Origin of the sequence: Paractinoplanes pyxinae (assembly GCF_026626335.1) — a bacterium.
Classification (GTDB): domain Bacteria; phylum Actinomycetota; class Actinomycetes; order Mycobacteriales; family Micromonosporaceae; genus Actinoplanes; species Actinoplanes pyxinae.
On the sequence record NZ_JAPNTZ010000020.1, the window covers coordinates 1 to 113766 of the forward strand.

A 113766-nucleotide genomic window follows, 5' to 3' on the forward strand; every position below is an offset into this window, starting at 1 on the left:
ACTTTGGAAAAGCGTCCCGGCAGTCAAATCAACTGCCAAAGGAATCTCCCACCGAACTACTCGTTCCGAAGAACGAGCAAGCCGGCCGGGGTATTACTTAATTGGCACTGGCTTATCAAGCACCCTGTTGAGTTCTCAAAGAACAACCACACCCGGCTGACCGCTCCGGGGCACTTCAACTACTTTACCCGGCGCTTTCCGTTCCGCCAAATCCGGGTTGCGACCCGCATTTCGCCGAAACCGAAAGGCTTGGGCACCACGAATTCCGCAGGAAGAATAGCTGGCCGCTGACGGCGCAGTGCTTCACCCTGTTGGATCTTCGTGGGTTCCGTCAGGACGGCCGCGCCCGGACCTCCGAAGAGTCCCGCTCGCTCGCCCGTCTCCCTGGCGGCTCGGAAAACATTACCCCTTGTTCGCGCGACCGCCAAATCGGGTCCCCATGGCGTGGCTCACCCTTCCGTGGCGGGGTGGGTGGGGGGTGAGCGCGGCTGACGTCGGCGCGGAGCGCATGAACTAACTCCGGCGCCGTGATGGGGCTGGTGCGGAGCGCGTGAACTAACTCCGGCGCCGTGATGGAGCCGGCGCGGAGCGCATGGACTAAGTCCGGCGCCGTTGGGAGACGCGTGGGGAGATTTGAAGGTCAACTGCGGGCTTGGCTGGCCTCCCCGGGGCGGCGGCCTGAGCGAATCGCAAGCTGCCGGGATCCGCAACCCAAACCCCAGGTTGCGGATCCCGGCAGCTCACGATGGGACTTGGCTGCCGCCCCGGGGAGACCAGCCAAGCCAAGGCATCACATTGAGGAGAAGGTAGGGCTGCGCCATTGAGCTGAAGCCCAAGGCTGAGAGCGAGGTACAGCTCCGCTACCTAGCTAAGGCCTGTCGTTAGGGCGAACCTAAGGCTGCGTCACCGGGCCTACGCCCGAGGGGAACGGGACTGCGCCGCCCGCCCAGCTCAAGCGTTCATGGATCGGTCTAGTTCGTTCCCGCCTGCCGCGTAAGCGGCACGGTGCGAACGCGCGCCCCACCACCCAGGTCCGCCCGGGTGACAAGACCTCAGTCCCTCGACCACAGCGCGGAAGCCAGACCCGGAAGCCGCACGGGTCTCCCCAGCTCAGCCATGCAACCAGAGAAGCACCGACCACGACGCTGCCAGAAGTTGAAACCATCCGAGGTCGGGGGCGAGGGTGAGCAAGCACGGACATGCGCTTTTCGGACGAGCTTGCTCACCCTCGCCCCCGACCGTCCACCGCAAGCAAGCCCAACTGATCATGGCGGGGCGGTTCGATGATGGGATGGCTGTGGGTGAGCAGGATCTGAGGAACGGAGAAGGCTGTGGCTGACGCAGATCTGGTGTTCGTCGGGGGGCATGTCTTCTCGTCTGACGAAGGAGGCCGGCCGGCTTCGGCGCTGGCGGCCTCGGGCGGGCGGATCGTCGCGGTCGGAGCCGACGACGAGGTGCGCGAACTGATCGGCGCCCGCACGGAAACCGTCGAGCTGAACGGCCGGCTCTTGCTGCCCGGGTTTCAGGACGCGCACATCCACGCCGTCATGGGTGGGGTGGAGATGGGGCAGTGCGACCTCACCGGGACCGTGGACCGGGACGAATATCTGCGGCGGATCAAGGTCTATGCCGAGCAGCACCCGGAGGCCGAGTGGATTGTCGGGGGCGGGTGGTCCATGGAGAGCTTCGAGAACGGGGTGCCGGATCGGCATCTGCTGGATCGGGTGGTTCCGGATCGGCCGGTTTATCTGCTCAACCGGGATCACCATGCGGCCTGGGTCAACACGAAAGCCCTTGAGGTTGCCGGCATTACGAGCGCCACCCCGGATCCGGCCAGTGGGCGGATCGATCGGGATGCGGACGGCAATCCGGTGGGCGCCTTGCAGGAGGGGGCGATGGATCTGGTCGCCGTGCCGGAGATGACTCAGGAAGTCATGTATGAGGGGTTGCTGCGGGCGCAGAAGCTCCTGCATGGTCTCGGCATCACTGCCTGGCAGGACGCCATGCTAGCCGCATCGAACGGATACGCGGACGTCTCTGATGCGTACGAGAAAGCGGCGCAAGCGGAAGCTCTCACCGCGACCGTCGTCGGGGCGCTCTGGTGGGATCGGGATCGGGGGCTCGAGCAGATCCCTGACATCCTGGCCAATCGGGAGCGGCTGACTGTGGGGCGGCTGCGCTCCGATTCCGTCAAGTTGATGCTGGACGGGATCGCCGAGAACTTCACGGCCTCTATGACCGAGCCCTACCGCGATTCGTGTGGGTGTTCCACGGCTAATCGGGGGCTTTCGTTCATTGATCCTGAGGCGTTGAAAGAGTACGTCGTCGAGCTCGACCGGCTCGGTTTGCAGACGCATTTCCACGCGTTGGGCGACCAAGCCGTACGCAATGCTTTGAATGCCATTGAGGCGGCGCGGGCCAAGAACGGCCCGAGCGACACCCGGCCGCATTTGGCGCACCTGCAGGTGGTGCACGCCGACGACGTGGCGAGGTTCGCCCGGCTCGGGGCCACCGCGAACATGCAGCCACTCTGGGCGGCGCACGAGCCGCAGATGGACGAGCTGACCATTCCGTTCCTCGACCCGAGCCTGGTAGCCCGGCAGTACCCGTTCGGTGACCTGTACCGCAGCGGGGCGTGGCTGGCCGGGGGCAGCGACTGGCCGGTCAGCTCGCCCGATCCACTGCAGGGCATCCACGTGGCGGTCAACCGGGTGCTGCACGGCGAGCAACGTGACCAGTTCCTGCCCGAGCAGGCGCTCGACCTGCGTACGGCGTTGACCGCCTACACGGCCGGGTCGGCGTACGTGAATCGGCTCGACGACACAGGACAGCTGCGTCCGGGGTTCCGGGCCGACCTGGTCGTGCTCGACCGGGACCTGTTCGCGGCGCCGGTCGAGGAGATCGGGGACGCGTCGGTGGCGCTCACTTACGTCGGTGGAGATCGGGTGTACGGGTGACCGAGGCCGGCGCCAGGCGCTGGGCGGGGATGAGGACGGCGCCCGGGCGGGGCACCAGCGCGCCCACGATGACGATCAGGCCCAGCACGGCGATGGCGTCGACCCAGTAGTGGTTGCCGGTCACCACCACGACGAGCAGCGTGAGCACGGGGTGGGCGATCCACAGCCAGCGTTTCCAGCCGGCGGTGGTGGCCATCAGCGCGAGCGCCACCACCACGGCCCAGCCGACGTGCAGGGACGGCATGGCCGCGTACTGGTTGCTCAGGGTGTCCGTGTCGGGCGAGCCGTAGACCGAGGGGCCGAGCAGCCGGCCCGAGTCGACGATCCCGGCCCAGGGCAGCATGCGCGGCGGGGCGAGCGGGAAGACGGCGTGGATGACCAGGGCGAACGCGGTCAGCGTGGCCAGGGTGCGGCGCATCCACAGGTACGTCTCCGGCTTGCGCACATACATCCAGATGAGCGCCAGCGCGGTCGCGGGGAAATGCACGTACGCGTAAAAGCAGTTGGCCGCCCGCATCCACCACTCGTGACCGAGCAGGCTGGTCTGCAGACCGGCCTCGCTGGGCAGGTGCAACAACCGCTCGAAGTGCCAGATTGCGCCGGCGTTGTTCATCGCCTCGGTGACGTGCCCGTCGACGAGCAGCCGCCCGGCCTTGTAGGCGAGGAACAGCACGGCCACCAGAGCGAACTCCCGCACCGCACGACGCACCGTTGTGCCGTTCATCTGCACCCCCAAGACGACCAAGGATCGTCCCGAAGTTGCAGTCCCGGCAATCTTTCACAGTGAGAAACTGATCACTGCCGGCCGATGACGTTCGGGCGACGCGTACGTGAAGATCAATCGAACGGCGAAGGTACCAGGGGGATGCCAACCCTGGTGATCAGCTCGTCGACCGTGATCCCGAACGTCTCGACGACCCGGACCCCGTCCGGTTCGACGGCGAACGTCGCCACATCGGTGTAAACCCTGCTCACACAGGCTCTTCCGGTCAGCGGATAGGTGCACTCGGGCACGAGTTTCGGCTTGCCGTCCTTGGCGAACAGGCTCATCATCACGAAGACCTGCTTGGCCCCGATGGCCAGGTCCATCGCTCCGCCGACGGCCGGGATGGCGTCGGGCGCGCCGGTCGACCAGTTGGCCAGGTCGCCGCGGGCCGACACCTGGAACGCGCCCATGATGCAGACGTCGAGGTGGCCGCCGCGCATCATCGCGAACGAGTCGGCGTGGTGGAAGTACGAGGCGCCGGGCAGCTCGGTGACCGGCTGCTTGCCCGCGTTGGTGAGGTCGGGGTCGATCTCGTCGCCGATGGCCGGACGACCCATGCCGAGCATGCCGTTCTCGGTGTGCAGGACGACGCCGCTGTCCGGGCGCAGGTAGTCGGCGACCATCGTGGGCTGGCCGATGCCGAGATTGACGTAGGCGCCGTCCGGGATGTCCCGGGCGACGATCTCGGCCATCTGCTCACGCGACAGGCTCATACCTGCACCAGCCGATTCACATAGATGGCGGGAGTCACGACCACTTCAGGGTCCAGTTCGCCGACCTCCACGATCCGCGACACCTGGGCGATGGTCACGGCGGCGGCGGTCGCCATCACCGGGCCGAAGTTGCGGGCCGTCTTGCGGTAGACCAGGTTGCCCATCTTGTCGGCGACGTGGGCCCGGATCAGGGCGACGTCGCCGCGGATCGGGTACTCCAGCAGGTACTCGCGGCCGTCGATGACCCGGGACTCCTTGCCCTCGGCCAGCGGCGTGCCCACCCCGGTCGGGCTGAAGAACGCGCCGATCCCGGCCCCGGCGGCGCGCAGGCGCTCGGCCAGGTTGCCCTGCGGCACGACTTCCAGCTCGATCTGGCCGGCGCGGTAGAGGCCGTCGAACACCCACGAGTCGGACTGCCGCGGAAAGCTGCACACGACCTTGCGTACGCGACCGGCCGCGAGCAATGCGGCCAAGCCGGTGTCGCCGTTGCCCGCGTTGTTGCTGACGATCGTCAGATCGCCCGCGCCGTGCTCGATCAGCGCGTCGATCAGCTCGACCGGCATCCCGGCCATGCCGAACCCGCCGACCAGCACGGTGTGGCCGTCCTCGACCGCACTGACGGCTTCCGGAGCGGAGACGATCATGAAGGCTCCGCCAGCACCTGCTGGGCGATGCGGAAGGCGGTGTTCGCGGCCGGCACGCCGCAATAGATGGCGCTCTGCAACAGCACTTCCTTGATCTCGTCGTCGGTCAGCCCGTTCCGGCGGGCGGCGCGCAGGTGCATCGCCAGCTCCTCCTGGTGGCCCAAAGCCACGAGCGCGGTCAGGGTGATCATCGAGCGGCTGCGGCGGTCCAGGCCCGGGCGGGTCCAGATCTCACCCCATGCGTACGCGGTGATGAGCTCCTGGAAATCGTGGGAGAACGGGGTCGTACCGGCCACGGCCCGGTCGACGTGCTCGTCGCCCAGCACCTGCCGCCGCACGGCCATCCCGGCCTCGCGCACCCGGTCGAGCGTGACCGGGCCGCCGAAGTGCTCGTCGAGCAGGGCCGCCACCTCGTCCGGTTTCTCGGCCGGAGCCAGGTGGGCGGTGTTCTCGAGCAGGGCGAAACGGCCGTTCCGTACGCCGGTCGCGATCCGGGCCAACCCGTCCGGCGGCGTCGGCTGGTCGTCGGAGCCGGCCACGGCGAGCACCGGCGCAACAATTTCACCCAGTCGATCCCGTACGTCGAAAGCGGCGAGAGCCTCACACACGAGCGCGTAGCTTTCCGGGTCGGCCGCCCGCAACGCGTCGAGCAATGCAGCCGCGACCGCGGGTGAACGCTGGGCGAACCCGGGCGCGAACCAGCGCTGCTGCGAGGCCCCGACCACGGCGTGCACACCGTCCGCGCGTACGGTCTCGGCCCGCTGCCGCCAGCCGGTGCTCTCGCCTATCTTGGCCCCGGTGCAGATCAGCGCGGCCGACTCCACCCGCTCGGGCGCGTCCAGCAGCAGCTGCAGGCCGACCGCCCCACCCACCGACACGCCCGCATAGCGGAACGACTCGCCCGGGCGCACCTGATCGGCCAGCGTCAGCACGCCCCGGGCCAGCCCGGCGACGCCGAACCCGCCATGCGCGGGAGCGCTGCCGCCGTGACCGGGCAGATCCCAGCCGACGACGTGGTGCTGGCCCTGCAGCCTCTCGGCGGTGCGCCGCCACAACGCGTCGACGGACGTGCCCAGCGACGGGCCGAGCAGCAGCAGCGGACGGCCGGGGGCGTCGACGATGGTGGTCGCGGTCAGCATCACTTCTCCCCTGCTCGGGCCAGGGCGGCGTCGATGATCTCGTCGGTGGCCCCGCGGTACGGCTCTTGTCGCGCGCTTCCGCCGGTCGGCGGCTCGTCATGATCTTGGTCGGCGAGGTGGTTGCCATCCCGAGCCCCCACCCTCCCTGGGGAAGAGGAAGGGGACTTTACGCTGCTGTCAAGCTCGGACGGCTCGGTTGTCCACAGGGCGGCCGCCGCGTCCGCGTACTTCCGTTGCTCGGCGTCGATTCCGGGGCGTGCAGCGGCCAGCGTGGCGGCCATCCGCTGCTCGTCCACGCGCAGGCCGGCGAGCATGTCGGCCGTCTGCGAGCCCGCGGCGACCGTGCGGCGGGCCAGCGTGCGCAGCGTCGCCCACTCGACGTGCCAGGCGCCGTCGGCCCGCTCGTCCACCATGGAAGCCGCCGCTGTGTGCAGGGTTGCGGCCAGCGGCGGGCCGGCCAAAGCAGCACGGCGAACAAGAACCGCCAGCGTCGGATTGCGCTTGTTGGGCATCGCCGACGATCCACCGACGGCAGCGAGCGAGAGCTCACCGATCTCGGGGCGGGTCAAGGTCAGCACGTCGTTGGCTATTCGGCCCCACGCGTCGGTACAGGTCACAAGCGCGTCGCCGAAGCGGGTGAAAGGCGCGCGGCCGGTGTGCCAGGGCTGGTGCAGCGGCAGTCCGAGCCGCGCGGCCGTGGAGGCGACCCGTGCGACTGCGAGATCGGGCGACCCCTCGATGGCGACCACAGCAGCCAGGCTCCCGGCCGCTCCCCCGATCTGGATGGGCAGGTCAACTGCGGCCAACAGGTCGCGGGCGTCGAGCACCCCTTGCAGCCAGCCGGCCACCTTGAGCCCGAACGTGATCGGGATGGCGTGCTGGGTCAGCGTGCGGCCGGCCATGTCGGTGTGCCGGTGCCGGTCGGCCAGCTCGGCCAGCGTGGCGATCTGCGCCGCCAGGTCGTCGCGGATCCGTTTGGCGGCCTCGCGCAGGCAGAGCACCAGGGCCGTGTCGAGCACGTCCTGGCTGGTCAGGCCGCGATGCAGTCCGTCGGGAGCGTTTCGTGAGCGCAGCAGGGCGAGCAGCGGGATGACCGGGTTGCCGCCCTCCTCAGCCCGGACGGCCAAGGCGGGCAGATCGTCCGGGCCGGCCAGCCCGGACAGGTCGGCGCCGAGCCAGGCGGATTCGACGCGCAGCAGGGCGGTCAGGACGGCGGCGTCGGTGCAGAGGTCGCCGCTGCGGGCGTCGCCGGGCCAGAGCAGGTCGCTCATCGGCGCCGGCTCATCGGGCCTGCCGGGGATAGCTCAGGAACACCGTCTCACCCTCGCCCTGCAGGTGGATGTCGAAGAGCAGCCCGCGCTCCTCGCGAGTGGTGATCAGCGTAGCGCGGCGCTCGCCGGAGAGCCCGTCGAGAAGCGCATCCGGTTCGTCGCCGGGCAGGTAGGCCCGGGTGAACAACCGGTCGGTGAGCCCGCGCGCGAACACGGTGACCGCGAAGAACGGCCGCCGCCCGGGCGTGGTCGCCCCCGGCACGAGCGTCGAGAACCAGTAGTGCCCGTCCCCGTCGGTCTGGGCGCGGCCCCAGCCGGTGAACGTGAAGCCGTCGCGGCGGATGGAGCCGGTCGCGCGGGGCACGGCGCCCGACGGGTCGGCCTGCCAGATCTCGATCAGGGCGTCCGGCACTGCTGCTCCCCGGCCGTCCAGGACGCGCCCGTGCAGGCGTACGGCGTCGGGGTGTCCCGCCGGCACCAGCAGGTTCCCGCCCTCGAAGGGCAGCCCCAGGTGGAAGAACGGCCCGACGGTCTGGCCCGGCGCGAAGCTCACGACTCCTCCAGGGGCGTGCGGTGGGTGCCGCTGAGCACGATGTCCCAGCGATAGCCGAGGGCCCGCTCGGGCGTGGTCACACTATGGTCGTACGCGGCAATTAGTAGTTCTCTGGCCTTCGGGTCGGTCACCGACTGGAAGATCGGGTCGAGGTCGAACAGCGGGTCGCCCGGGAAGTACATCTGCGTGACCAGGCGCTGCGTGAAGTCGGTGCCGAACAGCGAGAAGTGGATGTGCGCGGGCCGCCAGGCGTTGAGGTGGTTGCGCCAGGGGTACGCGCCGGGCTTGATCGTCTGGAACGTGTAGCCGCCGTCGTCGTCGGTGAGGCAGCGCCCGGCCCCGATGAAGTTCGGGTCGAGCGGCGCCGGGTGCTGGTCGCGCTGATGCCAGTAGCGGCCGGATGCGTTGGCCTGCCAGATCTCGACCAACTGATTCCGTACGGGTCTCCCGTCGCCGTCGATGACCCGGCCGGTCACCACGATCCGCTCCCCGAGCGGCTCCCCGGAGCGCTGGATCGTCAGGTCGGCCTCGGCGTCGTCGATGTCGGCCGCGCCGAAGCAGGGCGCCCACAACTCGACCCCCTCGGGATCGACCTGGTGCAGGTCACGCGTCGGATGCCGGAGCACGCTGCTGCGGTAGGGCGGGTAGTCCCGGCGTGGCTGCGGACCGCCGCTCCCCCGCAACGCCTCGATCTCGCGACTCATGTCGGCCTGGGTCTCCACGCTGGCGACGCTAGTGCAGCGCGGGAGGCGAGACGATACTTGGCTTCCGTTCAGTGGAAGGGGTGGCGATGGCGGCCAGCGTGACGTCGCGGGCGCTGGACGTCCTGGGCGCGTTCGACGCCGAGCATCGGAGCCTGACGTTGAGCGAGCTCGCCCGCCGGGCCGGTCTGCCCCTGGCCACCGCGCATCGGCTGATCGGCGAGCTGCGGGAGTGGGGCGCGCTGGCCCGGCTCGAGTCCGGCGAGTACGTGATCGGGCGGCGGCTGTGGGACCTCGGGCTGCTCGCGCCGGTGCAGTCGGGGCTGCGCCAGGCCGCTTCGCCCTTCCTGCACGACCTGTACGGGGCCACGCTGGCCACGGTGCACCTGGCCGTCCGGGACGGGTGCGAGGTGCTTTACGTCGACCGGCTGGCCGGGCACGTCTCGGTGCCGGTGGTCAGCGAGATCGGCTCGCGCCTGCCGCTGCACGCCACCGGGGTGGGCAAGGTCCTTTTGGCGTACGCGCCGGAGGACGTCCGTGCGGAGGTGTTCACCCGCCTGACCCGGATCACCCCGTACACCATCACCCAGCCGTCGCGTCTGGCCGAGCAACTTCGACGGGTCAGGACCGACGGGTACGCGACCACGGGCGAGGAGATGAGCCTGGGCGCATGCTCGGTGGCCGTGCCGGTCGGGGCCGACGGCGTGGTGGCCGCGCTGGGCATCGTCGTGCCGGATCTGCGCCGCGACAAGGCCCGCCTGGTGGCCGCTCTGCAGGTGGCGGCGCGGGGCATCGGTCGCACGCTGGCTTCCGCTGAATGAAAACCCGGCCTTGCCGCCGGGCCCGCGCTGCCGTTGGCTGAGCCCATGCGCACTCAGGTCGCCATCATCGGCGCCGGCCCGGCCGGACTTCTGCTCGCCCATCTGCTGCGCCGCGGCGGCGTCGACGCGGTGGTGCTCGAGACCCGCTCGCAGGAGTACGTGGCCGCGCGCATCCGGGCCGGCATCCTCGAGAGCTCCAGCGTCGAGCTGCTGGAGTCGGTCGGGCTGGGCGACCGGCTGCGGTCCGAGGGCCACGAGCACCGCGGCATCTATCTGCAGATGCCGGGCGAGCGGCACCACCTGGACTTCGTCGATCTGGCCGGCCGCAGCGTCTGGGTCTACGGCCAGACCGAGGTGCAGAAGGACCTGGTGGCGGCGGGTACGGCCGAGGTGCACTACGAGGTCACGGACGTTCAGCTGCATTCCGTCGAGTCGGACCCGTACGTGACATTCGTCGACGCTGCGGGCGCCGCGCAGCGCGTGGACGCGGAGGTCATCGCCGGGTGTGACGGGTCGTTCGGCCCGTCCCGGGCGGCGGCTGAGCCCCGGCAGGCCTTCGAGCGCGTGTATCCGTACTCGTGGCTGGGAATTCTGGCCGACGTCGCGCCCTCGACGGACGAGCTGATCTACGCCTGGCACCCGGACGGGTTCGCGCTGCACTCGATGCGCTCCGAGACCGTCAGCCGGCTGTACCTGCAGGTGCCGAACGGCACCGACCCGGCCGACTGGCCCGACGACCGCGTGTGGGCCGAGCTGGCGACCCGGCTCGGCGACGGCGAGAACGGCTGGAAGCTGACGCCCGGCCCGGTCACCGAGAAGAGCGTGCTGCCGATGCGCAGCTACGTGCAGACCCCGATGCGCCACGGCCGCCTGTTCCTGGCCGGCGACGCCGCCCACATCGTGCCGCCCACCGGCGCCAAGGGCCTCAACCTGGCCATCGCCGACGTGGCCCTGCTGAGCGCGGCGCTGGTCGCCCTCCTCCGCCAAGGCGATTCCCGCCTCGCCGACAGCTACTCCGACGACGCCTTGCGGCGGGTCTGGCGCTGCACCCACTTCTCGTGGTGGATGACGACGATGCTGCACGCCAGCGGCGACCCGTTCGACGCACAGCTCCAGCTCAGCCAGCTCAGGTGGGTGACCACCAGCACCGCCGGAGCGACCGGGCTGGCGGAGAATTACGCCGGCTTGCCGATCGGGTTCTGACTTTTTCCACGCGCGGTTCCGCCTTCGGGGAGGATTTCGACGCGGAACAACACTTGGCTGGATCTCGGGACCGCGAATGGCGATCGTGTAGTGGTCACGGATAGTCAAGGAGAAGAACCATGCGCAAGTGGTGGCCACTTGTCACGATCTGCCTGGGCACTTTCATGCTGCTCATCGACGTCACCATTGTGAATGTCGCTCTGCCGCCGATGGCGGTGGACTTGCACACCTCGTTCACGGCCCTGCAGTGGGTCGTCGACGGTTACGCGCTGTCGCTGGCCGTCCTGCTGCTCGGCGCGGGCGCGCTGGGTGACCTGTACGGGCATCGCCGCCTTTATGCGGGCGGGCTCATCGTGTTCGCGCTCGCCTCGCTGGCCTGCGGGCTGGCCACCGACGGCGGCACCCTGATCGCGGCCCGCGTCGTGCAGGGCGTCGGCGCCGCGGCCATGTTCACCACTACGTTCGCGCTGTTCAACAGCTCGTACCAGGGGCGGGAGCGGGGCATCGCGTACGGCGTGTGGGGTGGCGTCTCGGGCGCCGCGGCCGCCGTCGGGCCGGTGCTGGGCGGCGTGCTCACCGAGTGGATCGACTGGCGCTGGATCTTCTTCGTCAACCTGCCGATCAGTGTGGTCGCCGTCGTCGCCACCTTCGTCGTGCTGCGGGCCGACCCCGGTCACCGTCGCGGCAAGTTCGACCTGCCCGGCACGATCACCTTCACGGTCGCCGCCACCGCGCTGACCCTGGCCGTGATCCGGGCCAACACCGAGGGCTGGACGGCGTTCGCCACCTGGGGCCTGCTGCTGCTCAGCGTGGTCGGCCTCATCGCCTTCGCGCTGGTCGAGCGGCGCAGCGCCCACCCCATGCTCGACCTCAAGCTGCTGCGCAACCGCTCGTTCGGCGGCATCCTGATCGGCGCGCTGCTGGTCAACATGGCCGCGTTCGCCGCCTTCACCTACACCTCGATCTGGCTGCAGAGCCTGGAAGGGTTGTCGCCGCTGAAGGCCGGGCTGGTCGGCCTGCCCATGTCGATCGTGTCGGTCATCGTCTCCGGCATCGCGGGCGCCCGGCTCCACGGCCGCTCGCCGCGGCTCATCATCGGTCTCGGCCTGCTGCTGATCGGCGCCGGCTCGGCTCTCACGGTTCTGCTGCTCCAGCCGGGTTCGAGCTGGCCCGCGCTGATCGCCGGCTACGCGGTCATCGGCGCCGGCGTCGGCCTGGTCATGCCCACGCTGGCCGAGGCGGCCATGGCCGCGGTTCCGCGGGACCGCAGCGGCATGGCGGCCGGCGCGATCAACACGGCCCGGCAGCTGGGCTTCGCGATCGGCATCGCGTTGCTGGGCACCGCTTTCGCCGGTCGGGCTCGTGCGCACCTGACGGACGCGGGCGCCCCGAACGCCGCCGACACCGCGCACGGGCTCGCCGCCGGACAGGCCGGCCGCATTCTGGCGGCAGTTCCCGATTCCGTACGGGCCACAGTGGAGGCAGCACTGCGAGGCGCCGCCATCGCCGGTCTCGACGCGGCGTTCCTCGTCGCCGCCGCGGCCGGAGTGGTCGCGGGCATCGCCGTCCTGCTGCTGGTCCGCCCGGCCCGCCCGGCCGCGCCGTCAGACGACCGGCCCGCGCAGGACGCCGTTCTCCAGCAGTGACACGGCCAGCTTGACCCGGGTCACCAGCGGCACGGTCTCGCAGGTGCGCACCTCGCGGATCGCCGCCACGTCGGTGGTCAGGTAGCGGTAGAGGGCGGCCGCGTCCGGGCACAGCGCGATGGCGACCAGTGACGCGGCCCCCGTCACGGCCGAGGCCCAGGCCAGCTGGCGGTGATCGGCCAGCCGCGCTCCCACGGAGGCCAGGTCGGTCGGGGCGACCGTGAACCAGAGGTACGCCACCTCGCGGAAGCCCAGCGCGGTGCTGGCCGTGTCCAGGTCGTACCGGACGAGCCCGGCCGAGGCGAGAGTCTGCAGGCGCAGCCCGACCTTGCGCTGCGTCCAGCCCGTCGCCTCGGCCAGCGCGGCATAGCTGGCCCGGCCGTCGTGGGCCAGCGCCACCAGCAGTGGCCGGTCGTCCGGGGTCAGCTCGGCCGGGGCGGCGGGCTCGGCGACGGCCGGCCCGTCGGCCAGCAGCTCACGCCGCTGGTCGCTGCCGAGCTGGTCGGTGGCGGTGATCCAGTCCGCCTCGCCGCGCCCGATGAACCGGTGCAGCACCTGATGCGAGCTCAGCGAGAGCACGTTGGACGCGCGCGGCAGGTGGTGCAGCAGGCCTTCCCGGCTCTCGGGCGAGCCCTCGTCCACGGTGACCTGGCAGGTCAGCTCGGCGCCGCCGGCCCCGATCGAGACCCAGCTGGTGTCGGTACGCCGGGCCAGCGCGGCCGCCGTGGCGGCAGCAGTGCCGGGACGGCAGACGATCCGCAGAAGCCACGAGCTCGTCGTCGAGACGGGGTTGGCGATGCCGAACACCCGGATCAGGCCGTGCGTCCGCATGCGCTGGTACCGACGGGAGACGGTCTGCTCGGACACGTCGAGCACCGCGGCCAGGCGGGCGAACGGGACGCGCGGTGAGAGCTGCAGCCCGTGGATGATCTGCCGGTCCAGGCGGTCGATGCCGGCGGGCCCGGCCGGAGTCAGCGCCGGCACCGCCGGATCGTACCCCGAGGGGGTTCCAACGCATGCACAAGTGAACATATTCGCAGGTCAAAGCTTCAATGGAAACGCCCTCAGGGGGACTGGAACGGCGGCCCGAGCCCGCTATGGTGGGGCGCGGCCGACCGCATTGGAGTGACCCTTGCCCCCGCCCCAGCTCGACACCAGACCACCGGCGACGCGGACGGAGCGCCGCGTCGGCTCGCTGGAAATTCTCGCCGGGCTGCTCGTGTTGCTGGTCGTGTTTCGCGGGCCGCTGTCCGATCTGGTCTCCGGGCCGGCCCTGTCGACGTGGACCACGGTGTTCGTGTCGGTGCTCGTGCAGGCGGCGCCGTTCCTGGCCTTCGGGGTGGCGCTGTCGGCGGTGATCGCCGTGTTCGTGCCGCGCTCGTTCTGGGCCAGGGCTCTGCCCAGCCATCCGGCGCTGGCCGTGCCGACGGCCGGGCTGGCCGGTGTCGTGCTGCCCGGCTGCGAGTGCGGCAGCGTGCCGATCGCCGGATCGCTGATCCGGCGCGGCGTCACCCCGGCCGCGGCGCTGGCCTTCCTGCTGGCCGCGCCGGCCATCAACCCGATCGTGCTCACCGCCACCGTGGTCGCCTTCCCCGGCCGCCCCGAGATGGCCGTCGCGCGCGGCCTGGCCAGCCTGGTCGTGGCCGTGCTGATCGGCTGGCTGTGGCTGCGCCTGGGCAAGACCGAATGGATCAAACTGCCGCACCGGCCCGAACTCGACACCCTGCCCCAGTGGCAGGCGTTCTGGGCCGCCTGCCGCCACGACGTCCTGCACGCCGGCGGCTTCCTGGTCATCGGCGCGGCCGCCGCGGCCACGATCAACGTCGTCGTGCCCGAAGCCTGGCTGACCAGCCTGGCCGCCAACGCCGTGCTGTCGGTGCTGGCGCTGGCCGTCCTCGCCGTCCTGCTGTCCATCTGCAGCGAGGCCGACGCTTTCGTAGCCGCCTCGCTGAGCCAGTTCTCGCTCACCTCACGCCTGGTGTTCCTGGTCGTCGGGCCGATGGTCGACCTCAAGCTGATCAGCATGCAGACCGGCGTGTTCGGTTCGCGGTTCGCCTCCCGCTTCGCCCCGGCCACGTTCGTCATGGCCGTCGCGGTCGGCACGATCTTCGGAGTGGTCCTGCTGTGAACAAACTGACCCAGGGCGTGGTGCTGCTGCTGTTCGGCGGGGCGATCCTGCGGGCGTCGGTCACCGACCTGTACCTGCGCTACGTCAAGGAGGGACTGCGGCCGTTCCTCATCGCCACCGGCGTGCTGCTGGTGACGGCCGCGGTGATGACCATCTGGTACTCGTTCCGCGAGTCGGCCTCCTCGTCGCCCGACGATCATGGACACGAGCATCACGGGCCGGGCGTGGGGTGGCTGCTCATCCTGCCGGTGCTGGGGTTGCTGCTGGTCGCGCCGCCGGCTCTGGGTTCGTACGCGGCCAACCAGGCGGGCAGTGTGGTCGCGGAGCCGGTCGGCGGGTCGGACTATCCGCCGTTGCCCGCTGGGGATCCCGTTGAGCTCGGTCTGGTCGACTACGCGTCGCGGTCGCTGTTCGACGCGGGCCAGAGCCTGGCGGGGCGCGAATTGAGCCTCACCGGGTTCATCACCGTCGCGCCGGACGGGTCGCCGATGCTGGCCCGGATGGTGCTTTCGTGCTGCGCCGCCGACGGCCGTCCCATCAAGATCGGGCTGGACGGGCGGGCGCCGATCGACGTGCCCGCCGACACTTGGGTCCGGGTCACCGGCGTCCACACCGGCCGCACGAGCAAGGACCCGGTCAACAACGTCGATGTCGCCTACTTCGACGTCCGGACGTGGCAGGAAGTCGCTGAGCCGAAGCAGCCCTATGCATGACCTCGCCGCGTCATCCGAGTCACCGCCGATGACCACGCCGCCGCCCAGTTCTCCCGACCGGCTCCTGGCCCGCCGAAGGCATTGGCCAACGGTCGCTGCCCTGGTCGTCGCTCTCGGGGCCGGTTCCGTGCTGTTGTTCGGCGGCGCGAAGGACGATCCGGCGCCCGCACCGCCGACCCGCACCGACGCCAGGAGCGCCTGGCCCGGGGTTCCGCGCGCCGATCTGGCGGCCACCCTGCCGGACGGGCCGCTGTTCACGCCGGCGATCTTCCTCGACGCCACGACGGCCGTCGGCACGGCGCCCACGCCCAAGGGCGACGAGTCGCGGCTGCTGCTGCGCACCGGCCGCCAAGTGCGGGAGCTGCGACGCGTACCGCTGGACCGCAACCCGCAATTCGAGGCCTTCACCGCCGCCGGCAACCAGATCTTCTGGGCCGAGTCGACTGCCGACACACCCGCCGTACGGTTGTGGACCGCGAATCGCAGCGGCGGCGCGGCCCGGATGCTGACCGCCGACTCCGGGAACGCGGTCTTCTTCGGCAACCAGTACGACCTGGTGGTGGCCGACGGCAAGCTGCACTGGGCGGCCGCGCCGGGCGACGTCGCCAAGACCACCGAAATCCGGTCGGTGCCGGTCGGCGGCGGACCGGTCGCCGTACGCACCGAGCCCGGTCAATGGTCGTTGTCGGCGTGGCCGTGGCTGGTCGACGACGGCAGCACGTCGGGCGAGCCGCGGCTGCGCAATCTGGCCACGGCCCGGGACACGCCGATCGTGAGCAGCGGCCTCGACGTGCTCACCTGCGGTCCGGTGTGGTGCCGGGCCATGGTGATGGGCGAGGAGACGCTGACGCGCATCGACCTCGTACGCCCGAATGGTTCCGACCGCCGCAAGATCGCCGGAGGGGCGGCGCAGTCGGCGATCACCGACGTGGCCGTGCTCGACCGCTTCGAGATCCTGAGTGAGCCCGGCCCCGACACCGACCTCACCGGGGCGGCGGCGCTGGTCGTCTACGACATCAGCACCGGCCGTACGGTCGACGTCGCCCCGGACGCGGACGGCGCCTTCTCGCGCGGCGGCCTGCTCTGGTGGTCGACCGCCACTCAGGACGAAGAGATCACGTGGCACACCCTCGACCTGCGTGCAGTGCCTTGACCGATCATGACAAGTGCCACACTGAGCGACCAAACGCCCGCGCTCGTACGTCTGCATGAAGGACACTCACCTACCGTGAGGAAGTACGCATGCGGGTAAGGGCTCTGACGGCGGCCGTCCTGATGGCAGTTGTCGCAGGTTGCGGCGGCAGCAGCAAGCCGGTCGAACCGCCGCCGAGCGCGTCGGCTCCGGTCACACCCAGTGCACCGACGGTGACCGAAGCGAAGCCGCAGGCCCGGACGATCGCGTTGTCCCACCTGCCGGCAAACCTGCGCGGCCGGGTGCCTCAGTTCGCGCCGGCGCCCCCGGCCGCGACCAAGGTGAAGCTGCCCACCGACGGCACCGCCGGTTGGTACTCGCGCATCCCGACCGATCAGAAGGTCGCCTTCATCACGATCGACGACGGATGGGTCAAGCACCCGCTGGCCCTCAAGCTCATGCAGGCGGCCGACGTGCCGGTCACATTGTTCCTCGAGGTGGACGCCGTCAAGTCCGACCCGCAGTACTTCGCGAAGATGCAGGCGGCCGGGGCCACGATCGAGAACCACACGATCACCCACCCGAACCTCAAAGGCCGCTCGTACGAGTCACAGAAGCGGGAGATCTGCGGGGGTGCCGACCAGCTGGCCACCCTGTACGGGCGTCGGCCGGTGCTGTTCCGGCCGCCGTTCGGCAACCACGACCACAACACGTTGCGGGCGTCGCACGACTGCGGCATGAAGGCCGCGTTCTTCTGGAAAGAGACCACCAACAAGGGCAAGGTCCGCTTTCAGGAGGGGCCGGGTGTGAAGCCGGGCGACATCATCCTGATGCACTTCCGCGACCGCTTCCCCGACGACTTCCTGGCCGTCCTGCAGGCGATCCACAAGGCCGGCCTCACGCCGGCCAAGCTCGAGGACTACATCCCGTAAAGCTCTGGCGGGCACCGGTTTTTGGCGGGCGCCGCGGCAGGGGACGATCCTGTCGCGGCGCCCGGGCCTGAAGCGCGGCCGGCCCAGCCCGATGGCCGGCCGCGCGGCTCAGGCCGGAGAACAGGCCGCGCCGTTGAGCGTGAAGCCGCTCGGCGCCGAACTGTTCCCGGAGTGGTTGGCCTGGAAGCCGATCGAGACGCTGGAACCGGCGGCGATCGTGCCGTTGTAGCTCGCGTTGCGCGCGGTCACCTGCCCCGAGGTGGGCGAGTAGGTGGCGTTCCAGCCCGAGGTGATCGTCTGCCCGGCGGCCAGCGTGAAGCCGAGGCTCCAGCCGTTGACCGCCGCGCTGCCGGTGTTGGCGATCGTCACCTGCGCCGTCAGGCCGGTGTTCCACGAGTTGACCGTCGTCGTCGCCCGGCAGGCGCTCGGGTTGCCGGGCGGCGGCGTCGTGGGAGGCGGCGTGGTCGGCGGAGGCGTGGTCGGTGGCGGTGTCGTCGGAGGTGGCGTTGTCGGAGGTGGCGTCGTCGAGTCCAGGCCGAAGAACGCGATCGCCAGCCGGGCCATGCCGCTCAACGGCAGCGAGTGACCCACCCCGGCGACGCTGATGCCCTCGACCGGGGCCGTCACGGCCGCGGACCCATAACGCGTACGGGTCCAATTGGCCTGTGGCGAATCGGTGAGCACCGGCGTCTGGCTGACGCCCAGCACATTCGTCCACTGCTTGATCGACTCGCCGAAGTTCGGGTACTGCAGCGTGGTGTCGGTCGTGCCGTGGACGACCTGCATGCGCGGACGACGGCCGGTGTAACCCGGATAGGCCGCGCGCACCAGGTCACCCCAGGCCTGCGGGGTCTTGCTGACCTGGCCGTTGGCGCACGCGCTGTTCCACATCGAGCCGTCGGTGGTGGCGAAACAGCCGAACGGCACGCCCATGAACGCGGAACCGGCCGCGAACACGTCCGGATAGTCGCCGAGCAGGACGTTGGTCATCATCGCGCCCGAGGAGGCGCCGGTGACGAACGTGCGGTTCGGGTCGGTGCCGTAGCGCTGCTGCACGTACCGGACCATCGACACGATGCCGGCCGGGTCGCTGGTGCTGTCATGCCGCAACGCGCCCGGCGTGGACACGTCGAAACACTGACCCGACCGGGTAGCCGACGGGTAGACGACTATGAAGCCGTATTGGTCAGCCAGCGAAGCAAATTCCGTACCGGAAAAGAAGGCCGGACCCGTGCCGGTGCAGTAATGCACGGCCACCAGCAACGCCGGGTTGGCCGCCACGCGATCCGGCACGTAGAGGTGCATGCGCAGGTTGGTCGGATTGGCGCCGAAGCCGGTGACCTCTTGCAGGCTCGCGGCCGACGCCGGCGCGGCCGGGGCGACCAGGGCCAGGGCGAGCGCCGCCCCGACCGCGGCCAGGAACCTCCTCATCGCGACGTGCAGGTCGCGGTGGCGGGACCGGTGCCGGTGCCCTGGAAGCCGAACTCGGTGCTGCCGCCCGCGTTCACGCCGCCGTTGTAGGCGACGTTCGAGAAGCTGACCGCGCCGCTCGAGCCGCTGGCCGTGGCGTTCCACGAGTTCGTGACCGACGAGCCGGACGACAGGGTGAGGCCGGCGGTCCAGCCGTTGATGCGCGCCGAACCCGCGGTGACCTTCACGGTGGCGACGAAGCCGCCCGTCCACTGGTTGAGCGAAACCGTCGCGGTGCACCCGTCACCGGTGGGCGGCGGAGGGGTGGTCGTGGTCGGCGGGGGCGGCGAGGTCGTGGTCGGCGGTGGGGTGGTGGTCCCGCCGTTCAAAGCGTCCAGAGCGGCTGTGTACGCGGCCTTCTTGTTGCCGCTGCCGTCGAACAGCAGTGGGGTGCCGCTGGCCCGCCACGAGTCGGAGTCACGGATGCCCCAGACGGTGATGCCGTTGCAGCGGGTGACAGCCAGACAAGCACGGACGGCCGACGCGTACGAGTTGGCCTGGGCCGTGCCGGAACCTTCGATGTCCAGCTCGGTGATCTGCACGTCGACGCCCAGGTTGGCGAAACGCTGCAGGTTGGCCTGGTAGTCCGAAGGCAGCGGGGACTGCGAGTTGAAGTGCGACTGGAAGCCGACACAGTCGATCGGGACGCCGCGGGCCTTGAAGTCCTGCACCATGGCGAAGACGGCGTTGCTCTTCGCGTTCTGACCGTCGGTGTTGTAGTCGTTGTAACAGAGCTTGGCGGCGGGGTCGGCGGCGCGGGCGGCCCGGAAGGCGACCTCGATCCAGTCGTTGCCGGTGCGCTGCAGGTTCGAATCGCGGCGGGCGCCGGAACCGCCGTCGGCGAACGCCTCGTTGACGACGTCCCACGAGTCGATCTGGCCCTTGTAGTGGGTGGCGACCTGGGTGACGTGGTTGAGCATGGCGTTGCGCAGCGCGGTGCCGCTGAGGTTCTGGGCCCAGCCGGGCTGCTGCGAATGCCAGGCCAGGGCGTGGCCGCGGACCTTGGCGCCGATCGACTTGGCCCGGGCGACGATCTGGTCGGCGGAACCGTACGAGAAAGAGCCCTGGGTGGGCTCGGTGGCGTCCCACTTCATCTCGTTCTCGGGGGTGACCGAGTTGAACTCGCGGTTGAGGATGCCGGAGTACGTGGAGTCGGAAAGCTTGTAGGCGGCCACGGCGGTGCCGAAGTAGCGGCCCTTTTCGGCGGCGGAGGCGCCGAGGGTGGTGGCGGCCTCGGCCGTGGAAGCGACGGCTATGGCACCGGACGTGGTGGCTAGGAGGGCGGCCGTGGCCAGGAGGACGCGGCGGCGTTTGGGGTCCATGGTGGAGCCTTTCCGAGCTGTGGAGCGATCGGTGGGAGCGCTCCCGGGGATGCGACAGAAAGTGACCCGGATCGATCGAAACTTTAACGTCGGGTTCCGGTATCGGCAACGGGCAATGTTGTTTCCAGTAGCCCTTGACCTTCAGCCGTTGGGGGTTTGGGCTGGGTCTATGCCTTTTGCTAAGCGCCGGAAGTTTCGGGTTTTCCCCTGCGCGGGGGGCGTCGTTGTTCTGTTGCGCTGGGACGGCCGGGCCCGAGGGTGAGCACGCCAGGCTTACAACCGTCACCATGCCTTGCGTGCTCACCCTCGGGCCCGGCCTTGCATAGATTTACGTCGCTCTTGCGTTGTGGTTGGTGCTTCTCTGGGTGCATGGTTGGGCGGGGTAGACCCGTGCGGGTTGGGGGTCTGGCTGCCGCGCTGGGGACGAACCAGGACTTCTTCTTACTCGGGCGGGCCTTTGTGGTGGTTTCGCGTTCGCACCGTGCCGGTTGCGCTTGTGGGTGGTTGAAGGGCGTGGGGGGCCGGGGTGGGCGTCGTCCGGGAGAGAGAGGCTGAGCCTCGCGGGGTGGGCGCCACTTGAATGGCACCGCCGCGGCGGTGTCCGACGGTATCTGTGGGCAAACGGTGGTCGGCGGCACGTGGGGAGATGAACTTGAGCCTCGCGGGGTGGGCGCCTGCTGAACGGAGCGGCCGCGCTGGTTCAAGGCAATCGGCGCTGGGTGCAAGGTGGGTGGGCCTCGACCGCGAAGCCCCTCTGCCGGCGAAGCAGCCGAAGAAGGTGGCCCGCAACATGTCGGCCGCAGCCGCGATCCGCTCGATGATGGCGGCCTCGTAGCCCTGTTCCTCGAACAGGCGAAGGCGGCGGTGCGGATCGCCCGCCAGGCAGTCCAACGTCCGAAGGCGTCACGAGCAAGGTCTGGTTCCTCACCGGCACGTCCCACGGTTCCGGCCGCCAGTTCGCCGAGTCAGCGCTCGATCACGGCGACCAGGCCGCCCCCACGCCCCGCGACCTCAGCACTCTCGACGATCTGGCCGCCGAGTACGGCGATGCACTGCCGCCGTCGGCTCCCGACCGTCGCAAGGCTCAAGCTGATCCGCTTCGTGGCGACGCCCACCCACCTGTGCGCCCAGCGCTGTTTGCCTTGTACCAGCGTGGCGGCTCCGCTCAGCAGGCGCCCACAACGCCGGCTCAAGGCTTAGTCCCCAGTGCTCGGCCGGTCGACTCTGGCCTTTGGGGAGCAGTTCGGCACCGAGCTGCGTGAGTGGGTCGCGTTGCGCGGGGGCGACGGACTGAGTGGTGCCCTTCAGCTCGAGCTGGTTCGCGCGGCCGTCACCAGCGCCTACCGGAGCTGGTCGGCGGACGAGTCTTTGACGCCTGCCTCGACCAGGCGCGGCCACATCTGGCCGGAAGGGAGTTGGTGCGCGGCGTGAGAGCCAGGTCACATCCGGGTGGCGATGAGATGCGGGCGCCGGGGTGGTCTGAGGGGGTGTCACGTACCGAAGAAGCAGGGGAAGGCAGCGGCGATGAGCTTTCAGGCGTACCTCGACAATGTTGAAGGCAAGACGGGGCTTACGCCTCGGCAGTTCATGGCGCTGGCTCACGAGCGGGGGCTGGATGGGCCGTCGGTCAAGGCGGGGCAGATCGTGGAATGGCTCAAGGAGGACTACGGGCTGGGGCGGGGGCATGCCATGGCGCTGGTGCACGTGATCAAGAACGGGGCTCAGATCAGCGACAAGCACGTGGGGACGTCGGGTAGTCACCGCGACGAGTCGGACACGCTGTGGCTGGACGGGGTTGCGAATCGGCCTTAGCCGGGCCGGGCTAGTGTGCCGGCCATGGCCAGCTTCGCGATCGCCTCGATCGGCACGGTCCGCAACGAGCGTACGGACGTGCAGAACACCGACAACTGGGGTGCCGTCCGCAGCACGATCACCGTCGACGAGCGCTTCGGTGAGGCGAGCCTGCAAGGGCTGGACGGCTTCTCGCATGTGGAGGTTCTGTTCGTCTTCGACCAGTTCCCGGACGAGGGCGACTTCCGCGAACCGCTCCCCTACCGCGGGCGCGCCGACCTTCCGCCGATGGGTGTCTTCGCCGGCCGCGGTCCCCGGCGCCCGAACCGCATCGGGGTGACGTGCTGCGCGATTGTGTCCGTCCGGGGGCGCGAGTTGACGGTAACGGGCCTGGACGCGGTCACCGGCACTCCGGTCATCGACGTGAAGCCGGTGATCGCGGAGTTCGTCCCGTCCGGCGTGACGCAGCCGGGCTGGGTCAGCGGCATGATGGCCGACTACTTCGCCTGAAGGCCGGCGCGGTCCCTCGCCAACTTGATGAGGTCGTTCCGGTAGCCCTCGTGGGGGACATCCGGCGCCAGCTCGAGCAGGAGGTCGGAGTCGGCCGGTGAGCCTTCGGCCAGGAAGCGGTACGCCGCACCGGCCGCCCGAAGCGTGCTGTCCTCAGCTTTGTGGCTGAGGCCTTTCCGTACGAGGTCCGCCGCCGCGCGGAAGTCGTGATCCTGGGCGGCGAGGTCGGCCAGGTCCAGGTAAGGCGACCAGTTGGCCGGGTCGATGCGCAACGCCTGGCGCAGTGCCGTGGCCTGCTGGCGGCGGTCGCCGAGGTAACCCCACGTGCCGGCTCGGACGACCTGGGCGAGCATCGTCGGTCGGTCGGCCAGGCCGGTGGCCGTCACCGTGGTGAGGAAACGGTCGTCGCCGAACCACGGTGCGGCGGCCCAGGCCACGGTGGGCCGGTGGCCGATCACCGATCCCAGCCGACGCGCGGGCTGGTCCATGTCGGCCTCGGCGAAGCTGAGGTAGGCGCCGGCCACGAACTGCCAGTGGGCGCCGGGCTCGACACGTCGGGGCACGCTACACGAGCTCGGCCTTGGCGGGTGGGGCGGCGACGGTGGGCTGGCGGAACGTGGCGACGGGGATGTAGAGCAGGACCAGAACGCCGAGCAGAAGGAAGGCACCGGGCAGGGAGAGGGCGTCGGCCAGCAGCTGGGCTGTTGCGGTTCCGATCACTACGGCCAGCATGCAGGCGGGGAGCACCAGGCCGAAGGCTCGGCCCAGCACCTCGTCGTCCAGTTGGGTTTGCAGGGCGGAATCGCACTGGATCTCGGCCACCACGTTGGCTCCGCCCAGGACTGCGGCCAGGACGGCGGCCATGATGATCGGCAGTTGGTCGGTCCAGAAGCCGAGCAGCAGCAAGGGGACGGCGGTGGCCAGCAGGGCCGTACGCACGAGGGGCAGGGGGCGGAAGCGGCGCCCCAGCCAAGCCGTGCCGAAGGCCGCGGCGCCGCCGCCGATGCCGGTGGCCGCCATCAGCGTGCCGTAGGCGGCGTCGCCGCCGGTGAGGCGGTGGCTCAGCAGCAGGAGCAGCACGGTGAGGCTGCCGAAGATGGCGCTCTCGAGGATGTCGGCGCCGGCCAGCCGCCAGATAGCCGGGCGGCCCCGGATGGCCTGCCAGCCGACCACCACGTCCTGCAGCAAGGAAGACCGGGCCTCCGGCTCACGGTCGGCGGGCGGCGCGCCGATCCCCTTCAGCTGGACGAGGAACGCGGCCGAGACGAGGAAGCTCGCCGCGTTCACCAGGAAGGGCCCGGCGTCGGACAAGCGGCCGTAGCCGATAGCGAATACCAGCGGGCCCAGCACCGAACTGACCTCGGTGACCGCGGCGCGGGCCGAGTTGGCCGCGTTCAGCTGGTCCTTCTCGGCCAGCCGGGGCACGAGGGCGGCCAGGGCGGTGTCGAAGGGCGCGGACGCCGCGGTGGTCATCGCGGTGAGCACGAGAAGCACGGCGACGGGCAGTTCGGCCACGACGGCGTAGGCCGCGGCCGCCATGATGGCCGCCCGGTACAGGTCGGCCCCGATGAGCAGCCGGCGGCGGTCGAAGCGGTCGGCCAGCGAGCCGCCGATCGGGCCCAGCACGACCACCGGCCCGATCCGGGCGACCGCGGTCGCGGCGAGCCAGCCCGCGGAGTGGGTCCGCTCGTAGACGACGGCGATCAGGGCCGTGTTGAAGGCCCAGTCACCTATCCGGGAGGCGGCCAGAGCCGCCAGCAGCCGCAGAATGTTGGGACTGCGCAGCAGAGCGATGGTGCGGCCTTTCGGCATGGGTGCTCCGGTTCGGGAAAACGTCGGGGAGGAAGGCATAAAGAGGGCCGCCCGCGATCATTCGGGGGCGGCCGTCTCACTTTTGTAAATCAGGCACGACGTCGCACGATGGTCCCCTTACTTTTGCGCTTCATCCGGCCACCTTGGCGTAGTTGCAGCGTAGGGAAATGGCGGATAGGCACGCAATGGAAGTCACCTGGAAGGGGAATTCGAGCGCTATTAATGAGCGCCGCTTAACGAAAACCTGACCGACCGGCCAGGGTTCCCGCGGCCGACCGGCGGCGGGGTGAGCGCGGTTCGGCCGATCCCCACCTCCGCCGGCCGCCGGGGCGAGCACAATGGGTAGCAGTGGCGGTGGGACGGACAAGATTGTGCGGCGGCTCGGATTTACGCTGGGCCTGACAAGTGATGTCTTCATTCTCGGTGAAAAATGCCGAGGGAACCTATCGTGGTTACGCGGCTCTGTACGGACTGTTCGAAATCTATATCGTTCCCATTACCCTGGCCGCGGCATTTGTCTTGCGGGCAACACGCTTTCGTCCGATGACGTCGGCCTTGGTGATCGCCACCATCGCCGGGGCAATTATTGTTGCGGTCACCGCACTTGTCGTGGGCTACGGCAGCACCTGGGAATAGGTGCCATCAGGCCCGGGCGGCGTGGTGGGTGTTCAGGCGCAGGTCGGCGTCGATGGCGGCGGTGGCGGCCAGCAGCGGGGGCAGGAAGCGGCGGCGCATCGCCTCCACACTGGCCCGGGCCGCGTGCACCGAGATGTTGACGGCGCCGGCCACCGCGCCGGAACGGTCGTGGATCGGGGCGGCTATCGCTCGCAGGCCCTCTTCCAATTCCTGGTCGACTATGGCGTAGCCCTGCGCCGACACGCGGGCCAGCGCGCCTTCCAGTGCGGCGGGGGTGGTGAGCGTCTTGGCGGTCAGGCGGTCGAGCGAGGCGCGGGCCAGATAGGCGTCCAGGTCGGCCGGCGGGAGTGCGGCCAGCAGGACCCGGCCCATCGAGGTCGCGTACGCGGGAAATCGGGTGCCGAGGTTGATCGACACGGCCATGATCCGGCTGGTGGGTACGCGGGCCACGTACACGATGTCGTCGCCGTCCAGGATGGACAGCGAGGACGACTCGTGGACCTGCGCGACCAGGCGTTCCAGGTGGGGAGCGGCCAGCTCGGGCAGGGAGAGGCTGGAGAGGAAGGCGTAACCGAGCTCGAGGACCCGGGGGGTCAGGCTGAACAGGCGGCCGTCGGTGCGGACGTAACCCAGATCGGCCAGGGTCAGCAGGAAGCGGCGGGCGGCGGCCCGGGTCAGGTCGCAGATCTTGGCGACCTCGCTGAGCGTCAGTTCGGGGTGCTGGGCGTCGAAGGCGCGGATGACCGCGAGGCCGCGCTCCAGCGACTGAACGTGGTGCGGCTCTCTCATCTCGATCCAACATAGATCGACGAAGATCGTTGACGTGACACGGGCCACATCCTAGCGTTCACATCGAGAACTTTCGTTCGCAATGCGCACAGCTTACCGGAGGAAACGAATGCGACGGGTCTTCACGGGGATAGCGACAGGGGTAGCGCTGGCCGCGCTGATCGGCTCGGCCGCCGCCTGCGGTTCGTCCGGCGGATCGGGCGGCGACACCGACGCCGACGGCGTCGACCAGGTGAAGGTCGGGGTCATCCCGATCGTCGACGTGGCGCCGATCTACCTGGGACAGCAGAAGGGGTTCTTCAAGAACCGCAACATCGAGCTGACCATGGAGAGCGGACAGGGCGGCGCGGCTATCGTGCCCGGTGTCGTCAGCGGGCAGTTCCAGTTCGGGTTCAGCAACTTCACCTCGCTGCTGCTGGCGCAGACCAAGAACGTGCCGATCAAGACCGTCGCCAACGGCGTCGCGTCGACCGGTGAGCAGGGCAAGGACTTCGGCGCCGTCATGGTCAAGAAGGACAGCCCGATCAAGACCGCGGCCGACCTGGCCGGCAAGAAGGTCTCCGTGAACACCTTGAAGAACATCGGCGACACGACCGTACGGGAATCGGTGCGCAAAGCCGGCGGCGATCCGAAGAACATCAACTTCGTCGAGGTGCCGTTCGCGAACGCGCCGGCCGCCCTCGAGGAGGGTCAGGTCGACGCCGTGTGGGTGGTGGAGCCGTCGCTCACGCAGGTCAAGGCGGCCGGCGGGCGGATGGTGGCGTCCAACTACGTCGACGCGGCGCCCAACCTCAGCGTGGCCGCGTACTTCACCTCGGCCAAGCTGGCCGGCGAGGACGCCGACCTGGTCAACCGGTTCACCGAGGCGATCAACGAGTCGCTGACGTACGCGGACGGGCACCCGGACGAGGTGCGCGCGGTCCTCGGCAGCTACACGAAGATCGACGAGAAGACGCGGGCCGACCTGACGCTGCCCAAGTGGCCGGTCGAGATCAACAAGGAGTCGGTGGACACGCTGGCCAAGCTGGGCGCGCAGGACGGCATCTTCGACGGTGCCACCCCGGACGTGGCGAAGCTGCTGCCGTGAGAGGCCTGACCGGGCTGGCCGGTCTGCTCGTCCTGGTCGAGTTGCTGCCGCGGCTCGGCCTGGTGAACGACGCGTACCTGCCGCCCACCAGCCGGATCGCGGCCGCGCTGGGCGACGAGCTGGTGACCGCCGAGTTCTGGCAGGCGGTCGGCGACACGTTGATGGGATGGGCCATCGGGCTGGTGATCGCGGTGGCGGCCGGGGTCGTGGTGGGCATCGCGGTCGGCGCGGTGCCGGTGCTGCGGGCGGCCACCGCGTCCACGATCGAGTTCCTGCGGCCCATCCCGTCGGTCGCGCTGATCCCGCTGGCGGTGCTGCTCTACGGCACCGACCTCGGGTCGACGCTGCTGCTCGTGGTGTACGCGGCGTTCTGGCAGGTGCTGGTGCAGGTGCTGTACGGCGTGGCCGACGTCGACCCGATCGCCGACGAGACCGCGCGCAGCTTCCGGTTCGGGACGTGGGCTCGGGTGCGGCACGTCTTGTGGCCGACCGCGCTGCCGTACGTCTTCACCGGCGTACGGCTGGCCGCGTCCGTCGCCCTGGTCCTGGCCGTCACGGCGGAACTGGTCATCGGCGCGCCCGGTCTCGGCAAGTCGATCGCCGTGGCGCAGACGTCGGGGGCGGTTCCTTTGATGTACGCATTGATCGCGGTCACCGGCTTACTCGGTGTCGCCATCAATCTGGCCGCCCGAGCCTTTGAGCGCCGCACCCTCGCGTGGCATCAGTCCGTACGCGGGGAGGTGCCCGCATGAAACGGGTGGCGTACGTCCTCGGGCTGCCGGTCGTGTTGTTCGCGGCCTGGTATCTGCTCAGCGCCGGCAGCGAGAGCTTCTACGCTCCCCCGCTGTCCACCATCCTGGAGTCGTTCGGCAAGACGTGGACGCTCGACCGGCTCGGCACCGACGTGGTCCCGAGCCTGCTGCGGCTGGTCGCCGGCTACGCGCTGGCGGCGGTCATCGGCGTGGCCGTGGGCGTCACCATCGGGCTGAACCGGCGGGTGCGGGCCACGGTCGAACCCGTGCTCGAGTTCTTCCGCGCGATCCCGCCGCCCGTCCTGGTCCCGGTGATCATGCTGTTCGCGGGCATCGGGAACGGGATGAAGATCATCGTCATCGTGTTCGGCTGCGTGTGGCCGGTGCTGCTCAACACGGTGGAGGGTGTCCGGGCGGTTGACAGCGTTCAGATCGACACCGCCAAGGCGTACGGGATAAGCGGCCCGGCCCGCCTGGGGCGAGTAATTCTGCCCGCCGCGTCGCCGCAGATCGCCGCCGGTCTGCGGCAGGCCCTGTCGATCGCGATCATCCTCATGGTGATCAGCGAGATGTTCGCGGCCAGCAACGGGCTCGGCTTCACCATCGTCCAGTTCCAGCGCAGCTTCGCCATCCCCGAGATGTGGAGCGGGATCATCCTGCTCGGCCTGCTCGGATTCGGCCTGTCGCTGCTGTTCCGGCTCGCCGAGGGGCGGGCGCTCCGCTGGTACCACGGTCTGCGCGACGCGCAGCGCAGGTCATGAGAGGGCCGTCATGCTCGAGGTTTCTTCGCTGAAAAAGGTGTACCGCTCGGGGGCGCGGGAGGTCGAGGCGCTGCGCGACCTGACGTTCACCGTCGACAGCGGCGAGCTGGTCTGCCTGGTCGGGCCGTCCGGCTGCGGCAAGACCACGCTGCTGCGCTGCATCGCCGGCCTGCTCGAGCCGACCGGCGGGCAGGTCCGCCTGGACGGGCGCGAGGTCAGCGGTCCGCCGCCGGGTCTGGCGATGGTTTTCCAAGAGTACGGGCGGAGTTTGTTCCCGTGGATGTCGGTGCGCGACAACGTGGAGCTCCCGCTGAAACAGAAGAAGATCACTCGAGACAGGCGGAAAACCCTCGTCGAGCAGGCCCTGGACGCGGTCGGGCTCGCGGGCACCGAGTCGGCCTACCCGTGGCAGCTGTCCGGCGGCATGCAACAGCGCGTGGCGATCGCGCGCGCCGTCGCCTACGAGCCGTCGACGTTGCTGATGGACGAGCCGTTCGCGGCGGTCGACGCGCAGACCCGGGCCGACCTCGAGGATCTGGTGCGGGCGCTGTGGCAGCGGCTCGAGGTGACCGTCCTGTTCATCACGCACGACATCGACGAGGCGGTCTATCTGGGGCAACGCGTGGTGATGCTGTCGTCGTCACCGACCGTGGTGCAGGACGAGATCACCGTCGACCTGCCGTCCACCCGCGACCAGTTGCACACTCGTGCCGACCCGCGATTCACGGAATTGCGGACCCATGTGTACGAACAGATCCAGGCCGCCAAACGCGGGCTTCAACTGGGTGGCGCGGGCGCGTCATCCTGAAGGGGATCGCCTCGACACGGGAGCCGTCACATGGAGATTTCCGGTTTCTTCACCGCCATCATCATCGGACTCATCATCGGCGCGCTGGGCCGGCTGGTCCTGCCGGGCCGGCAGAAGATCTCGATCTGGCTGACGTTGCTGATCGGCATCGTGGCGGCCATCGTCGGCACGTTCCTGGCCGCGCTGCTCGGTGTGGACGACACCCGCGGCATCGACTGGATCGAACTGATCCTGCAGGTGGCGCTGGCGGCGGGCGGGGTGGCCCTGGCGACGGGCATGTGGCGGCGGCGATAACTGCGTCTTTGTTTCCGTTCCTTTGCGGAATGCCGCCGGGGTGACGGGTCGCTGACGTCCGGTGATTTTTCCGCCGCGCCGATACCACCCTGATGGTGAACACGCTGGGCGATGTGCGATGCTGCGCGCCACATACGCAGCTCTCATCGTTTCGGAGCCCTTCATATGGCATCGGTCCTCTTCCTTGTTGCCGGGGTCGTCGTCGGTTTCGCGGCCGGTTGGCTGCTGCGCGCGCAGCGGTCCCCCAAGCCGGCCGCCGACGTGACGCCCGCCCCTAGCGCCGCCCCCACCAGCGCGCCGGCGACGGCCGCCCAAGCCACCCCAGCCGAGGACGAGCCGAAGGCCATCGAAGCCGACACTCCCCTCCCCGAAACCGCGGACACCGGCGACACTAAGGCGCTCACCGCGGACGCCGAGCCGATCAAGGCGGCCGATCCCGCCGTCGACAGCAAGCCGCTCGCGGACGCTGACGCCGACAGCGAGCTGGTGGATGCGAATGCGGCCGCCGACAGCAAGCTCGCCGTCGACACCGAGCCGGTCGCCGCGACGCCCGAGCCGATCGCCGCGTCCGAGCCCGCCGACACGCCGGCCCCCGCCGCGAAGCCGGAGACGGTGGCAGCGAACGAGCCGATCCCAACGACCAAGACCGAGCCGGTGAGCGCGGCCGTCCCGGTCGCCGCGGTTGAGCCGGTCGCTGAGGCTGTGGACTCGGAGGCCGTGACCGAGCCCATCGTCCGGCAGCGTCCGGCCGCCAAGCGCCGGCCCGCCGCCAAGCCCGAGCCCACTGTGGAGCCCGAGCCGATCGCCGTCGCGAAGCCGGAGCCCGTCGCGGTGGCGGTCGCCGCCGAGCCGGTTGCCGTCGTCGAGCCGCCCGCCGTTCCGGAGCCCGCCGCCAAGCCGGCCCCGAAGCCGCGTGCGGCCCGGACCCGTACGCCGGCCAAGCCCAAGCCGATCGCCGAACCCGCCGCCGTCCCCGCGACGCCCGTCAGCGAGCCGGCATCGGCCGCGGCGCCCATCGCCGAGCCCGTCGCCGCGGCGCCGGTCGTGGCCGAGCCTGCTCCGGTCTTCGCCGAGCCCGTCGTCTCGGCAGCAGTCGTGGCCGAGCCCGCGCCGGTCTTCTCCGAAGCCGCGGCCGACACCGCAGCCGCCGTTCCCGGCATCGCGGAGGCCGACGAGGTCGCCGCCGTCCCCGCCCCGGTGGCGGTGGCCGCCGTGACCGAGCCCGACGACCTGACGAAGATCGCCGGCATCGGCCCCAAGATGGCGATGGCCCTGGCCGCCGGCGGCATCACCACGTTCCGTCAACTGGCCGAGACCGACGTCCCGACCCTGCGCACGGCGGTGACCTCGGCCGGCCTCCGCCTGGCCCCCACCCTGCCGACGTGGCCCGAGCGCGCCAAGCAGCTGGTCGACACCACCAGCTGAGCCCCTCTCACCCGATGCCCGGCGGACCCGCGTCCGCCGGGCATCGTCGTCTCACCTCTTCCAGGTCCCGGCGCCGGCCAGCTCGAGGAAGATGGCGACGTGAGCCGGCGGCAGCCCGTCGAGGGTGCCGCCGACGGGCGACGGACGCACGGCCTGGTCGATGAGTTCCTGCGCCCTTTCACGCGAGACGGGCTCGCCCACGTTCTGCAGGTAGAACTTCTTCGACTCGTCCTCGGTCAGCCCGTCCGGGATGGCCGGCGCGTAGGGCCAGAAGTAGATCGGCGTGTTCGGTTCGATCCGCCAGCTGCCGGCCAGCGACCCGGCGTCGACCACGTCGTAGCCGACCTCTTCCATGAACCGCGTGACGAGTTGCTTGGCGGCAGCGTCGTCACCGGCGATCGGCAGCGTCGTCCGGCCGGGGTCGCCCTTCGGCCGCGCGTCGAACGACAGGTGATGCCAGTCGAGGTTGTGGAACGCCTTGATGACGATCGAGTCCCGCAGGTGCCGCTGAACCAGCTCGCTCGAGGTGAGCTCGGCGTTGTCGAGGTCGGCCCGGCGGAAATCGTCGGCCGGGTAGTAGTTCGTCATGTCGATGACCACCTTTCCGGCGAGCTTGCCGGCCGGCAGGGCCTCGAACTTGGCCAGCGGGAGCGGGATCGCGACGAGATCACCGGCCGCGATCGCCTCGTCGACCGTTCCGGCCCGGGCGAGCGGGCCGAGTTCGGCGACCAGATCCGAGATCGTCTCGGGGCCGCGGGAGTTGCTGAGCACGACGTGATGGCCCGCCGCGACGGCCAGGCGGGCCAGCCCGCTGCCGGACAGACCAGAGCCGATGATGCCGATTGTCTGATTCATAGCTGTTTCTTCCCTTGCCGAAAAGCTGCGGTGGATCCGCTGGAGTCGATGCTTGGCCGGCCGGGAAACAGGTGCCAGGGGCCGCTCAGCCTATGAGTTGCGGTACCAGTCAGCCGCCTGCGCACCGGCGCATACTCGGATCATGAGCACCCGCACCGAACTGGGCAGCGCCCTCCGCGCGTGGCGTGAGCGCATCAGCCCGGCCGACGTCGGCCTGCCGCTCGGCACCACCCGCCGCCGCGTTCCCGGCCTGCGGCGCGAGGAGCTGGCGTTGATGGTCGGCATCTCGTTCGACTACCTGGTGCAGCTCGAGCAGGGCCGGGCCGCCAACCCCTCGGCGCAGGTGCTGGGCGCGCTGGCCCGGGTGCTGCGCCTCAACCCGGTCGACCGGGAGCTGCTGTTCCGCCTGGCCGGTTCGGTCGTCCCGCCGTCCGGCTCGGTGCCGCGCGAGGTGCCGCGGGGTGTGCAGCGCATGATCGACCGGATGAGCGACACCCCGCTGGCCGTCTTCACGGCGTCGTGGGACGCGGTGCAGTGGAACCCGCTGTGGGGCGAGTTGTTCGGCGACGCGGCCGCGGTCGACGCCCGCATGCACAACCTGATCTGGGGCCACTTCGCCGGAGCGGTCCCGGCCGGCGCCTCCCGGGTCGAACGGGACGCCGCGCACACCGACGCCTTCGAGCGCATGATGGTGTCCGACCTGCGGCGCGCGGCCGGCCGATACCCCGACGACCGCGCCGTCACCGAGCTGATCAGCGGTCTGCGCGAGGCCAACCCGCGCTTCGCCGAGCTGTGGACGCGTTACGAGACAGTGCCGCTCGGCCGTTCCCGCAAGACGGTCGTGCACGCGGAGGTCGGCCCGATCACGCTCGACTGCGACATCCTCGCCATCGAGCACGCCGACCTGCACATCGTCCTCAACTGGGCCGACCCCGGCACCCCGGACGCGGCCAAGCTCGACCAGCTGCGGGAAAGGGTCGCCGCAGGCACGAGCGACGCCGACCAGCTCGACGGGCTGCGGGTAAGCGTCGCCGCGGGTGGGTCAGAGGCCGGCGACCGACTGCTCGACCCGGGCGCGCAGCTCTTCCGGTAGCGCGGCGTAACCCGTGCGTGCGGCCGTGTCCTGGCCGAGACTGCTCGACGCGTACGCCAAAAAGCTCTTGGCCAGAGCGGAGGAACCCTGCCGGCAGGCGATCTCGTAGGTCACCAGCACCAGCGGGTAGGCCAGCGGATCGGCGATGCGGTAGTTGAGCTCCAGGCGCAGGTCGCCGTCCGTGCCCACGACCTTGGCCCCGGCGACGGTGCGGGCGGCGGCCGCGTCGCTCAGGGACACGAACTCGCCGCCCGCGTTGCCGATGCGGGCGGTCGGCAGGTTCGAGAAGCGGGCGTACGACGATTCGACGTAGCCGATGGCCCCGTCGGTGCGCTCGATCGCCGACACCAGCCGGTTGCTGCCGTCGGCGGGCACGCCGCCCGGGGCAGGCCAGGTCGAACTCGCCTTCAGGCCCCAGTCGGTGCCGGCCGTCGCGGCCAGGAACTTGGTGAAGTTGTCGGTCGTGCCCGAGCTGTCGGAGCGGTGCACCGGGCGGATCGGCGTGGACGGCAGCTCGACGCCGGGGTTGTCGGCCCTGATCCGCTGGTCGTTCCAACGGGTGATCTTGCCGGTGAAGATGCGGGCGATGGTGGCCGGCGCCAGCCGCAGGTCGTCGACGCCGGTCACCGTGTAGGCGAGCGCGATCGGGCCCACGACCATCGGCAGGTGCAACACCGGGCCCTTGCAGCGGGCCGTCGCCTTGGCCTGCTCGTCGGCCGCGACCGGCGAGTCGGAGCCCACGAAGTCGCCGGTGCCCGCGTAAAAGCTGCGCCGGCCCGCCCCGGAGCCCACACTGGCGTACTCGATGGTCGCCTCGGAACAGCTCACCTGGTAGTCCTTGATCCAGGCGCTCACGGCGTTGGCCTGGGCCGACGAGCCCTGGGCGGCGATCGAACCGCCGGCGCAGTCGATGTACGCGCGGGCCGGTGTGCTCGTCGAGTCGCACGCGGCGACCCCCAGCAGCAGGAGGGCCGCGGCGAACATGCGTTTTCTCATGGCAGCCTCCTCAGCGGAACTCGGCGAAACGCTTACGGACCGACAGCGGCACCAGCAGGATCACCAGGCCCAGCAGGACGGCCGGGACGAACGGCCAGCCGGTCAGCAGGATCTCGGCGTCGCGCAGGGCCCGGTCGAAGTCGTCCCGGCGGGACTCGGTGATCTCGGCGACCGCCGCGTCGTAGTACGAGAAGTCGAACTGGGCGTCGCCGCGCCTGATGCCGGTCAGCGCGGTGATCGCCTCGGCCTCCTGACCGGCGTCGGCCAGCTTGACGATGCGTTCGTGGCCGGTGCGGTACGCCTTCCAGCGTTCGACGACCTGGTCGGTGTAGTACGGGCCGATGTCCGGGCCGCCGGCCACGGCCGGCAGGCCGGTGTCGCCGTTCTCGAGCGAGTCGGCCTTGCGGTCGAAGTCCTGCCGGTAGAGGCCGAGGCGGTTGCTGATCAGGTAGCGCGACGTGTCGGCCGAGGCGTCGTAGCTGACCGCGCGGGCCCGGGTCAGGTCGAGGAACGGGATCAGGCTCTCGTCGCGGGCCTTGCTCAGCACCTGCCCCTGCAGCACGAGCACGGCCGCCATCGGGATCAGCAGCAGCGCGGTCAGCACGGTGGCGGTGATCAGGGCCGGGTTGAGCAGCCGGCGGAACCGCTTGGCCAGCCACACCTGCAGGCCGATCAGCAGCACGAGCAGAAGCCCGCCGAGCACCACGGCGACTGTCACCCCGGCGATCTCCGTAGCGCGTTTGGCCCCGTACGCGGAATCGAGTCTGTCTTCGCCGGCTTGGCGCAGCCTCGTCGCGGCGGGCAGCAGGTCGAGGTGGAGCACGTTCGTGGCCTGCGTGTAGTAGCCGGCGGCGCCCGGACCCGCGGTCAGCGCCTGCCAGACGCGTTCGCGGTAGGCGCCGAGGTCGTGCAGCAGGCCGAGCACGATCTCGCGTTCGTCGTCGCCGGCCGCCGTGGTCAGCGAGCGTTGCAGGCTCTCGTCGACCTGTCGCCCTCTTTCCCGGTACGTGCCGAGGGCGTCGATGTTGCTGCCGGCCAAATCGTCGCGCCCCGAGGTGAGCACGAGGCGCGCCACCTGGGCGTCCATGTCGCTGAGCGCGAAGTAGAGGTCGGCCGCGTTGGCCGCCTGTGGTGCGGCCTGGTCGCCGATGATGCGGGCCTGCTGCTGAACCCGGGCCATGATCAGGCAGGCCGAGACGAGGAGCACGGCGGCGGTCAGGACGGTGGCGCCGGCCCAGAGCCGCAGCCTGGCCGGGGTCTCGGGCCGGAGAGCCCTTTCTACGACGGGCACGGCCCCAAGGTAATGCACCTGCACCATTCTTAGATCAGCGGCATCGCGCTATTCCCGCCGTTAACCTGGCGGCCATCTGCCATTCTTCAGGCAGTTGCTCCGCGTAGCCGCTGACGAGGAACACCGGCCGCGGCGAGGCGGGTGGCCACGTCCCGGCGGGGGTTGTCGACGAAGACCGTGACGTGGTGGTCGTCGCCCAGCTCGCAGGCCGCGGCGACCGATCCGGCGTCCAGCGGGTCGATCTCGGGCACCTCGGCCAGGTCGACTATCAGGCGGAACGGGCGAACCCGGCGCACCGTGTGCACGAGGACGCGCCTCAGTTCGCCGCCGCGCTCGGAATCGGGAGCGCCGCGCGGGGTGATGACGACACTGCCGTCGGCGACCGTTCGCACGTCCACCACGATCTCACCCTCCGTTACCCTCCGTATAACTGCTCGACCACTTTACGACGCGAATGCATCCTGCGTCGACCACCTGAGCCGTTTGTGATCCCACACTCGAAAACCCTTGCTTAATGTCCCGGAAATAGGATTCGGCCGGACGGCCCGATCCGTCATTCGGGACAGGCCGGGCATCCCCGGCGCGGTGCGGCACAATTCACCGGTGCGAATCGGTCGGATCCTGGCGGCAACGGTCATGCTGCTCGCGGTGGTGGCGGGCTTCCTGACGTACGCGAGGGTGCAGTCGCAGCGGCCGGTGAGCATCGCCCCGGCCGGCCCATATCCGGTCGGCCGCATCACCGACCTGTGGGTCGACCGCTCCCGCACCGACCAGTTCGCGCCGATCGGCGGCACGCCCCGCATGCTGTCCACCTGGATCTGGTATCCAGCGGGCGGCCCCGGCCCCGAGTCGGCGTACGCACCCGGCGAGTGGTCAGCGATGCAGCGCTACGGCTGGGCGTCGACCAGCCTCGACCGCGTACGCACAGGCACGCGCGACGAGCCGTCATGGGCCAAAGGCCGCTTCCCCATCGTGGTGCTGCTGCCCGATCTGGGCCTGGCAGCTCCCCAGTACGCAGCGGTGGCATCAGGATTGGCCGCGCGCGGCAGCGTGGTGGTCGGCGTGACACCCACATACAGCTCACGCCTGAGCGTCATCGACGGCCACCGCGTGCCCGCCACCGCCGCCGGCTCCGCAACGGGCCGCGAGGACCAACTGGTCTCGGTCTGGGCAGCCGACGCGCGTTTCGCCGCAGCCCGAGCCACCCAACAGTTCGGCTCGAACGTCAACAGCGCCAAGCTCTCGTACGTGGGCCACGGCCTCGGCGGCACAGCAGCCATCGAGGCCTGCCACCTGGACGCTCGCTGCACCGCCGCCGCCTCACTCGACGGCACCCCCGCCGGCGCCGCCACCTCGCCGGACGACGCCCCCGTCAGCGCCGCCGCCTCGCCGGACAGCGCCCCCGTCAGCGCCGCCGCGTCGTCGGATAGCGCCCCGGCCGGCACCGCTGCCTCGCTGGACGGCGCCCCCGCCTCCGACGGCTTCAGCCGCCCACTGCTGCTACTCAACACCCCTGGCCCGGCCCCACTCGGGACCGGCCGCACCTTCACCCTGCGGGGCGCCGAGCGTTTGTCGTTCACCGACCTGGCCGCCTTCCACGTCTCCGCCCCCCTGCGCCGCGCCCTGCCCCTGGGCACGATCAACGGCCGCCACGCTCTGACCATCACCACAGAATTCGTGAGCTCTTTCCTGCAGTCAGCCACCCACGGCACCCCATGGACGCCACCCACCTACCCCGAGGTCCAGGAAGCCACCGTCCTCAGCCGCTGACCGACCTCCGGCGCCCGCGCGAGGACGCCCGCCAGCACCGGGCCGATTGCTGTGCTTCGCGTGAGGCGGGTTAAAGGCGGCCACAGCCGCCATCCCGCGGTCAGCCCACCCGCCGCCGGACCCTGCCCTGGGCGGGCGGAGCCAAACGGGGCAGCGCGAAGGCGGCCGCGGCCACCATCCGCGGACAGCCCACCCCACTGCCGGCCCCGGCCCGGCCGCTTGCGGAGCCGAACGGGCCAGCACGAAGACAGCCGCGACCACCATTCCGCATACAGCCCATCAAACTGCCGGCACCTACCCGGCGGCCTGTGGAGTCGAATGGGGCAGTGCGAAGACGGCCACGGCCGCCATCTCGCAGACAGCCCCACCCCACTGCCGGCTGCGGCCCGGCGGCCTGCGGTGTAGAACGGGCAGCGCGAACGCCCAACCCCTGCCGACACGTGTTCGGGGCCAGCGGAGTGGGAGGGGGCGTCGCTACGGTTTGGGGATGCGACGGGGCGAGGTGTGGGTGGCCGACGTGAACGGTTCGCAGCCGGTGGTGCTGCTCGGTGAGGCAGGCGTGGGCGGCGAGGTGCCTGCGATTCAGGTTGTCGAGCCGGCCACTGCTGAGCAGAAGCGCGGCTTCACCTTTCTGGATCCGGATTTCCTGCCGGACGAGGCGCCGGCCGGGGCGAGAGCCGGCATCACCGGGATCGAGGTGCCCGTCGGCCCCGACGAAGGACTTGACCCGCCCGGCGTTGTGCGCCTGGCCTTGCCACACGAGGGCCACATCTTCTGCACCTGGCGGACAGGGCTGACCGCCGACCACCTCATCGAACGGATCGGGTCTCTGTCACCTACGGCGATGCACCGGCTCGACCACGCCCTCTACCTCGCAGGCGAAGTGTGACCGGCGAGAAGCGAGGTCGTCCGGGCGCTGAAGTTCGGTAGGGTGCTTCTCGTGACTGCCGGGTCGGCCTTGGGCCATTACCGAGTGGGGCGCCCGGCTGAGGCGTGACCGGTCGGCGGGCTCGTGGCCCGCCGTTGCTTTCTGTACAGCCCGTTCCAACATTCCGGGACCTACAGAAAGCGGACCATGCCCAACCCGTTCAACCAGCAGATCATCGACGAGTTCCGCGCCAACAAGGGTCGCGTCGGCGGGCCCTTCGCCGGCAGCACCCTCATCCTTCTGACCACCCGCGGCGCCCGGTCCGGCCGGCCCCACACCACTCCCCTGGGCCCCCTGCCCGACGGCGACCGCCTCCTGGTGATCGCCTCCGCCGCCGGTGCCCCGCACCACCCCGACTGGTTCCACAACATCCGGACCAATCCACAAGTGACAGTCGAAACCGGCGCCGAAACCTACGAGGCAACAGCCATCCCCCTCACCGGTGAGGACCGCGACAAGGCCTTCGCCCGGGCCGCCGCCGACGACCCCGGCTGGTCCGACTACCAGTCCAAGACAACGAGGACGATCCCGGTCGTGGCCTTGGTCCGGGTCTCGGCCGACTGAACCCCGGACCGCCAGACGGCGGGTTTTGGTTCTGAGCGCAACCACTCACGCAGGTCGCCCGGGTGGGGTGAGCGTTCTGGACGCGCCAGCGGCCAGCTCACCCCACCCGGGCCCTCGGCGGGAGCGACGGTCTGTAACCCACCACCCCGCTACGACATCGGCATTTGACTCTTGCATTAAGCGCGAGAAATCACGCCACCTTGAGGAGATAGGCGTCCAGCGCGGCGTACGACTGTTCCGCTCCGGTTTCCATTCCGCTTTGGACCATGCCGTCGCGGTCTTCCTTGGAGTCGAACTGGGACGTCGACGTGACCGTTGTCCGGCCGTTTTCCTCGGTGAAGACGTATTGCTCGGTGAGGATGTGGCCGGCCATCGGTTCGTACTCGAACGTCCAGGTGAAGCTGTTGGGAGCGTCGATCTGCCTGATCTCGCCGCGGAAGGCGTGTTCGGTGCCGTCGGCGTGTTCGACGAAACGCCATTTGCCGCCGACGGTGAAGTCGATGTCGACGTCGAGCGGGTTGCCGCGGCCCCACCAGTGGCGAATGTGCTCCGGTTGGGTGTGGCAGGCGAAGACGAGGTCGCGGGGCGCGTCGAAGGTGCGGCTCATGACGAGTGTGGTGTCGGTGGGGGTCTGGACGGTGATGCTCACGATTCCTCCTCGTTGGCGATCCGGCCCAGGTATTTGTCGAGCGCGTCGTACCGTTCGGTCCACAGGCGTTCGTATTGCGACGCCCATTCGGCGACGCTTCGCACCTGCGCGGGGACGATGCTGCACCAGCGCCGCTGCGCCTCGCGGGTGCGGACGATCAGCCCGGCCGCCTCGAGCACGTTGAGGTGTTTCGAGACGGCCTGGGCGCTGATGGGAAAGTCCCCGGCGAGTTCGCCCGCGGTCGCGTCGCCCGTGGCGAGCCGGGCGAGGATCGCGCGGCGCGTGGGGTCGGCTAGCGCGGCGAAGACGCCGTCGATCGGATCCGGCATGACAACCACCTGGTTTATAAACTGGTAGGTTGAGAATACGCCGGACGCGCGTCTTGTCAAACCCCGGTCGGGTACGTTTCCAGTTCGTGCGTGTCCACGTGCAGCGGATGCAACGGGCGCAGCGCGCGCGTCTCGTCGAACCACAGGAAGGCGTCGTAGCGGTCGCCGATGACCGACGGCACATAGTTGCCGTACTGCTCATGCTCGGGGCGGTAGACGACGCCGATGGCGCGGTGCGGCAGGGCGTCGACGAGCAGGTCGGGCCGCTCCCCCAGCGGCGGGAAGACGAACAGCGCCCGCGGCGGCGCGGTGGCATGCAGGATGTCCTCGAGCGAGCCGGGGCGGCCGGGCGGCACGGCCAACTCGGTCATGGGCCCGCCCCACGTGCGGCCGGCGATCACCGAGCCGCGGTGGCCGCCCAGTCCGACCAGCACGACCTGGTCGGCGCCGAACCGTTCGCGGGCCAGCGAGCCGATGGTCACCTCGCCCTGCACGGCCTGGTCGGTGGCGTTGGCGTCGCCGACGTGCGTGTTGTGCGCCCAGACGACCGCACGGGAGCCGTCGCCGTAGTGGTCGAGCAACCGGGCCAGCGTGGCGTCCATGTGCCGGTCGCGCACGTTCCACGAGTCGGGGCCGCCGCGCACCATCGCCCGATAGTAGTGCTCGGCGCCGGCCACGACCTCGGCGTTCTGCCGCACGGCGAAGTCGTTCCACCGCGCGGCGAAGTCGTTCGGCCGCGTGGCGGAGCCGGTCGGCGCGGAGTCGTTCGGCGCGGAGTCGTTCGGCGCGGCGAGGTCGCGCCCGCGCAGGTCGATCAGCATCCGGACCACGTCGTCCTCGCAGCTCGCGCGCAGGAACTTCGTGGCCCACGCGTACGACTGGGGGTCTTCCGAATAAGCGGACAGGCAGTGGTACGCACTCAGGGCGGCGTCGACCCGCGACGGATCGTGCTCGCGCAGCCAGGTCAGGATCTCGCGCAGCGACTCCCACATCGAGTACACGTCGAGCCCGTGGAAGCCGATCTTGCGCTCCGATGACGCGTTGAACGACCGCAGCCAGTCGGCGAAGTCGACGACCTCCTCGTTGGCCCACATCCACGTCGGCCACCGTTCGTAGCCGAGCAGCGCCTCCAGCGGCGTCGCGTCGCCACCACGGACGGACGCGTCGACCCGCTGGCAGTCGGGCCAGTCGCCCTCGACGGCGACGAACGAGAAACCACGCTCCGCGATCAGCCGCCGGGTCAGCGCCGACCGCCATACGTAGTACTCGTGCGTCCCGTGGCTGGCCTCGCCGATCATCACGACCCGCGCGTCGCCCACCCGGTCGAGCAGAACGTCCAGGTCACCCTCGTCGACCAGGGGCCGGGCGATGGCGGCGACCTCATCACCGTACCGATGCATGGGGGTGACGTACCCCGACCGGTTTTTCCCATACGTCCGACATCTGGCACCCGTGCGTCAGGGCCGGAACAGTTCCAGCGTCGCCGGCAGCTGCGAGTGCAGCGGCGCAGGCAGGGCGTCGAGCGCGAACCAGCCCAGTTCGTCGAACTTGTGCGGCTCACCGATTCGGGCGGCGGCGGGGTCCAGGCGTACGGCGAAAACGACCGCCACCCAGTGGGAGCCCGGCCGCAGCACGTTGCGGACGCCGAGCAGGTCGATCGTCAGCGGCGCGGTGGCGTACTCCTCGGTGACCTCGCGCGTGACCGCCTGCTCGAACGTCTCGCCGAACTCGAGGGCGCCGGCCCCGCAGTCCCAGGCCCCGGGCTCGTCGCGGGCCCGGGCGGAACGACGGGCGAGCAGGATGCGCCCGTCGCCGTCGTGACAGACGAAAACACAGGAGACCTCGGGGCGATTCATGGAGATCATCATTCCGCATCGATCACCGCGCCAATACGTACGGTAATAGTCCGGTATCGGGTGATCGAAAGGGTCCGATATGGCGTATGTTCTGCTACCGGTCCACGGTGGACCGCGATCTTGCAGAGGAGAGCCATGCCGGACGACGGAAAGCGCGAGGATCCCGTGCTGGTGCGGCCGTACGTGAAGGCCGTGGCCGAGGCCGAACGGGCCCCCGACGAGGAGGCCGAGACCTGGCCCGCCACCGCCGAGGAACCGGTGGAGGCCGACACCCTCGTCCAGCCCGCCGTCGAGGACGAGCCGCCCGCCCCGGCCAAGCCCCGCCTGACCATGCACCCGCTGGCCCGCGCCGGGATCTTCGTGGGTGGTGTGGCGCTCGCGCTCGGCGTGGTCGGTTACCTGATCTTCGGCCCGGCCTCCGATCCCGCGCTGCCGCAGCCCGGCGTCGCCCTGCCCGCCGCCCCGGGCCAGGCCCCTCTCGACCAGGTCCGCAGCGTCGCGCCCTCGGCGGCGAGCCAGTCGCCCAGCGCGTCGGCGAGCGTGTCGGCCAGCGTGTCGCCCTCGGTCTCGGCCGACGCGTCCCTGCAGCCGCTGGTTCCGGTCGTGCCCAGTGGTTCCTCGGCGGCGCCGCCGCCCGCGACCAGTGCGGCGCCCCCGGCCACCGAGCCCACGCTGGCGCCGCCCGCCTCGGACCGCACCGGCAAGGTCACCGCGGCCAGCGGCCGCTGCCTGGCCCTGGGCAGCCTGTTCGGCTCCAACGGCAGCCCGGTGAACGTCGCCGGCTGCATGTCGGTCGCCTACCAGTCGTTCACCCTGGCCGCCGACGGCACGCTGCGGGTGAGCAACAAGTGCGCGCAGTCGACCGGCGACGGCACGGTCCGGGTCACCGACTGCGGCGACGGCGAGTCGTCCCAGTGGCGGGCCGGCGGCGACGGCACCCTGATCAACTCGGCCGGCGGCGGCTGCCTGACCGACCCCGGCCGGGCCGGCGCCACCACCACGGTCAGCGCGTGCTCGGGCGACTCGAGCCAGAGCTGGAGCCTGCCTTAGAGGCGAGCTTCGCGCGGTACATGGCGGCGTCGGCCTCGCGCAGCAGGCTGTCCGGGTCGCTGCCGTCGCGGCTCAGGGCCACGCCGATGCTGACGCCGACCGTGACCCGGCCCCCGTCGATGGCGTACGGCTCGGTCAGTCGGGTGGCAATGGTGTCGCGCACCAGCTCCTCGGCCCCGTCGGCGGGCAGACCGTCGAGCAGCACCACGAACTCGTCGCCGCCGAGGCGGGCCACCGTGTCCGACTCGCGCAGCAGGCCGGTCAGGCGGCCGGCCACCTCGATGAGCAGCACGTCGCCGGCCGCGTGGCCGAGCGAGTCGTTGACCGCCTTGAAGCCGTTGAGGTCGAGCAGCAGCACGGCGAAGCGGTGGCCGGCCCGCCGGGCGGCGCGCAGCCCGGCCTGGCGCATCCGGTCGGCCAGCAGCACCCGGTTGGGCAGGCCGGTCAGCGCGTCGTGCAGCGCGGCGTCGCGCAGCTGCTCCTCCTGCTCGCGCAGGGCGGCCACCATCGCGTTGCGGTCGAGCGCGGCGGCCAGCAGAGCCCCCGACTGGTTCATCATCTCGCTGCCGGGCGGGGTGGCCTCCTGGATGTGCCCGACCGCGGCCAGCAGCCCCCAGTCCCGGGTGGCGCTGCGGACGGGCACCACGAACACGGCGTCGCCGGCCGCGCCGTCGGCCAGATCGAACAGCTCAGGCGGCGGGAACCGGCTGGCCGGCATGGTGGAGCCGGTCAGCTCGTGGCCGGCCGGGTACTCCCCCTCGACGCGCAGCTCGGCGTCGAGCACCGGCACCGTGCCGTCGCGCCACAGGCCGAGGCAGCCGGCGAAGGCGGTGGTGCGCTTGAGCCAGGCCATCTCGCGCGGATCGTTGTCGTGCGCGCCGAGCAGGTCGATGCCCAGCTCGTGCTGCACGTTCAGCGTCTCCTGGAGGCTAACGACCTGGCCGAACAGGTAGCGGGTGAGGTCTTCGGTGACGGGCAGGCCGCTGGGCGGGCAGCCGCACGAGTCGCGCCGCACGAAGCTGGTCGGCACCCGGCGTACGGTCCGCTGCGGGTCCGGCTGCCCGGTCAGCTCGGCCAGCAGGGCGACCGCGGCCGCGCCGATGAGGTCGGACGGCTGGCGCACGGTCGACAGGCTGGGCTTCATGTACATCGCGCCGGCCAGGTCGTCGAAGCCGACGACCGCGATCTCCTCGGGTACGCGGTGGCCGAGCTCAGTCAGGCGGCGGATCACGCCCATCGCGTTGCGGTCGGTGCCGCAGACCACGGCCGTGACCGGCGGCCGGGCTCCGGCCAGCCGCTCGGCGACCAGCTCGCCGCCGCTCTCGTGGTTGTCACCGGCGTCCAGCAGCAGGTCGGGCGGCGGGATCAGGCCGAACTCGAGCAGCGCGCTCTCGTAGCCCTCGCGCCTCTCCCGGATGTCGAAGTGGGCCAGGTGCCCGACGAACGCTATCCGCCGGTGGCCGTGCTCGAGCAGATGGTCGACCGCGGCCCGCACGCCACCGCTGTTGTCGGCGAAGACGGCGGAGCAGCCGTCCATCTCGTGGCCGACCGTCACGACCGGGATGCCCACGGCCTGCGCCGATTCCGCGTACGCCTCATGAACCGCCCCGGCCAGCACGATGACCCCGGCCAGATGCTCCCAGGCGACCGGCCGCCGATAGTCGGGCACCCCGCTGCGGTCGGCGTTGTACGAGCCCGGGTCGAGCGTCTGCAGCGCCAGCAGGCGGTCGCCCGCGGACACGGCAGCCTGGTTCGCCCCCGCGATGATGGTCCCGTAGTAGTCGCCCCCGACGAAGGGCGACAGGACACCGTACGTGCGACGACCCACGGCCGACATGATCTCCCGAAACTAGGCGCGCGGGGTCGTGGATGAGAGATATCGGCGCAAGTCCTGCGTTTCTCCGGTAACGGGACGGGCGGCCAGGATGCACGTGTCGTCGTCCGGGTTGGTACGGCGCAGCCGCGACAGCAGCTGGGCCAGCGGCTGCCCGGGCGAGGCCCGCACGGCCTCGTCGACGGTGGCGATCACCGAGGCCAGCCCGTCGTCGGGGCCGCGGCGGCGGTGCTCGACCAGCCCGTCGGTGTAGAGCAGCAGCACGTCGCCGATCCGGAAGTCGAGCCGGGCCGTCTCGTACGTCGCGTCCTCGACCACGCCGAGCATCGGCCCGGCCGGGCGTTCGAGGGCGGCCGTACGCCCACCGCGGCTCAGCAGCGGCGGCGGATGACCGGCCTGGGCCCAGACGATCTCGTTGCGGGCCGGGTCGAAGCGGGCGATCACCGCCGTGGAGGCCAGCTCCGGCGTCTCGCGGGCCAGCTCGCACGAGAGCGTGTTGAGGTGGGCCAGCAGCTGGGCCGGGCAGCTGGTGGTCACGGCCAGCGCGCGCAGGGCGTGCCGCAGCTGGGCCATGGTGGTGGCGGCCGGGGTGCCGTGCCCGGCCACGTCGCCCACGGCCAGCAGCACCGAGCCGTCACGCAGCTCGGCCGCGTGGTACCAGTCGCCGCCGACCAGGCTCTCGTCCCCGGCCGGCAGGTAGCGCAGGGCCACCTTGAGCCCGGGCAGCACGATCGGCCCCTCCGGGATGGGCAGGATGATGCGCTGCAGGCGGGCGGCCAGCTCGTGCTCGGCGGCCAGGCTGCGGCGCTCCTCGTCGAGCTGGCGTTCGACCTCGGCCAGCCGCTTGGCTCCCGCCTCCTGCTCGGTGACGTCCTGCACGATGCCGTAGACGCGCAGCGGGCGGCCGTCGGTGTCGCGGCTGGCGTCGGCCACCGTGCGCAGGTGCTTGATCCGGCCGTTGACCCGGATCCGGGTGATCACGTCGACCCGGTCGCCCCGGTCGAGCTGGGCCTTGGCCGCGGCCCGCAGCGGCTCGTCCTCGGCCAGCGCGCTGCCGCCGGCGTCGCCCGGGCCGAGCGGGCCCAGGCGTGGGTCGCGCTCGTAGATCCGGTAGAGCTGGTCGGACCAGTAGATCTCGCCGCTGACCAGGTCCCATTCGCCCCAGCCGAGGTTGCCCAGGCGCTCGGTGCTGGCCAGGCGGTCACCGATGCCGCCGGGAGCGTCGTCGTGCCGGGTCCAGTTGAGCATCAGCCCCTCGCCGAGCCGGTTGGCCCGTACCGAATAAATGCCGTCGCGATGCGGGAACGGGCCCATGACGGCCGGCGCGCCGGTGTCGAGAACACGCTGATAGACGGGCCAGCGGTCGCTGTGCAACACCTCGGGGAAGTGCTCGGCCATGCTCAGGCCCAGCAGCTCGGCGCCGCGCAGCCCGTTCGGGGCCACCGCGTCGGGGCTGGCGGCGGCCCAGATCAGATCGGCCAGGCGGCCGTCGGGCGTGCGCTCGGCGCTCAGGAAGGAGGCCATGCCGGGCGTGATGTCGAGAACCCGCTGCACCATGCCGATCCACGGCGCGAACCGCCGGACCGGGGCGGTGAGCAGCGGCGGCACCCGACCGGTGTCCAGCCCCGAGATCATCGGGGTGTCGGCGTCGGCCACGTCGAGCAGGCGGATCACGCCGGTCGCCACCTCGAGCAGGCCGCGGCCCTCCTCGGCCGCCATGCGCAGCAGGTGGCGGTGGGCGTCGGCCAGGCGGCAGCGGGCCCGGCCGGCCAGCAGGCCGACGGCGCGCTCGATCGTGAGGCGGCCCGCCTCCCCGGCCCCCGCCGGGGCGCTCGGGCGGAGGCTCTCGACCGCCGCCGCGTACGCCTGTGTCACTACACGCCCTCCCCAGGCTCAGTTGTCCGGTTCCTGAATACGCCAGTGGGGAGGGGGTCGTCATCGGCCGTTCATCTCGACCGGTCGCTACCTGCGGCGCGACCTCGCGCTGGTCACCCGACCGGGGGTGACCCGATGGAGTGCATCGATCAGCGGACCGTCCGCGTCACAGTTCGAAGAGTGACCGCATGACCTCGGTGACGCGGGCCATGCTGGCCCCGGTGACCATGCCGATACGCTCCGCGCCGACCTCGGCCGGGATCCGCCGCATCCGGTTCACCACCACCACGCCGGTGATCGGATCCTGCTCGGTGAGGGGCACGGCGTGCGGCGGCAGCTCGGTGACACCGCGCTGGCGCACGATCGGCGCGCAGAAGGGCGAAGCGTTCTTGCGTTCGTTGTACGAATCCGCGGAGAGCACGAGAACCCGGTAGCGCAGGTCGGTGGCGTTGCCGATCGTCCAGATCTCGCCGCGCCTCACAGGCTCGTCCCGGTCGGCATGGGCCAACCCTACCGCCGCGCGATCTTAGGCCACCGCGGGGCACACCGGCCGAAAATGACGCTCTGCCCACCACGTGGACCGGGATGAACCCTGACCGGCGCCGAGCCGTAAGAATAGGCGGCGTGGCTTGCTGCTAGGGAAGGGTGTCAATGATGTCGGAGAAGGCACAAATCGGGGTCACCGGCCTCGCGGTCATGGGTCGGAACCTGGCTCGCAACTTCGCCCGGCACGGGCACACCGTGGCCGTGCACAACCGGTCGTACAACCGCACCAAAGAGCTCGTCGAGGAGTTCGGCAACGAGGGCACGTTCATCCCCTCCGAGTCGGCCGAGGACTTCGTGGCCAGCCTGGAGCGTCCGCGCCGGGTCGTCATCATGGTCAAGGCCGGCGCGCCGACCGACGCCGTGATCGACGAGTTCGCCCCGCTGCTCGAAGAGGGCGACATGCTCATCGACGCGGGCAACGCGCACTACCTGGACACGCGCCGGCGTGAGGCGGCGCTGCGCGAGCGCGGCCTGCACTTCGTGGGCACGGGCGTCTCGGGCGGCGAGGAGGGCGCGCTGCACGGGCCGAGCATCATGCCGGGCGGCTCCCCCGAGTCGTACGAGGCGCTGGGCCCGCTGCTCGAGGACATCTCGGCCAAGGTCGACGGCGAGCCGTGCTGCGTGCACGTGGGGCCGGACGGCGCCGGGCACTTCGTCAAGATGGTGCACAACGGCATCGAGTACGCCGACATGCAGCTCATCGCCGAGGCGTACGACCTGCTGCGTCAGGTCGGCGGGCACACGCCGTCCGAGATCGCCGACGTGTTCCGCGGCTGGAACGAGGGGCGCCTGGGGTCGTACCTGATCGAGATCACGGCCGAGGTGCTCAAGCAGAACGACGCCGAGTCGGGCCAGCCGTTCGTCGACATCGTGCTCGACCAGGCCGAGCAGAAGGGCACGGGCCGCTGGACGGTGCAGGCCGCGCTCGACCTGGGTGTGCCGGTCAGCGGCATCGCCGAGTCGGTGTTCGCGCGGGCGCTCTCCGGCGGCGCGGACGTGCGCAAGGCGGCCGCTGACGCCGGTCTGCCCGGTCCGTCGGCGACGGCGGGCGCGCACGAGGGCGACCTGCAGGCCGACGTCGAGCAGGCGCTGTTCGCGTCCAAGATCGTGGCGTACGCGCAGGGCTTCCAGCAGATCCAGGCGGCCAGCAAGGAGTACGGCTGGTCGATCGACCCGGGTGCGATGGCGAAGATCTGGCGCGCGGGCTGCATCATCCGGGCCAAGTTCCTCGACTTCATCAAGCAGGCGTACGACAAGTCGCCCGAGCTGACCACCCTGCTGGTCGACCAGTACTTCCTCGACGCCGTCAGCGGCGCCCAGGACGCCTGGCGCCGCGTGGTCGTCACCGCCGCCCAGCACGGCATCCCGGCTCCCGGCTTCGCGTCCGCCCTGGCCTACTTCGACGGCCTGCGCGCCGCCCGCCTGCCGGCCGCCCTGATCCAGGGCCAGCGCGACTTCTTCGGCGCCCACACCTACCGCCGCGTGGACAAGGAAGGCGCGTTCCACACGCTGTGGGCCACCGACGACCGCAAGGAAATCGACGCCTGATCCGATGGGACTGCGGGTCGCGGTGGTGGGCGCCGGAATCGGCGGCCTGACGCTGGCCCACGCCCTGCGGCGCCGGGGAATCGACTGCGTGGTCCTGGACCGCGACGCCGGCCCCGGCGCCACCGACGGTTACCGGCTGCACCTCACCGAGCAGGCCTTCGCGGCGCTGGCCGAGGTGCTGCCGGAATCGTCGGTGCGGGCGCTGCGCGCCTGCGGCGCCGGCAACGAGACATTCCGGCAGTTCGCCATGCTCGACCATCGAGGCCACACCCGGTTGCGGATCCCGGTCAGGCATTCCGGCGAGGTACTGCTGATCGGCCGCCGCCCGCTGCGCACCATCCTGGCTCGCGGCCTCGAGAACCACATTCGCTGGGGTACGACGGTGACCGAGCCGCCGGGCCCCGAGTTCGACCTGGTGGTTGCCGCGGACGGCACCGGGTCGCGGATCGCCCGGCAGTGGGTGGGCCGGCCGACCGGCCGCCCGGCGGGAGTCATCGGCATCGCCGGGCGGTCCCGATTGCCGCAGCGCATCCCGGCCGACCTGCGCGACGGGCTGGCCTTCATGATCGGGCCGCGGGGGGTCGGCGCCTTCCTCAGCCTGCAGGCCGAGCATGGCGACGATCCGGCGGCCGAGAAGCCGTACGTGGTGTGGTCGGTCGCCGCTCCGCTGCAGACGGCCGACGAAGAGTTGAAACAGCTGGCACACCGGCTCACTACCGGATGGACCGCTGACCTCCACGCGCTCATCGATCAGTCCGAGCCCGGCAGCGTCGCCGCTTTCCCGTTCTTCTTCCCGGCCGCCCTCGAGCCGTGGCCGGCTGGACGGGTGACGCTGCTCGGGGACGCCGTCCACCCGATGCCGCCGACCGCCGGTGCCGGGGCGAGCACGGCGATCCTGGACGCGGTGCATCTCGCTCGTGACCTGGCCACGATGCCGACGGCCCAGGCGCTCGCGACTTATCAGGCTCGGCTGCTGCGGTACGCGCCGCGGGCCGTCGACGAGGCCCGGCCGGCGTTGCGGTGGCAGCGGCGGCTCGCCCGTCCGGCGTTGTTCGCGCTGGCCACCGAGGTCGGTCTGCCGCTGGCCGCGGCCGGGCTGCGTCTGGCTCAGACCGCGCGCAGCACCGGCGCCGTGCTCATCAGCGCGCCGGCCTCGTCGGCCGGCAGCGGCTTGGACATGAAGAAGCCCTGGCCGAGCCGGTAGCCCATCTCGCGGAGCCGTTCCAGCTGGGCCTCCGTCTCGATGCCCTCGGCGACGGCGCCGAGCTGCAGGTATTCGGCCAGTTGGGCGACCGCCGCGGCCACGGCGAGACGGCCGCGGTCCTCGCCGTCGGCGATGCCGTCGACGAACGACTTGTCGAGCTTGAGGACGTCGACGGGGAACGCCCGCAGCAGGCTGAGCGACGAGCTGCCGGTGCCGAAATCGTCCAAGGCCAGCCGTACGCCCATCTCGTGCAGGGCGTGCAGGGTCTCGCGGACCTGGCGCCCGTCGGCCACCGACGACTCGGTCACCTCGAGCACCAGGTTGCGCGGCAGCAGCCCGGTGTCGCTGAGCACGGCCGCCACCTCGTCGACGAACCCGGACTCGCGCAGCTGGCGCACCGCCACGTTCACGTTGATGGCCTTGATCGCGCCCTCGCCGTGCTCCTTCTGCCAGCGGGCCAGCTGCTCGCAGGCCTCGCGCAGCACCCAGGAGCCGAGCGGCACGATGAGCCCGGAGCGCTCGGCGACCGGGATGAAGTCGCCCGGTGAGACGAACCCGCGCGTGGGGTGCTTCCAGCGCACCAGCGCCTCGGCGCCGTGCAGCCGGCCGGTCACGATGTCGAAGACGGGCTGGTACAGCAGGTACAGCTCGTGCCGGATGATCGCGTTGTGCAGCTCGCTGCCGAGGCGGGCGTGGTTGACGACCTCCTGGCGCATGCGCGGCTCGAACCGGGTCCAGGCCGCCTTGCCGCCTTCCTTGGCCGCGTACATGGCGATGTCGGCGTTGCGCAGCACCTCGTCGGCGGTGTCGCCGGAGCCGGCGATCGCGACGCCCACGCTGGCGTGGGCCAGCAGCAGGTGCTCGCCCACCTTGAACGGCTCGGCCAGGGCGTGGATGAGGCGGTCGGCGGCCGATTCGGCCGAGGCCTCCTCCTCGATGTCGAGCAGCACGGCGAACTCGTCGCCGCCGAGCCGGGCCGGCAGGTCGATGTCGGCCCGGGTCCGCTGCAGGCGCTGGGCGACCTGGTAGAGCAGCTGGTCGCCGACGGCCGGGCCCATGGTGTCGTTGACCGTCTTGAAGTCGTCGATGTCGATCAGCAGCACCGTGGCCGGCTGGTGGGCGGACAGGCGCTCGTTGAGGGCGGCGGTGAACCGGGTGCGGTTGGCCAGCCCGGTCAGCGGGTCGGTCATGGCCAGCCGTTCCAGCTCGGCCTGCTGTTCGCGCAGGCCGGCCAGCATCCGCCGGTGGTCGCTGACCCCGAGCAGCTGGCGGGTCACCACCAGCGCCGTGATGAGCACGGCGCCGACGATCACGGCGCGTTCCCGGCCGTCCATCTGCTGGGCCGAGACGATGGTGAGCAGGGCGGCCGTGGCGACGATGGCCACGATCGGCAGCAGCTCGTAGGCGGAGCGGCGCCGCCGGGCGACGGCCGGGGCGGCCGCCGGACGCTGCAAGGTGACCCGCTGCCGGTACGCGGCGGCGGCGAACGACAGGGCGACCAGCGGGCTACCCAGCACCGAGAGCAGCAGACGGAAGAAGTCGTTGCCGGCGATGAGCAGCACGGCCAGGGCGACCGCGACGATGGGCGCCACGGCCAGCAGGCGCAGCGCGAGCGGGTCGATCGGGCCGTCGGGGCGGGCCGCGGCCTTGCCGATGACGGCCAGGCAGAGCAGGCCGGCCACGCCGACGACGCCGGCCGTGGCCCGGGTGGCCAGGTCGGTGCCGGGCGGGGCGAAGCTCAGCACGACGTACCAGAAGATCAAGGCGCCCGCGACGGCCACGGTGGCCCCGTCGAGCAGCACCCGGGCCCAGCCCAGCGGCGTGCGGTCGCCCATCGGCAGCCGCAGGAAGGCCGACATCACCCAGAACATGCCGGTCAGCATCGGGACGGCGACGTAGATCGACATGCCCGCGTTGTTGTTGGCCAGGGCCAGCGAGGTGGCCGTGCTCAGCAGCAGGATCACCGCGCCGTGGCCGAGCTGGCGCCAGAACGCCCGCACGACGCGCGGCAGCTTCACCATCGCGCCGAGGCGCTGCAGCGACCAGACCGCCGCGATCATGGCGACGGGCCCGCCGATGTAGCCGAGCACCACATCCTGCTGGTCGCGCACGACCAGCCACCCGGCGACCGCCAGGGCGGCCACCGCGGTGACCAGCAGGGAGGTGAGCCCGCTACCGGCACGCCGGGCGGCGGGCCCCACGGGTTCAGTCATGCGCGTCCTAGGGCTGAGTCGGTTTCCCTACCGCCTTCCTGTCGGCCGCCGGACGCGTTTTCTGAGAAATGTTCAGCCCTTCAGCGCCGCCGAGACCACGGCCCGGGCCTCCTCCTGGATCCGGGCCAGGTGCTCGGGACCGTGGAACGACTCGGCGTAGATCTTGTAGACGTCCTCGGTGCCGGACGGGCGGGCCGCGAACCAGCCGGGCTCGGTGACCACCTTGAGGCCGCCGATCGGGGCGCCGTTGCCGGGGGCGGTGGTCAGCACGGCGGTGATCGGCTCGCCGGCCAGCTCCTTGGCGGTGACCTGCTCGGGCGAGAGCTTGGCCAGAATCGCCTTTTCCTCGCGGCTGGCGGGGGCGTCGATCCGGGCGTACGCGGGTTCGCCGAACTTGGCCGTCAGGTCGCGGTAGTGCTCGCTGGGCGTACGACCGGTGACCGCGAGGATTTCGGAGGCGAGCAGGTCGAGCAGGATCCCGTCCTTGTCGGTGCTCCACGGGCCGCCGTCGCGGCGCAGGAACGACCCGCCCGCGCTCTCCTCGCCGCCGAAGCCGATCGAGCCGTCGAGCAGGCCGGGCACGAACCACTTGAACCCCACCGGCACCTCGTCGAGGCGGCGGCCCAGGTCGGCCGCGACCCGGTCGATCATCGAGGACGAGACCAGCGTCTTGCCGATGGCGGCGCCGGACGGCCAGTCGGTGCGGGCGGCGAACAGGTAGTTGATCGCCACCGCCAGGTAGTGGTTGGGGTTCATCAGCCCGGCGTCGGGCGTGACGATGCCGTGCCGGTCGGCGTCGGCGTCGTTGCCGGTGGCCAGCTGGAAGCGGTCCTTCTGCTGGATCAGGGACGCCATCGCGTACGGCGAGGAGCAGTCCATCCGGATCTTGCCGTCCCAGTCCAGGGTCATGAAGCCGAACGTGGGGTCGACGACCGGGTTCACCACCGTGAGGTCGAGCGAGTACCGCTCGGCGATCGCGCCCCAGTAGGCGACGCTGGCCCCGCCCAGCGGGTCGGCCCCGATGCGCAGCCCGGCCCCCCGGATCGCGTCGAGGTCGATGACGGCGGGCAGGTCTCCCACGTACGCGTCGAGGAAGTCGTAGCCGGAGACGGCGGACGCCTGGCGGGCCCGGGCGGCCGGGATCCGCTTCACGTCACGCAGACCGCCCGCGACGATCTCGTTGGCCCTGTCCTGGATCCACCTGGTGGCGTCGGTGTCGGCCGGGCCGCCGTTCGGCGGGTTGTACTTGAAGCCGCCGTCGTCGGGCGGGTTGTGCGAGGGCGTGACGACCACGCCGTCGGCCAGGCCGGTCGAGCGCTCACGGTTGTAGGTGAGGATCGCGTGCGAGACGGCCGGGGTCGGGGTGTAGCCGTCGCGGCTGTCGATCAGCGTGGTCACGTCGTTGGCCGCGAACACCTCGAGCGCGGTGATCATGGCCGGCTCGCTCAGCGCGTGCGAGTCGCGGCCCAGGAACAGCGGGCCGTCGGTGCCCTGCGCGCGGCGGTACTCGACGATCGCCTGGCTGGTGGCGGCGATGTGGTCCTCGTTGAAGGCGTTCTTCAGGCTGGAGCCGCGGTGGCCGGAGGTGCCGAAGGCGACGCGCTCGCCGACGACCTCGGGATCCGGGTGCTCGGTGTAGTAGCGCGAGACCACCTTCGGCACGTCGATCAGATCGCGCGGCTCGGCGGGCTGTCCGGCGCGGGGGTTGACGGACATGGTGGTGGCCTCCTTCGGAGCATGGACCTGCCTGGAGCGTATCGATACCCCCTTCCCCGCACAGCGCTTCGGTACGCCGTTGTCCAGCAGTTGAGTTCCGGTACATCAACAAGGTGACTTTCGGTCACTGATTGGGCAGAGACATCCCGTTGACGATGGAGTGGGAGCGGGGGAAGTCGTGCACGTGTCAGTGGTCGACAACAGCGACGAATCGGTGGTCGTCACGATCCGCGGCAATCTCGACATCGACAGCGGCACGACCCTGACGACGACGCTCGACCAGGTGCTCGACCGGCCGGCGCCGCGGGTGGTGGTCGACCTGTCCGGCATCGAGTTCTGCGACTCGACCGGACTCAGTGCCCTGGTGGTGGGGCACAACCGGGCCGCCGCGGACGGGGGCTGGCTGCGGCTGGCCGCGCCCGGCGAGTTCCTGGAGCGCCTGCTCGACACCGTCGGCCTGACGTCGCGGCTGGCCGTCTACCCCACGGTGGGTGACGCGCTGGTCGGGCGGGACGCGGACTAGCATCGCGGGGTGCTGATCCTGCTGCCGCCGTCCGAGGGCAAGACCGCCGCCACCGCCGGTGATCCCGTCGACCCGGGGTCGCTGTGGATGCCGGGGCTGGGGACGGCGCGCAAGCGGGTGCTGACCCGGCTGGTGGCGATGAGCAAGCGCACCAGCGCCCGGGCGGTGGCCGACTCGCTGGCCACGCTGGGGCTGTCGGCCGGGCAGAGCAGCGAGGTCACCCGCAACGCCGGGCTGCACTCGGCCCCCGCCGCGCCGGCCGCCTCGATCTACAGCGGGGTGCTCTACGAGGCGCTGGACGCGCACAGCCTGGCTCCCGAGGCGCGGGCCTGGGTCGATCAACGGGCGGTCGTGTTCTCCGGGCTGTGGGGTGTGGTGCGGCTGGACGACCGCATCCCGGCCTACCGGCTCTCGGTCGGCGTCACCCTGCCCTCGGTCGGCGGGCTCACGGCGTACTGGAAAAAGGTCTTGCCGAAGGCGCTCGACCCGGTGGCCGCGGGCGGACCGGTGCTCGACCTGCGGTCGGGGGCCTACGGGGCCATGTGGACGCCGCCGGTAAGCACCTCGGCCACCGTGCGGGTGCTGCACGAGCGCGTGGTCGACGGCGTGACCAAGCGATCGGTCGTCAGCCACTTCAACAAGGCGACCAAGGGCCGGATCGTGCGCGCGCTGGCCGAGGCCGGAGCGACCCCGGCCTCGGTCGACGAGATCGCCACCGCGCTGCGCGACCTCAAGTACACCGTCGAGGAGCAGCCCGCAGGCCCGGGCCGCCCCCGTCAGCTGGACGTCGTGGTCAGCGAGCTGTGACTACTGCGCGGCCAGGATGTCGACGACGAACCGCAGGTCACCCTGCTCGTCGCCGTAGGCCATGGCGGCGGGCACGTCGATCTGGACCCGGCTGCCGACCTTCTGGCCGGGGATGCCCTTGTCCCAGCCCTCGATGACCCGGCCGGTGCCGATCGGGGTGCTGAACGGCTCGCCGCGCTGCCACGACGAGTCGATGATCTGGCCGGTCTTGTAGCTGACCAGCACGTAGTTGGCGGTGACGGTCTGGCCCGCCTTGACCGCGGGGCCGGTGCCGGGCACCAGGGCGGTCACCTTGAGGTCCTTCACCGTGCCGGTGCCGCCCTTGACGACGGGCTCCTTCGACAGCGCGGGCGGGGTGTCGACGGGCGCGGGCTGCGGCGCGGCCTCTGCCGACGGCGCGGCCGGCTCGGACGGCACGGCCTGCTGCTCGGTCGGCGCGGCGGCGGACGCGGGCGGGGCGGCCGGCTGCGCCGCCGGCTCGGGGTCGCCACCCCGTACCGTGACGAAGACGGTCACCAGGACGGCGACCACGGCCAGCCCGGCGACGGCGCCGCCGATGGCCTGGCTGCGGCGCTTGGCGGTGTCGCCGGTGATGGGTCGGGCGGTCTCGGTGCTCATATGTCGTCGACTCTCCTGTATCGGCGTCGGCCGGAAACTTCGGACACGGTACCCGTCCTCGTGACGAAGCCCACGCGGAACCTCGTCCGAACCACCTAGGGCCGTGATCACCCGAACGGGCGGTCACTCATTCCGCTCTTCACCGTCACGGATCGAAGTGCCATTGTTGACGCCCTGCACAGCTTTCTTCGCGCTCTGAATTCGTACTGCCAGCACTGGAGGGTCGGTTGCCGTCGACCGAGGAGGGTCGCCGCAGGCGCCGGACAGGCCACCGCGCCCGCCGCCCCTCAGGGTTCGCCGAGGGCGGTCGCCAGTGGAACGAGGCGCTGTCCTCGGCCGCGGTGATCCTCGCCGGCGTGCTCGTCGTCATCGGGTTCGGCTTCGTCGCCGTCCGCGGGCTCAAGGGCGACGACCCGGAGCCGCCGATCGACCCGCCCGCGCCCGCGCTGGGCGACCTGCGCCTGCCGCCGCCCCCGAGCAGCAGCAGCGACGGTCAGGGGCTCATCCCGCTGGGCAGCCCGTCCCCCTCGCCGTCGCCGAGCACCACCAAGGCCACCAGCGCGCCGCCGCCCTCGCTCGACGTCCTCCGGCTCGCCCGTGACTCCGTGCCGGCGGAAGTGGACCTCTCGGCCGAGGGTGAGAGCGACTGGGTGCACTGGGGGCTCGACGGCACGTTCTCGCTCGAACGGGACAAGAAGGGCGACTTCCGGATCCTCGAGGGCGCGCCGACCGCGCCCCGATTCCGGCACTCGCTGAGCCCGCAGAAGTTCAAGTGGAGCGGCGGCGACCCGGTGGGCACGAGCGGCGGGACGACCACCGGCATCCGCACCTGCGGCAAGGGCAACGGGTTCACGCTGACCGCGCCGGCCGGCAAGACCCCGCGCATTCTCAAGCTGTACGTCGGGGTCTTCGCGGCCCGCGGAAAGCTGACCGCGCGGCTGAGCACCGGCGACTCGACCGGCACTACCGTTCTGGAGCAACGCGGTGACACGCCGCGCACGGCGGTTCTGACCGTGGCGTACCAGGCCCCCGAATCGGGGCAGGTGCGGCTGAACTGGACCACCGACGCGGCGTACGGGGAAGGTTGCGCAGGGGTAGCCCTGCAGGCGGCCACGCTTTCGTGAAGTGTTCTCATAACACTCCAGCCGGGATCCGGCGGTAGTGAGGAACGACCAGAGGGGTTGACGTGTTCGCGGGCTGGGGATCGTGGGTCGCCCGCTTCCGGTGGCCGGTGCTGTCCGTCGCGCTCGTCGCGGTGATCAGCGCGGGCGTCTGGGGGCTCGGGGTTTTCGGCCAGCTCACCGAGGGCGGCTACAACGACCCGGACAGCGAGTCGGCCCAAGCTACGGAGGCCGTCCAGAAGGCGTTCGGCGCCCAGGGCGGCGACCTCGTGGTCATCTACACGCCGACCAAGGTCAAGATCACCGACGTCCCGCTCGGCAAGCGCGTCCGCGACAAGCTGACCGCGCTGCCCAAGTCGGCCGTGAAGGGCAGCACCTCGTACTTCTCGACCCGGTCACCGCAGTTCGTGTCGAAGGACAAAACGAGCGCGGTCGCCCTCGTCACCCTGGTCGGCGCCGACGACGGGGCCAAGCTCGAGTCGTACCGCGACGTCAAAGACAAGTTCGCCGTCGAGGGCGCCACGGTGCAGCTCGCGGGCGGCGTGGTGCTGGCCGACACGACCTCCACCCTCTCGACCGAAGACCTGGCCAAGGCCGAGATCATCTCGCTGCCGGTCGTGCTGATTCTGCTGCTGTTCCTGTTCGGCTCGCTCGTCGCCGCCTCGCTGCCGGTGCTCGTGGGCGGGGCCGCCGTCCTCGGCTCGCTCGGCATCCTGCACGCCATCGCCGGGGTGCACGAGGTCAACTCGTTCGCCGTCAACGTGGCCAGCCTGCTCGGCCTGGGCATGGCCATCGACTACGGCCTGTTCATGGTCGGCCGCTTCCGCGAGGAACAGTCGGCCGGTCGCACCCCGGCCGAGGCCGTGCGACGGACGGTCGCCACCGCCGGGCGTACGGTCGTCTTCTCGGCCACCCTGCTGATGACCGCGCTCGCCGGGTTGCTGCTGTTCCCGCAGGGCTTTCTCAAATCCTTGGCGTACGGCGGTCTGGCCGCAGTGGGTCTGGCCGCGCTCCTGTCGCTGACGTTGCTGCCGGCCCTGCTCGCGATCCTCGGTCCGCGCGTCGACAAACTGCCGATCAAACTGCCCGGACGGGGTAAGGGTGGCGCTTTCTGGGGCCGGCTGGCAGCCGCGGTGCTGCGCCGGCCGGTCGTGGTGGCGCTGCCCATCCTGGCCGGCCTGATCGTGCTGGCGGCGCCCATCGCCGGCGTGCGGTTCGGCGAGGCCGACGAGCGCACCCTGCCCCCGGGCAACTCGGCCCGGCAGGCCATCGAAACCCTCAAGGCCGACTTCCCGCAGTTCAGCGGGAACGGCATGCCGATCGTGCTGCGCGGGCAGGCCGACACGTCGGCGTTCGCGGTGACCCTGCGCCAGATCCCCGGCATCGCCCAGATCAGCCCGGCCCAGCGCGCGGGCGGCATCACCGTCTTCAACGCGACGCTGCGCGCCTCCGACCCGTTCAGCAGCGAGGCGCGCGACGTCGTCGACCAGATCCGGTCGCTGGCCGTCCCCAACGGCGCCGAACTGCTGGTCGGCGGCACGACGGCCCGCAACGTGGACAGCCTGGCGGCCACCGCGGCCAAGCTGCCGTGGATGGTCGCGATGCTGGTCGGGGCCACGCTGATCCTGATGTTCTTCGCGTTCGGCTCGATCCTGCTGCCGATCAAGGCGGTGGTGATGAGCGCGCTCAGCCTCAGCGCCACCTTCGGCATCCTGGTCTGGATCTTCCAGGACGGGCACGGGGCGTCCTGGCTGAACGTGACGCCGGCCCCGCTCGAGGCGGGCATCGTCGTGCTGATGGCGGCCGTGGTGTTCGGCCTGTCGACCGACTACGAGGTGTTCCTGCTCTCCCGGATGGTCGAGGCACGAGCCCACGGGGCGTCGACGAACGAGGCAGTGACGGCCGGCCTGGCCCGCACCGGCAAGGTGATCAGCGCGGCGGCGCTGCTGCTGATCGTGGTGACCGGGGCGTTCGCGCTGTCCTCGGTGACCACCATGCGGTTCGTCGGCGTCGGCATGATCGTGGCGCTGCTGCTGGACGCCACGGTCGTCCGGATGCTGCTGGTGCCGGCCGTGCTCGGGCTGCTGGGGAACGCGTCGTGGTGGGCGCCGGGGCCGCTGAAGCGGCTGCAGGAGAGGGCCGGGCTGTCGGAGCACGCGGGCGAGGAAACGCCGGCGCTGCCGTCGGGGCGGCACGCGGCGGGTGAGGTGACGGCGGTTCTGGCGTTGCCGCCCGGCCCGGCCAAGTACTCGGCGTGGGACCGGGAGGCGGCGGGCGTCATGCTGCTGCCGCCGGACATGATGCCGCGGGCCCTGCCGGCCGGTTCCGAGGCGGCCACCGAGATCATCCCGAAGATCACCGACGAGACGCCGGCGCCGGATGCCGCTTCCGGGTCCGCATCGGCTTCCGGCTCCGCCGCCGTTCCTGGTTCGGCCGCTGCCTCGCTGGACGACGACATCGTCGACGCCGAGATCATCGAGGACGACGAGCCGGAATCGCCCGCCAAGAATGACAAATCGGACGAGGACCACGTCGACGCGGAGATCGTCGACGAGCCGGCCGACCCCGCGGCCGCCCCTCCGGCGGACGGCGCCGACTCGCCGGGTGACGAATCGGCCTCGGCCTCGGCGGATGATTCCGTCGAGGCCTCGCCGGCCGCCGCTTCGCCAGATGACGAAGCTGCCGCCGCGGCCACGCCGATCGATCGCGACGCCACGTCCCCGGTCACCGACGAGTCGAGCAACCCGGCGGATGCCGACGCAACGGGTGCGGACTCAGCCGCTGCCGGCACCAAGGACGCCCACTCCACGGATACCGACTCGGTGGACGCCCGCTCCGAGGACGCCGACTCTATGGACGCCCTGTCCGAGCAAGCCGACTCCGCGGATGCCGATTCCACGAGTGCTCACTCCGCGGAAAACGACTCCGACTCCCTGACTGCTCATTCCACGGATGACGACTTCACGGACGCGGACTCCTTGGACGCTCCTGCCACGGATGGCCGCTCTGAGGATGTTGACTCCCTGGACGCTCCTTCCGCGGACGCCCGCTCCGAGGATGTCGACTCCCTGGACGCTCCTTCCGCGGACGCCCGCTCCGAGGATGTCGACTCCCTGGACGCTCCTTCCGCGGACGCCCGCTCCAGGGATGTCGACTCCCTGGACGCTCCTTCCGCGGACGCCCGCTCCGAGGATGTCGACTCCCTGGACGCTCCTTCCGCGGACGCCCGCTCCAGGGATGTCGCCTCCGCAGATGCTCACTTCACGGACGCCGGCTCCCAGGACGCCGGCTCGTTGGCAGCCCACTCTGCGAACACCCGATCCGGGGACGCGGGCGCCCATGATGTTGACTCGCCGCCAGCCCACCCCGGGGACGCCGATTCGCTGAACGCCCACTCCCGGGATAGCGACTCCACCGGCGCCGACTCCGTGGACGCTCACTCCGCGGCTGCCCACTCCAGTGGTGTCGGCTCCGCGGACGCTCCATCCATCAACGATGGCCCCCAGGACACCGACTCCACGGACGCGGACTCCGAGGATGTCCGCTCCTGGGATGCCGACCCGGTTGCCGGCTCGCGGAGCGGGGCTGCCGTCGAGGAGCCGGTCGCGGCCGAGGCTGAGTCGCCCGTTGCTTCGCCAGAGGTCGTAGCTGAGCCCGATGCCGCGTCGCCCGATGAGCGCCGGGCCGACTCGCGGGATGCCGAGCCGACGGGCGCTGACGACACGGTTGCCGAGGCGTCGGTCGTCGAGGAAGAGGTGGTCGAGGGCGAGACCGTCTTCGACGAGCCCTACGTTCCCTCGTACCTGCCCGAGCCGTACTACCCGATGCCGGGCGTCTACCGCTCGGAGGCCCGGGCGACCGAACCCGACTACTCGGCGCCCGACGACTTCTTCTTCGGGCCTTCGTCGGCGGGAACGTTCGCCAGTTCGCTCGAGCTGCCGTCCACGACGGAGTCGACGGTCCCGTACTTCGGCGACCGCCCCGACTTCGAGAGCACCCGCAACCTCGCGGAGTTCGCCACTCCCCGCCGCTTCGACGCGCCCGACGACGACCCCCCGCTCTTCGAGGCCCCGAACCGCCAGGTGGCGCGCACCTTCGAGGCTCCCGACCCGGCGACCTCGGGAAGCATCGTCCTCCCGGACCTGGACCCGCCCGCAACCGACCGGCCGGCCCCTACACCGGAAAGTGTCGATTCGCCCGACAGCGCACCCGACCCGGCAGCTGCGACTCCGAGCGCGTTCGACTCGCCTTTCACCACGCCCGAGGCGACGGCGGACACCTTCGCTTCGCCCAGCAGCACGCCCGATCCCACACCCGCGACGCCGCGAACCTTCGACCCGTCTCTCACCACGCCCGCCGCGACGGCGGCAACACCGGACACCCTCGCTTCGCCCGGCAGCGCGTCCGGCCCGGCCGGCGACGACGCCGACCTGCCGGTCTTCGATGCTGACCGGCCCGTCGCGGACGCTGACGCCGAGTCCGCAGGCCGTTTCTCCGCATCGGCCACCCCGCAGGCGCGCGCCGAAGAGGCCGACCCGGAGCTCGACGTCACGCGGAGCTTCGACGCGCCGGACCTGGACGCCACCCGCCGGCTGCAGGTGCCCGGGCTCGAATCCACCCGCCAGCTTCCGGCCGACGCGATCGAACGCGCCCGCCGCCTCGGCTCCCCTGCCTCGAAGCCCGAGCCGGAGGCCGGCGCTCAGCCGAAGCCCACGGCTTCCGAGGCCGAACGGCCCGCGGAAAGTTCGCCTCCGCGCTCGGTGCCGGTCGTTCCCGGCGCCGGCACGGACCCGCTGCCCAAGCGGCCCACCACGTCCGAGACGTTCGCCGAGCCCCTGCCGCGACGCGTGCCGTCGCAGCGGTCGACGCCGTCCGTCGCCGAGCCGTCGCGCTCCTCCCTGGCCGAGCCACTGCCCCAGCGGCCCTTGCTGCCCCCGGCAGCCCAGCCGCTGCCGCCGCGCTCGCCCCTGTCCGACACCGCTCGCCCGTCCGCGACCGACCCGCTCCCCCAGCGCTCACCCTTCGCGAGCCCAACTCCCACCGAGCCGCTACCCCAGCGGTCGCCCTTCGCGAGCCCGGCTCCCACCGATTCGCTGCCCCAACGGTCGCCCTTCGCGAGCCCGACCCCCACCGAGCCGCTACCCCAGCGGACGCCCGCCGCGGACCCTTCCCGCCCTGATCCGCTTCCGCGGCGAGCGCAGGGCGCAGACCCCTCCCCGACGTTGCCCCAGCGCTCGCCCGCCGCGGATCCCTTCCGTAGCAGTCCACTTCCGCAGCGATCGGCCAACGCGGACCCGGCCCAGGGGTCGCCCGCCGAGCCACCCGCTCAGCGCTCCCCCTACGCCAGGCCTTCGGTCGCGGACTCATTCCCGCGGCGGCTGCCCGACCCGGCCCCCGCCGAGCCACCCGCTCAGCGGACGCCCTTCGCGGGGCCGACCCCAGCCGAGCCACCCGCTCAGCGGACGCCCTTCCCGGAGCCGACCACCGCTGGACCGAGCACGGACCTGGGCAACTTGTTCGCCGGCGGCCGCACCGCGGAGCCGGACGAGTTCGCGGATCCGACTCCGCTGCGGCGACCCGCGACGCTCGGCGACCGCCCTTACTCGTTCCGACCCGGCCAGGACACCGCTGAGCCGACGGCCACGCCTCAGCCGACCGCAGAGTCCGCCCCACCGGCGTACGCGGCGCAATCGACCCCGCGCCGGCCCGCCGACCTCGGCGACCATCTGCGCGAGACCCGCCCGGCCGACCTGGGCGACCACCTGCGCGAGTCGCGGCCGGCCGACCTGGCCCAGTACAGCACCCGCACCCGCCGCGCGACCTCGGAGAAGCCGGACGAGCCGAAGCCCGCCCGGCGCCCGGCCACCCTGGCCGACCAACTGCCCAAGCCCCGCCGTAAGGCTGACGGCGACCAGCCCTCGAGCTGAGGGGTCAGCGGAAGACGAGGCCGCCGCCGACCTCGAGCACCTGGCCGGTCAGCGCGCCCGAACCCTCCGAGACGAGCAGCCGCACGGTGGCGACCAGGTCCTCGGGGACCAGGGCGCGCGGCACCGCCTGGGTGGCCAGCAGCGGAGCGTGCGCCTCGGCGTCCCGGCCGGCGGCCAGCTCGGCCTCGCCCTCGGTGCGGATGGCGCCCGGCGACAGCGCGTTGACGGTGATGCCGGCCGGTCCCAGCGCGCGAGCCAGCGACCGGGTCAAGCCGATCAGGGCGGCCTTGCTCGACACGTACGCGGGACCGGACGGGCCACCCATGCGCACGGTCGGCGAGACGACGTTGACGATGCGGCCCCAGCCCCGCTCGGCCATCCCGGGGCTGAGAGACTGGGCGAGCAGCATCGGCGCCGTGACGTTGACCGCGAACGTCTGCTGCCACTCGGTCAGCGGCAGCTCGTCGAACGCCACATTGGACGCCTTGGCCGCGTTATTGACCAGCACGTCGATCGGGCCGGCGCGCTCGGCCAGGCCGCGCACGGCGCCGGCGTCGGCCAGGTCCGCGTCGAGCAGGGTGGCCTCCGCGCCCAGGTCGCGGCAGAGTCGGGCGACGTTCTCGGCTTCCTCGTCGGCGTCCAGGTGATGCAGCCACAGATGGTGTCCCGGCCGGGCCAGGCCGACGGCCAGGGCCGCCCCGATGCCGCGCCGAGCGCCCGTGATCAGAATCCGCCGCCCCATGCCGTTCACCTTAAGCCGATCAACCTCGGAAAAGACCAGGTGAACATCGATGTGTTGAACGCCGCCGGCCGAAAGGGGCGTGGCCGAGCGGCCCGCTGGCGCTGGGTCGCTCGGCCACGCCTGTCTTCATGGTGCCCCGCCGCGGCGGTCATCGCACTGCGCCGAGGACAGGTGTCGGTCAGCTGCGCTCGGCCAACGCGGCCGTCGCGGACGTGGGAACGGGCGCGGGCTGGGTGGGAGCGGGGCGGGTCGAGAGCCAGCAACCCGCGGCGACCAGGGCGAAGCCGGCGAGCGTGCTCACTCCGAAGTGCTCGTCGAGCAAGGCCACGCCCAGCAGCACGGCGACCACGGGGTTCACGTAGGTGACCAGCCCGGCGCGGGTCGAGCCGACCTGGGCGATGAGCTGGTAGAAGGCGAGCAGGGCGAGCGCGGTGCAGAAGAGGCCGAGCACCGCCAGCGACGCCCACGCCTCCATGCGTACGGGATCGGTCGGCAAAGCGAACAGCGTGAACGGCAGCAAAGCCAGCGCGGTGATGCCGGTGGTGGCGCCGACCAGCGACTCGGTGGGCACGTCGGCCAGGCGGCGCTGGACGAGCATCGTGGCCACGGCGTAGCTGATCGCCGCGACCAGCACCATGCCGGCGCCGAGCAGGCCGAGGCGGCCACCGGAGAGGTCCAGGCCGACCAGCAGGGCCACCCCGCCGAAGCCGAGAACCAGGCCGGCCACGCGGATCGGGGTGAGCCGCTCGGTGCGGGCCATGAGCAGGGCGATGGCGACCGGTTCGACCGCGATGAGCAGGCCGGTCAGCGACGAGCTGATGTGCGTTTCGCCGTACGTGATGAGCAGGAACGGCCCGAGGATGTGCACGAAGGCCAGGACGACGACCGGGCCCATGCGACCGCGCAGCCGGGCCAGCGAACCACGCGCGGCGGCGATCGGCAGCAGCACGAGCGCGGCGATCGCGACCCGGCCGAACACCACGAGCAGCGGCGACAGGTCCTCGATGGCAATCTTGATCAGGAAGTACGGGATGCCCCAGAGCACCGAGACCACGAGGAAGAGAAACCAGGCGCGTCGATTCACACCTCGACCCTGCTCCCGTACGGTAGTAAGCGGTAGTACCGACTTGCTGAAGCCGTAATTAGGTGAGCTTATGATCGACGTACGCCGGGTGGCCGTGCTCCGCGAGGTGGCGCGGCTCGGCAGCTTCAATCAGGCCGCGACGTCGCTGCGCCTCACGCCGTCGGCCGTGTCGCAGCAGATCGCCGCGCTGGAACGCGAGCTCGGCGCGGCCGTCGTGCTGCGCAGCACGCGCGGGGTCGAGCTCACCGGGGCCGGCCGGGTGCTGGTCGAGGCGGGTGAGGCGATCGCGGCCGAGCTGGCCCACGCCGAGCGCGAGATCGCCCGCCTGGGCACGGCCGACAGCCTGACCGTGGCCACCTTCACCAGCGGCGGCCAGGGCCTGCTGCCGGCCGCTCTGACCCGGTTCGCCGCCGAGCGTCCCGGTGTCGAGTTCACCGTCATGGAGAACGAACCCGAGGATGCGCTGCCGCTGGTGCGCTCGGGCGCCGCCGACCTCGCGCTCGTCTATCACTTCGACGAACTTCCCCCCGTACGTCCGGGGGACCGCTCCGGTCTGGCCTATGCCCCGCTGCTGGACGACCCGATGTGGATCGTGATGCCCGCCGCGCATCCGCTGGCCCGGCGCGAGTCCGTCACGATCGCCGAACTGGCCGACGAGCGCTGGGTGCACGGCTGCCTGCAGATCGTCGACATGCTCGACCACTACGCGGCGCTGGCCGGTTTCGAGATCCGCACGGCCTGCCGCGGCACCGACTACATCTTCGCCCAGTCGCTGGTGCGGGCCGAGGTCGGCATCAGCATGATCCCGCAGGTCGCGCTGACCGCCGGCGCCCAGCCGGGCCTGGCCGCCGTACCTCTGGCCCCGCCCTGCCCGTGCCGCTACATCGGCATCGTCACTCCCCGCCGCCGCCCCAACCCGTTGACCGACGCCCTGGTCCGGGCGCTGCACGATACGGTGGCCGCACTGCCGATCCCGGCTTGAAACCCGCATTCAGTACAGTTCTCGGGTCGGAATTTGCTTGTAAGGGATGGTCAGTAGGCATGACGGGCGAACCTCAGACGGCCGCCATCGATCCGCAGCGGCTGGCGCTCTGCCTGTCCGTGATCGCCGAGGCGGAGGCGTTGCCGGCCGAGCACCCGGACGCGGTCGCCGTCCGCCGGGCCACCGCCGGGCTGTTCAAGACCGTGAAGCTTAAGCGCCGGCGGGAGCGTCGCGACGCGATCCTGGCCGCCGACCGCGCGGTCACCGAGGCCACGGCCACCGGCGCCCCGGGCCGGATCGACGACGAGACGGCGGGCATCCCGCTGCGGTCCTCGGTCATTTCCGGTACGGCGGGAGTGCTGCGCCAGGCGCGCGGCTGCTACGTCTGCAAGCAGCGCTTCACCCAGGTCGACGCGTTCTACCACCAGCTCTGCCCCGACTGTGCCGTGCTCAACCACGAGCGCCGCGACGCCCGCACCGACCTCACCGGCCGCCGGGCGCTGCTGACCGGCGGGCGCGCCAAGATCGGCATGTACATCGCGCTGCGGCTGCTGCGCGACGGCGCCGACCTGACGATCACCACGCGCTTCCCGCACGACGCTGTGCGCCGCTTCTCGGCCATGCCCGACAGCGCCGAGTGGCTGCACCGGCTCCGGGTCGTCGGTCTCGACCTGCGTGACCCAGCCCAGGTGGTCGGCCTGGCCGATTCGGTGGCCGCGCGCGGCCACCTCGACATCCTGGTCAACAACGCGGCCCAGACGGTGCGTCGCTCTCCGGGTTCGTACGCGGCCATCGCCGCCGCCGAGGCCGAGCCCCTACCCGACGGCCCCCTGCCCGAGCTGGAGTATTTCGGCACGGCAGGCGCCTCACCGGCTGCGGCGCTGACGTCGGGCGCCCCCGTGCTGACCCCGCAGCAGATCACCGAGATGGCGCTGACCGCCCGCTCGGTCGCGATCGACGCCGGCGGCCTGGTGCCCGACACGGCGCCCACCAACAGCTGGAGCGACCGGGTGCACGAGGTCGACCCGCTGGAGCTGCTCGAGGTGCAGCTGTGCAACGTCACCGCGCCGTTCGTGCTGGTCAGCCGCTTGCGTACGGCGATGACGCGCTCGCCCCACCCGAGGCGCTACGTCGTGAACGTGTCAGCCATGGAAGGCATCTTCGCTCGTGGGTACAAGGGCGCCGGGCACCCGCACACCAACATGGCCAAGGCCGCGCTGAACATGCTGACCCGCACCAGCGCCGTCGACATGTTCGCCGACGGCATCCTGATGACCAGCGTCGACACCGGCTGGATCACCGACGAGCGCCCCCACCCGACGAAGATGCGGCTGCACGAGGAGGGCTTCCACGCCCCGCTCGATCTGGTCGACGGCGCGGCCCGCGTGTACGACCCGATCGTGCGCGGCGAGAAGGGCGAGGACCTGTACGGCGTCTTCCTGAAGGACTACGCCCCGGTCGACTGGTAGCCGGCGGTCGAGCCACGGCTTTGCCGGGCCGCGGCTCGACCCCGAGCCCTTGAGTACTCAGGTGCGGTCGGTGCCGCCGTCGCCCGGGCCGCCGTTGCCGTGCTTGCGGCCGCCACCGTCGCCGTGCCCACGACCACCGTCACCCTGACCACGGCCGCCGTCGGTGGTGCCGTTGCCCGCGCCCGCCGCCCCGCCGCCGGAGGCCGAGCCGCCACCCGAGGCGGAGCCGCCAGCGCCGGTGCCAGTGCCTGAGCCGCTGCCAGTGCCGGTGCCGGTGCCGCTGCCAGTTCCAGTGCCCGAGCCGCTACCAGTCCCCGAGCCGCTGCCGGTACCGGTGCCCGAGCCGCTGCCAGTACCGGTGCCAGTACCGGCGCCCGCCCCGGTGCCGGTGCCACTACCCGAGCCCGAACCGGTGCCGGTGCCACTACCCGAGCCCGAACCGGTGCCGGTGCCGCTACCCGAGCCCGAACCGGTGCCGGTGCCACTACCCGAGCCCGAGCCCGAGCCCGTGCCGGTGCCGCTACCCGAGCCGGTGCCGGTGCCAGATCCGTTGCCGTTGCCGCCGCGGTTGTCGTCGCGCCCGCCGCGGTTGCCATCCTGGCCGCCACGGTTGTCATCCCGGCCGCCGCGGTTGCCATCCTGGCCGCCACGGTTGTCATCCCGGCCGCCGCGGTTGTCGTCCTGCCCGCCGCGGTTGTCGTCCTGCCCGCCACGGTTGTCATCCCGGCCACCGCGGTTGTCGTCGCGGCCACCACGGTTGTCATCGCGGCCACCGCGGTTGTCGTCGCGGTCGCCGAAGCGGTCGTCGCGGTCGCGGAACGGGAAGCGGTCGCCGTGGTGCCGGTTGCCGTGACCGAAGCGGTCCCAGCTGACCTCGAGGGCGAAGGTGCGCCGGCCCACGCGGTCGCAGTCGAAGTCGTCCCAGCGCCCGAGGCGCTCCCCGATCCGGCCGGCAATGACGCAGTCGCGGTAGTTCCGGAAGTACCGGACGACGCGGTCGCGGTCGGCCCCCTGCGAGGCCGACGCCGTCTTGGAGACGCCCGCGTCCGTCCCGGTCGCCGCCATGGCCGGGCCGGCACCCATGGTGACACCGGCGACAACACCAAGACTGGAAACGGAAAGCATCCGGGCAATACGGTTCATTTCACACCTTCTCCTGAGCAAACGCCATGTCGGGAGAAGAAGATCATCCGCACGTTGCGTGACCCCGATATTGCCCAGCGTTTACCCCGTTCGGGCGGAAAGGCCGTCTATGGGGGTAAACCAACCAGCCAAGCCGCCCGACTACTCGTCCGGCAGGGCCAGATATGCGGGCCGCAAAACCTCAACGATCGGCCGCCCGTCCTCGGCCAACGGCGGCGGATCCAGCTGGTCGAGCAGCGCATCCGGCCTGCTCACAGCCCCCGGCCGCCCACCAACGGGCACGGCCGCCGGCACCGCACTCCCCCAGAACTCGTCCGCCTCGCCAAGCTCTTCCCCCAGCGCCGACCCCGAACCCGCGCCCGCGGCCCAGCCAGCGTCGGCAGCCGCGCCCGCAGCCCAGCCAGCGTCGGCGCCCGCGCCCGCGGCCCCGCCAGCGTCGGCGCCCGCGCCCGCCGCCGAGCCAGCCCCCGCAGTCGAGCCGGCCCCCGCAGTCGAATCCGCCGCGGTGGCACCTGCCCCTAACCGATCGCCGATGCCGGACGTGCGGCTCCCACCGCCGGCCCCGGACGAGATGGCCGCGACCGCCTTGGCATTGCGCAGCTCCCGCAGATGAACCAGTAACTCGTCCCGCCCGCGCCCCCGCCACGCGAAAGCACCGAACGGATCCTCCTGAAAGCTGCGCGCCACCGCGTAACAGGTAGCCGCCAGATGCACGCACGGCATGGGCCACCGCTCGCACGAGCAGTCCATGGCCACCTCGTCCAGCGACAACGGCACCAGGCTGAGCCCCGCCCCGGCGAAGACGTCAGCGATCCCGTCGGGCATCCGCCCGCCCAGCAGCGAGGCCGCGTACCGGGCCTCCCCCGCCATCGTCTCTTCCAGGGCCGCCCACTCCGAGGCGCCGAAGGCCCGCACCGCGATCCGCGACCGGAACGCCCGCGGATCGTCCGGCCCTCGCACCTGCGCCACGACCAGGCTGCTCGAGATCGTCAGGCTGCGCACGTGCCCCGACCGCTCGTCGCGCCGCCCGCGCGCGAACGTCGGCCCCATCCGCAGCGACTCGAACGTCCCCAGAAACGCGACAGCGAGCCGATCGTCAGTCATGAGGCGACCCCGCGGAGCACGACCCGGAAAGTGCAGGAGAGTCAGTCAACGATGGCCTCCGGGGCGAGCGTGAGCAGGTCGCGGATCTCGGTGGTGGACAACGCCGTGAGCCACCCCTCCCCGTTGCCGACCACCCGAGCGGCCAGCACGCCCTTGTCGGCCAGCAGCCGGTCGATCCTCTCCTCGAGCGTTCCCAGGCACACCAGCGTGTGCACCTGCACGTCTCGCTGCTGCCCGAGGCGGAACGCGCGGTCGGTGGCCTGTTCCTCGGTGGCCGGGTTCCACCACCGGTCGACGTGCACCACGTGGTTGGCCGCCGTCAGATTCAGCCCGGTGCCGCCGGCCTTCAGCGAGAGCACGAAGATGCCCGGCCGCTCGTCGGCCTGGAACTCGGCCACCATCGCGTCGCGTTCCTTCCGCGACGTGCCGCCGTGCAGGTAACGCACCGGCACCCCGAACCGGGCGGCCAGGTGCGGCGTCAGCATCGACCCGAAGCGCGCGAACTGCGTGAAGCACAGCGCGCTCTCGCCCTGGGCCAGCGCCCCGTCCAGGATCTCTTCCAGGCGTTCCAGCTTGCCCGAGCGCCCGGGCAGCGGCGAGCCGTCGCCCAGCAGCAGGGCCGGGTGCACGCAGGCCTGTTTGAGCTTGGTCATGGCGGCCAGCACGATGCCCTTGTTCCACCGGTCGGTGCTCTCGTCGAGCCGGTTGGTCATCTCGTCGAGGATCGCGCGGTAGAGCGTGCTCTGCTCGCCGGTCAGCCCGCACAGGTGCCGCACGTGCCGCTTGTCGGGCAGGTCGTTGATCACGATGGGGTCGGACTTGGTGCGCCGCAGCATGAACGGCCGGGTGGCCTGCCGCAGCCGGGCGGCCGCCTCTTCGTCGGCGAACCGCTCGATCGGCACCGCGAACCGGGCCCGGAACGTATGGGCCGAGGCGAGCACGCCCGGGTTCAGATAGTCGAGGATCGACCACAGCTCGGCCAGGCGGTTCTCGACGGGTGTGCCGGTCAGCGCGATGCGCATGCGGGCCGGGAACCGCCGGATGGCCCGGGCCGCCGTACCGGCGCTGTTCTTGACCTGCTGCGCCTCGTCGAGCACCACGCGATCCCAGTCGACCGTGGCCAGTTGGTCGGCGTCGCGCACGGCCGTGGCATAGGTGGTCAACACGAGGTCGGCGTCGGTGAACGAGGCGGGCCGCGAGGAGCCGTGCAGGACGACGACCCGCAGCGAGGGCGCGAACCGGGCCGTCTCACGCTGCCAGTTGCCGAGCACGGACAGCGGGCAGATCAGCAGCGCCGGCCCGTTCCGCCGGTGCAGCAGCAGCGCCAGCAGCTGGATCGTCTTGCCCAGCCCCATGTCGTCGGCCAGGCAGGCGCCCAGCCCGAGCGAGTCGAGGAAGGCCAGCCACGAGAAACCCCGCAGCTGGTAGGGGCGCAGCGAGCCCTGCAGCCCGGGCGGCGGATCGAGCAGTTCCAGCCGCTGTTCGAGCTCACCCGAGAGCAGATCGGCCGCCCAGCCCTCGCCGCTGGTGGCCGTGACCGGCAGCGGCAGTTCCTCCGGCGGAAGCAGCTTGATCGTCTGCAGCGCGCGACCGGCGGTCATCGAGCCGCCGCCGCGGGCGAGGAAGCGCAGGCCGGCGTCGAGGCGGTCGGCGTCGAGATAGACCCAGCGCCCCCGAAGACGTACGAGGGGGACCTTGGCCTTCGCGAGGTCGGTGAGCTCGTCGGTGGTGAGCACCTGGCCGCCCAGCGCGAGGTGCCAGTCGTAGTCGACCATGTGGGCCAGGTCGGCCGCCTGGTCGCGCAGCACGGCCGGCACCGCGTCGCGCGGGCGCAGGTTGAGGCCGAGCCCCAGGCCGGGCCGGTCGCGCCACCAGGCCGGCAGCAGCACGCCATAACCGGCCTCTTCGAGCGCGGCGGCGTGGGTGAGGAACCGGTGGGCCTCTTCGGTGTCGAGCACCATGTCGACCGGGTGCGGCCGGCGCAGCGCGGACTCGAGATCGGGATAGAGCCGGGCCGCCCGGCCGAGCCCGCCCAGCAGGCGTTCCTGCGGATGGCTGGTCCAGCGGCGCAGCGGGGCGTAGCGGTCGCGCCAGACGTCGGCCGCGCTCACCATCGCGCTGGGCTCGTCGACCGCCTGCAGCAGGAACTCGAGCAGCCACAGGTCGCGGGCGGGGGCGGCGGCCGGATGCGGGTCGACCGCGTCGGGCTCCTCGAAGCCGGGCTCGTCGATATGGCTGAGCCGGAAGCAGAGCCGCACGGCCGCACCCGTCGTGGCACCGGTGTGCCAGGCGTCGAGGCGCTCGGTCAACTCGTCGACCAGAGCCGGGGCAGCGGTGAAGGACGGCTCGCCGGTGAGCGCGGCCAGCCAGCCGTGGCCCAGCCGCACGCCCGACTCGGCCAGCCGGGTGCGGACCAGCCCGTCGACCAGCCGGTCGAGGGCGGCGGCCAGCGCGTCCGGGGCGGGCAGGCCGGCCACGTCGCCGGGCCGGGCCCGCTCGGCCCGGGCCGCCGCGGGCAGGCGGCGCAGCAGGTCGTCGCGGTGGACGGCGTCGAAGCCGGTGACCACGGGCCGCCATCGCGCGATCGGCCCGTCCGGGTGGACCGCCGGCAGCACGCGACCGCGCCGGACGAGATCGGCTGCGAACTCGCACAGCTCGATCAGCCACTCGACCGAGCGGCCGAGCCGCCCGTCGAACTCGCCCACCACCTCGTCGTCGAGGAACGGCACGGTCACGGCCGGCACCGGCCACGCCCGTAGCTTGGGCGTGCCGCGCCGGGGCGGCAGCCCGAGCTGCGGCGACGGCAGCGGCCCGGCGCTCGTCGAGGGCAGCACGAGCGTGGCCGGCGGTCGCGGGTCGCCCAGCGGCAGCTCAGCCGCCGGCACGGCGAAAGGATGGCCGGGTGAACCGGACGGGCCGCCCTCGCCCCACAGGTTGATCGACCCGTCGCGCCCCACGAACCCGTGAAGCACGCGGACGTCGACCGCCACCACCGAGGTCATCGCGCCGACCACTCGATCGCGGGCGGCCGCACCCGGGCGCTCACCGGCCCGCCCAGTTCATCGGTGAGCCCGAGCGAACCGGCCAGCAGGAGCCCGTTGTGAGCCGCCCGCAACACCGCGGTCGGCACGTCGCCGAACATCAGCTTGGCCCGCCGGAACATCTCGAACCCCGAGTCGCCGACGTTGCCCCAGCTCAGGTACAGGAAGCGAGCCCCCGGACGCCCGTGGACCCACGGCCCGCCGACGTCGAGCAGCTCGTCGACCTCGCGCGAGGTGATCTCGAAATCCCACGCGGCCGCCAGGGCCCACGCCGGCACCAGGTCGACCACCTCGCGCTGCCGTTGCACCCCGACGTGCACGTTGGCCAGGCGCAGGGCATCGGCCTGCGCCCCGCCCCGCTGGGCCGGCAGGTCGTGCCCTTCGATCCGGATCCGCACGTGAAAGACCCTAGCCCGGGGGTCCGACAAGAACGCCCAGGAGAAGCCTTCAGTCCGATCAAGGGGTGGTGGCCGGGGTGGTCGGAAGGGCTACGAGGGCGCGTTGTCGCGGATCCAGGCGTCGGTCAACCCACCGAAGTGGGCCAGGAACTTCTCGTGCTCGTGCACGGGATAGGTGGCCCGGACGGTCTCGCGCAGGAGCGACCGGTACTCGTCGGAGCTCACCCACTCGTACACGATCTCGTCGACGTTGCCGAGGTAGCGGGCGCAGAAGTCGGCGTACTTGTCGGCCTCGAAATAGTCGTCCGCGAGCCGGCGATAGGCGGCCAGCTTCTCGGCGTACGAAAGGGAAGGGTCGTCGCCGATCGCGAAGTAGGCCGCCGTGTCGGTGTCCAGGCGCGGCTTGCGGCCGGTCACCACGCAGTAGACCGTCCAGCGCAGCAGCGCCGCCATCGCCCACGGGAAGTAGTAGTGCAGCGAGGTGATCGCCACGTCGGGGCAGGCGTTGGCGTAGTCGATGGGGTGCACGTCGTCGCCGCGCACCAGCGACTCGCACGAGTTGAACTCCCACCGGAAGAACGCGTTGACCAGCCGCGAGATGGTCACCACCTCGTCGCCCTGGGCCGCCGTGAGGAAGCCGTGCTCGACCTCGTAGCGGGAGTGCATGGGCTGCTCGGGGCGGAACTTCATGACCATCGTCTCGGGCCCGATCGACAGGGAGCGGGCGAAGACGTCGTACCCCTCGACCGAGGCCTGCAGGTGCATCAGCCGCTCGCCGGAGGCGTCGTAGGCGGAGTGCAGCTCGTCCGCGTTGCGGATCTTCGAGACGCCGACCCAGGCGCCGCCGTCGTAGGGCTTCATGTACATCGGATAGCCCACCTGGGCCGCTGTCGCGTCCAGATCAAACGGTTGGTTGTATCGGGCCGCCGTGTACGCGTACCGGCTGTTGTCGAGAGGATTCTTGTACGGCACCAGCACTGTTTCGGGCACCTTGAGCCCCAGCCGCATCATCGCGCAGTACGCCGCGTGCTTCTCCATCGACTGGAACGTGAACGGGCTGTTGAGCAGGTACACGTCGTCCATCAGCGCGATCTTCTTGAGCCACTCGCGGGGGTGGTAGTACCAGTAGGCGAGGCGGTCGATGACCAGGTCGTGGCGGGGCTTGTAGCGCAGGTTGAACGGCTCGATGGTGACCCGCACCGACGACGTGCGGTGCGACTTGCCGTCCGGCCCGCCGACCACCCCGAGCCGCCGCAGCAGCGCCTCGTACGCCCGTGGCCAGTCGTCTTCCATGCCCAGCAAGAGTCCGATGGTGTGCTCGACGTCGACCACGGGTGCCTCCCCAAGGATCAATTACGGCCATACTTTCCGGAGCAGTGAGGTCAGGTGGGGGTCGAAGGCGTCGCGCCACGCCGGCCAGTCGTGACCACCCTCGATCTGGGCGAACGTCACCGGAATGCCCTGCGCGCGCAGGGCTTCGGCCATGCTCCGGTTGTTCGCCAGGTTCTCCTCGAGCCTGCCGCAAGTCATCGTCACCGGCACTTCGGGACCGTCCGGGCTGCGCAGCACCCGGCCCGTCCACCGCACGATCGGCAGGTAGCGCTGGAACCCCGACTCCTGCTTGTCGAAGCGGGGCTGGAAGAAGCTGCCCGACTGCAGGAACAGCCCGGCGAACATCTCGGGGTGGCGGCGCTGGCAGTGCAGCATCGCGAGGGCGCCCAGGCTGGCGCCCAGGCCGACGACCGGCCGGCCGGACGCGAGGAGCTCGGCCAGTTGCGGCAGGATTTCCTGTCCCAGGCCGCGTGCGTACGCCGGGAGGGCCGCATACCACTCGTTCCGGTCCCCAGCCGGAAGAAGCACCAGGTGACAGGGCTCGATGCGGCCGCCGTTGATCGACGCGGCCACGTAGCGGGCCAGGTCGGCGTGCTTGTCGTAGTCGGGCCCGTCGTGGGCGACCAGCACGTGGCCGGTGGACTCGGCCGGCGACCACACGCGGGCGGTCAGCGTGGCGCGCAGGTTCTTCGAGGGCAGGTCGAGCGACGACCACGTGCCGGTGGCCGCGGGCAGACTCCACCAGTCGGGGTCACGCCGCAGAGAGACCCGTTCCATGAACGCACTCTAAGGGCCGCGCGGGCCGGGCGCGCGGCTTGTGAGCCGATGAGATTCAGGGGGTGTAGGTCTGCGACGACGACGGTTCCGGCGGCAGGCCGAACATCTCGGTCAGGCCGGTCACGCGCAGTTGCCGGTGCACGAACTCGCTCGGGTTGCGCAGCACGAACCGGGTGCCGACCTCGCGGGCCACGTTGTAGCCGCTGACCAGCGTGCCGATGCCCTGCGAATCCATGAACGTGACGTACGTGAGGTCGACGATCAGGGTCACCGGGCGTTCCCGCTGCACGGTGCCGATCAGCGTTTCGCGCAGGGCGCCCACGGTGGCCGCGTCGAGGCTGCCGCGCACGTCGACGACGAGCGCACCGTCCGCCTGGCGCCGCGTCGTCATCACCGCCTCGCCCATCACCGAACCTCCGTACCATCGGCCCCGTTCGTCGCCACCGTACCCCGCAATTCGCCCTACCCGCAGGCTGCCGCCTGTTTCCGGGATGTCACCGGACAACCTGTGCGCACACCTCCGGACGCTCAGCACTTGCGCGATGACCATCTGTATGCCCAAAGTCACATAGGCGTGAGCCGATGGCGGGAGGGGTGGGCATGGCGACAACATCAGGGCGGCCGGGCATCTTCGCGGTGCGCGACGTCCGGTCCCTCATCACCGAGACAGCGGAAGAGGGACACGGCCTCAAGAAGGCGGTCGGCGCGACGCAGCTGACCGCGATGGGCGTCGGCGCGATCATCGGCACCGGCATCTTCGTGGTGATCGGCGAGGGGGCCGGCATCGCCGGGCCCGCGGTCATCCTGTCCTTCGTGCTGGCCGCCGTGGCCTGCACGTTCTCGGCACTGTCGTACGCGGAGCTGGCCTCGTCCATCCCGGTGTCCGGCAGCGCCTACACCTACACGTACGCCACGCTGGGCGAACTCGTCGCCTGGATCATCGGGTGGGACCTGATCCTCGAGTACGGGGTGTCGGTGGCCGCCATCGCGGTCGGCTGGGGCGGCAACCTCAACGCCTTCCTGGACGCCGCGTTCGGGGTGGCACTGCCGGACGCGATCGCCAAGTCGCCCGAGGACGGCGGCATCTTCAACCTGCCGGCCGTCTTCGTGGTTCTGGCCATCACGTTCCTGCTGATCCGCGGGGTCACCGAGAGCGCCCGGGTCAACCTGGTCATGGTCGTCATCAAGCTGGCCGTGCTGCTGTTCTTCATCGTCGTGGCGTTCGCCAACTTCGGCACCGGCAACTTCCAGCCGTTCGCCCCCGAGGGCGTGGACGGGGTGACGGCGGCAGCCGCGGTGATCTTCTTCGCGTACATCGGCTTCGACGCCGTCTCGACCGGCAGCGAGGAGGCCAAGCGGCCCGAGCGCGACCTGCCGCTGGCCATCATCGGCTCGCTGATCATCTGCACGATCTTCTACGTGGCCACGGCGACCGGCGCGCTCGGCATCGCCTCGCCCCAGCAGATGGAGGGCAGCGACGCTCCCCTGGCGGCCGCGCTCGACCAGGGCGCCGGCATCAGCTGGGCGGCGGCGGTCCTGGCGCTGGGCGCGGTGGTCGCCATCACGAGCGTCGTGCTGGTCATCATGTACGGCCAGACCCGCATCTTCTTCGCCATGTGCCGCGACGGCCTGCTCCCCCAGCGCCTGGCCCAGGTCAACCAGCGCTACGGCACCCCGGCCCGGCTGACCCTGGTGCTCGGCGTGCTGATCGCGATCCTGGCCGCGCTGGTGCCGCTGAGCGAGATCGTCAAGCTGGTCAACATCGGCACGCTGTTCGCGTTCGTGCTGGTCAACATCGGCGTGATCGTGCTGCGGCGCACCCGGCCCGAGATGCCTCGCCCCTACCGCGTGCCGTGGTCGCCGGTGCTGCCGCTGCTCGGCATCGCGTTCGCCATCTATCTGATGACCGACCTGCCCTGGGACACCTGGGTGCGGTTCGTCGTCTGGCTGGCGATCGGCATGATCATTTATTGGCTGTACGGCTACAAGAACTCGCGTCTGCGGCGTGAGCAGTCGTCGACCCCGAACTGGGCCCGCGAGCACGACCCGCAGCGGCCCGAGGACGGTGACCCGTCATGACCGACTGCACCGAGCGGCACCCAGCGCAACAACCCGACGGCCTCGTCGGCGAGGGCCAGGAGGGCATGACAAAGGAGGCCCAGCCATGACCGGCCCGGTGATCGTCGGCGTCGACGGCGGCCCCACCTCGCCCGACGCCCTGGAACTGAGCCGGTGGTTCGCCGAGGCGACGGCGGCCCCGCTGATCGTGGCCGTCGTGCACCCGGCGCCGGCCGCGCTCGGCTCGGGCCGGGTCGACGCCGAGTGGGTGGCCGACCGCCATCGGGCGGCGGAACGCGTACTGGAAGGCGCCCGCAAGGATTTGGAAGGCGCGACCGGCGACATCGAGTACCGCATGGTCGCGTCCTCGTCGTCGTCGCACGGCCTGCACGACCTGGCCGAGCAGACCGGCGCCTCGATGATCGTCATCGGCTCGGGCCGGCAGGCAGCAAAAGAGCGACTGCTGGCCGGCAGTACGGCGGAAAGACTGCTCGCCGGCAGCGTCTGCCCCGTTGCCATCGCCCCGGCCGGCCTGCCGATCCCGCCCGGCGCCCGCCGCACCATCGGGGTGGCCTACGTGGACACCCCCGACGGCCGGGCCGCCCTGACCGCCGCGGCCGAGGTGGCCAGACGCACCGGCGCGACGCTGCGCCTCTACACCGTGGTGGCCGAGGGCGACGCGAGCCTGCCCTTCCTGATCGGCGACGACGTCGAGCGCGCCTTCCTCGACACGGCCCGCGAGACGTACGAGCTGTCGCTGCGCAAGGCGGCCGAGTCGGTCCCCGGCGTGACCGCCGAATGGCAGGTGATCGCGGGCAACGTGGTCGACGCCCTGGCCGACCTGACCGAGGTCGACGTCCTCTACTGCGGCTCCCGCGGCTACGGCCCCACCCGCCGCGTCCTCCTCGGCGGCGTCTCCACCCGCCTGGTCCGCCGCGCCTGCCGCCCCCTGGTCGTGGTGCCGCGAAGTTAGTCGGCGCGGTGGCGGCCGGCGGCGGCGTCTGCGGCTACGGCGGCGTCTGCGGCTACGGCCGCGGTCGCCTCCTCGGCGGCTCGTTGGTCCCAGGGGGAGATGGACGAGCGGGAGGAGTCGGCGCTCAGGTCCTGGATGGGGACGTAGACGCGGGCGTCGACCGACTCGGCCAGCATCAGGGCGGCCACCATGGCGGTGGGGCGCTCCTGCGGGTCCCGGTTGAGGCAGCGGGACACGAGGTCTTCCACCTCGGGCGGCATGCCGTCCAGTTCGGGCAGCGGGTCGGGGTCGAGGTAGCGCTGGGCGTGCACCAGCTCGGTCGGTGACTCGGCCCGCCACGGCAGGCGGCCGGTGATGCACTGGTGCAGCACGGTGCCCAGGGCGAACATGTCGCTGGCGGGGGTCGGCGGGTGGTTCTCGAAGAGCTCCGGCGCCACGTACGCGGGGGTGCCCATCACCGGCATGGTCGGGTCGGGGTCGGGCACGCCGGCCGCGGCCGCGATGCCGAAGTCGAGCACCTTGGCGCCGGACGGGGTGAGCATCACGTTGGCCGGCTTGATGTCGCGGTGCACCACCTCGTGGGCGTGCGCGGCGGCCAGCGCAGCCGCCACCTCGGCGCAGATCCGCACGCCGATGCGCCAGTCCATCGGGCCGGCGGCCAGGTGGGCGCTGAGTGTCTGGCCCTCGACCAGCTCCATCACGATGTACGGGACCTCGTGGGCCGACGGGTCGGGCCGGGAGGTGCCGAAGTCGTGCACGCCGGCCACGTTGGGGTGGGCCAGACGCGCCGCCGAGCGGGCCTCCGACCGTACGAGATCGACCCCGGCCACCTCGCCCAGCGTGCCCGACACCGCGGGCGCCATGATCTTGACGGCGACCGGGCGGTCGAGCACGCGATCGTGCCCGCGCCACACCTCCGACATGCCGCCGATCCCGATGCGCCGCACGAGCTGGTAGCGCCCGCCGAGCGTCCGCATGTACCGACCCCTCCCTGAAATCTTCGCATCGCGGTACCCCTCGATCACGCGGCAGAAACTCGTGAGGAGCCGATACAGTCCCGAGCGTGACCCGCTACGGACCCATGTTCGGCCCCGACTACACGTTCCTCGGGGTGCCCGCCTGCGACTGGCAGGACCCGCCCACGTACGCCGACGCCGATGTCGTGATCCTCGGCGCCCCGTTCGACGGCGGCACCTCGCACCGGCCCGGCGCCCGGTTCGGACCGCAGGTCATCCGGGGTACGGACTACCTTCCGGCCGACGCCTCGCGGCCGCACATGGCGATGCGGGTGGATGCGCTCAGCGGCGACCTGACCGTCAAGGACGCCGGCGACCTCGAGGTGTTCAGCGGCGAGATCCAGCGCAGCTGCGACACCATCGAGGACGCCGTAGCCTTCGTCACAGCCCACGGCGCGATCCCGCTGATCCTGGGCGGCGACCACACCATCACCTGGCCCGACGTGGCCGGCGTGGCCCGCCACCACGGCGCCGGCAACATCTCGGTCATCCACTTCGACGCGCACGCCGACACCGGCGACATCGAGTTCGGCTCGCTCTACGGCCACGGTCAGCCGATGCGCCGGCTGATCGAGTCGGGCGCGGTCCGCGGCGACCGGTTCCTGCAGCTGGGCTTACGCGGCTACTGGCCCGGGCCGGAGACGCTGGACTGGATGGCCGACCAGGGCATGAACTCGTTCCACATGAGCGAGATCGTCGACCGCGGCCTCGACGCCGTGCTCGACCAGGCCTTCACGATCGCGCTCGACGGCTGTGACGGGGTCTTCCTCTCGGTCGACATCGACGTCTGCGATCCCGGTCACGCCCCGGGCACCGGCACGCCCGAGCCGGGCGGCTTCACCGCCCGCCAGCTGCTCGACAGCGTCTCGCGGATCTGCCACGAGCTGCCGGTGGTCGGCATGGACATCGTCGAGGTGTCGCCGCCGTTCGACCACGCCGAGATCACCGCGATGCTGGGCAACCGGGTGGTGCTCGAGGCGCTGTCCGGGATGGCCCGCCGGCGCAAGGACGGGGACGGGCCGCGCTGGAACCGCGCTACTCCGCTGCTCGAGGGCCGGGGCACCCCGCCGCCGGTGTGACCAGCGTGACCCTGTCGTAAACCTACCGGAGTTGTAGGGTTGGATCCGGCCGTCACCAAGATCAACTGCGGCCGGAAGGACCCACCATGAGCTCGGACGAGCACGAAGCCTGGCGCGAGAGCCGGCGCCGCAAGGTCACCGCCCCCACGGGCAACCTGGCGCTGATCGAGACGCGCTGGGGCGCCGACGACCCCGCGGCCGCTCTGGTCGGCCAACCGGCCACGGTCACCGCTTCCACGCTCGAGCGCGTCGACCTGCTCAGCGGCTTGAAGCAGTCAGGCGTACGGCTGTGGGACTCCAAGTCGCCGGCCATCCAGCACTTCGACGGCATCGACGCGTACCCGTACGACCCGGCCTGGGTCTTCGAGGCGCGCTGGACCGACGCGCCCGACGGCGAGCGCCGGGTGCCGTTCGAGCACGCCCGCGACGAGGGCCGCACCCGCGACCTGCCCGTGCCGGGCGACCTGCACGTGACGATCGCCGGGCGGGACTACACGCTGCACGCGTTCGACGACGACGGCACGCTGCTGCTGGTCTTCGGCGACCCGACGAACGGCCGCGACACGTACGGGGCCGGACGTTTTCTTTTCCCCGAGCGGGAACCCGGCACGGATCGGGTGCGGCTCGACTTCAACCGCGCGTTCGTGCCGCCGTGCGGGTTCTCGGCGGCCTTCAACTGTCCGATGCCGCCGCCGCAGAACCGCATCGCGACGCCGGTCGAGGCCGGCGAAAAGCTTCCGATCTTCACTGACGACTTCGTTGTTTAAGGACATATCGTGAAAAGACTGCTTCTGGCGGCCACTGCCTTCGGCCTGGCCGGAGTGCTCGCGGCCTGCGGTGGCGGCTCGTCCTCCGGCGGTGACGGCGGCGGCGCGGCCGCGACCATCCAGGTCGGGTCGGTCTACGAGCCGCAGAACCTCGACAACACGGCCGGCGGCGGCCAGGGCGTCACCGAGGCGCTGAACGGCAACGTCTACGAGGGCCTGTTCAAACTGACCGACACCGGCACGGTCGAGCCGCTGCTGGCCCAGGAGCAGAAGGTCTCGGACGACGGCCTCACCTACACCTTCACGCTGCGGCCGGACGTCAAGTTCCACTCGGGTAAGACGCTGACTTCGGCCGACGTCAAGGCCAGCATCGAGCGGGTCACCGCCGAGAACTCGAAGTCGGCCCGCAAGAGCAACCTGGCCGTGGTGCAGACGATCACCACGCCGGACGAGTCGACGGTAGTGGTCAAGCTCAAGCAGCGCTCGATCTCGTTCGTCTACAACCTCTCGTACGTGTGGGTGGTCAACGCCGACGCCAAGGAGCTCACCACCAGCGAGGATGGCACCGGCCCGTACAAGCTGGGCGAATGGAAGCGCGGTTCGACGCTGTCGCTGACGAAGTTCGACGGCTACTGGGGCACGGCGGCCAAGAACGCCGGCGTGGTGTTCCACTACTACGCCGACGCCACTGCGCTCAACAATGCGCTGCTGACCAATGCCGTCGATGTGGTCACGAGCGAACAGAGCCCCGATGCACTGGCGCAGTTCGACAACAACACCTCGTACAAGGTCAATAACGGCAAGTCGACCACGAAGCTTCTCCTCGCCTTCAACGACAAGGTCGCGCCGTTCAACAAGGTCGAGGTGCGGCAGGCGATCAGCTCGGCCATCGACGACAAGAAGCTGCTGACCTCGATCTGGGGCGACTACGGCACGCCGATCGGCTCGATGGTGCCGCCCAGCGACCCCTGGTACGAGGACCTGACCTCGGTCAACGCGTACGACCCGGCGGTGGCCAAGCAGAAGCTGGCCGCGGCCGGTCTGCCCAACGGCTTCACGTTCACGCTGGACACCCCGAACTACGACCCGCACCCCACCGCGGCCACCTTCATCAAGTCGGAGCTGGCCAAGGTCGGCGTCACGGTGAACATCAACACGATCACCGCCGACGAGTGGTACACGAAGGTCTATCAGAAGCGGGACTTCCAGGCGACGATGCAGGAGCACGTCAACGACCGCGACGTCGTCTGGTACGGCGACCCGGACTTCTACTGGGGTTACAGCAACCCGCAGGTCACGAAGGACATCAACGCGGCCGAGCAGGCCAGGACCACCGACGAGCAGACCGCCCTGCTCAAGAAGGCCAACCAGACGATCGCCGAGGAGGCGGCCAGCGACTGGCTCTACCTCTACCCGCAGATCGTCGTGGCCTCCTCGAAGCTGTCCGGCTACCCGGTCAACGGCCTGAACGCCCAGTTCTTCGCGTACGACATCGTGAAGAGCTGACCTCGATGAAGCGCTACCTGCTGCGTAGGACCGCGATCCTCCTGGCGTCGCTGGTCCTCGCCGCGGTGGTGTTGTTCGTGCTGCTCCGGCTGCTGCCCGGCGATCCCGCCAACGCGCTGCTGCCGGTGGGCGCCACGCCCGAGCAGATCGAGGCCGCGCGGCGCGAGCTGGGCACGGATGCGTCGCTGCCGGTCCAGTTCCTGCGCTGGCTGGGCGACGCCTTCACGCTCGACCTGGGCCGGTCGCTGATCAGCACGTTGCCGGTCGGCCCCGAGATCGCCGGCCGGCTGCCGGTCACCGTCCCGGTCACGCTGGCCGCTTTCCTGCTGGCGATCGTGATCGCGGTGCCGGTGGGCGCGCTGGCGGCGATCCGGGCCGACCGCTGGTACGGGCCGATCCTCAACGCGGTGGCCCAGTTCGGCATCGCGGTGCCGGCCTTCTGGATCGGCGTTCTGCTGGTCACGGTGTTCGCGCTGCGCCTGGGCGTGCTGCCGGCCGGCGGCTTCCCGCCCGACGGCTGGGCGCAGCCAGGCCTCGCGATCGAGGCGATCGTCCTGCCGGTCGTGACGGTTGCGCTGGTCATGTCGGCTTCGCTGATCAGGTACGTACGGGCGGCGACGCTGGACGTCGTCGGGGCCGATTATTTGCGTACGGCGAGAGCCCTCGGCCTGTCCCGGGGCGCAGCACTTCGCCGGCACGGCGTGCGCAACGCGTCGGTCCCGGTCATCGCGGTGCTGGCCGTCGAGCTGGCCACCACGTTCCTGGGAGCGGTTGTCGTCGAGAGCGTGTTCGCGCTGCCCGGTTTGGGCAGCCTGCTCGTCACCGGCATCCGCCAGCACGACTACCCGGTCATCCAGGGCGTCATGCTGGTCAGCACCGCGGCGGTGCTGCTGGTCGGCTTCCTCGGCGACATCGCCCAGCGCCTGATCGACCCCCGCCTCCTGCAACGGACCGCGTCGTGAGCCGTCGGCGATCGTTGCATCTGGGCATCGGGCTCACGTTGGTGCTCCTGCTGGCGGCGGCGGTCGTGGTGTCGTATCTGTGGCTGCCGTTTGCTCCGGACGACACCTCGGGCGGACGCCTCAGCCCGCCCGGGGACGGCCACCTGCTCGGCACCGACAAACTCGGCCGCGACCTGTTCACGCAGTTGCTGCTGGGCGGCCGGATCGCCTTCGCCACCGGGATCGGCGCGGTCGCCGTCGGCAGCCTGCTCGGCGTCAGCTTCGGCCTGCTGGCCGGCTTCGCCACCCGCTGGCTCGACGACGCCGCGGCCGTAGCCCTCGACATCCTGATCGCCTTCCCCACCCTGTTGCTCGCCATGATCATCGTGGCCGGCGCCGGGGCCTCGCTCGGCGCGGCCATCCTCGCCATCGGCATCGGCATGGCCGCGATCGTGGCCCGCCTGACTCGCGTGCTGGTCAAACAGGTGCTGGCCCGCGAATACATCACCGCCGCGCGGGTCGCCGGCATCTCGTGGCCGCGCATCGTGGCCAGCCACATCCTGCCCAACATCGCCCCGACGCTGATGGTCAACCTGGCGCTGCAGGCCGGCCTGGCCGTGCTGGCCGAGGCGAGCCTCTCCTACCTGGGCCTAGGCACGCCGCCGCCCAACGCCTCCTGGGGCCGCATGCTCTTCGAGGCGCAGGCCACCGCCCTGACGGCCCCCGTGGCTGCGCTCGCCCCCGGGATCGCGCTAGTCGCCCTCGTGATCGGCCTCAACCTGACCGCCGACGGCCTCCGCGACCTGACCGACCCGACCCGCCGCAGAGCCCGAACCGCCACGTCCCCCGCTTCGTCAACATCCCCCGCCACGACACCCGAGACTGCCGCGACCCCTGCTTCGGAGCCCGCCGCCGCGACGGCCGCCTCGGCCACGGCCGCCGCCACCGCCACTGCCTCGGCCGCCGCCTCCGCCGCGGAACGGGACATTTCGCCTCGGCGGGCGGCCGGTGCTGACGGCGTGGCTGAACCGTCCGATCCGACGGGACGGAGTGAGCGATGAGCCTCCTCAGCGTGGACTCGCTCGGCGTGCGGGACCAGTCGGGGCGGAGCCTGGTCAGTGACGTCTCGTTCGCCGTGGAGCCGGGTGATCGGATCGGGCTGATCGGCGAGTCGGGGTCGGGAAAGTCGTTGACCGCGCTCGCCGTCATGGGGTTGCTGCCGCCGGGGCTCACCGCCAGCGGCGGGATCGAGCTCGACGGGGTCGACATGATCCGTGCGCCGGAACGGCGGCGTACCGGGGTTCGCGGGCGGGTCGCCTCGGTGGTCTTTCAGGAACCGTTGACGGCGCTCGACCCGCTGATGACGGCCGGGCGGCAGATCGCCGGGCCGCTGCGCCGCTTCCAGGGAATGAAGGGCGCGGCGCTCGACGAGGCGGTGCGAGCCGCGCTCGACGAAGTGCGGCTGACCGACACTGATCGGATCGCGCGGGCCTACCCGCATCAGCTCTCGGGTGGGCAGCGGCAGCGGGTGGCGATCGCGATGGCGCTCGCCTGCCGGCCGAAGCTGCTGATCGCGGACGAGCCGACCACGGCGCTCGACGTGACCGTGCAAGCCGAAATCCTCGACCTGCTCGACCGGCTGGTCGACGTGCACGGCACGGCGCTGCTGTTCATCACGCACGACCTGCCGGTGGTGGCCCGGGTCGCGCGGCAGGCACACGTGCTGCGGGCCGGGCGGGTCGTCGAGTCCGGGCCGATCACCGAGTTGATCGCGCACCCCACCGACCCGTACACACGAACGCTGGTCGACAGCGCCCGCCGCTTCGACGCCGCCCTGAGGGGTGCCCACGATGACTGAGCCGATTCTGCAGGCCGACCAGGTCGGGTTCGCCTATCGCGGGGGCGTGCCGGTGCTCAGCGAGGTGTCGCTGGCCGTCCACGCCGGGCAGAACGTCGCGCTGGTGGGTGAGTCGGGGGCGGGCAAGACGACGCTGCTGCGGATCCTGCTCGGGCTGGCCCGGCCGACGAGCGGGGTCGTGCGGTTCGACGGGATGCCGCTGACCCGGGGGCGGCTGCGGTCGTACCGGCGTACGGCCCAAGCGGTGTTCCAGGACCCGTACTCGTCGCTGGATCCTCGCCACACCGTCGGGCGCATCGTCGCCGAGCCGTTGCGCGGGCTCGGCCTCGGCGCCGACCCGGTCAAGGTGGCGTCGGCGCTGGACGCGGTCGGCCTGCCCGAGGACGCTGCGAGCCGCTACCCGCACGAGTTCTCCGGCGGCCAGCGTCAGCGGATCGCGATCGCCCGCGCCATCGTCGGTGAGCCGCGCCTGCTGCTGGCCGACGAGCCGGTGAGCGCGCTCGACCTGACCACTCGCGTGCGCATCGTCGATCTTCTGGCCGATTTGCGTACGTCTCATGGCCTCACGATTCTGCTGGTGTCGCACGACCTCGGGGTGGTCGCGGAGCTGTGCGAGCAGACCGCCGTGCTCGAGCGTGGGCGGCTGGTCGAACAGGGCCCGACGACACAGATTCTGGGTGCGCCCACTCACCCGTACACCCGGAAACTGCTCGCCAGCGTGCCCCGCCTGCCATCGTGACAATCTGACGCTGAGTAGCGACCCCACAGCGGCACGGATCGATGCCCATTCGGCCTCCGGCGCGACCCCGGAAGCCTCCCTGTGCACCATGTGGCGTTTTCCGGACGACTTCCGCGCACTTCGACCAGCCTTCGTGATCCACGCAGTTGCGCACTTGTTCCGGCCCTGATCCGTCACGCAGAGTGCCAGCATGTCCCCCGACACCGCCACGACCTTATCGCCCTATCAGAAGATCGCCGCCGAGCTCCGCCACCAGATTTTCACCGGTGGCCTCGCGGTCGGCGCGAAGCTCCCGTCCGAGCACACGCTCGCCGGCGCGCATCGCGTCGCCCGCACCACCGTCCAGTCGGCCCTGCGCGTGCTGCGCACCGAGGGCCTGATCTCCTCCCGCAAGGGCGCCGGCAACTTCGTCACGGCTTTGGCCGTCGTCGACGCCCACCGCTGCCCCGCCCGGGTCGAACTCGATCACCAGCAGGTCGGCTGGCTGAGCCGCCTCCCTCGCCCGGCCCACGGCCTCGACCGCGTACTGCACTGCGAACTGGAACACCCGCACCCCGGCGCCCACGCCGGCCTGGGCCAGCACGCCGCCGGCATCGGCTGGTGGGTCCAGTGGTCGCTGGCCGCCACCGAAATCAACGCCATAGCCAACTGCACAGCCATCCGCACCGCCGGCCACGAGGACGACAACCACTGCCTCCTCTACCGCGACCACCCCAACCGCCACCTCTTCGGCAGCGACTACTCAGCCTGACCGCCCCCACAGCCGTTTCGCCTCGGTCACGCTCCCCGACCCCAACTCCAGCCGCACAGCCCAACGCCCACCCGACCGCGCGTACCCGCCAGCCGCACGGCCCGACCCCGTTCCCAGCCTCATGTGCACAGGCATCGCCCCAGGCGAGTCCGTCGGCAGACCCCTGCTCACGGCCTCGCTGCGTCCCCTAGCCGGCAACTCGCTTGGTATACCGCCGGCACGGCACGAGGATCGCCCCGCCTTCGTGCTCCGCCTCGTAGTCGAACGCCCCCGCGTCCGTCCACCCTGACCGCTCGTAGAACCGCCGCGCCCGGGCGTTCCCCGGCACGACCGCCAGCCAGGCGTCCGTGTGCCCGCCCGCCGCGACCAGCCGTTCGGCCTCCCCCAGCAACACCCCAGCGATCCCCCCGCCCCGAAAGGAAGTGCCGACATAAACCTGCTCGACTTCATCCCCCGCGACCATCACAAACCCGGCGACAACCCCCTCCACCACCGCAACAGTCGTGTCCGCCACCCGCTCCCCGGCCCGAACCCCGAACGACGCTTCCGTACGAGCCCGAACCAACGCTTCCGGCACGTGCCCCAGATGCCCGTCCCGCCATCCCTCAGCCCAAACAGCCGCCACATCATCAACCCGCCCCCGAGGCAACTCCACGTCAACACCCACGCCAACAGCCTTCCCGTCCCCGGTAACCGATCCCCGACCCACCGCAGAACGCCACCCCCAGCAGGTTCGGAAGCCTCTACCGGTGCCGGACGGCAAAGGCCTGAAACAAGCTGACCACAACCCGGCACTCGCTCCCCCGGCAACCGCGCAGGGCGGCGAGTGCCAGGCCATGTGAGGAGATGACGTCAGCCCTGGTCAGCCCGCCGCGGGACGGTGTCGATCCCGATTCAGGGCACTGTCGATGGGATCGCTTGGTCGCCCTCGCCGACTCCGAGCACCAACAGCCAGCGGACCGCCACGAGCGCGGGTGGATGTCGACGCAAGGTTCCGCTCAAGCGGTGAGTCCGGCCGCAGCCCCGATCATGGCCGGCCCGGCAGTTGGCGGAATCCCGGAGACCCGGTGGGCCGGTGTGTCAGCGGCCGAGCCGCTCGGTGGGCCGGTTGGCCGTCGGAGTCGTCCGGGTTGTCCTTGGCCGTTCACCCTTCACGCGACTCTGCGGCCCAACGGCCCCGAGTCTTGAGCAGCGGCGCGGGTGCCCGCAGGTCCGAAGTTGAGCTCGCGGTCGCAATGGAGACGACGCTGGTCGGACAGCGTGAGACACGACGACCAGACAGCAAACACGCGTGCCACCCGCTGGATGTGCGGCTTTGATCAACCCACAGTGCTCATAGCGTGTCGCAGCGCAACAACAAAGAGTCATGTCGATCAACGCTGCGTGATTGACCGCCACGCAGCGTTATACGGGCTGGGCGCGGTGTCGAATACATGGACCGCGGCTTTTCCTTGACGGAGCAAATGAGTGCGGAATTCCGCAACCGCGTGCCTGCACGAGTCGACTGTGCACATTCGGCAGCTGTTTCCGTCGCTTGAGGAACCGACCGATTGTTGCGATCAGATTACGCCCGGAAAAGCGCCGGAATTCCCCGCGCACCCTTCGGCCGCCCGACCTCCCCCTGCGGTCGCCGAGCGAGCATACAGCCCCACCCACCCCGCCAACCCACTCCCCCACCCTCGAACGAGCCACGACCCGACCCACCCAGGCGGACATTCACCTTCAGTGACGCTCCGACGGTGTGGACTGGCGATCATCCTCACGGCCAGCCGGCACCTTCGGGACCGAGCGATGCCCAGCACCGACCCGCACAAGTGCTGAAGTTTGACGGGGAGTCGCGGGAGGTCGATGGTTCCAAGGTGATTGTTCGGCGTGAGGTTTCCGACGATGTTGAGGCGATCCGTGCGGTGACGGCGGCGGCGTTCCGAGGGGTCGCGCACAGCGCGCCGCCGTTGGAGCCCGGCGGAGATCCGGGCGAAGCGACCCTGGTCTCGTGGTTGAGGGCCGACGCCGGATGGATTCCGCAGCTGTCGCTGGTGGCGGTAGAGGACGACGTGGTGGTCGGCCACGTGGTCGCCACACGTGCCCACGTCGCCGACCGACCGGCTCTCGGTCTTGGCCCCGTGAGCGTTCTACCAGCGCGGCAGCGAGCCGGCGTCGGTTCTGCGCTGATGCACGCCGTCCTCGGTGCGGCCGACGCCCTGGACGAGGCTCTGGTCGGCCTCCTAGGCGAGCCTGCCTTCTACCGCCGGTTCGGCTTCGTCCCGGCCCGATCGATGGGAATCCTCGCGCCGGACCCGTCTTGGGGCGACTACTTCCAGGTCCGCCCCCTCACGCATTACGACGGGACGACCGGCCAGTTCGCCTACGCCGCCCCGTTCGATCGCCTGTAACCGAGCCAGCCGGCACCGGCGCCACGCCGCCGGACACGCGCCGCAGCATCAGGCTTGGACTACGGCCGCGGGATACGGCGCCGCTGCGGCTACGGCGAGCCTGCGGGATGCGGCACGGCTGCCGGCTGAGGGAAGCGGCGCAGCTGCGGGCTACGGCGCGCCTGCGGGATGCAGCGCGGCTGCCGGCTGAGGAAAGCGGCGCCGCTGCGGGCTACGGCGCGGCTGCCGCCTGCGGAAAGCGGCGCGGCTGCCGGCTGCCGGCTGCGGGATGCGGCGCGACTGCCAGCTGCGGGATGCGGCGCGGCCGCGGGCGGCGGCGGGCGGCGGCTGCGACCTCGACGGCGGTGTTGGCGAGGACCCGTCGGCAGCACCATCCGACCAAGAGTTCGAATCGGCGACCCACCAGAACCGCAACCGGCACGGTGCGAACGCGCAACCCACCACCCAGGCCCGCCCGGGTGACGCAACCGCCCAGCTTCGTCCACAACGCGGCAGCCAGACCACCCACCCGCACGGGTCTACGCAGCGCCACCAAGCACCCAGAGAAAGCGCCGACCACAACGCGACAGCGAGGTGAAACCCCGCAAGGTCGGGCCCGAGGGCGACCACGCAGGGCGTATCGCCTTTCAGCCCAGCGTGGTCGCCCTCGGGCCCGACCGTCCCACCGCAAGAAAGCCCAACCCACCAAGGCGCAAGAAAGCCCAGCCCACAAGGGCGCAAGAAAGCCCAGCCCACCAAGGCGCACGAAGGCGCAGAAAAGCCGAGCTCAAGGGAGCAACCCTGTGGACATCGACGTCCACCGAATCAGACCCACCTGTGGACAACCGCCGATGGCGCGACGATTTCGCGCGTACCGTGGCACTCCCAGGGCGGGTGGGCTGGCGAGGAGGCGTATACCGGTGGATCACCTGATCGACCAGGCCTGCGACCTGATCGCCGTCCGTTCGACCGCCGACCGCCCCGACGACTTGAAACGCGCCCTTGATCTGGTGCTGACGCACATCGGCCCTGACTACGCCGTACGCCGCTTCGAGTCCAACGGGAAGCCGAGCGCCCTCGTCCATGCCCCTGACACCGGAGACTTCCGGGTCATTCTCAACGCCCACCTGGACGTCGTCCCCGGCGACGACGACCTCTTCGTGCCTCGGGTCGACGGTGACCGCCTCTACGGCCGCGGCGCTCACGACATGAAGCTGGCCGCCTTGATCATGGCTGATGTCTTCCGGGAGCTCGGCCACGACTTCCCGATCGCCTTGCAGCTGGTCACCGACGAGGAGGTGGGCGGCGCCGACGGCACCGCCCATCAGATCGCCGCCGGGGTCCGGGGCGGTTTTGTCGTCATCGGGGAGCAGAGCCGGCTGCAGATCGTCACCGAGTCGCGCGGCCTGGCCCATGTGCGCCTGACCGCGAAGGGCCGCGCCGCTCATGCCGCCTATCCCTGGCTGGGCGACAACGCCCTCACGGCCGTGGCCGACGGCGTCGCTCGGCTGCTGGCGCGTTACCCCGTGCCTGAGGCCGAGGTCTGGCGCACCACCGTCAACGTCGCCCGGTTCGACACTCCGAACCGGGCCGTCAATCAGGTGCCGGCCGAGGCTTCGGCCTGGCTCGATGTGCGTTTCCCGCCTGACGACGCTGACTTCGCCGGTCGTACGCCGGGGCAGGTCGCTGCCCATCTCGGTGCGGTCACTGGTTTGTCCGCGACGGTCGAGGCTCTTGGCCACCCTCATCACGCCGACCCCGACAGTGTCGAGGTCGGCCTACTGCGGGCCGCCGCTCGGGAGGCCGGCTTCCCCGGGAATTTGCTGGCCAAGCACGGCGCCGCCGACGGCCGGCACTACACTGCGGTGGGCGTCGACGCCGTCATTTTCGGGCCGGGCGGCGACGGTCAGCACAGCGCTGTGGAGTACGCCGATCTCCGCACCGTCACGCCGTACCGGAACGCTCTTCGATCTTTCCTCACAGCGCGCCGGGAAGATCCTCGTTGGCCATGAGCAGCCAGCGCACGCGCTGCACCAGTTCGGCCGGGTTGACCGGCTTGACCAGGTAGTCGTCGGCGCCCACGGTCATTCCCAGGTCGATGTCGACCTTGCGGCCGTGCCCGCTGATCATCAGGACGGGGATCCGGGCGGTGTCGGCCGACGAGTGCAGTTCGTAGCAGACGCTGAGGCCGTCGAGGCCGGGCATCGAGACGTCGAGGATGACCATGTCGGGCTGCTCGGTGACCACCATGCGCAGCGCGGAGGCGCCGTTGTCGGCCGTGACCACCCGGTAGCCGGCCGCGACCAGCTTGTGGGTGACCAGTTCGCGGACCGCCTCGTCGTCGTCGGCGACCAGGATGGTCGGCTCGGCGAGGTCGGTGCACCAGTCCGCGACGGGCGCGGGGTGGCCGAGCTCCGGCGCGACGAACGCGGGAACGACTGATACCGCTGCTGCTCCGACCATTGATCTCTCCCCTGGGCCCTTGGTTGCTGTCGTCGAACGCCAGCCACCATCGGCGGGGTTGACCAGGCCTGCAGAAGATCGCCGGTTGCACAACGGGAGCAGCACCAAAAGGCACAACGGGAGCAGCGCGGAAACGAGAATGGCGGAGTTCCTCCTTGTGGGAGAAACCCCGCCACCGACAGTGCGGCCGTTTACCGCTCGCACCTCGCGTCAGTCAGGAACGCTAGTGCACCCGGATTGACGGCCGGACACGGAGCCCGGACATCGTGATAACGCTCTCACCTACGGCAGAAGCTCCGTACGCAGGTCATGCGCACCGTCACGCCGGGTGGCCTCGTAGTAGACGCGCCGGCGCCCGTCCGGCAGCGCCACGAGTGACAGGTAGCGCAGCCCGTTGGGCGCGTGCGGGCTGCCCAGCGGCTCGCCCGGTTCGGCCGTGAGCTCGCCGAAGCTGCCGTCGTCGAGCCGCTTGCCCCGGGCCACGCCGGTGCGTTCTTCCCAGTTCTCGCCGGCCGTGGCCCGCCCGTCGTAGGCCACCGTGATCTCGTCGCCTTCGACCTGGACCGACGAGACCCGTACGCCCCGGGCGTCCCACTCGCCCGGCCGGCCCGCCAGCGCCGTTCCCCGCCACGTCCACTGCACCCCGTCCGGGCTGGTCGCGTACTCGGTGGTCATCCGGTCGGCGTCGTCCCAGCTCTCCAGGGGGTGCACCGACGCCCACAGGTGCCACCCGTACGCGTCGTGGTGCAGCACCGGGTCTTTGACCCCGACGGTCTCATCGCCGGCCAGCACCACTCGGGGCGTGGCCGTGGCCAGCCCTTCGGGGGTGGCCGCCTCGAGCAGTTCGACCCGCCAGTGTTTGGTGCCGGGGGTCGCCGCGCTCACGTAGAGCCGCCAGCGCCCGTCCACCGTACGGACCAGGGCCGGCCTTTCCAGCGACTCCGCGTCGAACTGCTCCTTGGTCACCTCGGCCACGGTCTCGAAGGTGAGGCCGTCGGCCGAGCGGGCCACCACGTTGGCGATGCCGCGTCCCTCACCGATCGGCAGCCGCACCCGGTAGGCCAGGTAGATGTGACCGTCCGCGACGATCGAGCTGGGCGCCCCCGACCAGGCTCCCGGTTCGTCACCGGGCGGCTCGACCACGACGGTGGACTCGTCCCAGCGTGGCAAGGGCAGGGTCGTGATTCCCGTGGACAAGGCGGCTCCTAGGCGTAGTCGGCGGTGACGCGACGAAGGGTAGACGCCCAAGTGTGCAACATCTATGGGGAAAGTGGGGATTAGCGGGAGGTCGCGTGTCGGTCGACCGACAGCCAGTCGTCGTAGGACTCCCCCGTGACCTCAGTCAGCAGCTCGATGTCATCGACGAAGTGCGGCAGCAGCGCCGCCCTCTCCTCGGGCGTGGTGACCGGCCGGGTGCCCTGCTTGCGGTGCAGCAGGGTCAGCAGCGGCCCGCGGGCGGCCAGGCGCAGCGGCACCGGGAACCGATGCCCGAAGGCACCCCCGCCGCGGAGAAGAAAGCGCAGAACCTGATTCACGCCGTTGTCCTCGACGACGTGCCTGTTCACGTTCTCCCGCGGCACGGCGGTCAGAACCCCGGTGCGTACGCCGAGGAAGTCGCACACCCGGTCGAGCGTCGCGGCCGGCGCGTCCTTGAGCTCTTTGTAGCGCAGCAGCAGCACCTGCTCGCGCGGGATGTGCTCGTAGAGGTGGCGCATCTGCTCGCCGTACCGCCCGAGCCCCACGTAGTGCCAGAACGCCGCCCACCCGGCCGCGATCCGTTCCGGCTCCCGCGCACACGCGGTGAGGAAGTCGGCCTCGGGTTCGAGCCCGGCGTTCCACAGGTGCGTCCAGTTGGAGTGGGCCCGGTCGACCGGGTCGCGCAGCAGCACGATGAGCCGGGCCGACGGCACCAGCGACTTGATCCGCTCGTGCGAGGCCAGATCGTGCAGGTAGAACGGGGTCGCCTCGCCGAGCAGAGTGCCCTCGGGGGCCGGGGCGAACAGCGCCTCGTAGTCGGCCTGCCGCCACACGTGCTCCTGGTACGTCTGCACGTCGCCGGGCCCGCCGCGGGTGGGCGGCGGTCCGTCAGAGAGGAAGAACTTCGGTTCCTTGACCGAGGGCAGGAACAGCTCGGGATGACCGGTCAGCGCGGCGTGCAGGGCCGTCGTGCCGGCCTTGGGCACGCCGGCGATCAGGAAGTCGGGGAGCGCCATGGAAGTCAGCCTACAGATCAAGTAGGGAATTAGAACCCCGGCAGCAACCGGCGCCACCAGGTGACACGGCGATAGCGCGGGCACTCGCCGGGCCCGCACAGGGAGCATTCGGTTCCTCGCCGGTAGTGCCGGTGGGCGTGGGGATCATGCCCGCAGACACACAGGGCTTCATCAGCGTTCATCGTCTCACCAACGGTAAGGCGGCCCGGAGGCTACGGGGATCAATCGGGTGGGTGACCTGCGTGAATACATACCCCGGCCGGCGGCGGTCGACTCATCGATGGACCGGCAACCGATCTGCAACCGAATCCCTACGCTGGGTGATGTCCGTATACGGTGACCCAATTCACTGCGTGTAAACCGGCATTCTGGACCTGTCCGAATTGCGGCATCTAAGTCGTGGTCTACGACGTTTGTCTTTTCCGCCGGAAAAGGTGGCAGTGGAGCGCATTTATCCATAACCACTGGTAACGATGTGACGAAAATCTTTCCCAGTTGTCCGTGTGAATACACCGCGGTCATCCGGTTGGCGTGAATGATCCACCCGGTCCCCAGTAGGTTGTCTTTTCGGTCAGTTGACGCTTGGTAGCGACTTGCTACGTTGGTCGACAGAAGCGAAAGCCCTACGCTTCTTGCCGTCAGATTTGCCGATCGAACCGCTTTGCCGCCCCCGGGAAGGGACCGACATGGAGTTTTCGACGCCCGCCGCGAACACGTGGGGTGACGGAGGTACGTCACCGACCGTAAGCGTGGTGATTCCGACCCTCAACGAGGAGCGCAACCTCCCGCATGTCTTCGCCAAGCTGCCGGCGAACATCGACGAGGTGGTTCTGGTCGACGGCGGTTCGAAGGACCGGACGGTCGAGGTCGCCCGCGAGCTGCGGCCCGACGTGGTCGTGGTGCAGCAGACCCGTACCGGCAAGGGCAACGCGCTCGCGTGCGGCTTCGAGGCCTGCACGGGCGACATCATCGTGATGATCGACGCCGACGGCTCGACCGACCCGGCCGAGATCCCGCTGTTCGTCAAGAAGCTGACCGACGGCGCCGACTTCGTGAAGGGCAGCCGGTTCAACCACGGCGGCCACAGCCACGACATCACCAAGCTGCGCAAGCTCGGCAACGACGGCCTCAACGTGGTCGTGAACGTTCTGTTCGGGACGAAGTTCACCGACCTCTGCTACGGCTACAACGCGTTCTGGCGCACCGTCGTGCCGGTCCTCGACCTGCCCGACACCAAGCTGCCCCGCAAGACCGACGGCACCAAGCACTGGGGCGACGGCTTCGAGATCGAGACGATGATCAACATCCGGGCCGCGGTCGACGGGATGAAGGTCGGCGAGGTCGGCAGCATCGAGCACCGCCGCATCCACGGCGAGACCAACCTGAACACGTTCCGGGACGGTTTCCGCGTGCTGCGCACCATCTTCAGCGAGTTCGGCCGCATGCGCAGCCAGAAGCGCACCGGCGAGCGCCGCCCGGGTGGCGTGATCGTGCACCAGCAGCCCGGCACCCGCGCCCACGACATCAAGCCCACGCCGGCCCCCGCCGCCGAGGCCCCGGTCGTCCGTGAGCGCGACGAGGTCGGCGCGGCCAGCCGCGACATCAAGCCCCTGAACTGACCTCCACCGCGCCCGTCCCCACCCCTCGCTCAGGAGACGCTCCCGTGGATTCCACCCCCCTCGACACGACCATCGTGATCCCGACGCACACGGAGGAACGCTGGTCCTCGCTCGTCCGGACGGTTGCCTGCGCCAGGTCGCAGTCGCCCGAGCCGGCCGAGGTCGTCGTGGTCACCGATCACAACCGCGGCCTCTTCGAGCGCATCCAGCGCGAGCTGCCGGGCGTGACCGTCCTCGAGAACGCCTACGCCAAGGGCGTCTCCGGCAACCGCAACACCGGCGCCTTCCACGCGAAGACCGCCCTCGTCGCCTTCATGGACGACGACATCACGGCCGGCCCCGACTGGCTGGCCCAACTCGTCGAGCCGTTCGCCGACCCGCGCGTGGTCGGCACCGGCGGCGGCATCCTCCCCGACTGGGAGGGCCCCGCCCCCCGGTGGATGCCCGACGAGTTCCTGTGGGCGGTCGGCGGTTCGTACGCCGGCATGCCCACCGAGACCTCGCCGATCCGCAACGTGTGGTCGGCCAGCATGGTGGTCCGCCGCGAGGTGTTCGACGCCGTCGGCGGCTTCCGGGTCGGCTTCGGCAAGCTGGGCGACCGCAACCGCCCCGAGGACACCGAGCTCTGCCTGCGGATGAGCGCGCACGACGGCGGCCACTGGATGTACGTGCCGCGGGCGACGATCCGCCACGAGGTGCCGGCGAACCGCTCGTCGTTCTCCTGGTTCGTCAAGCGCTGCTACGCCGAGGGCCGCGGCAAGGTGCAGATGGCCGGCCTGGACGACGGCGGCCGCGACACCCTGGGCGCCGAGCGCTCGTACGTGTGGTCGCTGCCCAAGGCGGCGCTGCGCAACCTGGGCGCCGGCCTGACCGGCAAGGGCGCCGACAACTTCCTGCGGGCCGGCGGCATCGTCGCCGGGGTGGCCGCGGCCGGCTGGGGCGGCGTCGTCGAGACGGTCGCCGCCAAGCGCGCCCCGCGGCCGCGCAAGACTCTGGAGGCCGCCCGATGAGCGCCGACCTCGGCCGCAGCGTCATCCCGGCCCAGCGCACCCCGCTCGACGACAAGATCCTGCCCGGCATCGTCCGCGACGTCGAGCTGGCCGAGCCGCTGCCGCTGATCCCGGCCACGCAGCCCGACGGCCGCCGCGCCGAGCAGGCCTGGCTGCTGATCCGGCTGTTCTCCGAGCCGCTCGGCGCGCTCCTGCTCGACGTACCGGAAAAGGGTCTGCGGCCGGCCGACCTGGCCCAGGCGGTCGAGGCCGAGCTCGGTGAGGCCGTCCGCAGGCGGCTGGGCGACGTCCCGGTGCCGATGCACGGCCTCAACCCGGCCAGCGAGCCCGAGTTCCTGGCTCAGCGGCGTGCGGTGCTGACCACCGCCCCGCACATCACCGTGGTCGTCTGCACCCGCGAGCACCCGGTCGAGCTGGCCAAGTGCCTCGACAGCCTGCTCGCCCAGGAATATCCGGCCTTCCGCGTCCTGGTCGTCGACAACGCGCCGGTCACCGGCGACACCGCCGAGGTCGTACGGGCGGCCGCCGCCCGCGGCCCGGTCGACTACCTGGTCGAGCCCAAGGGCGGCCTGTCCTTCGCCCGCAACGCCGCCGTCCAGGCCGCGCCCGGGCAGATCCTGGCCTGGCTCGACGACGACGAGGTGGCCGACCCGCACTGGCTGGCCGAGGTGGCCCGCGCGCTGCACGAGCACCCGGAGGCCGACGTGGTCTCCGGCGTGATCGTGCCGGCCGAGCTCGAGACCAAGGCGCAGATCTGGTTCGAGCAGTTCGGCGGGCACAGCAAGGGCCGCGGCTTCAAGCCGGATGTGTTCGGCCCGAAGACCAAGCACATCCAGAGCCCGCTCTACCCGCTGCCGCCGTTCGGCACCGGGGCCAACATGACCTTCCGGCCCGGCGTCATCGAGCGGATCGGCCTGTTCGACACCGCGCTCGGCGCCGGCACCCCGGCGATGGGCTCCGAGGACACTCTGGCCTTCACCCAGGTGCTGCTCACCGGAGGCACGATCGTCTATCAGCCCAGCGCGGTCACCCGGCACTACCACCGGCGCGACCTCGAGGGGCTGCGCAAGCAGATGGTCGGCTACGGCACGGGGCTGGTCGCCGCGTACACGAGCCTGCTGATGTCCCGTCCGCTTCTGATCTTCCCGCTGCTCCGGCTGGTGCCGAGCGCGCTGAAGGACATGACCGGAAAGGACACGGCGCGCACCGCGACCATCCGCGAGGACTTCCCGCAGGAGCTGCTCTCGGCCAACCGGCGTGGCATGCTGGCGGGACCGCGCGCCTACCTGAACTCGCGCCGCGCGGCACGGGCTAAGGTACGCGCCGCCACCCAGGCTTAGCTCCAGCCGGCGCTTGATGCGCCGGACAGACCGGGCGCGTTGCCCGTAACGCGTCCGGCCTCAGCGCCACGACGTACACGGAGGCCCACAACCCATGCAGCAACGCTCGGCCGAAACGCCGGACCAACCGGCGCCGGACTCCACCGTCCGGATCGTGGTGGGGGCCGCCGGCGAATCCTTTCCGGCGCCCGACGCGACGGCGGTGATCTCCGCCGTCGACAAGGACGCGACCACCCGCCTCGAGGTGGGCGACCGGACGGTCAAGATCCCGATCGGCCCGGACGACTCCTCGGAGACCCGGTACATGCCGGCCCCCGTGCTCACCACCACCGGTGGTGCGGCCGCGCTGGCCGAGCCGGCCGCGGCCGAGCCCGAGACCGGCGCCGACCACCGACCCGAGTTCGCTCTGGCCGGCGGCATCGCGGGTCTGCTCGGCCTGGCCGGTCTGTTCGTGCCGAACGGCGCCTTCAGCCTGCTGCTCGAGCTGGTCTTCGTCCTCGTCGGCCCCGGCGCGGCCATCCTGTCGATCGCCAACGTGCGCAACCGGCTGGTCTCGTGGGCGCTGACCGTGGCCGGCAGCATCGCGGTCACCACGATGCTGGCCGTGATCACGCTGTGGGCCCAGGTCTGGAAGCCGTCGCTCTGGGTCGGTGTGCTCGCCGGCGTCACCGTGATCGGGTCGATCGTCCAGTTCGCCCGGCTCACCAGCTCGGGCGTGCCGCTCATCCTGGGCCGGGTCGGCAAGCCCCGCGACACTGTGGACAACGGTCTCGTGTTCGGCGTCCTGCCGTTCCTCACGCTCGTGCTCGGCGTCGGCCTCTGGGCCCTGTCGCTGACCCAGCTCAACCCGGACGACGTCGGCCTCTACGGCTTCAGCGCGGCGCTCGGCGTGCCGTTCATCATCGGCGCCGTCGTGCTGTTCATCGGCTTCGCGGTCGAGCTGTTCGGCCGGGCCCGGCCGCTGGTGCTGGTGGCCCACCTCATCGTCGTGCCGATCATCATGCAGGCCACCGTCCCGCTGCTGGACGGCACGATCGAGTACGCCTGGACGTACAAGCACATCGGCGTGGTCGACCTGATCAACGCCAACGGCAGCCTGATCAGCGGCAGCGACATCTACCAGCAGTGGCCCGGCTTCTTCGCCGCGGTCGCCCTGCTCTCGCACGTCTCGGGCCTCGACGGGCTCTCGTTCGCGGCCTGGTCGTCGCTGACGTTCGCGCTGATCACCTCGCTCATGGTGGCCGCGCTGCTGCGTCAGTTCACCAAGGACAGGCGGATCATCGCGCTGGCCGTGCTGCTGTTCCAGGCCTGCATGTGGGTCGACATCGGCTACTTCTCGCCCCAGGCGATGGTGTTCGCGCTGATGCTGGCGTTCTGGGTGATCGTGGCCCGCTGGCTGATCAGCCCGCCGGTGATCAAGGCCGAGCCCAAGGGCCGGATCGGCCGGCTGCGGGCCTGGGCCGTGCGGGGCATGCCGCAGGGCATCGAGACCGACCCCCGTACGCGTCGCTTCGCCGCCTTCGGCGCGGCCGGCCTGTTCGCCGCGATCATCGTGTCGCACCAGCTGACCCCGGTGCTGATGATGGTGCCGCTGTTCGCGCTGACGATCCTGGGCATCCTCAAGCCGCGGGTGTTCCTGGTCGGCCTGGTCGCGATCATGCTGATCTTCTTCGTGCCCCGCCTGGGCTCGGTGAACAGCCAGTACAGCCTGTTCAGCTTCGACCTGCTGTCCAACGCCTCGGGCAACTCGGCCAGCTGGAACACGCCGGAGCAGGAGTTCTCGGCCACCGTCTCGCGGGCCCTGGCCATCGGCCTGTGGCTGGCCGCCCTGGTCGCGGTGTTCCTGACCCGCAAGAAGCTGGGCCGGGTGCTGGTGCCGGCGCTGATCGGCTTCCTGCCGATGGTCACGCTGGTCGCCGGCAACTACGGCGGCGAGGCCATCTACCGCGTCTTCGCGTTCTCGATGCCGTTCGTCGGGCTGCTGATCGGCGTGCTGTGGGCCGGCAAGGGCCGGCGCGGGGTGCCCGCGATGCTCGCCTCGGGCGTGCTGCTGGCCGTGCTCATGCTGGCCGGTCTGCAGGGCCTGCAGGGCCAGCTGATGGTGCACCAGGTGCGGGCGACCGACATCGAGGCGGCGCAGTTCTTCTACCAGCACGCCGAGCCCGGCTCGGGCCTGGTGCTGGTGGCGCCGAACTTCCCGACCAAGCTCGAGGCCAACTACGGCGACTACAACAAGGGTCACGTGTCGGTCGACATCTCGCTGATCGGCGACCCCGAGTTCACCGGCAACATCAACGGCAGCCGGCTGCCCGACATCGAGCAGTACATCCGCAACATGAACTACCCCACCAACTACCTGGTGGTCAGCGACGCGATGGACGACTACACCGACTACTTCGGCACCGCCGACGACAACGCGATGCAGTCGCTCAACGACGCCCTGCGGGCCTCGTCCAACTGGCAGGTCTTCTACCAGGGGCCCGGCGTGCAGATCTTCAAGCTGGTCGGCACCGCGGCGACGCCGGCGGCCAACTGACGCGTACGGACGACTCGTACGGACGATGAGTGAACGCCCGCCCGGCCTGCCGGGTGGGCGTTCGTCCGTTTAGTGTGTGGATGTGAAGCTCAAGCTCAAGTGGGGCAAGAAGCAGATCATCGCCCTGGTGATCGCCGCCCTCGTCGTGTTCGCCCTGGTCACCGGCAACCGGGCCGACGACGGCGGGGAGTCCGGGCAGAGCGCGGGCTCGCTCGACAACGGGGCCGTGGTGGCCTGCGACGACTTCGCGGCCGGTTCGGCCAAGGCCCGCAGTGACGCCACCCGGCTGGCCCTGGCCGACAAGGTCACCGCCTCGGCGGCCAAGAGCGACAACGACGCCGTACGGGCGAGGGCCATGGAGCTGGGCCGGAGCGCCGACGAGGGCAACGCCGCGTGGCGCACCAGCGCGAACGCTCTCACCCAGGCCTGCCGGGACGCCGGCTGGACCGCTCCCTGATCAGCGCTTGAGGCTCGACGCCTGGTCGAAGCCGGTGCGGGCGACCCACTGGTCGTAGGTGACCGAGGCCTCGGTGAAGCTGCCGTTGAGGATGCCGAAATGGTTGTCGCCGGTCTCGTACTGGTTCTGGTTGATCACCATGTTGGGCGAGGCGCCGCCGTCGATCTGCAGGCGGTAGACGGCCGCGTTGTCGTTGCGGGTCACCGTGTTGCCGGTGATCTTCAGGCCCTCGATGCTGCCCGCGAAGTCGCTGCCGGTGGCCAGCAGGAACGTGAACTTGGACATGTCGCTGAAGGTGTTGCCGCTGACCGTCAGGCCGGCCGCGCAGCGCAGCACCAGCCCGGTGTCGCCCTCGAAACCCTCGGGCCCGCTGCCGCCGATCGCCTTGTTGTCGCTGAACACGTTGTTGGCGCAGCCGCCGCCGTTGCCCGTGCCGGTCTCCATCACGCCGTCGTTCGTCTCGAACGTGTTCCCGGTGATCGTGGTGTTGGCGGCGTCGTAGATCTCCATGCCGCCGCCGTCGACGCCGTAGTCGGTGGACGGTCCGTAGTTGCGGCGCACGGTGTTGTTCCGGAACACCGGGCCCGGCTTGGCGGTGATGAAGGTGGCCGACAACCCGTACCCGCCGAAGTCGTCGTCGTCCGGGTCGGTGTTCTGGATGATCCTGTCTTGGTCGTGCACGTCGTTGCCGTCGACCAGCACGCCCTTGCCGCCACGGCTGATCGAGATGCCGGCGCCGTTGTGGAAGACCTCGGAGCCGGTGACCCGCACGTCCTGCGACTCGGTGACCAGGATGCCGTAGCAGCCCACCGGCTTGCCGGCCGCGTTCTCGCCGTGGCTGTCGCGCACGGTCACCCCGCGGATGGTGACCTTGCTGGTCTTGTGCACGCGGATGCCGCTGCCGTGATCGCCGGTGATGTTGACGTCGGCGTTCGGCTTGGGCACACATCCTCGTACGGTGATGTCGGCGATGGTCGTGCCGGCCGCAGCCACCAGGACACCGTCGCGCACGCCGGCCACCCCCTCGACGGTCGCCTCCTCGCCGGGCGCGCTGCTGACGCTCAGGTCGGGGCGGGTCACCGTGAAGGGGGCGTAGGTTCCCTCGCGTACGAAGATCTTGGACCCGGCCGGGGCGACCTCCACGGCATGCGAGATCGTCTTCCACGGCTTGTCCGGGCTGCCGTCGGCATCGTCGGCGCCGTGCGTGGACACCCACAACCCGGGCCCGGCCGCGTCGACGTCCGGTGGCGACTCGTAGAAGTAGGTGCGGTATCCGGCGGCGACCGTTCCGACGAGCACCAGCACGACGAGCAGGCCCAGCCACCGGCGGCGGGAACCGGCCGGAGCGCGATGACTGCGGCGCTCCAACCGGTGTTGCGCTCCGGTCACCCGATGAAGACCGGGTCGTTCGACATCGCCTTGTACGCGGCCAGCGAGGCCGGCGTCGAGTCGATCCGCCAGTTCTCGCGGGAGGTCGGGTGGGTGTCGGTGTCGAACCAGACCGCCGCCCCGACCGCCGGGTGCGCCTTGATCCATTCCCGCAGCGAGGCGATCCACTCGGGCTTGGTGTTGCCGCCCCGGTCGACCACGGAGACCTCGGGGATCATGATCGGCTTCCGGGAGGCGTACGTCTCGTAGAACTCGTCGAACATGTCCCCCGGTGACTGCGCCTGGGCGAAGCCGGACACGCCCGCCCAATCGACGTACTCATCACCCGGATAATAGTTCGCGTAGGTGTTCCAAGATTCACTGGGGCGTGAGTTCCAGTTCGGGCTCCACACCCACGAGACGTTGTCCGCACCCTCCTCGCGGAAGATCCGGTGGATCCGGCGATAGGCCTGGATGTAGCCCTTGGTGTCCTTGTTGTTGGCCGGGCCGCCCCACTTGTAGAAGTCGCGGTTCATGTCCCACGCCCAGCGGATCAGGGTGGGCCTCTTCCGCTCGGCCATGCGCTGCGCGGCCTTGGCGATCAGCTTGTCGGCGGCGCCGCCGTTGACGTCCTTGTACTCGGGGCCGCGCCACGACAGCATCAGCGTGCTCTTGCCCGAGACGTAGCCCAGCGAGACCGGCAGCTTGTCGGTCCACGAGTAGTAGCGGTGCACGATGCGCTCCGGGCGGCCGAGCTGGCGCCGGCGCAGGTCGATCCCGGCGTTGGCGCTGCGGCCCTTCAGATCGACGTACGCGCCCAGCATGACCTTGCCCGGCTCGAACGGCACGGCTCCGCCGCCCTCGGTGACCGCGGCCGCGCTCGGTTCGCCGCTGGACGGCTGGGGCGAGTGCGAGACCACCGGCGGCACGGCGTCGTTCGAGCGGTACTTCTGGCAGCCGGCCAGCGGCACGGCGGCAGCGGCGAGGGCGCCCAGGCCCAGCAGGTTCCGGCGGTTCATGTCAGGTTCCGCCCGAACGTGCGGGCCACCTTGCGGGCCACTCGCCAGCCGGGCTGGGCGATCTGCTTGACCTTGGGAGCCAGGCCGGGCTCGCCGTCGCGGACCAGCGCGACCAGGTCGGCGCCGCTGTGGTCGGGGGTGGGCTGCAGGCGGGGGACGGCGAGCCGCTTCTCCCCCGGCGTGTGCAGCCGGCGGCCGACCTCGGTGGCGTTGTCGTACCCGGTGGACGCCACCAGGTCACGCACCCGACGGCTGTTGTACCCGTGCGGGTAGGCGAAGGACCGTACCTTGACCTGCAGGCGCTGCTCGAGCTGCTCGTGGCTGCTCAGGATCTCGTTGCGCAGCTGAGCCGGGGGCAGCACGTCGAGCGGGTGGTGGATCAGGCTGTGGTTGCCGATCTCGACCCCCGCGGCGGCCACCTCGGCCAGCTCGTCCCAGGTGAGCATCGGCCCGAAGTCGGGGGCCGACTCGCCCAGCCAGCCCGCCGTGCCGCCCAGGTGCCCCACCGAGGCGTAGAGCGTGGCGCCCGCGCCGGTCTCTTTCAGCACCGGCACGCCCTCGGTGAGGAAGTCGCGGTAGCCGTCGTCGAAGGTGACCGCGACCAGCTTCTCGGTGCTGCCGGCGGCCAGCAGGTCGAGCGCCTCGGTCAGGCCGACCAGGCGGTAGCCGGCCTCGGTGAGCGCCTGCAGCTGCTCCCTGAGCAGCGCCGGGGGCACCGCGAGGTCGCGCATCGGGCCGCCCACGGCGGACACGGAGTGGTACATGAGCGCCGGAAGGGTGCTCCAGCCCGGCCTCGTCGTCACGGTCACGCGGTCGTCCTCGTACGCCTGGTGGTCTGAGGTCCCACGCTAGGTGGAACCCTTGCGCTGGTCGCGGGTTTCTCCGTTTTGTCCCTCTGCCGAAAGTCGTAGGCGAAGTCCCGCTCCGGGCAGAGGCGCGCAGGGAGCTCCACTCGGAAGAGTGAGGTTATGACATTCGATCCGCTGCGCTGCGCGGAGGCTACTTGTCAGGCGGCCGTCGTGCTAGGGGCAACCTTGCTCCCGGCCGCCTGGCGAGCCCTCGATCCGGGCCTCGCCGCCGTCCTCGCAACCCTGTTCGTGATCGTCTCGGCCGGCATCTACGCCCTGCACGCGGTCACTTTCGACTCGTTGCGGCTGACCGGCCGGCGACTTTTCCCGACCAGGCCCCAGAATGAATGAACCGTTAAGTTCTTCCGCCCGTACCCCCCGTCGACCACGGTTCTTCAGCACCCGGGGGCGACGGGACATGTTCCGACTGATCCACTTGCAGGCCGAGAGCGGCATACCTCGTATAAGCGTGGCTTCGGACGGCTACGCCAGTGCCCGCATCGCGCTGACCCGATATCGCAGCGCCCCGGCCGCGTATTTCGGCGTCGGCCGCTTCGACCACGAGGGCACCCTGGCCGAGATCATCCTCGACCGGCTGTGCGGCCCGCTCGGCGACTGCCCGCGCCCGGCCACGCTCGTGCACGCCGCCACGTACTACCGCCTCTGCGAGACGTGCGCGACCGGCCTCGACGTGCTGACCGTGCCCGAGCTGGCCCGGCTGCTCGGCATCGCCTGCCGGCTGGCCCCGGTGCCGGCCCGCGCCGGACGGCACGCCGCGCCCGAGGAGCCGTCGCCCGCCGGCAACCGGATCGCCCGCGAGTTCGCCACCCGCGTCGACGACCCGAAGTGGCGCCGCGAGCTCTGCACCGAACTGGCGCACACCCCCGGCGCGGTCAACGGGCTGCTCATCGGGGTGGGCGCGCTGACCCACCGCGACGTGCTCGACCTCTACCCGCGGCTGCGCTCGCTGGCCGACGAGCTGCCGGCCGCCGTGCGCGAGGAGCTGTCCCGCGCCACGGCCCGGCCGCTCTCCCCGGCCGGGGTGGCCGGCCTACGCCTCGGTCTGACGGCCTAGCTCGATCCGGCGCACTTCGTCCTCCCTGGTCACGTACGCGTATCGGCCGCGGATGGTCAGCCCGGTCGGGGCGGTGAGCCCGGCCGAGGCCACCTCGCGGTGCCGGCCCTGCTCGCCGACCCGCACCAGCGCCCCGGTGCGGTCGCCGCTGAGCAGGCCGTTCTTGGCCAGCTCGAGCACGTAGAGGCCGTCCGGACCCCAGGCCAGGTCGACGACGGCGGTCAGGCCACCGGCGTACACCTCGGGCGGTTGACCCGGCACGACCCGCCACACGCGCGCCCGCCCCGGCGGGAACGGGAAACCCGTCAGCTCGCCGACGTAGAAGGCGCCGTCCGGCCCCTGGGCGACCGCGGTCGGCACCGCCGGCATCCGCACCGGCGTGCCCCGCGGGGTGCCGTCGGGCAGCCGGGCCGGCGCGGGCACCAGGCGGCTCGGGAACGACGCGACGGTGGCCCGGCGGCCGCGCGGGCTGAGCCGGACCAACGTGTCCCCCTCGGTCACGTAGACCCGGCCCCGGCGATCGACCGCGGAATCGAAAGGCCCGGCCGCCACGACCTCGCCGGGCGGTTCGACCGGGACGCCGACCAGGGCAGCGACAAGCAGAGCAGCCATGAACATGTGAATCCCCCCGTGCCACCGTTATAGGACGTGCCCGCGGGGGCTGTCAGTCCTCGATCCGACCGCCGTTACGGTGACGGCCATGACGCTCACGTTTGACGCTCTCGTGAAGCGGGCCCGCAACCTCGTGGCCGGTGGGCGGCGGGCCGTGCTCGGCATCGCCGGGCCGCCCGCCGCCGGCAAGACCACGCTGGCCGAGGAGCTGGTGGCCGCGCTCGCCCCGGCGCCGCCGCCCGGGCTGACGGCCGGCGCGTGGGTGGCCCACGTGCCGATGGACGGCTTCCACCTGGCCGACGTCGAGCTCGAACGCCTGGGCCGCCGCGACCGCAAGGGCGCGCCGGACACGTTCGACGCGCTCGGCTACGCGGCGCTGCTGCGGCGGCTGCGCGAGGACGAGGACGACGTGATCTATGCGCCCGGCTTCGAGCGGGTCATCGAGCAGCCGATCGCCGGGGCCATCCCGATCCCCCGCGCGGCCCGGCTGATCGTCAGCGAGGGCAACTATCTGCTGCTCGACGACCCCTCCTGGCGGCCGGTGCGGGCCTTGCTGGCCGAGGTCTGGTACGCCGACCTGGACCAGCCGGAGCGGCTGCGCCGGCTGATCGACCGGCACGTGCGCTTCGGCAAGGACGAGACGGCCGCGATCGAGTGGGCCACCGGCACCGACGAGCGCAACGCCGTGCTGATCGCCGCCACCCGGGAGCGGGCCGACCTGGTCGTGCCGGCCGCGGTCATCCATCGAGTGGGCACGCCGCCGCCCGGCGGGGCATAGTTCAACCCGTGTCAGTGGGTGAAACAGTCGAGACCGAGCCGAGCCGCCGCCGGCCGGGCCGCGCGATCCGGTTCGCGCTGACCCTGATCGCGGTGCTGCTGCTGTTGTTCGGCGTGCCGTGGTTCTTCCTGTTCTTCTCGGGCAACGACTGGCCGCTCGCCGTGCGGGTGACCGGCACCGTGGTCTTCGCGGCCGCGCTGGTGGTGTTCCCGCTGCTCATGTTCTCGGGCCACGGCCGTCATCACCGCGACGGCCCGGCCGTCATCGCCGACACCATGCTGGGCGTCATCTGGCAGCTGTTCGTGTGGTCGCTGCTCGGCCAGCTCGTCACGCTGGCGCTCTGGATCGCCGGGGTCGACGGTCCGGCTCGCTTCCGCATCGCCACGGCGGTGATCGCGGTGGTCGCTCTGGTCCTGCTGGCCTGGGGGTACGCCGAGGCCCGCCGGGTTCCCCGGGTGCGCCGGGTCGAGGTGACGATTCCCCGGCTCGGGCCCGGGCTGGACGGCCTGCGCCTGGTGCAGCTGACCGACACCCACTACGGGCCGATCGAACGTTCGCGCTGGTCGCGGCGGGTGACCGAGGTGGTCAACACGCTCGACGCCGACGTGGTGGCCCACACCGGCGACATCGCCGACGGTGAGGTCGCCCAGCGGCGAAGCCAGGCCGCCCCGCTCGGCGACATCCGGGCGTCGCTGGCCCGGGTCTACGTGACCGGCAACCACGAATACTTCAGCGGCGCCCAGCGCTGGGTCGAGCACATGGCCGAGCTGGGCTGGGAGGCGCTGCACAACCGGCACGTGGTGATCACCCGGGGCGGCGACTCGCTGGTGCTGGCCGGGGTCGACGACCGCACGGCGGCCGGGTCGGGTGTGCCGGGCCACCACGCCGACCACGAGGCCGCGCTCGAGGGCGCCGACCCGTCGCTGCCGGTGCTGCTGCTGGCCCACCAGCCGGCTCAGATCCCGGGCGCGGTGGCCCACGGGGTCGACCTGCAGATCTCCGGGCACACCCACGGCGGCCAGATGTGGCCCTTCCACTACCTCGTGCTGACCGACCAGCCCGCGCTGCAGGGGCTGTCCCGGCACTCGGAGCGCACGCAGCTCTACACGAGCCGGGGAACCGGCTTCTGGGGCCCGCCGTTCCGGATCTTCGCGCCGAGCGAGATCACGCTGCTGACGCTGCGCGCGGGCTGACGCCGGAAAATCTCGCGCGAGCGGTCATGGTGACGGGCGCCATGCCCGTACACCCCGTAATTGCGTTGAAGACCTCCGGGTTGGCGATGAGGATGGGGGTACCGCCTCCCCCGCCCAAGCCAGAGGACTACGTCTATGCGCCTGCTTCGCGATCTGTGGGCCACCTCGAAGGGCCGATCGGCCCTCACGGTGGCTCTCATCCTGCTCGGCGCGGCGGGCTCGGCGGGGGCGCTGGCGCTCTCCGGTCAGGTGCTCGTCAACCGGTCCATGCCGCTGTTCGCCGTGCTGGCCGCGGCCCTCGTGGCCTCGGTGCTCAGCGACGTCTTCGTCGGCCTGGTGGCCGCGCGGCTGACCGCCGACTGGGCGGCCCGGGTGCGCCGCGGGCTCAACCGGGTGGCCTTCGGGCAAGAACTGCCCACGCTCGAGAACACGCCCGTCGGTGAGCTGCTCGACCGCATCGACTCCGACGTCTACGAGGTCGGCTCCCAGCTGCGCGGCAGCGGCGTACGCATCGCGCAGTCGATCGCCGTGGCCGTGTTCTCGATCGTCACCGCGTTCTTCGTCTGGTGGCCGGCCGGCATCGGGATGGTCCTCGTGTCGATTCTGCTCTACGTCACCATGAACAAGCCGATCCAGCGCATCTCGCCGCTGCGGATCTCGGAGGAAGAGGCCTGGTCGGACCTGGCGGCGGTGATGGAGGAGTCGGTGCACGGGCAGGACGACGTGCGCACCAGCCTGGCCGCGCCCTACGTGCGCCGGCTGTACGCCCGCCGGGCGGCCGAGGTGCTGCGGCGGGGGCGGCTCGTCTGGCGCTCGTCGGCCCGCATCACCATGGGCGCCGGCACGATCACCCGCTCGCTCATCGCGGTCCTGGTCGTCGTCGGGGCGTGGGCCCTGATCAACAACCACATCGACGGCGCCCGGCTCACCGCCGTGTGGCTGCTCGCGCTCGGCTTCGGCGGCACCCTGGAGCACGTCACCCGCATGGTGCCCGAGCTGCAGAACGCGCTGGGCGCCTGGAGCCGGGTGCAGCTGCTGCAGGACGTGCCGCAGGAGCCGACCGAGGGCCGCCCGCCGGTCGACGGCGACCTCGTCGTGCGCGATCTGACCTTCCGGTACGGCGAAACCGACTCCGGTCGCCCGCCGGCGCTCAAGGACGTGAGCCTCACCTTCGCCCGCGGTCGCTCGTACGCGCTGATCGGGCGCACCGGCTCGGGCAAGTCGACGCTGGCCAAGGTGCTCACCCGGGCCGTCGACGTGCCGCGGGGCACGGTCTTCCTGGGCGGCGTCGACCTCAACGACCTCGACGTCGAGGGCCTGCGCCGGTGGACGGCCATCGTGCCCCAGCGCACCGAGATCCTGTCCGGCACGCTGGCCGAGAACATCGCCCTGTTCGACGACGACCTGCTGCCCCGGGCGGCCACCGCGCTCGACGAGCTGGGACTCACGCCGTGGGCCAACAGCCTGCCCGAGGGCATCGACACCAAGCTCGGCGAGGGCGGCTACAAACTCTCGGCCGGGCAGGAACAGCTGGTCGCGTTCGCCCGCATCCTGGTCCGCGACCCGCAGGTGGTGATCCTCGACGAGGCCACGGCCCGGATGGACCCGGTCACCGAGTCGTGGGTGCAGCGGGCCACCGACCGGCTGCTCGAGGGCCGGATCGGCGTGATCGTCGCCCACCGCCTGTCGTCCGTGCAGCGCTGCGACGAGGTCGTGGTGCTGGCCGACGGCGAGGTGCTCGAGTCGGGCCCGCTGCGCGAGTCGCGGCGCTTCGCCGAGCTGATGGCGAGCAGCAACCTGGCCGTCCCGGCGAGCCCGTCGGGCGGCGGCGGGGTGCTGGTCGAGGAACACGACTGGGACACCGCGGCCCAGGTCGAGCTGGGCGCCGAGGCGCTGGCCAACACGCTCACCCCGGTCGAGCCGCCGCCCCTGCCCGAGGAGCCGCCGGCCCGCACGATGCGCGAGATCGTCCGGCTGACTCTCAACGACAAGCGGTACGGGCTGGGCGCGGTCGCGCTCTTCGCCATCCTGGTGCTGCTCGGCCTGGACGGCGCGATCCTGCCGCTGCTGTGGGCCAACGTGGTCGACGGGATGGGCAGCCCGCTCTACCCGGCCGTGGGCATCGCGGTCGGCCTGCTGGTGGCCATCCCGACCCTGTACTACACGGGCGCCTGGTTCCCCGAGTGGTGGGTCCGGCAGATGCTGCGGATCAGCCTGCGCCTGGTGCACGGCCAGATCGGACCGCGCCGGGTCAGCAAGCACACACCGGCCGAGGTGGTGGCCCAGGGCGGCGACACCGAACGGGTCGTCATGCTGGCCGACAACCTCATCGACAACGCCACCAGCATCGTCATGATCGTCGCGATGACCTGGGCCTCGGGGTCGATCGTGCCGGCCCTGTTCTTCGCCGGCACGATGGTCATCTCGGGCCTGGCCGCCACGCTGTTCGGCCCCCGCCTGGAAAAGGCGGCCCGGCGCACGGTGGCGGCCCGGGCGGCGTTCGCCACCGCGCTGGTGTCGTCGCTGTCGGCCGCCCGCACGGTCAAGCTGGCCGGGGCGACCAAGCCGGTGCTGGCCCACCTGGCCCGCCTCGACGGCGTCCGCAGCGAGCTGCAGCGGCGCGAGATCGCGATCCAGGTGTGGGCCCGGTCGACGCCGTCGATCGCCAGCGGGCTGCTGCCGATCGCGGCGTGGGGGCTGTATCTGGCCGGGTCGCTGTCGGCGGCGGCCACCCTCATCGCGGTGGCGGTGCTGGGCGCGGCGCGCTGGTTCGCGTGGACCACGGCCTCGCTGATCTCGCAGTTCCCGTCGGCCCGGGTGTGGACCAAACGCACGGTGGCGATGACCGGCGTGTCCGACTACTCGTCCGACATCCCGGGCGTCGACCTGGCGGCCGGGACGGCGCCGGCCCCGCCGACGGCGCCGCGCAACCCGCTGCGCACGCTGGAGCTGCGCAACTTCAGCGCGGTGCACGAGAACGGCACGGTCGGGGCGCAGGACGTGGACCTCACGGTCGAGCGCGGCCAGCTGGTGCTGGTGGTCGGGCCGGTCGGGGCAGGCAAGTCGTCGCTGCTGCGGGCCCTGGCCGGGATCGTGCACCACGCCGGTGAGCTGCGGTGGAACGGCGAGCCGGTGAACGAGCCGGAGGTGTTCCTACGGCCCAACCAGGTGGGGTACGTGGCCCAGCTGCCGCGGGTGCTGTCCGGCACGGTCGCCGACAACATCCAGCTCGGGCACGAGGTCGACGCGGCCGACGCGGTGTCGACGGCCCAGCTCGAGCACGACCTGGCGGCCGCCGGGGGCGGTCTGCAGCTGCTGATCGGGCACAAGGGCACCCGGCTCTCCGGTGGCCAGCTGCAGCGGCTGGCCCTGGCCCGGGCGCTGGCGCCGCGGACCGAGCTGCTGATCGCGGACGACGTGTCGTCGGCGCTCGACGTGACCACCGAGCTGGAGTTGTGGCGGGCGCTGCGCTCGCACGGCGTCACGGTGGTCGGGTCGACGTCGAAGCGGGCAGCACTGAGCCAGGCCGACCGGGTGGTGGTGCTGATCGCCGGCAAGGTGGAAGACCAAGGCACGTGGCAGGAGCTGGAGGACCGCTGGGGTCACCTGGCGGGCTGAGGCCGGAGCGGGAGGGGGTCCGCTCCGACCTCAGCGGCTCACTCCCCCGCCGGCCGATCCGGCCGGGGCTCGTCCGGCCCCGGCTGATCCGGGCGAGGCTCGAATTGCGCGGGGTTTGACGGCGCGGCCGGCGCCGCCCATGGCGGCGGGGCGGGCACGGTTCCGGCCGGCGGGTACTGCGGCGGGGCGGGCACGGTTCCGGCGGGCGGCGCCCACGGATGCTGCGGCGGCGGGGCGGGCATCGTTCCGGCGGGCGGCGCCCAAAGCTGTTGCGGCGGCGGGGGTGGGAAACCGAATCCCGTCGGTTGTGCGCCGTAGTAATTCGCCGCGGCGTGTGGAGGGAACGGCTGCGCTCCGACGGGACCGTAAAGCCCCAGACCCCCGTACGAGAAAGGCATTTGACCGCGATTTGGCCGGAAGAAGCGGTTCGCCGGACCGGTCAGCAGCAGCACGACGATGGCGATGGCCAGGAGGAACGCCAGCGTGACGGCCACCGCCTGGATGGCGTCGTAGGCGAGGGACAAGCCGCCGCTGTCGAGGTTGTAGAGGCGGTCGTAGAAGTCGCCGCCCGAGCCGTCCGTGAACTCGAGCGAGCCGTCGCTGAAGTCCGGGTCGTCGAAGTCCGATTCGTCGAACTGGGCGAAGGCCAGCACGCCGAACAATCCGAACACGCCGCCGAACAGGCAGGAGAGCAGGACCAGGCCGGCCGGCGCGCCCAGCCCGACCCAGGTCAGGATGCGGGCCACGTTGCTGCCGCGCCGGATGAAGGCCACCGTGACGCCGAGCCAGATCGTCAGCACCAGCAACGGCAGTCCGAGGATCAGCGCGAACCCGAGGTTGGAGTCGCGTTCGAAGGCGACCTCGTCGGGGTCGATGCCGGTGCCCTGGGCGGCCTGGTCGATCAGGCCGTCGTAGTGGATCGTGGCGGCGATCGACACCCCGATGACGAGCAACAGGAGTCCCACCAGCGCCACCTGGAACCAGAAGGCGACACTGACCACTGTGGGGCGGGCGGGTCTTTCCGCGGGGGCCGAAGTCACGGACGCACCGTACGGTCCGGCTCTCCCCCGCGGCAGCCCCGATCGGCCACATTTGGATCAAGAAGAAAGGCCGGATTCCATCTGCTTGACGGCGGCCACCACGGTGTCGGCCGGGATGGCGAAGCCGACCCCGATGCTGCCCGAGTCGGACTGGCTGGCGGTGGCGATCGCGACGTTGATGCCGATCACGTGGCCGGACAGGTCGACCAGCGCGCCGCCCGAGTTGCCCTGGTTGATGGCGGCGTCGGTCTGCAGCAGGCCGGTCAGCTGCTCGCTGCCGCCGCCGGTGGCCGACTCGGTGGCGGTGTCGATGCTGCGGTCCAGGGCCGAGACGATGCCCGAGGTGACCGTGTTCTCGAGGCCGAGCGGCGCCCCGAAGGCCAGTACGGTGTCACCCACGGCGACGCTGTCGTCGGTGCCGAACGTGACCGGGGTCAGGCCGCTCAAGCCGGTCGCCTGCACCAGGGCGAGGTCGTGGGTGGTGTCGGTGGCGACCACCTGGGCCGGCACGGTCTGCCCGGTGGAGAGCCGCACGCTGGTGGTTCCGCCGCCCTCGATGACGTGGTTGTTGGTCAGGATCAGGCCGTCGGACGAGATCACCACGCCGGAGCCGAGGGAGGAGGAACGCTCGGTGTCGACCATGACGGTGACCACGCTCGGCTGCACCTGCTTGACGATGGCGGCCAGGCTGTCGCTGTCGGTGGTGGCGGCCGTGGTGGTCGCGGCGGCGGTCGACGAGACGGTCGTGGTGGGGTGGTCGATCAGGTAGCGCTCGGCGACCACGCCGCCCGCGGTGCCGCCGCCCGCGACGAGGGCGAGCACGGCGGCTCCCCCGGCCACGCGGCGCGGCCAGCGGCGGTCGCCCGATCCTCCCAGCGGCGGCGCGGGCGGAGGCGGCGGCGTCACGTCGTCGTGGTTGCCGCCGTAGCTCCAGCTGTCACCGGCGGAGTGCTCGGGGTTGGTGGGCCGGGTCATCAGGTCGGTCATGGCGCCGCCTCGCTTCGTTGGCTGACTCGCTTCGTTTCTGATGGGCCAACAGTGACCCCGCACCTTGTCGGAAACCGGTGAGCCGTCTGTGGGTTCGCTGTATGCCGCCGATCACCCCTAGGGCCTTCTCCTAGGCCGAAAGTCGCAGCGACCTCAGGGTTTCTTCAAACGCTGGTCCGATGCCGCGCACAGGCCGTCCCCGGAAGCTGGAGTCACCCCCCACAACCGGCAGGAGGCACCAGATGTCCGCACGAGGAATGCTCACGGTGGTCGGCTCCGCGGTCGGCGGCATGATCGGCCTGGGCACCCCGCCGCCGCTCGACCCGGCCGAGGTCCGCGGCCTGCTGGCCGAGGTCGGCATGCCGGCCGGCGACGATCTGGCCGAGGCCGTGCGGGCCTTCCAGTCCCGCGTGGGCCTGCGACCCGACGGCGAGGCCGGGCCACGAACTGTTCACTTCCTGACGAGGTACGCGATCCAGCGGCGCGCCTGGCGGCTCGATCCGGCCGCCTAACATCTCAGGATGACCGCGTCAGACCTGATCACGTACTACGACGACGCGACCGGCGAGCGGTTCGGCCTCACCGCCGGCGAGCTCGGCGGCTGGACGGCGGCGACAACCGCGCTGCTGACCGAGGAATGCGGGCTCGGCCCCGGGAAAACCGCCGCGGTGCTGTTGCCGCCGCACTGGCAGACGGCCGCCGTGCTGCTGGGGGCCTGGTCGGCCGGTCTCGAGCTCTCGATCCGCGGCTGGTCGACGGCCGGCCTTGCTCCGGCGGGCGACCCGCTCGACGTGACGTTTGTGGAACACCGTCGGATCGGCAACTGGCTCGACGAGGTCCCGGCCGGCCGGCACCAGTTCGTGCTCGGGCTGGCCCCGCACGGCGCGGCGACCGGCGAGGTGCCCGCGGGTTATCGGGACTACACCTCGGCCCTGCGCCCCTACCTCGGCAGTCGTCCGCCGCACCACACGATCGACGAGCTGCGCCCGGCGGTGACCGACGGAACGACCTACCAGGAGTACGCGCGGACGGCGGCCGCCGTCGCCGAGCACAACGGCATCGGCCGCGGCGACCGCGTGCTGATCGACACGGCGTTGCAGGAGCAGCCGCTGATCTGGCTGCTCGCCCCGCTCACCGCCGGCGCGTCGATCGTCCTGTGCGCCAACCTCGACCCGGCCCGCCTCGACGAGCGGATCGCCGGAAAAGGCGTCACCACAGTCCTCCGATGATCCCGTCCACTGGGGACGATCACCTCATGGAGATCGATGCATTCGCCGGGTAGCCTGCGGCGCATGGAGGTTTTCGATCAACTCGCCGAGCAGTACCAGGGCGAACACAGTCATAATCCCTTTCAGGCCGCGCTGATCGA

At 71.0% G+C, this 113766-nt stretch carries 104 protein-coding genes (1 of these 104 only partly in view); 56 read left to right on the plus strand and 48 right to left on the minus strand.

From position 1 onward, the window contains the following. Both OWR29_RS40850 and OWR29_RS40855 read left to right on the plus strand, forming a co-directional pair. A partial coding sequence (locus OWR29_RS40850) for a hypothetical protein (RefSeq protein ID WP_267568966.1) occupies positions 1–291 on the plus strand: 291 nt, incomplete at its 5' end. Between the two features lie 1040 nt (positions 292–1331). After that, on the plus strand, positions 1332–2957 hold the full coding sequence (locus OWR29_RS40855) for an amidohydrolase (RefSeq protein ID WP_267568967.1): 1626 nt from the start codon (positions 1332–1334) through the stop codon (positions 2955–2957). Here OWR29_RS40855 and OWR29_RS40860 read toward each other — a convergent pair. The 7 genes from OWR29_RS40860 to pcaH all read right to left on the minus strand — a co-directional run bounded on the left by OWR29_RS40860 (position 2923) and on the right by pcaH (position 8765). Next, entirely contained in the window at positions 2923–3681 is a 759-nt protein-coding gene (locus OWR29_RS40860) for a phosphatase PAP2 family protein (protein WP_267568968.1), read from the minus strand. The two genes, OWR29_RS40855 and OWR29_RS40860, sit on opposite strands and share 35 nt — an antisense overlap. A gap of 113 nt (positions 3682–3794) precedes the next feature. Continuing rightward, positions 3795–4436: a 3-oxoacid CoA-transferase subunit B gene (locus OWR29_RS40865; RefSeq protein ID WP_267568969.1), complete on the minus strand. Its 642-nt coding sequence runs from the start codon at positions 4434–4436 to the stop codon at positions 3795–3797. Next, positions 4433–5080: a 3-oxoacid CoA-transferase subunit A gene (locus tag OWR29_RS40870; protein ID WP_267568970.1), complete on the minus strand. Its 648-nt coding sequence runs from the start codon at positions 5078–5080 to the stop codon at positions 4433–4435. Before OWR29_RS40870 ends, OWR29_RS40865 begins: the two co-directional genes overlap by 4 nt. Next, positions 5077–6219, minus strand: coding sequence for a bifunctional 3-oxoadipate enol-lactonase/4-carboxymuconolactone decarboxylase PcaDC (gene pcaDC, locus OWR29_RS48365; protein ID WP_267568971.1), 1143 nt, complete (start codon positions 6217–6219; stop codon positions 5077–5079). Before pcaDC ends, OWR29_RS40870 begins: the two co-directional genes overlap by 4 nt. Beyond that, a complete protein-coding gene (locus OWR29_RS40880; RefSeq protein ID WP_267568972.1) occupies positions 6219–7490 on the minus strand; it encodes a lyase family protein in 1272 nt (423 codons plus the stop codon). The genes pcaDC and OWR29_RS40880 overlap by 1 nt, the downstream gene beginning before the upstream one ends. A gap of 10 nt (positions 7491–7500) precedes the next feature. Beyond that, positions 7501–8043 (minus strand): protocatechuate 3,4-dioxygenase subunit alpha, encoded by a 543-nt coding sequence (gene pcaG, locus OWR29_RS40885; protein WP_267568973.1) that lies wholly within the window; start codon positions 8041–8043, stop codon positions 7501–7503. Further along, entirely contained in the window at positions 8040–8765 is a 726-nt protein-coding gene (pcaH, locus tag OWR29_RS40890; protein WP_267568974.1) for a protocatechuate 3,4-dioxygenase subunit beta, read from the minus strand. The genes pcaG and pcaH overlap by 4 nt, the downstream gene beginning before the upstream one ends. 68 nt (positions 8766–8833) lie before the next feature. Here pcaH and OWR29_RS40895 point away from each other — a divergent pair, with 68 nt between their 5' ends. The 3 genes from OWR29_RS40895 to OWR29_RS40905 all read left to right on the plus strand — a co-directional run bounded on the left by OWR29_RS40895 (position 8834) and on the right by OWR29_RS40905 (position 12414). Further along, complete coding sequence (locus OWR29_RS40895) at positions 8834–9565, plus strand: IclR family transcriptional regulator (RefSeq protein WP_267568975.1); 732 nt, start codon at positions 8834–8836, stop codon at positions 9563–9565. 45 nt (positions 9566–9610) lie between these two features. Continuing rightward, positions 9611–10768, plus strand: a complete 1158-nt coding sequence (locus tag OWR29_RS40900; protein WP_267568976.1) for a 4-hydroxybenzoate 3-monooxygenase — start codon at positions 9611–9613, stop codon at positions 10766–10768. A 119-nt stretch (positions 10769–10887) separates the two neighbouring features. Continuing rightward, positions 10888–12414 carry an MFS transporter gene (locus OWR29_RS40905; protein ID WP_267568977.1) on the plus strand — a complete coding sequence of 509 codons (1527 nt, stop codon included), beginning with the start codon at positions 10888–10890 and terminating at the stop codon, positions 12412–12414. Here the strand turns inward: OWR29_RS40905 and OWR29_RS40910 are convergent. Further along, on the minus strand, positions 12373–13398 hold the full coding sequence (locus tag OWR29_RS40910; protein ID WP_267568978.1) for an Lrp/AsnC family transcriptional regulator: 1026 nt from the start codon (positions 13396–13398) through the stop codon (positions 12373–12375). The genes OWR29_RS40905 and OWR29_RS40910 overlap by 42 nt on opposite strands. Positions 13399–13546: 148 nt before the next feature. Between OWR29_RS40910 and OWR29_RS40915 the strand changes: the two genes are divergently transcribed. From OWR29_RS40915 to OWR29_RS40930, 4 genes are all read left to right on the plus strand, one after another. Then, positions 13547–14542, plus strand: coding sequence for a permease (locus OWR29_RS40915; RefSeq protein WP_267568979.1), 996 nt, complete (start codon positions 13547–13549; stop codon positions 14540–14542). Beyond that, the gene (locus OWR29_RS40920; RefSeq protein ID WP_267568980.1) at positions 14539–15255 is read left to right on the plus strand and encodes a TIGR03943 family putative permease subunit; all 717 of its coding nucleotides are present in this window, start codon (positions 14539–14541) and stop codon (positions 15253–15255) included. Before OWR29_RS40915 ends, OWR29_RS40920 begins: the two co-directional genes overlap by 4 nt. Further along, positions 15248–16408: a hypothetical protein gene (locus OWR29_RS40925; protein WP_267568981.1), complete on the plus strand. Its 1161-nt coding sequence runs from the start codon at positions 15248–15250 to the stop codon at positions 16406–16408. The genes OWR29_RS40920 and OWR29_RS40925 overlap by 8 nt, the downstream gene beginning before the upstream one ends. Before the next feature lie 212 nt (positions 16409–16620). Continuing rightward, positions 16621–17319 carry a polysaccharide deacetylase family protein gene (locus tag OWR29_RS40930; protein WP_267568982.1) on the plus strand — a complete coding sequence of 233 codons (699 nt, stop codon included), beginning with the start codon at positions 16621–16623 and terminating at the stop codon, positions 17317–17319. 108 nt (positions 17320–17427) lie between these two features. Here OWR29_RS40930 and OWR29_RS40935 read toward each other — a convergent pair whose 3' ends face one another. The 3 genes from OWR29_RS40935 to OWR29_RS48205 all read right to left on the minus strand — a co-directional run bounded on the left by OWR29_RS40935 (position 17428) and on the right by OWR29_RS48205 (position 21002). Further along, positions 17428–18750, minus strand: a complete 1323-nt coding sequence (locus OWR29_RS40935; RefSeq protein ID WP_267568983.1) for an extracellular catalytic domain type 1 short-chain-length polyhydroxyalkanoate depolymerase — start codon at positions 18748–18750, stop codon at positions 17428–17430. Beyond that, the gene (locus OWR29_RS40940; protein WP_267568984.1) at positions 18747–20111 is read right to left on the minus strand and encodes a glycoside hydrolase family 10 protein; all 1365 of its coding nucleotides are present in this window, start codon (positions 20109–20111) and stop codon (positions 18747–18749) included. Before OWR29_RS40940 ends, OWR29_RS40935 begins: the two co-directional genes overlap by 4 nt. A gap of 441 nt (positions 20112–20552) precedes the next feature. Next, entirely contained in the window at positions 20553–21002 is a 450-nt protein-coding gene (locus tag OWR29_RS48205) for a TetR family transcriptional regulator (protein WP_369077363.1), read from the minus strand. 633 nt (positions 21003–21635) lie between these two features. On the opposite strand from OWR29_RS48205, the gene OWR29_RS40945 reads away from it, so the two are divergent. Further along, the gene (locus tag OWR29_RS40945; protein ID WP_267568985.1) at positions 21636–21923 is read left to right on the plus strand and encodes a DUF4287 domain-containing protein; all 288 of its coding nucleotides are present in this window, start codon (positions 21636–21638) and stop codon (positions 21921–21923) included. Between the two features lie 24 nt (positions 21924–21947). Next, positions 21948–22412: an SAM-dependent methyltransferase gene (locus OWR29_RS40950; protein ID WP_267568986.1), complete on the plus strand. Its 465-nt coding sequence runs from the start codon at positions 21948–21950 to the stop codon at positions 22410–22412. Here OWR29_RS40950 and OWR29_RS40955 read toward each other — a convergent pair. Together OWR29_RS40955 and OWR29_RS40960 are read right to left on the minus strand one after the other, a co-directional pair. Next, on the minus strand, positions 22400–22975 hold the full coding sequence (locus tag OWR29_RS40955) for a tetratricopeptide repeat protein (RefSeq protein ID WP_267568987.1): 576 nt from the start codon (positions 22973–22975) through the stop codon (positions 22400–22402). The two genes, OWR29_RS40950 and OWR29_RS40955, sit on opposite strands and share 13 nt — an antisense overlap. A 1-nt stretch (position 22976) precedes the next feature. After that, positions 22977–24224 carry an MFS transporter gene (locus OWR29_RS40960; protein WP_267568988.1) on the minus strand — a complete coding sequence of 416 codons (1248 nt, stop codon included), beginning with the start codon at positions 24222–24224 and terminating at the stop codon, positions 22977–22979. Positions 24225–24632: 408 nt separating this feature from the next. Here OWR29_RS40960 and OWR29_RS40965 point away from each other — a divergent pair, with 408 nt between their 5' ends. Further along, positions 24633–24860, plus strand: coding sequence for a hypothetical protein (locus OWR29_RS40965; RefSeq protein WP_267568989.1), 228 nt, complete (start codon positions 24633–24635; stop codon positions 24858–24860). Between the two features lie 6 nt (positions 24861–24866). On the opposite strand, the gene OWR29_RS40970 is transcribed toward OWR29_RS40965, so the two are convergent. Further along, positions 24867–25649 carry an IclR family transcriptional regulator domain-containing protein gene (locus OWR29_RS40970; RefSeq protein ID WP_267568990.1) on the minus strand — a complete coding sequence of 261 codons (783 nt, stop codon included), beginning with the start codon at positions 25647–25649 and terminating at the stop codon, positions 24867–24869. A 109-nt stretch (positions 25650–25758) separates the two neighbouring features. Here OWR29_RS40970 and OWR29_RS40975 point away from each other — a divergent pair, with 109 nt between their 5' ends. From OWR29_RS40975 to OWR29_RS41000, 6 genes are all read left to right on the plus strand, one after another. Next, positions 25759–26736, plus strand: coding sequence for an ABC transporter substrate-binding protein (locus OWR29_RS40975; protein WP_267568991.1), 978 nt, complete (start codon positions 25759–25761; stop codon positions 26734–26736). Continuing rightward, on the plus strand, positions 26733–27488 hold the full coding sequence (locus OWR29_RS40980) for an ABC transporter permease (RefSeq protein ID WP_267568992.1): 756 nt from the start codon (positions 26733–26735) through the stop codon (positions 27486–27488). Before OWR29_RS40975 ends, OWR29_RS40980 begins: the two co-directional genes overlap by 4 nt. Further along, positions 27485–28249, plus strand: coding sequence for an ABC transporter permease (locus OWR29_RS40985; RefSeq protein WP_267568993.1), 765 nt, complete (start codon positions 27485–27487; stop codon positions 28247–28249). Before OWR29_RS40980 ends, OWR29_RS40985 begins: the two co-directional genes overlap by 4 nt. Positions 28250–28259: 10 nt before the next feature. Beyond that, positions 28260–29057: an ABC transporter ATP-binding protein gene (locus OWR29_RS40990; protein WP_267568994.1), complete on the plus strand. Its 798-nt coding sequence runs from the start codon at positions 28260–28262 to the stop codon at positions 29055–29057. 30 nt (positions 29058–29087) lie between these two features. Continuing rightward, positions 29088–29351, plus strand: coding sequence for a GlsB/YeaQ/YmgE family stress response membrane protein (locus tag OWR29_RS40995; RefSeq protein ID WP_267568995.1), 264 nt, complete (start codon positions 29088–29090; stop codon positions 29349–29351). A 165-nt stretch (positions 29352–29516) separates the two neighbouring features. Further along, entirely contained in the window at positions 29517–30776 is a 1260-nt protein-coding gene (locus OWR29_RS41000) for a helix-hairpin-helix domain-containing protein (protein ID WP_267568996.1), read from the plus strand. A gap of 51 nt (positions 30777–30827) precedes the next feature. Here the strand turns inward: OWR29_RS41000 and OWR29_RS41005 are convergent, their stop codons facing one another. After that, on the minus strand, positions 30828–31631 hold the full coding sequence (locus OWR29_RS41005; protein ID WP_267568997.1) for an NADPH-dependent F420 reductase: 804 nt from the start codon (positions 31629–31631) through the stop codon (positions 30828–30830). Positions 31632–31773: 142 nt separating this feature from the next. On the opposite strand from OWR29_RS41005, the gene OWR29_RS41010 reads away from it, so the two are divergent. After that, on the plus strand, positions 31774–32724 hold the full coding sequence (locus tag OWR29_RS41010; protein ID WP_267568998.1) for a helix-turn-helix domain-containing protein: 951 nt from the start codon (positions 31774–31776) through the stop codon (positions 32722–32724). Here OWR29_RS41010 and pstS read toward each other — a convergent pair. The 3 genes from pstS to OWR29_RS41025 all read right to left on the minus strand — a co-directional run bounded on the left by pstS (position 32674) and on the right by OWR29_RS41025 (position 35412). After that, entirely contained in the window at positions 32674–33720 is a 1047-nt protein-coding gene (gene pstS / locus OWR29_RS41015; protein ID WP_267568999.1) for a phosphate ABC transporter substrate-binding protein PstS, read from the minus strand. The two genes, OWR29_RS41010 and pstS, sit on opposite strands and share 51 nt — an antisense overlap. 10 nt (positions 33721–33730) lie before the next feature. Continuing rightward, positions 33731–35011, minus strand: coding sequence for a GlnX family signal transduction membrane protein (locus OWR29_RS41020; protein WP_267569000.1), 1281 nt, complete (start codon positions 35009–35011; stop codon positions 33731–33733). A gap of 86 nt (positions 35012–35097) precedes the next feature. Then, positions 35098–35412: a hypothetical protein gene (locus tag OWR29_RS41025; RefSeq protein ID WP_267569001.1), complete on the minus strand. Its 315-nt coding sequence runs from the start codon at positions 35410–35412 to the stop codon at positions 35098–35100. Between the two features lie 202 nt (positions 35413–35614). On the opposite strand from OWR29_RS41025, the gene OWR29_RS41030 reads away from it, so the two are divergent. The 3 genes from OWR29_RS41030 (at position 35615) to OWR29_RS41040 (ending at position 38273) form a co-directional block, all read left to right on the plus strand. Next, entirely contained in the window at positions 35615–36781 is a 1167-nt protein-coding gene (locus OWR29_RS41030) for an alpha/beta hydrolase (RefSeq protein ID WP_267569002.1), read from the plus strand. Positions 36782–37289: 508 nt separating this feature from the next. Beyond that, positions 37290–37670 (plus strand): hypothetical protein, encoded by a 381-nt coding sequence (locus OWR29_RS41035; RefSeq protein WP_267569003.1) that lies wholly within the window; start codon positions 37290–37292, stop codon positions 37668–37670. Between the two features lie 186 nt (positions 37671–37856). Then, on the plus strand, positions 37857–38273 hold the full coding sequence (locus OWR29_RS41040) for a nitroreductase family deazaflavin-dependent oxidoreductase (RefSeq protein ID WP_267569004.1): 417 nt from the start codon (positions 37857–37859) through the stop codon (positions 38271–38273). A 190-nt stretch (positions 38274–38463) separates the two neighbouring features. Here the strand turns inward: OWR29_RS41040 and OWR29_RS41045 are convergent, their stop codons facing one another. Genes OWR29_RS41045 through OWR29_RS41060 form a run of 4 tightly spaced genes read right to left on the minus strand, consistent with a single transcriptional unit; the run spans position 38464 to position 41107 of the window. Beyond that, entirely contained in the window at positions 38464–38922 is a 459-nt protein-coding gene (locus OWR29_RS41045) for an SRPBCC family protein (protein ID WP_267569005.1), read from the minus strand. Continuing rightward, positions 38919–39251 carry an ArsR/SmtB family transcription factor gene (locus OWR29_RS41050; protein ID WP_267569006.1) on the minus strand — a complete coding sequence of 111 codons (333 nt, stop codon included), beginning with the start codon at positions 39249–39251 and terminating at the stop codon, positions 38919–38921. The genes OWR29_RS41045 and OWR29_RS41050 overlap by 4 nt, the downstream gene beginning before the upstream one ends. A gap of 56 nt (positions 39252–39307) precedes the next feature. Beyond that, the gene (locus OWR29_RS41055) at positions 39308–40651 is read right to left on the minus strand and encodes an erythromycin esterase family protein (protein WP_267569007.1); all 1344 of its coding nucleotides are present in this window, start codon (positions 40649–40651) and stop codon (positions 39308–39310) included. Positions 40652–40708: 57 nt separating this feature from the next. Beyond that, entirely contained in the window at positions 40709–41107 is a 399-nt protein-coding gene (locus tag OWR29_RS41060; protein ID WP_267569008.1) for an NUDIX domain-containing protein, read from the minus strand. A 135-nt stretch (positions 41108–41242) separates the two neighbouring features. On the opposite strand from OWR29_RS41060, the gene OWR29_RS41065 reads away from it, so the two are divergent. Then, positions 41243–42157, plus strand: coding sequence for a ricin-type beta-trefoil lectin domain protein (locus tag OWR29_RS41065; RefSeq protein ID WP_267569009.1), 915 nt, complete (start codon positions 41243–41245; stop codon positions 42155–42157). On the opposite strand, the gene OWR29_RS41070 is transcribed toward OWR29_RS41065, so the two are convergent. The 3 genes from OWR29_RS41070 to OWR29_RS41080 form a co-directional block, all read right to left on the minus strand. Continuing rightward, a complete protein-coding gene (locus OWR29_RS41070; RefSeq protein WP_324291307.1) occupies positions 42111–43985 on the minus strand; it encodes a diguanylate cyclase domain-containing protein in 1875 nt (624 codons plus the stop codon). The genes OWR29_RS41065 and OWR29_RS41070 overlap by 47 nt on opposite strands. Positions 43986–44006: 21 nt before the next feature. Further along, the gene (locus tag OWR29_RS41075) at positions 44007–45866 is read right to left on the minus strand and encodes a SpoIIE family protein phosphatase (protein WP_267569011.1); all 1860 of its coding nucleotides are present in this window, start codon (positions 45864–45866) and stop codon (positions 44007–44009) included. A 166-nt stretch (positions 45867–46032) separates the two neighbouring features. Beyond that, a complete protein-coding gene (locus tag OWR29_RS41080) occupies positions 46033–46347 on the minus strand; it encodes a type II toxin-antitoxin system PemK/MazF family toxin (protein WP_267569012.1) in 315 nt (104 codons plus the stop codon). Positions 46348–46520: 173 nt separating this feature from the next. Here OWR29_RS41080 and gnd point away from each other — a divergent pair, with 173 nt between their 5' ends. Both gnd and OWR29_RS41090 read left to right on the plus strand, forming a co-directional pair. Further along, positions 46521–47960 carry an NADP-dependent phosphogluconate dehydrogenase gene (gene gnd, locus OWR29_RS41085; RefSeq protein ID WP_267569013.1) on the plus strand — a complete coding sequence of 480 codons (1440 nt, stop codon included), beginning with the start codon at positions 46521–46523 and terminating at the stop codon, positions 47958–47960. A 4-nt stretch (positions 47961–47964) separates the two neighbouring features. Then, positions 47965–49164, plus strand: a complete 1200-nt coding sequence (locus OWR29_RS41090; RefSeq protein ID WP_267569014.1) for an FAD-dependent oxidoreductase — start codon at positions 47965–47967, stop codon at positions 49162–49164. Here OWR29_RS41090 and OWR29_RS41095 read toward each other — a convergent pair. Continuing rightward, positions 49068–51377: a putative bifunctional diguanylate cyclase/phosphodiesterase gene (locus OWR29_RS41095; protein ID WP_267569015.1), complete on the minus strand. Its 2310-nt coding sequence runs from the start codon at positions 51375–51377 to the stop codon at positions 49068–49070. The two genes, OWR29_RS41090 and OWR29_RS41095, sit on opposite strands and share 97 nt — an antisense overlap. 72 nt (positions 51378–51449) lie before the next feature. Next, positions 51450–53093 carry a phosphoglucomutase (alpha-D-glucose-1,6-bisphosphate-dependent) gene (gene pgm, locus OWR29_RS41100; protein ID WP_267569016.1) on the minus strand — a complete coding sequence of 548 codons (1644 nt, stop codon included), beginning with the start codon at positions 53091–53093 and terminating at the stop codon, positions 51450–51452. Positions 53094–53271: 178 nt separating this feature from the next. On the opposite strand from pgm, the gene OWR29_RS41105 reads away from it, so the two are divergent. Both OWR29_RS41105 and yaaA read left to right on the plus strand, forming a co-directional pair. Next, a complete protein-coding gene (locus OWR29_RS41105; protein WP_267569017.1) occupies positions 53272–53616 on the plus strand; it encodes an STAS domain-containing protein in 345 nt (114 codons plus the stop codon). 9 nt (positions 53617–53625) lie between these two features. After that, positions 53626–54423, plus strand: coding sequence for a peroxide stress protein YaaA (gene yaaA / locus OWR29_RS41110; protein WP_267569018.1), 798 nt, complete (start codon positions 53626–53628; stop codon positions 54421–54423). Here yaaA and OWR29_RS41115 read toward each other — a convergent pair whose 3' ends face one another. After that, a complete protein-coding gene (locus OWR29_RS41115) occupies positions 54424–55041 on the minus strand; it encodes an FKBP-type peptidyl-prolyl cis-trans isomerase (RefSeq protein ID WP_267569019.1) in 618 nt (205 codons plus the stop codon). It abuts the gene before it with no gap. Positions 55042–55268: 227 nt separating this feature from the next. On the opposite strand from OWR29_RS41115, the gene OWR29_RS41120 reads away from it, so the two are divergent. Both OWR29_RS41120 and OWR29_RS41125 read left to right on the plus strand, forming a co-directional pair. Continuing rightward, a complete protein-coding gene (locus OWR29_RS41120) occupies positions 55269–56165 on the plus strand; it encodes a hypothetical protein (RefSeq protein ID WP_267569020.1) in 897 nt (298 codons plus the stop codon). Between the two features lie 62 nt (positions 56166–56227). Further along, positions 56228–62089, plus strand: a complete 5862-nt coding sequence (locus tag OWR29_RS41125) for an MMPL family transporter (RefSeq protein WP_267569021.1) — start codon at positions 56228–56230, stop codon at positions 62087–62089. Between the two features lie 4 nt (positions 62090–62093). Here the strand turns inward: OWR29_RS41125 and OWR29_RS41130 are convergent, their stop codons facing one another. Then, positions 62094–62831, minus strand: a complete 738-nt coding sequence (locus tag OWR29_RS41130) for an SDR family NAD(P)-dependent oxidoreductase (RefSeq protein ID WP_267569022.1) — start codon at positions 62829–62831, stop codon at positions 62094–62096. 178 nt (positions 62832–63009) lie between these two features. After that, positions 63010–63915 (minus strand): DMT family transporter, encoded by a 906-nt coding sequence (locus tag OWR29_RS41135; protein ID WP_267569023.1) that lies wholly within the window; start codon positions 63913–63915, stop codon positions 63010–63012. 70 nt (positions 63916–63985) lie between these two features. Between OWR29_RS41135 and OWR29_RS41140 the strand changes: the two genes are divergently transcribed. Then, complete coding sequence (locus OWR29_RS41140) at positions 63986–64897, plus strand: LysR family transcriptional regulator (RefSeq protein WP_267569024.1); 912 nt, start codon at positions 63986–63988, stop codon at positions 64895–64897. A 59-nt stretch (positions 64898–64956) separates the two neighbouring features. Beyond that, positions 64957–66366, plus strand: coding sequence for an SDR family NAD(P)-dependent oxidoreductase (locus OWR29_RS41145; RefSeq protein ID WP_267569025.1), 1410 nt, complete (start codon positions 64957–64959; stop codon positions 66364–66366). A 57-nt stretch (positions 66367–66423) separates the two neighbouring features. Here OWR29_RS41145 and OWR29_RS41150 read toward each other — a convergent pair whose 3' ends face one another. From OWR29_RS41150 to OWR29_RS41180, 7 genes are all read right to left on the minus strand, one after another. Further along, on the minus strand, positions 66424–67509 hold the full coding sequence (locus tag OWR29_RS41150; RefSeq protein ID WP_267569026.1) for a hypothetical protein: 1086 nt from the start codon (positions 67507–67509) through the stop codon (positions 66424–66426). Positions 67510–67650: 141 nt separating this feature from the next. Beyond that, positions 67651–68613, minus strand: coding sequence for an SWIM zinc finger family protein (locus OWR29_RS41155; protein WP_267569027.1), 963 nt, complete (start codon positions 68611–68613; stop codon positions 67651–67653). A gap of 41 nt (positions 68614–68654) precedes the next feature. Then, positions 68655–71615, minus strand: a complete 2961-nt coding sequence (locus OWR29_RS41160; protein ID WP_267569028.1) for a DEAD/DEAH box helicase — start codon at positions 71613–71615, stop codon at positions 68655–68657. After that, on the minus strand, positions 71612–72052 hold the full coding sequence (locus OWR29_RS41165; RefSeq protein WP_267569029.1) for a DUF5990 family protein: 441 nt from the start codon (positions 72050–72052) through the stop codon (positions 71612–71614). The genes OWR29_RS41160 and OWR29_RS41165 overlap by 4 nt, the downstream gene beginning before the upstream one ends. 90 nt (positions 72053–72142) lie before the next feature. Beyond that, entirely contained in the window at positions 72143–73384 is a 1242-nt protein-coding gene (locus tag OWR29_RS41170) for an ATP-grasp domain-containing protein (RefSeq protein ID WP_267569030.1), read from the minus strand. A gap of 21 nt (positions 73385–73405) precedes the next feature. Next, positions 73406–74161 (minus strand): alpha/beta hydrolase, encoded by a 756-nt coding sequence (locus OWR29_RS41175; protein WP_267569031.1) that lies wholly within the window; start codon positions 74159–74161, stop codon positions 73406–73408. Positions 74162–74216: 55 nt separating this feature from the next. Continuing rightward, positions 74217–74567 carry an STAS domain-containing protein gene (locus tag OWR29_RS41180; RefSeq protein ID WP_267569032.1) on the minus strand — a complete coding sequence of 117 codons (351 nt, stop codon included), beginning with the start codon at positions 74565–74567 and terminating at the stop codon, positions 74217–74219. Between the two features lie 194 nt (positions 74568–74761). On the opposite strand from OWR29_RS41180, the gene OWR29_RS41185 reads away from it, so the two are divergent. Both OWR29_RS41185 and OWR29_RS41190 read left to right on the plus strand, forming a co-directional pair. Then, complete coding sequence (locus tag OWR29_RS41185; protein ID WP_267569033.1) at positions 74762–76240, plus strand: amino acid permease; 1479 nt, start codon at positions 74762–74764, stop codon at positions 76238–76240. An 85-nt stretch (positions 76241–76325) separates the two neighbouring features. Then, a complete protein-coding gene (locus OWR29_RS41190; RefSeq protein WP_267569034.1) occupies positions 76326–77192 on the plus strand; it encodes a universal stress protein in 867 nt (288 codons plus the stop codon). Here the strand turns inward: OWR29_RS41190 and OWR29_RS41195 are convergent. Continuing rightward, on the minus strand, positions 77189–78169 hold the full coding sequence (locus OWR29_RS41195) for a serine/threonine-protein kinase (protein WP_267569035.1): 981 nt from the start codon (positions 78167–78169) through the stop codon (positions 77189–77191). The genes OWR29_RS41190 and OWR29_RS41195 overlap by 4 nt on opposite strands. An 86-nt stretch (positions 78170–78255) precedes the next feature. On the opposite strand from OWR29_RS41195, the gene speB reads away from it, so the two are divergent. From speB to OWR29_RS41235, 8 genes are all read left to right on the plus strand, one after another. After that, entirely contained in the window at positions 78256–79287 is a 1032-nt protein-coding gene (gene speB / locus OWR29_RS41200) for an agmatinase (RefSeq protein WP_267569036.1), read from the plus strand. Between the two features lie 86 nt (positions 79288–79373). Then, positions 79374–80054, plus strand: coding sequence for a DUF1684 domain-containing protein (locus OWR29_RS41205; protein ID WP_267569037.1), 681 nt, complete (start codon positions 79374–79376; stop codon positions 80052–80054). A gap of 9 nt (positions 80055–80063) precedes the next feature. Next, positions 80064–81560 carry an ABC transporter substrate-binding protein gene (locus tag OWR29_RS41210; protein ID WP_267569038.1) on the plus strand — a complete coding sequence of 499 codons (1497 nt, stop codon included), beginning with the start codon at positions 80064–80066 and terminating at the stop codon, positions 81558–81560. Between the two features lie 5 nt (positions 81561–81565). Then, positions 81566–82522 (plus strand): ABC transporter permease, encoded by a 957-nt coding sequence (locus tag OWR29_RS41215; protein ID WP_267569039.1) that lies wholly within the window; start codon positions 81566–81568, stop codon positions 82520–82522. Beyond that, the gene (locus OWR29_RS41220) at positions 82519–83562 is read left to right on the plus strand and encodes an ABC transporter permease (protein ID WP_267569040.1); all 1044 of its coding nucleotides are present in this window, start codon (positions 82519–82521) and stop codon (positions 83560–83562) included. The genes OWR29_RS41215 and OWR29_RS41220 overlap by 4 nt, the downstream gene beginning before the upstream one ends. After that, positions 83559–84359 carry an ATP-binding cassette domain-containing protein gene (locus OWR29_RS41225; RefSeq protein WP_267569041.1) on the plus strand — a complete coding sequence of 267 codons (801 nt, stop codon included), beginning with the start codon at positions 83559–83561 and terminating at the stop codon, positions 84357–84359. Before OWR29_RS41220 ends, OWR29_RS41225 begins: the two co-directional genes overlap by 4 nt. Further along, positions 84352–85098, plus strand: a complete 747-nt coding sequence (locus OWR29_RS41230) for an ABC transporter ATP-binding protein (RefSeq protein ID WP_267569042.1) — start codon at positions 84352–84354, stop codon at positions 85096–85098. The genes OWR29_RS41225 and OWR29_RS41230 overlap by 8 nt, the downstream gene beginning before the upstream one ends. 190 nt (positions 85099–85288) lie before the next feature. Next, positions 85289–85849, plus strand: a complete 561-nt coding sequence (locus OWR29_RS41235) for a winged helix-turn-helix domain-containing protein (RefSeq protein WP_267569043.1) — start codon at positions 85289–85291, stop codon at positions 85847–85849. A gap of 187 nt (positions 85850–86036) precedes the next feature. On the opposite strand, the gene OWR29_RS41240 is transcribed toward OWR29_RS41235, so the two are convergent. Next, on the minus strand, positions 86037–86363 hold the full coding sequence (locus OWR29_RS41240; RefSeq protein WP_267569044.1) for a GNAT family N-acetyltransferase: 327 nt from the start codon (positions 86361–86363) through the stop codon (positions 86037–86039). Between the two features lie 1345 nt (positions 86364–87708). Between OWR29_RS41240 and OWR29_RS41245 the strand changes: the two genes are divergently transcribed. Continuing rightward, complete coding sequence (locus tag OWR29_RS41245; protein WP_267569045.1) at positions 87709–88242, plus strand: GNAT family N-acetyltransferase; 534 nt, start codon at positions 87709–87711, stop codon at positions 88240–88242. An 899-nt stretch (positions 88243–89141) separates the two neighbouring features. Then, positions 89142–90233, plus strand: coding sequence for a M20 family metallopeptidase (locus OWR29_RS41250; protein WP_267569046.1), 1092 nt, complete (start codon positions 89142–89144; stop codon positions 90231–90233). On the opposite strand, the gene OWR29_RS41255 is transcribed toward OWR29_RS41250, so the two are convergent. The 3 genes from OWR29_RS41255 to OWR29_RS41265 form a co-directional block, all read right to left on the minus strand. Continuing rightward, positions 90199–90684: a response regulator transcription factor gene (locus OWR29_RS41255; protein WP_267569047.1), complete on the minus strand. Its 486-nt coding sequence runs from the start codon at positions 90682–90684 to the stop codon at positions 90199–90201. The two genes, OWR29_RS41250 and OWR29_RS41255, sit on opposite strands and share 35 nt — an antisense overlap. A 282-nt stretch (positions 90685–90966) precedes the next feature. After that, positions 90967–91881: a glycoside hydrolase family protein gene (locus tag OWR29_RS41260; RefSeq protein WP_267569048.1), complete on the minus strand. Its 915-nt coding sequence runs from the start codon at positions 91879–91881 to the stop codon at positions 90967–90969. Positions 91882–91961: 80 nt separating this feature from the next. Then, a complete protein-coding gene (locus OWR29_RS41265) occupies positions 91962–92897 on the minus strand; it encodes a sulfotransferase family protein (protein WP_267569049.1) in 936 nt (311 codons plus the stop codon). 686 nt (positions 92898–93583) lie between these two features. Here OWR29_RS41265 and OWR29_RS41270 point away from each other — a divergent pair. From OWR29_RS41270 to OWR29_RS41290, 5 genes are all read left to right on the plus strand, one after another. Continuing rightward, entirely contained in the window at positions 93584–94516 is a 933-nt protein-coding gene (locus OWR29_RS41270) for a glycosyltransferase family 2 protein (protein ID WP_267569050.1), read from the plus strand. A gap of 44 nt (positions 94517–94560) precedes the next feature. Beyond that, positions 94561–95526: a glycosyltransferase family 2 protein gene (locus OWR29_RS41275; RefSeq protein ID WP_267569051.1), complete on the plus strand. Its 966-nt coding sequence runs from the start codon at positions 94561–94563 to the stop codon at positions 95524–95526. Next, positions 95523–96866: a glycosyltransferase family 2 protein gene (locus OWR29_RS41280; protein WP_267569052.1), complete on the plus strand. Its 1344-nt coding sequence runs from the start codon at positions 95523–95525 to the stop codon at positions 96864–96866. Before OWR29_RS41275 ends, OWR29_RS41280 begins: the two co-directional genes overlap by 4 nt. Before the next feature lie 94 nt (positions 96867–96960). After that, positions 96961–99402, plus strand: coding sequence for a hypothetical protein (locus OWR29_RS41285; protein ID WP_267569053.1), 2442 nt, complete (start codon positions 96961–96963; stop codon positions 99400–99402). An 82-nt stretch (positions 99403–99484) separates the two neighbouring features. Beyond that, positions 99485–99859 carry a hypothetical protein gene (locus OWR29_RS41290; protein ID WP_267569054.1) on the plus strand — a complete coding sequence of 125 codons (375 nt, stop codon included), beginning with the start codon at positions 99485–99487 and terminating at the stop codon, positions 99857–99859. Here the strand turns inward: OWR29_RS41290 and OWR29_RS41295 are convergent, their stop codons facing one another. The 3 genes from OWR29_RS41295 to OWR29_RS41305 are packed head-to-tail and all read right to left on the minus strand — an operon-like array spanning position 99860 to position 103055. Then, positions 99860–101248: a right-handed parallel beta-helix repeat-containing protein gene (locus OWR29_RS41295; RefSeq protein WP_267569055.1), complete on the minus strand. Its 1389-nt coding sequence runs from the start codon at positions 101246–101248 to the stop codon at positions 99860–99862. Next, positions 101245–102246 (minus strand): glycoside hydrolase family 26 protein, encoded by a 1002-nt coding sequence (locus tag OWR29_RS41300; RefSeq protein WP_267569056.1) that lies wholly within the window; start codon positions 102244–102246, stop codon positions 101245–101247. Before OWR29_RS41300 ends, OWR29_RS41295 begins: the two co-directional genes overlap by 4 nt. Beyond that, positions 102243–103055 carry a polysaccharide deacetylase family protein gene (locus OWR29_RS41305; protein WP_267569057.1) on the minus strand — a complete coding sequence of 271 codons (813 nt, stop codon included), beginning with the start codon at positions 103053–103055 and terminating at the stop codon, positions 102243–102245. Before OWR29_RS41305 ends, OWR29_RS41300 begins: the two co-directional genes overlap by 4 nt. Positions 103056–103214: 159 nt before the next feature. On the opposite strand from OWR29_RS41305, the gene OWR29_RS41310 reads away from it, so the two are divergent. Both OWR29_RS41310 and OWR29_RS41315 read left to right on the plus strand, forming a co-directional pair. After that, positions 103215–103445: a hypothetical protein gene (locus OWR29_RS41310; RefSeq protein ID WP_267569058.1), complete on the plus strand. Its 231-nt coding sequence runs from the start codon at positions 103215–103217 to the stop codon at positions 103443–103445. Positions 103446–103512: 67 nt separating this feature from the next. Then, positions 103513–104169: a hypothetical protein gene (locus OWR29_RS41315; RefSeq protein WP_267569059.1), complete on the plus strand. Its 657-nt coding sequence runs from the start codon at positions 103513–103515 to the stop codon at positions 104167–104169. Here OWR29_RS41315 and OWR29_RS41320 read toward each other — a convergent pair. Then, complete coding sequence (locus tag OWR29_RS41320; RefSeq protein ID WP_267569060.1) at positions 104146–104781, minus strand: ScyD/ScyE family protein; 636 nt, start codon at positions 104779–104781, stop codon at positions 104146–104148. The two genes, OWR29_RS41315 and OWR29_RS41320, sit on opposite strands and share 24 nt — an antisense overlap. A gap of 88 nt (positions 104782–104869) precedes the next feature. Here OWR29_RS41320 and OWR29_RS41325 point away from each other — a divergent pair, with 88 nt between their 5' ends. From OWR29_RS41325 to OWR29_RS41335, 3 genes are all read left to right on the plus strand, one after another. Beyond that, positions 104870–105559, plus strand: a complete 690-nt coding sequence (locus OWR29_RS41325) for a nucleoside/nucleotide kinase family protein (RefSeq protein WP_267569061.1) — start codon at positions 104870–104872, stop codon at positions 105557–105559. Between the two features lie 8 nt (positions 105560–105567). After that, a complete protein-coding gene (locus OWR29_RS41330; protein ID WP_267569062.1) occupies positions 105568–106752 on the plus strand; it encodes a metallophosphoesterase in 1185 nt (394 codons plus the stop codon). Positions 106753–106887: 135 nt separating this feature from the next. Continuing rightward, positions 106888–110370, plus strand: coding sequence for an ATP-binding cassette domain-containing protein (locus tag OWR29_RS41335; protein ID WP_267569063.1), 3483 nt, complete (start codon positions 106888–106890; stop codon positions 110368–110370). 38 nt (positions 110371–110408) lie between these two features. Here OWR29_RS41335 and OWR29_RS41340 read toward each other — a convergent pair whose 3' ends face one another. Next, a complete protein-coding gene (locus OWR29_RS41340) occupies positions 110409–111410 on the minus strand; it encodes a hypothetical protein (RefSeq protein WP_267569064.1) in 1002 nt (333 codons plus the stop codon). 57 nt (positions 111411–111467) lie between these two features. Next, positions 111468–112397: a S1C family serine protease gene (locus OWR29_RS41345; RefSeq protein WP_267569065.1), complete on the minus strand. Its 930-nt coding sequence runs from the start codon at positions 112395–112397 to the stop codon at positions 111468–111470. Positions 112398–112639: 242 nt separating this feature from the next. On the opposite strand from OWR29_RS41345, the gene OWR29_RS41350 reads away from it, so the two are divergent. From OWR29_RS41350 to OWR29_RS41360, 3 genes are all read left to right on the plus strand, one after another. Continuing rightward, positions 112640–112909: a peptidoglycan-binding protein gene (locus OWR29_RS41350; RefSeq protein ID WP_267569066.1), complete on the plus strand. Its 270-nt coding sequence runs from the start codon at positions 112640–112642 to the stop codon at positions 112907–112909. A 9-nt stretch (positions 112910–112918) separates the two neighbouring features. Next, entirely contained in the window at positions 112919–113626 is a 708-nt protein-coding gene (locus OWR29_RS41355) for a TIGR03089 family protein (RefSeq protein WP_267569067.1), read from the plus strand. A 63-nt stretch (positions 113627–113689) separates the two neighbouring features. Continuing rightward, a protein-coding gene (locus tag OWR29_RS41360; protein ID WP_267569068.1) for a class I SAM-dependent methyltransferase crosses the window boundary here: on the plus strand, positions 113690–113766 show its 5' portion. It continues 526 nt past the right edge of the window; 77 of the gene's 603 nt are visible here — the first part of the coding sequence; it begins with the start codon at positions 113690–113692; the stop codon falls past the right edge of the window.

Excerpts from the sequence above, each read along its gene's own strand:
- OWR29_RS40860 (WP_267568968.1), bottom strand. The coding sequence starts at position 3,681 with ATGAACGGCACAACGGTGCGTCGTGCGGTGCGGGAGTTCGCTCTGGTG.
- OWR29_RS40865 (WP_267568969.1), bottom strand. The coding sequence starts at position 4,436 with ATGAGCCTGTCGCGTGAGCAGATGGCCGAGATCGTCGCCCGGGACATC.
- OWR29_RS40870 (WP_267568970.1), bottom strand. The coding sequence starts at position 5,080 with ATGATCGTCTCCGCTCCGGAAGCCGTCAGTGCGGTCGAGGACGGCCAC.
- pcaDC (WP_267568971.1), bottom strand. The coding sequence starts at position 6,219 with ATGCTGACCGCGACCACCATCGTCGACGCCCCCGGCCGTCCGCTGCTG.
- OWR29_RS40880 (WP_267568972.1), bottom strand. The coding sequence starts at position 7,490 with ATGAGCGACCTGCTCTGGCCCGGCGACGCCCGCAGCGGCGACCTCTGC.
- OWR29_RS40895 (WP_267568975.1), top strand. The coding sequence starts at position 8,834 with ATGGCGGCCAGCGTGACGTCGCGGGCGCTGGACGTCCTGGGCGCGTTC.
- OWR29_RS40900 (WP_267568976.1), top strand. The coding sequence starts at position 9,611 with ATGCGCACTCAGGTCGCCATCATCGGCGCCGGCCCGGCCGGACTTCTG.
- OWR29_RS40905 (WP_267568977.1), top strand. The coding sequence starts at position 10,888 with ATGCGCAAGTGGTGGCCACTTGTCACGATCTGCCTGGGCACTTTCATG.
- OWR29_RS40925 (WP_267568981.1), top strand. The coding sequence starts at position 15,248 with ATGCATGACCTCGCCGCGTCATCCGAGTCACCGCCGATGACCACGCCG.
- OWR29_RS40935 (WP_267568983.1), bottom strand. The coding sequence starts at position 18,750 with ATGAGGAGGTTCCTGGCCGCGGTCGGGGCGGCGCTCGCCCTGGCCCTG.
- OWR29_RS40940 (WP_267568984.1), bottom strand. The coding sequence starts at position 20,111 with ATGGACCCCAAACGCCGCCGCGTCCTCCTGGCCACGGCCGCCCTCCTA.
- OWR29_RS40945 (WP_267568985.1), top strand. The coding sequence starts at position 21,636 with ATGAGCTTTCAGGCGTACCTCGACAATGTTGAAGGCAAGACGGGGCTT.
- OWR29_RS40950 (WP_267568986.1), top strand. The coding sequence starts at position 21,948 with ATGGCCAGCTTCGCGATCGCCTCGATCGGCACGGTCCGCAACGAGCGT.
- OWR29_RS40960 (WP_267568988.1), bottom strand. The coding sequence starts at position 24,224 with ATGCCGAAAGGCCGCACCATCGCTCTGCTGCGCAGTCCCAACATTCTG.
- OWR29_RS40965 (WP_267568989.1), top strand. The coding sequence starts at position 24,633 with ATGTCTTCATTCTCGGTGAAAAATGCCGAGGGAACCTATCGTGGTTAC.
- OWR29_RS40970 (WP_267568990.1), bottom strand. The coding sequence starts at position 25,649 with ATGAGAGAGCCGCACCACGTTCAGTCGCTGGAGCGCGGCCTCGCGGTC.
- OWR29_RS40975 (WP_267568991.1), top strand. The coding sequence starts at position 25,759 with ATGCGACGGGTCTTCACGGGGATAGCGACAGGGGTAGCGCTGGCCGCG.
- OWR29_RS40985 (WP_267568993.1), top strand. The coding sequence starts at position 27,485 with ATGAAACGGGTGGCGTACGTCCTCGGGCTGCCGGTCGTGTTGTTCGCG.
- OWR29_RS40990 (WP_267568994.1), top strand. The coding sequence starts at position 28,260 with ATGCTCGAGGTTTCTTCGCTGAAAAAGGTGTACCGCTCGGGGGCGCGG.
- OWR29_RS40995 (WP_267568995.1), top strand. The coding sequence starts at position 29,088 with ATGGAGATTTCCGGTTTCTTCACCGCCATCATCATCGGACTCATCATC.
- OWR29_RS41000 (WP_267568996.1), top strand. The coding sequence starts at position 29,517 with ATGGCATCGGTCCTCTTCCTTGTTGCCGGGGTCGTCGTCGGTTTCGCG.
- OWR29_RS41005 (WP_267568997.1), bottom strand. The coding sequence starts at position 31,631 with ATGAATCAGACAATCGGCATCATCGGCTCTGGTCTGTCCGGCAGCGGG.
- OWR29_RS41010 (WP_267568998.1), top strand. The coding sequence starts at position 31,774 with ATGAGCACCCGCACCGAACTGGGCAGCGCCCTCCGCGCGTGGCGTGAG.
- pstS (WP_267568999.1), bottom strand. The coding sequence starts at position 33,720 with ATGAGAAAACGCATGTTCGCCGCGGCCCTCCTGCTGCTGGGGGTCGCC.
- OWR29_RS41040 (WP_267569004.1), top strand. The coding sequence starts at position 37,857 with ATGCCCAACCCGTTCAACCAGCAGATCATCGACGAGTTCCGCGCCAAC.
- OWR29_RS41050 (WP_267569006.1), bottom strand. The coding sequence starts at position 39,251 with ATGCCGGATCCGATCGACGGCGTCTTCGCCGCGCTAGCCGACCCCACG.
- OWR29_RS41055 (WP_267569007.1), bottom strand. The coding sequence starts at position 40,651 with ATGCATCGGTACGGTGATGAGGTCGCCGCCATCGCCCGGCCCCTGGTC.
- OWR29_RS41060 (WP_267569008.1), bottom strand. The coding sequence starts at position 41,107 with ATGAATCGCCCCGAGGTCTCCTGTGTTTTCGTCTGTCACGACGGCGAC.
- OWR29_RS41065 (WP_267569009.1), top strand. The coding sequence starts at position 41,243 with ATGCCGGACGACGGAAAGCGCGAGGATCCCGTGCTGGTGCGGCCGTAC.
- gnd (WP_267569013.1), top strand. The coding sequence starts at position 46,521 with ATGTCGGAGAAGGCACAAATCGGGGTCACCGGCCTCGCGGTCATGGGT.
- OWR29_RS41090 (WP_267569014.1), top strand. The coding sequence starts at position 47,965 with ATGGGACTGCGGGTCGCGGTGGTGGGCGCCGGAATCGGCGGCCTGACG.
- OWR29_RS41095 (WP_267569015.1), bottom strand. The coding sequence starts at position 51,377 with ATGACTGAACCCGTGGGGCCCGCCGCCCGGCGTGCCGGTAGCGGGCTC.
- pgm (WP_267569016.1), bottom strand. The coding sequence starts at position 53,093 with ATGTCCGTCAACCCCCGCGCCGGACAGCCCGCCGAGCCGCGCGATCTG.
- OWR29_RS41115 (WP_267569019.1), bottom strand. The coding sequence starts at position 55,041 with ATGAGCACCGAGACCGCCCGACCCATCACCGGCGACACCGCCAAGCGC.
- OWR29_RS41130 (WP_267569022.1), bottom strand. The coding sequence starts at position 62,831 with ATGGGGCGGCGGATTCTGATCACGGGCGCTCGGCGCGGCATCGGGGCG.
- OWR29_RS41140 (WP_267569024.1), top strand. The coding sequence starts at position 63,986 with ATGATCGACGTACGCCGGGTGGCCGTGCTCCGCGAGGTGGCGCGGCTC.
- OWR29_RS41145 (WP_267569025.1), top strand. The coding sequence starts at position 64,957 with ATGACGGGCGAACCTCAGACGGCCGCCATCGATCCGCAGCGGCTGGCG.
- OWR29_RS41150 (WP_267569026.1), bottom strand. The coding sequence starts at position 67,509 with ATGAACCGTATTGCCCGGATGCTTTCCGTTTCCAGTCTTGGTGTTGTC.
- OWR29_RS41155 (WP_267569027.1), bottom strand. The coding sequence starts at position 68,613 with ATGACTGACGATCGGCTCGCTGTCGCGTTTCTGGGGACGTTCGAGTCG.
- OWR29_RS41160 (WP_267569028.1), bottom strand. The coding sequence starts at position 71,615 with ATGACCTCGGTGGTGGCGGTCGACGTCCGCGTGCTTCACGGGTTCGTG.
- OWR29_RS41175 (WP_267569031.1), bottom strand. The coding sequence starts at position 74,161 with ATGGAACGGGTCTCTCTGCGGCGTGACCCCGACTGGTGGAGTCTGCCC.
- OWR29_RS41180 (WP_267569032.1), bottom strand. The coding sequence starts at position 74,567 with ATGGGCGAGGCGGTGATGACGACGCGGCGCCAGGCGGACGGTGCGCTC.
- OWR29_RS41185 (WP_267569033.1), top strand. The coding sequence starts at position 74,762 with ATGGCGACAACATCAGGGCGGCCGGGCATCTTCGCGGTGCGCGACGTC.
- OWR29_RS41190 (WP_267569034.1), top strand. The coding sequence starts at position 76,326 with ATGACCGGCCCGGTGATCGTCGGCGTCGACGGCGGCCCCACCTCGCCC.
- OWR29_RS41195 (WP_267569035.1), bottom strand. The coding sequence starts at position 78,169 with ATGCGGACGCTCGGCGGGCGCTACCAGCTCGTGCGGCGCATCGGGATC.
- OWR29_RS41205 (WP_267569037.1), top strand. The coding sequence starts at position 79,374 with ATGAGCTCGGACGAGCACGAAGCCTGGCGCGAGAGCCGGCGCCGCAAG.
- OWR29_RS41215 (WP_267569039.1), top strand. The coding sequence starts at position 81,566 with ATGAAGCGCTACCTGCTGCGTAGGACCGCGATCCTCCTGGCGTCGCTG.
- OWR29_RS41225 (WP_267569041.1), top strand. The coding sequence starts at position 83,559 with ATGAGCCTCCTCAGCGTGGACTCGCTCGGCGTGCGGGACCAGTCGGGG.
- OWR29_RS41230 (WP_267569042.1), top strand. The coding sequence starts at position 84,352 with ATGACTGAGCCGATTCTGCAGGCCGACCAGGTCGGGTTCGCCTATCGC.
- OWR29_RS41235 (WP_267569043.1), top strand. The coding sequence starts at position 85,289 with ATGTCCCCCGACACCGCCACGACCTTATCGCCCTATCAGAAGATCGCC.
- OWR29_RS41255 (WP_267569047.1), bottom strand. The coding sequence starts at position 90,684 with ATGGTCGGAGCAGCAGCGGTATCAGTCGTTCCCGCGTTCGTCGCGCCG.
- OWR29_RS41265 (WP_267569049.1), bottom strand. The coding sequence starts at position 92,897 with ATGGCGCTCCCCGACTTCCTGATCGCCGGCGTGCCCAAGGCCGGCACG.
- OWR29_RS41270 (WP_267569050.1), top strand. The coding sequence starts at position 93,584 with ATGGAGTTTTCGACGCCCGCCGCGAACACGTGGGGTGACGGAGGTACG.
- OWR29_RS41280 (WP_267569052.1), top strand. The coding sequence starts at position 95,523 with ATGAGCGCCGACCTCGGCCGCAGCGTCATCCCGGCCCAGCGCACCCCG.
- OWR29_RS41285 (WP_267569053.1), top strand. The coding sequence starts at position 96,961 with ATGCAGCAACGCTCGGCCGAAACGCCGGACCAACCGGCGCCGGACTCC.
- OWR29_RS41300 (WP_267569056.1), bottom strand. The coding sequence starts at position 102,246 with ATGAACCGCCGGAACCTGCTGGGCCTGGGCGCCCTCGCCGCTGCCGCC.
- OWR29_RS41310 (WP_267569058.1), top strand. The coding sequence starts at position 103,215 with ATGACATTCGATCCGCTGCGCTGCGCGGAGGCTACTTGTCAGGCGGCC.
- OWR29_RS41315 (WP_267569059.1), top strand. The coding sequence starts at position 103,513 with ATGTTCCGACTGATCCACTTGCAGGCCGAGAGCGGCATACCTCGTATA.
- OWR29_RS41320 (WP_267569060.1), bottom strand. The coding sequence starts at position 104,781 with ATGGCTGCTCTGCTTGTCGCTGCCCTGGTCGGCGTCCCGGTCGAACCG.
- OWR29_RS41325 (WP_267569061.1), top strand. The coding sequence starts at position 104,870 with ATGACGCTCACGTTTGACGCTCTCGTGAAGCGGGCCCGCAACCTCGTG.
- OWR29_RS41335 (WP_267569063.1), top strand. The coding sequence starts at position 106,888 with ATGCGCCTGCTTCGCGATCTGTGGGCCACCTCGAAGGGCCGATCGGCC.
- OWR29_RS41345 (WP_267569065.1), bottom strand. The coding sequence starts at position 112,397 with ATGACCGACCTGATGACCCGGCCCACCAACCCCGAGCACTCCGCCGGT.
- OWR29_RS41350 (WP_267569066.1), top strand. The coding sequence starts at position 112,640 with ATGTCCGCACGAGGAATGCTCACGGTGGTCGGCTCCGCGGTCGGCGGC.
- OWR29_RS41355 (WP_267569067.1), top strand. The coding sequence starts at position 112,919 with ATGACCGCGTCAGACCTGATCACGTACTACGACGACGCGACCGGCGAG.